The 115,343-nt window shown below is 67.7% G+C and carries 83 protein-coding genes, 3 pseudogenes, 1 CRISPR repeat array and 1 other annotated feature (2 of these 88 running past the window's edge); of the genes and pseudogenes, 55 read left to right on the plus strand and 31 right to left on the minus strand.

The window, feature by feature from the left end; genetic code table 11:
* The 32 genes and pseudogenes from cas8g1 to AZOLI_RS08890 form a co-directional block, all read left to right on the plus strand.
* Positions 1-1,353, plus strand: partial view of a type I-G CRISPR-associated protein Cas8g1/Csx17 gene (gene cas8g1, locus AZOLI_RS08740; RefSeq protein ID WP_044549897.1) — the 3' portion only. It extends 981 nt beyond the left edge of the window; 1,353 of the gene's 2,334 nt are visible here — the last part of the coding sequence; its start codon lies beyond the left edge, outside the window; the stop codon is at positions 1,351-1,353.
* Complete coding sequence (gene cas7g / locus AZOLI_RS08745; protein ID WP_014248255.1) at positions 1,343-2,302, plus strand: type I-G CRISPR-associated RAMP protein Csb1/Cas7g; 960 nt, start codon at positions 1,343-1,345, stop codon at positions 2,300-2,302. Before cas8g1 ends, cas7g begins: the two co-directional genes overlap by 11 nt.
* Positions 2,303-2,309: 7 nt before the next feature.
* Positions 2,310-4,040: a type I-G CRISPR-associated protein Csb2 gene (csb2, locus tag AZOLI_RS08750; RefSeq protein WP_014248256.1), complete on the plus strand. Its 1,731-nt coding sequence runs from the start codon at positions 2,310-2,312 to the stop codon at positions 4,038-4,040.
* Between the two features lie 27 nt (positions 4,041-4,067).
* On the plus strand, positions 4,068-5,771 hold the full coding sequence (locus tag AZOLI_RS08755) for a CRISPR-associated endonuclease Cas4/Cas1 (protein WP_014248257.1): 1,704 nt from the start codon (positions 4,068-4,070) through the stop codon (positions 5,769-5,771).
* 31 nt (positions 5,772-5,802) lie between these two features.
* Positions 5,803-6,099 carry a CRISPR-associated endonuclease Cas2 gene (cas2, locus tag AZOLI_RS08760; protein ID WP_014248258.1) on the plus strand — a complete coding sequence of 99 codons (297 nt, stop codon included), beginning with the start codon at positions 5,803-5,805 and terminating at the stop codon, positions 6,097-6,099.
* Between the two features lie 229 nt (positions 6,100-6,328).
* Positions 6,329-11,715: direct repeats of the CRISPR family, unit length 37 nt; unit sequence GCCTTCCCGGGCGGAAACGCCCGGGCCTCATTGAAGC.
* A gap of 195 nt (positions 11,716-11,910) precedes the next feature.
* Positions 11,911-13,110, plus strand: a pseudogene (locus tag AZOLI_RS08765) (IS256-like element ISAli6 family transposase).
* A 381-nt stretch (positions 13,111-13,491) separates the two neighbouring features.
* Entirely contained in the window at positions 13,492-13,743 is a 252-nt protein-coding gene (locus AZOLI_RS08770) for a helix-turn-helix transcriptional regulator (RefSeq protein ID WP_014248259.1), read from the plus strand.
* A gap of 9 nt (positions 13,744-13,752) precedes the next feature.
* Positions 13,753-14,604 (plus strand): replication initiator protein A, encoded by an 852-nt coding sequence (locus AZOLI_RS08775; RefSeq protein ID WP_014248260.1) that lies wholly within the window; start codon positions 13,753-13,755, stop codon positions 14,602-14,604.
* Between the two features lie 211 nt (positions 14,605-14,815).
* Positions 14,816-15,469: a division plane positioning ATPase MipZ gene (locus AZOLI_RS08780; RefSeq protein ID WP_014248261.1), complete on the plus strand. Its 654-nt coding sequence runs from the start codon at positions 14,816-14,818 to the stop codon at positions 15,467-15,469.
* 315 nt (positions 15,470-15,784) lie between these two features.
* Positions 15,785-16,528 (plus strand): hypothetical protein, encoded by a 744-nt coding sequence (locus AZOLI_RS08785; RefSeq protein WP_014248262.1) that lies wholly within the window; start codon positions 15,785-15,787, stop codon positions 16,526-16,528.
* Complete coding sequence (locus tag AZOLI_RS08790) at positions 16,528-16,884, plus strand: hypothetical protein (protein ID WP_044549901.1); 357 nt, start codon at positions 16,528-16,530, stop codon at positions 16,882-16,884. Before AZOLI_RS08785 ends, AZOLI_RS08790 begins: the two co-directional genes overlap by 1 nt.
* Positions 16,881-18,368, plus strand: coding sequence for a type IV secretory system conjugative DNA transfer family protein (locus tag AZOLI_RS08795; protein WP_044549904.1), 1,488 nt, complete (start codon positions 16,881-16,883; stop codon positions 18,366-18,368). The genes AZOLI_RS08790 and AZOLI_RS08795 overlap by 4 nt, the downstream gene beginning before the upstream one ends.
* Positions 18,365-18,736 carry a hypothetical protein gene (locus AZOLI_RS08800; protein WP_014248263.1) on the plus strand — a complete coding sequence of 124 codons (372 nt, stop codon included), beginning with the start codon at positions 18,365-18,367 and terminating at the stop codon, positions 18,734-18,736. Before AZOLI_RS08795 ends, AZOLI_RS08800 begins: the two co-directional genes overlap by 4 nt.
* Complete coding sequence (locus AZOLI_RS08805; RefSeq protein WP_014248264.1) at positions 18,733-19,770, plus strand: ATPase, T2SS/T4P/T4SS family; 1,038 nt, start codon at positions 18,733-18,735, stop codon at positions 19,768-19,770. The genes AZOLI_RS08800 and AZOLI_RS08805 overlap by 4 nt, the downstream gene beginning before the upstream one ends.
* Complete coding sequence (locus AZOLI_RS08810; protein WP_044549907.1) at positions 19,754-20,044, plus strand: hypothetical protein; 291 nt, start codon at positions 19,754-19,756, stop codon at positions 20,042-20,044. Before AZOLI_RS08805 ends, AZOLI_RS08810 begins: the two co-directional genes overlap by 17 nt.
* A gap of 3 nt (positions 20,045-20,047) precedes the next feature.
* Positions 20,048-20,380, plus strand: a complete 333-nt coding sequence (locus tag AZOLI_RS08815) for a VirB3 family type IV secretion system protein (protein WP_014248266.1) — start codon at positions 20,048-20,050, stop codon at positions 20,378-20,380.
* Positions 20,381-20,383: 3 nt separating this feature from the next.
* Complete coding sequence (locus tag AZOLI_RS08820) at positions 20,384-22,855, plus strand: conjugal transfer protein TrbE-like (protein ID WP_014248267.1); 2,472 nt, start codon at positions 20,384-20,386, stop codon at positions 22,853-22,855.
* Entirely contained in the window at positions 22,852-23,757 is a 906-nt protein-coding gene (locus AZOLI_RS08825) for a hypothetical protein (protein ID WP_014248268.1), read from the plus strand. The genes AZOLI_RS08820 and AZOLI_RS08825 overlap by 4 nt, the downstream gene beginning before the upstream one ends.
* 3 nt (positions 23,758-23,760) lie before the next feature.
* Positions 23,761-23,961: a hypothetical protein gene (locus tag AZOLI_RS08830; protein WP_014248269.1), complete on the plus strand. Its 201-nt coding sequence runs from the start codon at positions 23,761-23,763 to the stop codon at positions 23,959-23,961.
* A 6-nt stretch (positions 23,962-23,967) separates the two neighbouring features.
* A complete protein-coding gene (locus AZOLI_RS08835; protein ID WP_014248270.1) occupies positions 23,968-25,293 on the plus strand; it encodes a type IV secretion system protein in 1,326 nt (441 codons plus the stop codon).
* Positions 25,290-26,060 (plus strand): hypothetical protein, encoded by a 771-nt coding sequence (locus tag AZOLI_RS08840; protein ID WP_014248271.1) that lies wholly within the window; start codon positions 25,290-25,292, stop codon positions 26,058-26,060. The genes AZOLI_RS08835 and AZOLI_RS08840 overlap by 4 nt, the downstream gene beginning before the upstream one ends.
* Positions 26,057-27,013 carry a TrbG/VirB9 family P-type conjugative transfer protein gene (locus AZOLI_RS08845; protein WP_014248272.1) on the plus strand — a complete coding sequence of 319 codons (957 nt, stop codon included), beginning with the start codon at positions 26,057-26,059 and terminating at the stop codon, positions 27,011-27,013. Before AZOLI_RS08840 ends, AZOLI_RS08845 begins: the two co-directional genes overlap by 4 nt.
* A complete protein-coding gene (locus AZOLI_RS08850) occupies positions 27,010-28,017 on the plus strand; it encodes a TrbI/VirB10 family protein (protein WP_014248273.1) in 1,008 nt (335 codons plus the stop codon). The genes AZOLI_RS08845 and AZOLI_RS08850 overlap by 4 nt, the downstream gene beginning before the upstream one ends.
* Positions 28,018-28,482: 465 nt before the next feature.
* Complete coding sequence (locus AZOLI_RS08855) at positions 28,483-30,126, plus strand: sensor histidine kinase (RefSeq protein ID WP_085938458.1); 1,644 nt, start codon at positions 28,483-28,485, stop codon at positions 30,124-30,126.
* A complete protein-coding gene (locus tag AZOLI_RS32410) occupies positions 30,126-30,593 on the plus strand; it encodes a hypothetical protein (protein ID WP_162488037.1) in 468 nt (155 codons plus the stop codon). Before AZOLI_RS08855 ends, AZOLI_RS32410 begins: the two co-directional genes overlap by 1 nt.
* Positions 30,590-31,060, plus strand: a complete 471-nt coding sequence (locus AZOLI_RS32415) for a hypothetical protein (RefSeq protein ID WP_162488038.1) — start codon at positions 30,590-30,592, stop codon at positions 31,058-31,060. Before AZOLI_RS32410 ends, AZOLI_RS32415 begins: the two co-directional genes overlap by 4 nt.
* Entirely contained in the window at positions 31,053-32,081 is a 1,029-nt protein-coding gene (locus AZOLI_RS08865) for a hypothetical protein (RefSeq protein ID WP_162488039.1), read from the plus strand. Before AZOLI_RS32415 ends, AZOLI_RS08865 begins: the two co-directional genes overlap by 8 nt.
* Positions 32,082-32,097: 16 nt before the next feature.
* Positions 32,098-33,177, plus strand: a complete 1,080-nt coding sequence (locus AZOLI_RS08870) for a hypothetical protein (RefSeq protein ID WP_014248277.1) — start codon at positions 32,098-32,100, stop codon at positions 33,175-33,177.
* On the plus strand, positions 33,174-34,787 hold the full coding sequence (locus tag AZOLI_RS08875) for a hypothetical protein (RefSeq protein WP_014248278.1): 1,614 nt from the start codon (positions 33,174-33,176) through the stop codon (positions 34,785-34,787). Before AZOLI_RS08870 ends, AZOLI_RS08875 begins: the two co-directional genes overlap by 4 nt.
* A gap of 23 nt (positions 34,788-34,810) precedes the next feature.
* Positions 34,811-36,109: a hypothetical protein gene (locus tag AZOLI_RS08880; protein ID WP_044549916.1), complete on the plus strand. Its 1,299-nt coding sequence runs from the start codon at positions 34,811-34,813 to the stop codon at positions 36,107-36,109.
* Positions 36,093-37,274, plus strand: a complete 1,182-nt coding sequence (locus AZOLI_RS08885; protein WP_014248280.1) for a hypothetical protein — start codon at positions 36,093-36,095, stop codon at positions 37,272-37,274. The genes AZOLI_RS08880 and AZOLI_RS08885 overlap by 17 nt, the downstream gene beginning before the upstream one ends.
* On the plus strand, positions 37,244-38,833 hold the full coding sequence (locus AZOLI_RS08890) for a carbamoyltransferase C-terminal domain-containing protein (protein WP_014248281.1): 1,590 nt from the start codon (positions 37,244-37,246) through the stop codon (positions 38,831-38,833). The genes AZOLI_RS08885 and AZOLI_RS08890 overlap by 31 nt, the downstream gene beginning before the upstream one ends.
* Before the next feature lie 25 nt (positions 38,834-38,858).
* On the opposite strand, the gene cas6 is transcribed toward AZOLI_RS08890, so the two are convergent.
* From cas6 to AZOLI_RS08915, 4 genes are all read right to left on the minus strand, one after another.
* Complete coding sequence (cas6, locus tag AZOLI_RS08895; protein ID WP_014248282.1) at positions 38,859-39,449, minus strand: CRISPR system precrRNA processing endoribonuclease RAMP protein Cas6; 591 nt, start codon at positions 39,447-39,449, stop codon at positions 38,859-38,861.
* A 115-nt stretch (positions 39,450-39,564) separates the two neighbouring features.
* Positions 39,565-40,703, minus strand: a protein-coding gene (locus AZOLI_RS08900) for an IS3-like element ISAli5 family transposase (protein WP_085938459.1) whose coding sequence is annotated in 2 segments (ribosomal slippage) — positions 39,565-40,448 and positions 40,448-40,703 — 1,140 coding nt in all. Because the reading frame shifts where the segments join, the coding sequence is not laid out codon by codon here.
* Positions 40,704-40,872: 169 nt separating this feature from the next.
* The gene (locus AZOLI_RS08910) at positions 40,873-42,954 is read right to left on the minus strand and encodes a hypothetical protein (RefSeq protein WP_014248285.1); all 2,082 of its coding nucleotides are present in this window, start codon (positions 42,952-42,954) and stop codon (positions 40,873-40,875) included.
* Positions 42,955-42,967: 13 nt separating this feature from the next.
* Entirely contained in the window at positions 42,968-46,720 is a 3,753-nt protein-coding gene (locus AZOLI_RS08915) for a tetratricopeptide repeat protein (RefSeq protein WP_014248286.1), read from the minus strand.
* Between the two features lie 223 nt (positions 46,721-46,943).
* Between AZOLI_RS08915 and AZOLI_RS33045 the strand changes: the two genes are divergently transcribed.
* The 4 genes from AZOLI_RS33045 to AZOLI_RS08935 all read left to right on the plus strand — a co-directional run bounded on the left by AZOLI_RS33045 (position 46,944) and on the right by AZOLI_RS08935 (position 56,832).
* Complete coding sequence (locus AZOLI_RS33045) at positions 46,944-50,879, plus strand: AAA family ATPase (RefSeq protein WP_014248287.1); 3,936 nt, start codon at positions 46,944-46,946, stop codon at positions 50,877-50,879.
* 118 nt (positions 50,880-50,997) lie between these two features.
* The gene (locus tag AZOLI_RS08925; protein ID WP_014248288.1) at positions 50,998-53,733 is read left to right on the plus strand and encodes a type I restriction endonuclease subunit R; all 2,736 of its coding nucleotides are present in this window, start codon (positions 50,998-51,000) and stop codon (positions 53,731-53,733) included.
* A 4-nt stretch (positions 53,734-53,737) separates the two neighbouring features.
* Positions 53,738-55,372 carry a restriction endonuclease subunit S gene (locus tag AZOLI_RS32425; RefSeq protein WP_014248289.1) on the plus strand — a complete coding sequence of 545 codons (1,635 nt, stop codon included), beginning with the start codon at positions 53,738-53,740 and terminating at the stop codon, positions 55,370-55,372.
* Positions 55,369-56,832 carry an HsdM family class I SAM-dependent methyltransferase gene (locus AZOLI_RS08935; protein ID WP_014248290.1) on the plus strand — a complete coding sequence of 488 codons (1,464 nt, stop codon included), beginning with the start codon at positions 55,369-55,371 and terminating at the stop codon, positions 56,830-56,832. Before AZOLI_RS32425 ends, AZOLI_RS08935 begins: the two co-directional genes overlap by 4 nt.
* A gap of 469 nt (positions 56,833-57,301) precedes the next feature.
* On the opposite strand, the pseudogene AZOLI_RS31050 reads toward AZOLI_RS08935, so the two are convergent.
* The 6 genes and pseudogenes from AZOLI_RS31050 to AZOLI_RS08965 form a co-directional block, all read right to left on the minus strand.
* Positions 57,302-57,514 (minus strand): annotated as a pseudogene (locus AZOLI_RS31050) (transposase); the annotation flags it as partial.
* Positions 57,515-57,873: 359 nt separating this feature from the next.
* On the minus strand, positions 57,874-59,346 hold the full coding sequence (qhpG, locus tag AZOLI_RS08945) for a flavin-dependent monooxygenase QhpG (protein ID WP_244442464.1): 1,473 nt from the start codon (positions 59,344-59,346) through the stop codon (positions 57,874-57,876).
* The gene (locus AZOLI_RS08950) at positions 59,307-60,725 is read right to left on the minus strand and encodes a radical SAM/SPASM domain-containing protein (RefSeq protein ID WP_014248292.1); all 1,419 of its coding nucleotides are present in this window, start codon (positions 60,723-60,725) and stop codon (positions 59,307-59,309) included. The genes qhpG and AZOLI_RS08950 overlap by 40 nt, the downstream gene beginning before the upstream one ends.
* Positions 60,722-61,585, minus strand: coding sequence for a hypothetical protein (locus tag AZOLI_RS08955; RefSeq protein WP_014248293.1), 864 nt, complete (start codon positions 61,583-61,585; stop codon positions 60,722-60,724). The genes AZOLI_RS08950 and AZOLI_RS08955 overlap by 4 nt, the downstream gene beginning before the upstream one ends.
* Positions 61,585-62,997, minus strand: coding sequence for a hypothetical protein (locus tag AZOLI_RS08960; RefSeq protein ID WP_014248294.1), 1,413 nt, complete (start codon positions 62,995-62,997; stop codon positions 61,585-61,587). The genes AZOLI_RS08955 and AZOLI_RS08960 overlap by 1 nt, the downstream gene beginning before the upstream one ends.
* Positions 62,994-64,550 (minus strand): ferritin-like domain-containing protein, encoded by a 1,557-nt coding sequence (locus AZOLI_RS08965; RefSeq protein WP_014248295.1) that lies wholly within the window; start codon positions 64,548-64,550, stop codon positions 62,994-62,996. The genes AZOLI_RS08960 and AZOLI_RS08965 overlap by 4 nt, the downstream gene beginning before the upstream one ends.
* 227 nt (positions 64,551-64,777) lie before the next feature.
* Here AZOLI_RS08965 and AZOLI_RS08970 point away from each other — a divergent pair, with 227 nt between their 5' ends.
* Complete coding sequence (locus AZOLI_RS08970; RefSeq protein WP_162488041.1) at positions 64,778-65,170, plus strand: hypothetical protein; 393 nt, start codon at positions 64,778-64,780, stop codon at positions 65,168-65,170.
* A gap of 518 nt (positions 65,171-65,688) precedes the next feature.
* Here the strand turns inward: AZOLI_RS08970 and AZOLI_RS32430 are convergent.
* The 10 genes from AZOLI_RS32430 to AZOLI_RS09035 form a co-directional block, all read right to left on the minus strand.
* Entirely contained in the window at positions 65,689-66,201 is a 513-nt protein-coding gene (locus tag AZOLI_RS32430; RefSeq protein ID WP_162488042.1) for a hypothetical protein, read from the minus strand.
* Complete coding sequence (locus AZOLI_RS08985; RefSeq protein WP_014248300.1) at positions 66,198-67,448, minus strand: tyrosine-type recombinase/integrase; 1,251 nt, start codon at positions 67,446-67,448, stop codon at positions 66,198-66,200. The genes AZOLI_RS32430 and AZOLI_RS08985 overlap by 4 nt, the downstream gene beginning before the upstream one ends.
* 166 nt (positions 67,449-67,614) lie before the next feature.
* Positions 67,615-69,264 carry a recombinase family protein gene (locus AZOLI_RS31055; RefSeq protein ID WP_014248301.1) on the minus strand — a complete coding sequence of 550 codons (1,650 nt, stop codon included), beginning with the start codon at positions 69,262-69,264 and terminating at the stop codon, positions 67,615-67,617.
* A gap of 93 nt (positions 69,265-69,357) precedes the next feature.
* Complete coding sequence (locus AZOLI_RS09000) at positions 69,358-69,537, minus strand: hypothetical protein (protein WP_014248302.1); 180 nt, start codon at positions 69,535-69,537, stop codon at positions 69,358-69,360.
* A gap of 307 nt (positions 69,538-69,844) precedes the next feature.
* Positions 69,845-71,932 (minus strand): hypothetical protein, encoded by a 2,088-nt coding sequence (locus tag AZOLI_RS09005; RefSeq protein WP_044549930.1) that lies wholly within the window; start codon positions 71,930-71,932, stop codon positions 69,845-69,847.
* Positions 71,929-72,992 (minus strand): IS630-like element ISAli2 family transposase gene (locus AZOLI_RS31060; RefSeq protein ID WP_076611714.1). Its coding sequence is split into 2 segments (ribosomal slippage): positions 71,929-72,509 and positions 72,509-72,992, totalling 1,065 coding nucleotides; the frame shifts between segments, so codons are not numbered across the junction. Before AZOLI_RS31060 ends, AZOLI_RS09005 begins: the two co-directional genes overlap by 4 nt.
* Before the next feature lie 34 nt (positions 72,993-73,026).
* Positions 73,027-73,260 carry a hypothetical protein gene (locus tag AZOLI_RS09020; RefSeq protein WP_014248305.1) on the minus strand — a complete coding sequence of 78 codons (234 nt, stop codon included), beginning with the start codon at positions 73,258-73,260 and terminating at the stop codon, positions 73,027-73,029.
* Entirely contained in the window at positions 73,257-73,685 is a 429-nt protein-coding gene (locus tag AZOLI_RS09025) for a plasmid mobilization protein (RefSeq protein ID WP_162488043.1), read from the minus strand. The genes AZOLI_RS09020 and AZOLI_RS09025 overlap by 4 nt, the downstream gene beginning before the upstream one ends.
* Before the next feature lie 283 nt (positions 73,686-73,968).
* Positions 73,969-75,048 carry a DNA-binding protein gene (locus AZOLI_RS09030; RefSeq protein ID WP_014248307.1) on the minus strand — a complete coding sequence of 360 codons (1,080 nt, stop codon included), beginning with the start codon at positions 75,046-75,048 and terminating at the stop codon, positions 73,969-73,971.
* A gap of 187 nt (positions 75,049-75,235) precedes the next feature.
* Positions 75,236-76,009, minus strand: a complete 774-nt coding sequence (locus AZOLI_RS09035) for a hypothetical protein (RefSeq protein WP_014248308.1) — start codon at positions 76,007-76,009, stop codon at positions 75,236-75,238.
* A gap of 275 nt (positions 76,010-76,284) precedes the next feature.
* On the opposite strand from AZOLI_RS09035, the gene AZOLI_RS09040 reads away from it, so the two are divergent.
* A complete protein-coding gene (locus AZOLI_RS09040; RefSeq protein WP_014248309.1) occupies positions 76,285-76,845 on the plus strand; it encodes a hypothetical protein in 561 nt (186 codons plus the stop codon).
* Positions 76,846-76,869: 24 nt separating this feature from the next.
* Entirely contained in the window at positions 76,870-77,199 is a 330-nt protein-coding gene (locus tag AZOLI_RS09045) for a hypothetical protein (RefSeq protein ID WP_014248310.1), read from the plus strand.
* A 325-nt stretch (positions 77,200-77,524) separates the two neighbouring features.
* Here the strand turns inward: AZOLI_RS09045 and AZOLI_RS09050 are convergent, their stop codons facing one another.
* Together AZOLI_RS09050 and AZOLI_RS09055 are read right to left on the minus strand one after the other, a co-directional pair.
* Entirely contained in the window at positions 77,525-78,907 is a 1,383-nt protein-coding gene (locus tag AZOLI_RS09050) for a hypothetical protein (protein ID WP_014248311.1), read from the minus strand.
* A gap of 247 nt (positions 78,908-79,154) precedes the next feature.
* Positions 79,155-79,670 (minus strand): hypothetical protein, encoded by a 516-nt coding sequence (locus AZOLI_RS09055; protein WP_014248312.1) that lies wholly within the window; start codon positions 79,668-79,670, stop codon positions 79,155-79,157.
* Between the two features lie 392 nt (positions 79,671-80,062).
* On the opposite strand from AZOLI_RS09055, the gene AZOLI_RS09060 reads away from it, so the two are divergent.
* Genes AZOLI_RS09060 through AZOLI_RS09080 form a run of 6 tightly spaced genes read left to right on the plus strand, consistent with a single transcriptional unit; the run spans position 80,063 to position 91,721 of the window.
* Entirely contained in the window at positions 80,063-83,092 is a 3,030-nt protein-coding gene (locus tag AZOLI_RS09060; RefSeq protein ID WP_014248313.1) for a BPTD_3080 family restriction endonuclease, read from the plus strand.
* A complete protein-coding gene (locus tag AZOLI_RS09065; protein WP_014248314.1) occupies positions 83,092-84,984 on the plus strand; it encodes a GmrSD restriction endonuclease domain-containing protein in 1,893 nt (630 codons plus the stop codon). Before AZOLI_RS09060 ends, AZOLI_RS09065 begins: the two co-directional genes overlap by 1 nt.
* Entirely contained in the window at positions 84,984-88,007 is a 3,024-nt protein-coding gene (locus AZOLI_RS33180) for a site-specific DNA-methyltransferase (protein WP_044549942.1), read from the plus strand. Before AZOLI_RS09065 ends, AZOLI_RS33180 begins: the two co-directional genes overlap by 1 nt.
* Positions 88,008-88,057: 50 nt before the next feature.
* The gene (locus tag AZOLI_RS09075; RefSeq protein WP_044549944.1) at positions 88,058-88,762 is read left to right on the plus strand and encodes an EcsC family protein; all 705 of its coding nucleotides are present in this window, start codon (positions 88,058-88,060) and stop codon (positions 88,760-88,762) included.
* Between the two features lie 15 nt (positions 88,763-88,777).
* A complete protein-coding gene (locus AZOLI_RS31065) occupies positions 88,778-89,593 on the plus strand; it encodes a hypothetical protein (RefSeq protein WP_167331730.1) in 816 nt (271 codons plus the stop codon).
* Positions 89,594-89,603: 10 nt separating this feature from the next.
* Positions 89,604-91,721, plus strand: a complete 2,118-nt coding sequence (locus AZOLI_RS09080; protein WP_014248318.1) for a 3'-5' exonuclease — start codon at positions 89,604-89,606, stop codon at positions 91,719-91,721.
* Positions 91,722-91,858: 137 nt separating this feature from the next.
* Here the strand turns inward: AZOLI_RS09080 and AZOLI_RS09085 are convergent, their stop codons facing one another.
* The 5 genes and pseudogenes from AZOLI_RS09085 to AZOLI_RS09100 all read right to left on the minus strand — a co-directional run bounded on the left by AZOLI_RS09085 (position 91,859) and on the right by AZOLI_RS09100 (position 97,130).
* Positions 91,859-92,146 carry a hypothetical protein gene (locus AZOLI_RS09085; protein WP_014248319.1) on the minus strand — a complete coding sequence of 96 codons (288 nt, stop codon included), beginning with the start codon at positions 92,144-92,146 and terminating at the stop codon, positions 91,859-91,861.
* A gap of 9 nt (positions 92,147-92,155) precedes the next feature.
* Positions 92,156-92,608 (minus strand): AAA family ATPase, encoded by a 453-nt coding sequence (locus tag AZOLI_RS32435; RefSeq protein WP_429725900.1) that lies wholly within the window; start codon positions 92,606-92,608, stop codon positions 92,156-92,158.
* A 6-nt stretch (positions 92,609-92,614) separates the two neighbouring features.
* Positions 92,615-92,851, minus strand: a pseudogene (locus AZOLI_RS33810) (transposase); the annotation flags it as partial.
* Positions 92,852-92,892: 41 nt separating this feature from the next.
* The gene (locus AZOLI_RS09095; protein ID WP_014248321.1) at positions 92,893-95,985 is read right to left on the minus strand and encodes an efflux RND transporter permease subunit; all 3,093 of its coding nucleotides are present in this window, start codon (positions 95,983-95,985) and stop codon (positions 92,893-92,895) included.
* Positions 95,985-97,130: an efflux RND transporter periplasmic adaptor subunit gene (locus AZOLI_RS09100; protein WP_044549946.1), complete on the minus strand. Its 1,146-nt coding sequence runs from the start codon at positions 97,128-97,130 to the stop codon at positions 95,985-95,987. Before AZOLI_RS09100 ends, AZOLI_RS09095 begins: the two co-directional genes overlap by 1 nt.
* Before the next feature lie 155 nt (positions 97,131-97,285).
* Between AZOLI_RS09100 and AZOLI_RS09105 the strand changes: the two genes are divergently transcribed.
* The 5 genes from AZOLI_RS09105 to AZOLI_RS09130 all read left to right on the plus strand — a co-directional run bounded on the left by AZOLI_RS09105 (position 97,286) and on the right by AZOLI_RS09130 (position 102,219).
* Positions 97,286-98,101 carry an oxidoreductase gene (locus AZOLI_RS09105; protein WP_014248323.1) on the plus strand — a complete coding sequence of 272 codons (816 nt, stop codon included), beginning with the start codon at positions 97,286-97,288 and terminating at the stop codon, positions 98,099-98,101.
* 50 nt (positions 98,102-98,151) lie between these two features.
* Positions 98,152-99,576 (plus strand): MATE family efflux transporter, encoded by a 1,425-nt coding sequence (locus tag AZOLI_RS09110; RefSeq protein WP_014248324.1) that lies wholly within the window; start codon positions 98,152-98,154, stop codon positions 99,574-99,576.
* A gap of 73 nt (positions 99,577-99,649) precedes the next feature.
* Positions 99,650-100,228, plus strand: coding sequence for a TetR/AcrR family transcriptional regulator (locus AZOLI_RS09115; protein ID WP_014248325.1), 579 nt, complete (start codon positions 99,650-99,652; stop codon positions 100,226-100,228).
* Between the two features lie 47 nt (positions 100,229-100,275).
* Positions 100,276-100,899 carry a TetR/AcrR family transcriptional regulator gene (locus tag AZOLI_RS09120; RefSeq protein WP_014248326.1) on the plus strand — a complete coding sequence of 208 codons (624 nt, stop codon included), beginning with the start codon at positions 100,276-100,278 and terminating at the stop codon, positions 100,897-100,899.
* An 88-nt stretch (positions 100,900-100,987) separates the two neighbouring features.
* A protein-coding gene (locus AZOLI_RS09130; protein ID WP_085938460.1) for an IS3-like element ISAli4 family transposase occupies positions 100,988-102,219 on the plus strand; the annotation gives its coding sequence in 2 pieces (ribosomal slippage) (positions 100,988-101,282 and positions 101,282-102,219; 1,233 coding nt in all).
* Positions 101,272-101,388, plus strand: a sequence feature (AL1L pseudoknot). It overlaps the preceding gene by 117 nt.
* A 91-nt stretch (positions 102,220-102,310) precedes the next feature.
* Here AZOLI_RS09130 and AZOLI_RS32445 read toward each other — a convergent pair.
* Together AZOLI_RS32445 and AZOLI_RS09140 are read right to left on the minus strand one after the other, a co-directional pair.
* A complete protein-coding gene (locus AZOLI_RS32445; protein ID WP_162488045.1) occupies positions 102,311-102,571 on the minus strand; it encodes a peptidoglycan-binding domain-containing protein in 261 nt (86 codons plus the stop codon).
* A 311-nt stretch (positions 102,572-102,882) separates the two neighbouring features.
* Complete coding sequence (locus tag AZOLI_RS09140; protein ID WP_014248328.1) at positions 102,883-103,797, minus strand: GGDEF domain-containing protein; 915 nt, start codon at positions 103,795-103,797, stop codon at positions 102,883-102,885.
* 256 nt (positions 103,798-104,053) lie between these two features.
* Here AZOLI_RS09140 and AZOLI_RS09145 point away from each other — a divergent pair, with 256 nt between their 5' ends.
* Positions 104,054-105,985: a sigma-54-dependent Fis family transcriptional regulator gene (locus AZOLI_RS09145; protein WP_014248329.1), complete on the plus strand. Its 1,932-nt coding sequence runs from the start codon at positions 104,054-104,056 to the stop codon at positions 105,983-105,985.
* A gap of 169 nt (positions 105,986-106,154) precedes the next feature.
* Here the strand turns inward: AZOLI_RS09145 and AZOLI_RS09150 are convergent, their stop codons facing one another.
* A complete protein-coding gene (locus AZOLI_RS09150) occupies positions 106,155-109,835 on the minus strand; it encodes a hydantoinase B/oxoprolinase family protein (protein WP_014248330.1) in 3,681 nt (1,226 codons plus the stop codon).
* 197 nt (positions 109,836-110,032) lie between these two features.
* The gene (locus AZOLI_RS09155; protein WP_014248331.1) at positions 110,033-110,614 is read right to left on the minus strand and encodes a GNAT family N-acetyltransferase; all 582 of its coding nucleotides are present in this window, start codon (positions 110,612-110,614) and stop codon (positions 110,033-110,035) included.
* A 307-nt stretch (positions 110,615-110,921) separates the two neighbouring features.
* Between AZOLI_RS09155 and AZOLI_RS09160 the strand changes: the two genes are divergently transcribed.
* The 4 genes from AZOLI_RS09160 to AZOLI_RS09175 form a co-directional block, all read left to right on the plus strand.
* Positions 110,922-111,701, plus strand: a complete 780-nt coding sequence (locus AZOLI_RS09160) for a J domain-containing protein (RefSeq protein ID WP_014248333.1) — start codon at positions 110,922-110,924, stop codon at positions 111,699-111,701.
* Between the two features lie 129 nt (positions 111,702-111,830).
* On the plus strand, positions 111,831-112,967 hold the full coding sequence (locus tag AZOLI_RS09165) for a hypothetical protein (RefSeq protein WP_014248334.1): 1,137 nt from the start codon (positions 111,831-111,833) through the stop codon (positions 112,965-112,967).
* A 117-nt stretch (positions 112,968-113,084) separates the two neighbouring features.
* Complete coding sequence (locus AZOLI_RS09170) at positions 113,085-114,914, plus strand: ATP-binding cassette domain-containing protein (RefSeq protein WP_014248335.1); 1,830 nt, start codon at positions 113,085-113,087, stop codon at positions 114,912-114,914.
* On the plus strand, positions 114,911-115,343 hold the start of the coding sequence (locus AZOLI_RS09175; protein ID WP_014248336.1) for a DMT family transporter. Its footprint extends 446 nt past the window's final position; the window shows 433 of its 879 coding nt (coding positions 1-433); its start codon is at positions 114,911-114,913; its stop codon lies beyond the right edge, outside the window. The genes AZOLI_RS09170 and AZOLI_RS09175 overlap by 4 nt, the downstream gene beginning before the upstream one ends.

Consider the following 115,343-nt stretch of genomic DNA (forward strand, 5'->3'; position numbering starts at 1 on the left):
ATGGCGGAGGGCCGCGCCGTGCTGAACGGCCGCACCGCCCGCGACGGGCTGGAATTCGCCCGCGCCGTGGCGATGCTGGGCACCTCGCGCGGGATCGACGCCTTCCAGCGCTTCGGCTTCATGATGCGGGCCGGCAAGGCCTATCTCGCCACCCCGCTCGGCCGCCGCAAGGTGACGGGCAACGTGCCGCCGACCGCGACGCTGATTGCCGACCTGGAAGACGGGCATTGGCTCGACCGGCTGCGCTACCGGCTGCGCAGGGGCGAGGATGGCGCGCGCGCCCGCGCGCTGGCCCGGCGCCTGGACGACGCGCTGTTCGCCCTGACCGAACCGGACGTCGAGAAGCAGAGGAAGCCGGCGGTTCAGGCGGTGCAGGCGGTGCAGGCGGTGCAGGCGGCGCTGATCGCGCTGGGGGCAGTGGCCCGCCATCTCGCCATCGCGACGAAGCTATGGGAATTCGTGCCGCCACCGCCGGTGCTGACCTCGCGCTGGCTGTGGATGGCAGACGATTCCTCGCCGGAATTCCAGGTGGCCGAGGCGCTGGCAAGCCTGGGGTACGCACCGGACGACGTCGACAAGGCGGAGGATGCGGCCGGAAAGGAGCCTGCCCCGCCGATGGCCGCCCATTTCGCCCCGCTCGACCTTACCCGGCCGTCCAGGCATGGCCGGGCATGGAGCGGGAGCGGGCGCAGCACGGAGGTGGTGTGGGGCGACGGCGATCTAACCCGCAATTTGCTGGCCGTTCTGAACCGCCGCCTGATCGACCGCACAGGCCGGGAAAGGGGAACCGACGACCCGCTCTGCGCCGCCACCGGCGCGCCGCTGCCGGCGGTGCTGGCCTTCCTCGGCGACGCGACCTTCGACCACGCCCGCTGCGCCGCCCTGCTGACCGGTCTGGTCTGGGTCCGGCCGGGCCGGCGGCGTTCACCGTCAAAGTCGACAAAGGTTCCCATGCCGTTGCCCTACGCGGCCCTGAAGCCGCTGTTCACGCCCGCCGACCAGTTGCACCGGGAACGCCAGATCGGAAAGCGCCTCCGCAGCCTGCTGCCGCAAGATCAGGCGTTGCCCGTTCCGCCGGGGCTGGTGGCCCGCCTGAGCCGCGGCGACGGGCTGGCACAGGCGGTACGCGACACGCTTCTGCGCGCCCATGCTTCGGGGATCGCCTCGCCCTTCCTGGACAGCCGGTCACGGATCGAGACATTCGCGAAGGGCGGCGTCGATCCCCGCCGCCTCGCCGCCTCGCTGCTGATTCCCATCGACGATTACGGGTTGGACCGCGTGATCGAGCGCGCCTACCCGCAACCCGAACACGACACCGATGCCGATACGGAGACCGCCGACCATGCCGCTTGATCTCTCCCTCCTCGCCACCGCGCCGCGCCTGCTGATCAAGGCGGAGCTGCGGCCGCTCCAGGGATCGCGCTTCCAGCCGACCGGCTTCCCCAACCTGGGCCACGCGGTCTACGCCGCACCGGAAGGCATCGGCCGCATGATCCTGGTGGAAAGCGCCCAGAGCATGGCGAACCGCCTGGAAACCGTATGCTGGGACGAGGCCGCCGACGACTGGCAGGCACCGCTGGCGGGACTGCCGCTGGTCAAGGTCGTCGACGACAAGGGCGAATTCGTCACCAACTCCGTCCTGGAAGCGCACCGGCTGAACTCCCCCTACATCCTGGAAGGCAAGGACAAGTCGGTCTTCACCCTCCTGAAGGAGGAGCTTGCGGCGATGGAGGAGGGCCGCGTCGACCTGCGCAAACTGGCGCGCGTGGTCCTGAAGCTCGACACCAACGCGCTGCTGCACGGGCTGTTCCTGGCGAAGAAGGATCTGGCCGGCGGGCGTCTGCGCCTGCCCCGCGCGCTTTCCGCCTTCATCGAGGCGGAGGATGCGCGCGAAGCGGTCAGCGGCGGCGTCAAGAACGACATCGTCAATCCCAGCGGCGACGCCGCCAAGGGGTTCGGCAACGTCCCCTTCGCCCGCGAGGAATGGGTCGCGAAGCACATATTCGCCTACTTCAACCTCGACCTGCACCAGATCCGCGCCTTCGGCCTGGGCACCGCGGTGGAGGCGCTGCTGATCGCGCTGGCGCTCTACAAGATCCGGCGGTTCCTGGACGGAAGCCTGCGGCTGCGCACCGCCTGCGACCTGGGGCTGGTCGATAAGCCGGAGGTGACGGCGCCCAAGGCTTTCGTCCTGCCGGCGCTGGCGGATCTGGAGGAGGCGCTGCCCGGCCTGATCGGCGCGGTGGCGGCGGAGGGGCTGTTCAACGATCCGCCGGCCCTGACCGTCACCTGGCGCAAGTGAGCCGCCGATGCTGGCTCTCGTCTTCACCTTCCCCGCCGGGCGCTACCACGCCACGCCCTGGGGCCGCCATGTCAACGAGGCCGATGTGGCTTGGCCGCCGGAACCCTGGCGGATCCTGCGCGCGCTGGTCGCCACATGGTACCGCAAGGCCGATCACGCCGCCTTCCCCGAGGAGGCGCTGGCGACGCTGATCGACCGGCTGGCGGAAGAACCGCCGGATTACGCACTGCCGGCCCAGGTGGTCCATGCCCACAGCCGGCATTACATGCCGCAAGCCAATCCCAAGGACACCAAGCTGGTGTTCGACGCCTTCGCCCGTTTTCCCGCCTCGGACCCCATCGTCGCGGAATGGCCGCGGCTGACGCTGGAAGGCGACGCGCTGGCCCTGCTGCGCCATCTGGCGGAACGGATCGGCTATCTCGGCCGGGCGGAAAGCTGGGCGGAATGCACGGTGTGGACCGAGACGGGGGCGTGGACCATCAATTGCCGGGAGACGTCGGCGGACCAGTCCTATGGGCTGACCGACGAGACGGAGGCCGTCCGCGTCATCGCCCCGCTGCCGCCCGCCGCCTATGCGCAGGAACGCGCCCGCCTGCTGGGGATGGCGCAGGACCGCGTTCTCGCCTCCTGGACCAAGCCCAAGCCGCCGACCGACAAGGCGATGGCGAAGCTGATCGCGCCGACCGCCGCGATCCTTCCCGACAGGCTCGTCGGCGCCCTGGCGCTCGACACCGGTGACTTCCAGAACCAGGGCTGGAACCGCCCGCCGGCCAGCCGGGACCTGCTGTACCGCTGCGTGCCCCTGTCGCCCTTGCCTCTATCGCCCCTGCCCCGCCGCAACACCGGACGGCCCGCCCGAACCGACGGGGATCCCCCCAAAGTCGCCCGCTTCCTGCTGGCGGGACGGCCGCGCCCGCGCATCGAGGATGCGGTGAAGATCGGCGAGTTGATGCGGCTTGCCACGATGGCGCGCTTCGGCTGGGACAGCGATCCGGCGACCGGCAGGCGGCTCCCCCGCGCCCCGGCGGTGTTCGTGGGCAAGAACGCCGACGGCCGCCCGCTGGCCGACGATCCCGCCCATGCCCACGCCTTCTGGCTGCCGCAGGACGCGGACGGCGACGGGTTCATCGACCATGTCGTGGTCTATGCGGCCGACGGCTTCGATGCGCGGGAGAGAAGCGCCCTCGATCAGGTGACGCGGCTGTGGGTGCGCGAACAGGACCGGCCCCGCCGCTCCGCCAGGGGGACGGATGAAGAAACGGACGAGAGTCCGGACATCCGGCAGGAATGGCGGCTGGCGCTGGAAGGCTTCGGCATGCCGGAGGATTTCGAGGACGACGTTCCCTTCCTTGGCGAAAGCCGCCACTGGATCAGCGCCACTCCCTTCCTGGCATCCGGCCATCTGAAAGCCGGCGGACACGTTGCGGAAGCCCGGCGCCTGCTGGTCCGCCGCGGCATCGTCACGGCCGATCAGGTCGACCGGTTGAAAATCAAGGAAAGGAAGTCGATTCAAATCAAGAACCGCGTCCTTCTCCCCCTTCACTTCCACCGCTTCCGCAGCGGCCGGGGCGAGGCGCAGCATGACGCGGCCGGCGCGTTCCTGCGTATCACCCTGCCGGAGCCGCATCGCGGTCCGCTGGCGCTGGGCTACGCCTGCCATTTCGGACTGGGGCTGTTCGTTCCCACAGAAGAAGAAAGCGACCAGGAAAAGACCGTCCTGCCAATACCCGAAGACTGACCGTCCTTCAACCACGGAGCCGCGGCGATGACCGACCAGCTGACCCTGCCCCTCCCAGCCCCGCCGGAGACGGACCCGGACCTGCTGGTGCCGGCGCGCATGGTGAACGAGTGGGTCTATTGCCCGCGGCTGGCCTATCTGGAGTGGGTGGAGGGCGCCTGGGCGGCCAACGCCGACACCGAGGAAGGCAAGCGCGCCCACGCCCGCGTCGACGCCGGCCGCGGCAAGCTGCCCCCGCCCGAGGAGGCCGACACCGCCCCGCCCTTCGAGGTGCGCTCCATCGAGCTGGCCTCCGACCGGCTCGGCCTGATCGCAAAGATGGACGTCATCGAGGGCGAGGACGGCGTGCTGACCCCCATCGACTTCAAAAAGGGCAAGCGCCCCCACGTCGAGGGCGGCGCCTACGAGCCGGAGCGCGTGCAGCTCTGCGTTCAGGCCCTGGTGCTGGAGGATAACGGCTACCGCGTCGGCGAGGGCTTCCTGTGGTTCGCCGGCAGCCGCGAGCGCGTCCCCGTCAGCTTCGACGAGGAACTGCGCGCCCGCACCCGCGAGGCCGCCGCCGGCCTGCGCCTCGCCGCCGCGGCCCGGCGCGTGCCGCCTCCGCTGGATAACAGCCGCAAATGCGCGCGCTGTTCGCTGCTGCCCATCTGCCTGCCCGACGAGGTCAACCTGTTCCGCAGCGGCGGCGCACCGCGGACGCCTCCGCCGGCCGCCGACGCCGCCCTGCCCCTCTACGTCCAGCAGCCCGGCGCCCGCGTCGCCAAGAAGGGCGACCTGTTGATCATCGCCGTCGAGAACGAGCCCGACCGCGAGGTCCCCCTGGGCGAGGTGTCGGAACTGGTGCTGGCCGGCCCGGTGTCGCTGTCCACCCCGGCCCTGCATGCCCTGGTCAAGGAGGAGATCCCGATCGCCTGGATGAGCAGTGGTTTCTGGTTCATTGCCACCACCGGCGCGCGCGGTCCGCGCAGCGCCCATGTCCGCGAGGGCCAATACGCCGCCCGCACCGACGCCTTCCGCCGCCTGCTGTTCGCCCGCGACCTGGTGCGCGCCAAGTTGCGCAACCAGCGCACCATCCTGCGCCGCAACTGGCGCGGCACCGAGGCCGAGCGCGACCACGCCGCGGAGACGCTGAAGCGCCTGGCCGACCGCACCGCCAAGGCCTCCGGCCTGCCCGAGCTGCTGGGCGTGGAGGGCGAAGGCGCGGCGGTGTATTTCCGTGCCCTGCCCGCGCTGTTCACCGACAAGGTGAAGGACCTGCCCGCCTTTTCCTTCGAGCGCCGCTCGCGCCGCCCGCCCGCCGACCCGGTCAATGCCTGCCTGTCGCTGTGCTATGCCCTGCTGACACGGACCTGCGCCACGGCGCTGGAAATCGCCGGGCTGGACCCGTGGGCCGGGCTCTACCACGCCGACCGGCCGGGCCGGCCGTCGCTGGCGCTGGACTTCATGGAACCGCTGCGCCCGATTCTGGCGGACTCCACGGTGCTGACGGCGCTGAACAACGGCGAGCTGGCGCCGGGCGACTTCATTACCGCCGGGCCGGGCTGCAACCTGACCGCTGGCGGTCGCCGCACGCTGATCCGGGCCTTCGAGCGCCGGCTGGACCAGGAAGCCTCGCACCCGACCTTCGGCTATCAGATCTCCATGCGCCGGATGCTGCACGTCCAGGCCCGCCTGTTCGCCCGGCACCTGCTGGGCGAGATCGACAGCTACCCGCATTACTGCCCGCGCTGAGGCCCGCGCCGAGGACAGAAAGGAGGTTCGCATGGCCGGCAACGAACGCCTCTACATCGTGACCTACGACATCGGCGATCAGAAGCGCTGGCGCCGTGTGTTCAAGGTGATGGAGGCCTATGGGCGCTGGCTGCAATTCTCGGTCTTCCAGTGCCGCCTGACCCCACGCCGCCGCGCCGCGCTGGGCGCCCGGCTGGACGGCATCATCAAGCCCAGCGAGGACCATGTGCTGATCATCGACATCGGCCCGGCCGACGCGGTAGACCCCCGCGTGGAAAGCCTGGGCCGTCCGTTCGAGAGCATCAAGCGCGAGGCGGTGGTGGTGTGACCCGCGCGGCGCGTGTAGACTACCGCACTGCCGGGTGCCGCGCGAGCGGTCCGGCGCATGCGGAATCCCGGGACCCGCTCGCATGTAGTTGGGCCATTGATTCTGCGGGAATTTTGGACAACGTGAAGAACGAAACGTAACCGCGATCGGCGGCTCGCGACGAACTTTTCGCGGACCGCTCGAATCCGAGCCGATTTTCAGCTATAGAACAGGAGAGTACAGCCCACCTGCCTTCCCGGGCGGAAACGCCCGGGCCTCATTGAAGCTCGCTGTCCAAGCAGATGCAGACCGAGGTCGGAGAGCCTTCCCGGGCGGAAACGCCCGGGCCTCATTGAAGCGAGACGGTGGACCTGAACAGCCTCAATATCGTGGGTGAGCCTTCCCGGGCGGAAACGCCCGGGCCTCATTGAAGCTTACCCGGCGCGGGGCCGGTGCCCCGGCCCCGCGCCGCCGCCTTCCCGGGCGGAAACGCCCGGGCCTCATTGAAGCGCAGTTGGCGTCACGATCGTCCGGATCCGTGGGCAACGCACGCCTTCCCGGGCGGAAACGCCCGGGCCTCATTGAAGCGAGCGCAGCGCGATGACGCTCAATCAGGTGAGCCAACGCCTTCCCGGGCGGAAACGCCCGGGCCTCATTGAAGCACCTGGGCCGGGTCCAGCATGCCGTATTTCGCCGTCAGGCCTTCCCGGGCGGAAACGCCCGGGCCTCATTGAAGCTTGTTGAGGGCGCTGAATGCCTCGATGTCGCGGGTGGCGCGCCTTCCCGGGCGGAAACGCCCGGGCCTCATTGAAGCGTCACGCGAATGACGCCCGTCCAGTCGGTGGAGCAGGCCTTCCCGGGCGGAAACGCCCGGGCCTCATTGAAGCGTCGACGCGCAATGCCTGTTTCTCGCCCGCCAACCGTTGCCTTCCCGGGCGGAAACGCCCGGGCCTCATTGAAGCTGTTAGTCGCATTAGCGACCCCGGATACCCTCAATGCGCCTTCCCGGGCGGAAACGCCCGGGCCTCATTGAAGCCCTCAACGACAGACAGTCCATCCCCGGCGGCGGCATTGCCTTCCCGGGCGGAAACGCCCGGGCCTCATTGAAGCAGGAAACTCGTCAACGAGGGCCGCGTCACGTCAGAGCCTTCCCGGGCGGAAACGCCCGGGCCTCATTGAAGCGTGACAAGCCAACTTTGGAATATTGGCCGGCCATTGCCTTCCCGGGCGGAAACGCCCGGGCCTCATTGAAGCTACTTGGTGAGGAGGCGCTCAGTCGCTGCACTCACGGCCTTCCCGGGCGGAAACGCCCGGGCCTCATTGAAGCAGTGATCGGTCTGGCGCAAGATGATGAAGTCATCGGTGCCTTCCCGGGCGGAAACGCCCGGGCCTCATTGAAGCGCCTCCGGCGGCGGGCCGACCATCTCGCCAACGCGGCGGCCTTCCCGGGCGGAAACGCCCGGGCCTCATTGAAGCACGAATCCGGATCCGCGCTCTGTACGCCATGTGAAGGGCCTTCCCGGGCGGAAACGCCCGGGCCTCATTGAAGCCATGGAAATCGCCGGGTAGACCTCAGTCCACGATCCCGCCTTCCCGGGCGGAAACGCCCGGGCCTCATTGAAGCAATGCACTCCCGCAGATCGGCGATAGCCCCCCGCAGACGCCTTCCCGGGCGGAAACGCCCGGGCCTCATTGAAGCTTCCACCGTCCATGGACGGTTGGCGTCCGCCTCGCCCCGGCCTTCCCGGGCGGAAACGCCCGGGCCTCATTGAAGCCAAGCGGAGAGGAGTTTAGCCCTGTCGACGTCGGTTGCCAGCCTTCCCGGGCGGAAACGCCCGGGCCTCATTGAAGCAAGGATCGGTATCGCGCAGTTGCTGAGCGCCCAGTCGAGGCCTTCCCGGGCGGAAACGCCCGGGCCTCATTGAAGCATGGTGGCACCGGGGCGCAGAACATTGTCGGCGTAGAGCACGCCTTCCCGGGCGGAAACGCCCGGGCCTCATTGAAGCGTCACCGGCTCGATCAGGGCCGGCTCGTCCCCGTCCGCCTTCCCGGGCGGAAACGCCCGGGCCTCATTGAAGCATGTCTGACAGCCAGCACCGTTCGGCCGACGTCGCCAGCCTTCCCGGGCGGAAACGCCCGGGCCTCATTGAAGCCGGCACCGGCGCCGGTCAGCGCCGCACCATCGCCGCGCCTTCCCGGGCGGAAACGCCCGGGCCTCATTGAAGCGGATGCTGCCATGGCCTGCCGCTCCAGTGTGTGGGCGTGCCTTCCCGGGCGGAAACGCCCGGGCCTCATTGAAGCAAGGTCTCCACCATGCACAGCGGCATAGACCTCGCTGCGCCTTCCCGGGCGGAAACGCCCGGGCCTCATTGAAGCTCGCAACAACTGTCCGTGAGTGTCTGTATGGTGGTGCTGCGGCCTTCCCGGGCGGAAACGCCCGGGCCTCATTGAAGCCACACAAGGAAACCAAAGACGCACTGTGGCGGCGGGGCCTTCCCGGGCGGAAACGCCCGGGCCTCATTGAAGCTCGCTTTCCGGAGTCTGTGCCATCTGCGGACGGGCAGGGCCTTCCCGGGCGGAAACGCCCGGGCCTCATTGAAGCAACTTGGCCGATCAATGCGCGCCTGGATGTCTGCGATGCCTTCCCGGGCGGAAACGCCCGGGCCTCATTGAAGCCTCCGTGGAGCCATTCACCGCCCGTCGCCGCGGCGTGCGCCTTCCCGGGCGGAAACGCCCGGGCCTCATTGAAGCCCTTGCTGGTGACGTGAGCACCTCCAGCATAGGGCAAGGCCTTCCCGGGCGGAAACGCCCGGGCCTCATTGAAGCGCACCTGGGCGAGACGGGCAACAACCTGCAACGCCTGGCCTTCCCGGGCGGAAACGCCCGGGCCTCATTGAAGCCAGCCGGGACATCGACCACGACACCGATAATATCTCCGCGCCTTCCCGGGCGGAAACGCCCGGGCCTCATTGAAGCAAGCGTTTGCGGCGCCCGTCTTCGTGCGTGACGATCGCCTTCCCGGGCGGAAACGCCCGGGCCTCATTGAAGCAGCCAGATCGGCGGGGGCGAAGCCCTGAGCCGCGCGGGCCTTCCCGGGCGGAAACGCCCGGGCCTCATTGAAGCGCGTCGACGATCAACTCGAACTGGCCGGGGTACGGGTGCCTTCCCGGGCGGAAACGCCCGGGCCTCATTGAAGCAATACCCTGGTAGCCAGCCCCGGTTAGGCGGCGTTCGCCTTCCCGGGCGGAAACGCCCGGGCCTCATTGAAGCCTCGGCTCCCGGTGGAGGTGGAGATGCGGCGACCATGGCCTTCCCGGGCGGAAACGCCCGGGCCTCATTGAAGCAAGGAAGCGGAGACCAGACGGGCCGACCAGATCGACCGCCTTCCCGGGCGGAAACGCCCGGGCCTCATTGAAGCTACACCTCGACCGGTGCGCCGAAGATCACGGGGACCAACGCGCCTTCCCGAGCGGAAACGCCCGGGCCTCATTGAAGCAAAGATAGCCGCGCAGATGATCTGTTGACGCAGGCGGCCTTCCCGGGCGGAAACGCCCGGGCCTCATTGAAGCGCCCACATGAACGCCCTGCCCGTTGCGGCCAAGGCCAGCCTTCCCGGGCGGAAACGCCCGGGCCTCATTGAAGCTCGCTCATGACGATGGACTGCGTGGCGTGGCAAACGGCCTTCCCGGGCGGAAACGCCCGGGCCTCATTGAAGCCACCTATGGGTGGAATGGTGGCGGTGAAATAACGCGGCCTTCCCGGGCGGAAACGCCCGGGCCTCATTGAAGCGTGGATCAGGGTGGCGGCTTCGTCGTTGCAGTAGGCGCCTTCCCGGGCGGAAACGCCCGGGCCTCATTGAAGCCTGATACCGGCGGTGTAGACCTTGTCGTTCAGGCCCTTGCCTTCCCGGGCGGAAACGCCCGGGCCTCATTGAAGCGATCCCATCGGCACGACCGACGATGCGGGGAACTGGTGGCCTTCCCGGGCGGAAACGCCCGGGCCTCATTGAAGCCAGAACCCGGCCCAGCCACTTCACTTTTTCCAATAGGGCCTTCCCGGGCGGAAACGCCCGGGCCTCATTGAAGCAAGTTCGAGCACAACGTTGACGGTCTGGTGCGTGGCGGCCTTCCCGGGCGGAAACGCCCGGGCCTCATTGAAGCACGCGCTGGCCCGGCGCCTGCGCGGCGATGAAGCCCTGGCCTTCCCGGGCGGAAACGCCCGGGCCTCATTGAAGCGGCCTGTCGATCGACGCCGAGGGCAAGGCCAAGACGGCCTTCCCGGGCGGAAACGCCCGGGCCTCATTGAAGCTGCCCAACGGTGGCACCCCGCTGTGTCGCCATCGCTGGCCTTCCCGGGCGGAAACGCCCGGGCCTCATTGAAGCCGCCCTTCCGGTAGACCTCCCGACCCTCATTCCCGTCGCCTTCCCGGGCGGAAACGCCCGGGCCTCATTGAAGCTGCTCCCAGACGATCGAGGTCAGCGCGTGGCAGACGCCTTCCCGGGCGGAAACGCCCGGGCCTCATTGAAGCTCGATCTCCGCGGCCGACGTGGTGCCCTGCCAGAAGCGCCTTCCCGGGCGGAAACGCCCGGGCCTCATTGAAGCGATTTGGCCAAGGTCACCAGCGATCCCGAGGCCGCGGCCTTCCCGGGCGGAAACGCCCGGGCCTCATTGAAGCAAGCACCATCCGCGCCGGGGCCGGGTCGACCGCTTTGCCTTCCCGGGCGGAAACGCCCGGGCCTCATTGAAGCGTGCCGTGCTCTGGCAACTCGACGCGGACCCGTCCGCCTTCCCGGGCGGAAACGCCCGGGCCTCATTGAAGCGTCAGCACGACGTCTGACATGACGATCACCTTGGAGGGCCTTCCCGGGCGGAAACGCCCGGGCCTCATTGAAGCACAAATCGCAGCGGCAATCTCTGACGTGTAGGACGAGCCTTCCCGGGCGGAAACGCCCGGGCCTCATTGAAGCCAGGTCGCCGGTCAGCTGCTCGTAGGTCACGCCCATGGCCTTCCCGGGCGGAAACGCCCGGGCCTCATTGAAGCAAGGCGAAGCTGGGCATCCCGTGGGTTGGGCTGTCGATGCCTTCCCGGGCGGAAACGCCCGGGCCTCATTGAAGCATCTTCCTGGGGCAGGGCGCCACCGGCTCCTTTGCCCGCCTTCCCGGGCGGAAACGCCCGGGCCTCATTGAAGCAACACGCTGCTGGGAGTTTCCACCGGCGGCCCGAGGTGCCTTCCCGGGCGGAAACGCCCGGGCCTCATTGAAGCACGACCGCCAGCTGCATGGCCGCCTGGATCACCTCCGGCATTCCCGGGCGGAAACGCCCGGGCCTCATTGAAGCGCAGCTACCTCAGCGAGGCCCTGCGGATGGCCTGGAATGGCCTTCCCGGGCGGAAACGCCCGGGCCTCATTGAAGCGCTATGTCGCCAAAGCAAGCGGTGGCAGGCTGTACGTCGCCTTCCCGGGCGGAAACGCCCGGGCCTCATTGAAGCTCGTGCGGGAAAGACGGGTCGGTGGCAGCAACGAAAGCCTTCCCGGGCGGAAACGCCCGGGCCTCATTGAAGCAGCTCCGCCAGGAAAATGGCGATGGCGGTCCAGTCCGGGCCTTCCCGGGCGGAAACGCCCGGGCCTCATTGAAGCAAGTGGCAGCAGCCGAAGGCTGGCCACAAGATCGTGCCCCTGAGCGTGGTTTAGGAGCTGCTGTGGGGAACCGGCCCGCCGTAGCGCCCTCCTATGGCTGGCGTAGGCGGGCCGGTTATCCACAGCGGGGCGGTCATCGCGGTTCTTCGATAGAGTCTGGTCACCACACCTCAACCCACACGAAGGGTGACCACGATGACCGACGAGATGATGGCGCTTCGCGCGATGCTTGAGAAGGGCGCGGATGCCGATGTTCTGCGTGAGATGATCGGCTTTGCCGCCGAGCGTCTGATGGAACTGGAAGTGCAGGGCCTGACCGGCGCCGTCCACGGCGAACGCTCGGCCGAGCGGCTCGTTCAGCGCAATGGCTACCGGGATCGCGACTGGTAGACCCGAGCCGGGACCGTCGAGCTGCGCATTCCCAAACTGCGCAAGGGCTCTTACTTCCCCGGCTTTCTGGAGCCACGGCGGATGGCCGAGAAGGCGCTGACGGCGGTGATCCAGGAGGCCTACATCCAGGGCATCTCGACGCGCTCGGTGGACGATCTGGTCCAGGCCATGGGAATGTCTGGCATCTCCAAGAGCCAGGTCAGCCGGTTGTGCGCCGAGATCGACGAGCGGGTGAAGACCTTTCTCGGCCGTCCCATCGAGGGCGACTGGCCTTACCTGTGGCTCGACGCCACTTACGTGAAGGTGCGCCAGAACGGGCGCATCGTTTCGGTCGCCGTCACCATCGCGGTGGCGGTCAACACCGACGGCCGGCGCGAGGTCCTGGGGATGGACATCGGCCCGTCCGAGGCCGAGACCTTCTGGATCGAGTTCCTGCGTAAGCTCAAGCGCCGTGGTTTGAACGGCGTCAAGCTGGTGATCTCCGACGCCCATGGCGGCATCAAGGCCGCCGTCACCCGCGTCTTCCAGGCGACGTGGCAAAGGTGCCGCGTGCATTTTTCCAGGACCGCCCTCGCCCATGCCGGCAAGAGCGGGCGCCGCGTCGTTGCGGCCTTCATCGCCACCGCCTTCGCACAGGACGATGCGACATCCGCCCGAACGCAGTGGCGGCAAGTTGCTGATCAGGTCCGTTCAAAGCTGCCGAAGCTAGCCGCCCTGATGGACGAGGCGGAGGAAGACGTCCTGGCCTACATGACCTTCCCTAAGGAGCATCGGGCCAAGCTTCACTCAACAAACCCGATTGAACGTCTCAACGGCGAGATCAAGCGACGCACCGAGGTGGTGGGTATATTTCCGAACGAAGAAACGATTACACGCCTCATCGGCGCTATCCTCTTGGAGCAGAATGACGAATGGGCCGTTCAGCGGGCTCGTTATATGACGTTGGAAACAATCGCCCCGCTCGGCGATGATCCCCTCGTCAGCCTGCCCGCCGTGGCCGCCTGACAATCCCGGCCAGACCAGCCGGAGAACATGATGAGCGACCCAGCTCCTACACCACGCTAAGGGGCACGATCTGTCCTTTCTCCCGGGGGAAGGTCAAAGCCGACACCCTCACTATCCGGAGAAAAGCCGATCCGGAAATCCGGATTGCCGCTGATCCGGCGTCATCACGCTGTTCTTCGGGCAAGATTGCTATCCACTCTGCCTTCCCTCGGTGATTGAACAGCGCTGAAACCAAGCCTTCTCAAGGCATTGATCGCTCCCCTCCGGGGGACTCACCCCTGCGAGGTCTTTCCCCTCCCTGATCGGTCCTCCCCTCCGCCACCGTGCTCCACGACGCGCCCCTCTGTCCCAGGGGCGCCCGCAGACCACGGAGACGGACGAATGGACGACAAGACCGCCGGCCTTCCCCCACGCTTCCTGCGCACGCCGGAGGCGGCCCGCTTCCTCGGTCTGTCCGGCCGGACGATGGAAAAACACCGGCTCTACGGCACCGGCCCGCGCTACCGCAAGATCGGCGGCCGGGTGGTCTATGCCGTCGAGGACCTGAGGAGCTGGGCCGACCAGGGCCTGCGCACCTCCACCTCCGATCCGGGCACCGGTACCGTGCGCCCCGCCCGGCCGGCTCGCCGCTGAGGCCGCGCCATGGGCGGGGACTTCCCCACCGGCGACCGCCAGATGCAGCTCGACCTGTTCGTGGCGCTGCCCGGCGACATGGCGGTGCGCGACCAGCAGGACCTGATGGCGCATCCGTTCTTCTCGCTCGCCAAGACCAAGCGAACCGAGCCGATCGACTACGCCGCCGGCGACACCCGCATCCGCGTCGAGGGCACCGTCGAGCACGGCATCGCCACCATCTGGGACGCCGACGTGCTGATCTGGGCGGCCAGCCAGCTCGTTGAGGCGCGCGACGCCGGCCTGCGCACCGCCCGCCTGCTCAGCGCCACGCCGCATCAGATCCTCACCTTCACCGGCCGCGGCACCTCGCTGCGCGACTACCAACGCCTGCGCGCCGCGCTCGACCGGCTGCAGGCGACCACGGTGGTCACCAACCTGCGCCAGCCCGACCTGCGGCGCCGGCATCGCTTCTCCTGGATCAACGAGTGGAAGGAGCGCACCGACGCCGCCGGCCGGCCGCTGGGGCTGGAGCTGATCCTGCCGGACTGGTTCTACCAGGGCGTCCTCGCCGACGCCTTCGTGCTGACCATCGAGCGGGACTATTTCGGCCTGACCGGCGGCATCGAACGCTGGCTGTACCGGCTCGCCCGCAAGCACGCCGGCCGCCAGGCCGAGGGCTGGGCCTTCGACTTCCGCCACCTGCACGCCAAGTCGGGCAGCCTTGCCCGCTTCGCCAACTTCGCCATCGACCTGCGCACCGTCGCCCGGCGCCAGCGGCTGCCCGGCTACCGGCTGGCCGTCGAGCGCCGGCCGGACGGCGGCGAACGGCTGCGCTTTGCGCCGCAGACTTATCCACAGACACGGGGGATAAACCGGTGACACCGCTCGTGCTATCGGGTGTGCAAACGCTCGTGCCATCAGGTGCACGGCACCCGTGCTATCGGGTGCACGAACACCCTGCAAGCCCTTGGTATACCGGGCCGATTCGCGCCCTTAACTTATCTAACAAAGAATCTAACGAGTCTTTGTTGATGGGCCGCGGGGAGGACGGGGAAAACCGGTCCGGTGCCGCGGTGCGGGGAGCGGCGCCATGATCGTGGCGCTTGTGAACCAAACCCGGGGGGCCGGGCGGACGACGCTGGCGGTGCACCTCGCTGGCGAGTTGGCCCTGCAAGGCAGGCGGGTGGCGGTGCTCGACACCGACCTGCGCTCCGGTGCCCTGGAGTGGGCCGACTGCCGGCGGCGCAACGGTCTGCCGGCGCTGTTCGAGACCATCGGCATCGCCAGCCCGGACCTGCGTTGCGGCGTCTGGGGCCTGCACGCCGGCTTCGACCACGTGATCATCGACACCCCGGCGGCGTCCACCACGGCCCTGCGCGCGGCGCTGCTGGCGGCGGACACCGTGCTGGTGCCGACCCATCCCGAACGGGACGCCGTGGGGCGCTGCGCCGCCACCTTGCAGCTGGTGGTCGAGGCGCTGGCGGCCGAGCCGGCCCTGACGGCGTCGATGGTCCTGACGCAGGCCCCCGCGGGCCTGGAGATCGAGCCGGGCACCGAAATGACCGTCTGCGGCCTGCGTCTGCCCGTGGCCGCCGCGGTGGTGGGTGAGCGGATGAGCTTCGCCATGAGCCGGAGCACCGGGCTGCTGGTGCAGGAGATCGACTTTGTCGGGCCGGCCGAGGTCGATGTCCGGCGGCTGGCCGGTGAGGTATTCGGTCACGGCCGGGCGGGGGAAACGGGCTGAGCGGGTTGGGGTCCGGGACCGGGCGTGGCATGGCGCAGGAACGGCGGCAAAGACAGGCGATCGGCGGCCATGGGGAAGAATAGGTATCGGTGGTTTGGGAATTAAGAAGGACCATTCAGCAAGATAAAAGAGCGTTTACACCGTCGTTTCGTCCCGTTCCAGATCAACCGCTTATCTGTATTCCGGAGTTGCTTGGGAATGCAGACGTATTCACCGCATCGACTGCCATAATCCGTCCGAGATGTTGAGACAGAGCGGCGCAAGGCTCAACGATGATCGTGCCGGATTTGTATCCGGTGATCTATGGGGTGGAGCATGGGAAGGCGGTTCGGCCTGTTCGGCGGCATCCTCGACAACGACGGCTTCAAGGCGCGCATGAAGGCGCTAGCCGACCGTGGCCGCCGCCTTGCCCGCGCCTACACCCGCCGGCCGATGCAGAAGGTCCGCGTCAAGGGGGCACCGCCGCAGGCCGGCCCCCACGCCCGCCCGGTGATGGTCAAGGTGCTCTACCACGACCGCGCCCGCGGCGCCTACCCGAACACCGTTTCGGCACTGGCCAACTACCTCGCCAAGGAGGGGCCGCTGTTCGACCGCGATCGGCTCGGCATCGACAAGCAGGACATCGTGGACGCGTGGTCGGCCGACCGCCGGGTGTTCCACCTCATCGTCAGCCCGAACGACGGGCACCGCATCGACGACATGGTCTCCTACGGCCGCGACGTCGTTGCCGCCTGGGAGCGCCGGGTCGGCCCGCTGGAGTGGGTGGCCTCGGTCGAGCGCAAGCCCGACATGGCGCATCCCGACGGCAACCAGCACCTGCACATCATGGTGCGCGGCGTCCAGCACGACCGCGACCTCCACCTCGACCCGGACGTCGTCTCGCGCTGGCTGCGCCATTATGCCGTCGAGGTGACCACCGACCGCCTCGGCTACATGACCGAGCGTGAGCGCCGCGACTTCGAGCGCCAGCTCGTCGAGATGCAGCGGCTGCGCGAGCAGCAGCGGGACCGCGAGGACGGGCGCGACGACCTCCGCGATCTGGGAGGGCGCGAGCTGTGATGCCGTACCTCCTTCGTTTCGGAGCCCTGCTGCTGGTCTGGTTCGCGGCGGTGTTCGCCATCACCGAGCTGACCGGCTGGCTGTTCGCCTGGCCGGCCGTCTTCGGCGGGTGGCGCGCCGGTCCCATCGCCCTGTACTGGCCCGGCCAGTTCCTCGGCTGGCGCGGGCTGCTGGCCCCCGGCCACCGCTGGATCGTCGATGGCGCCGCCGTGGTGTCGGGGCTCTGCGCGCTGGCGCTGGCCGCCCGCGTCGTCCTCGACCTGCGGGGGACCCGCCGGCCGGGCTTCGGCGCCGGCCGCTGGGCCGACCGCGCCGCCGTGCGCCGCAGCGGCCTGCTGGACGGGGGACGGCGATGACCGACCGTTCCTCCGTCATCCTCGGCGCCTGGGGCCGCGACCTGCTGCACGAGCGCACCATGCAGCCGGTGCTGGTGATCGGTCCGACCGGCTCGGGCAAGACCACCACCACCGTGCACCCGACGCTGCTGGCGGCCTGGGACGAGAGCGCGGTGGTCTGGGACTTCAAGGGCTCGGTCACCGAGGACACCAGCCGCGCCCGCACCCGCTTCGGTGACGTCATCGTCCTCGACCTCGCCCGCGCGGGCGGCCCCCGCTACAACCCGCTGGTGGCGGTGCGGCCGGAGCCATACCTCGTCCCCGACTGCCAGCACGCTGCCCGCGTCCTCACCGAGGGCGAGCAGGAGGGCCACTGGCGCAACGCCGCCTTCTCCTACCTCACCGGCGTCTTCGTCTACCTGCTCACATCGGCGGCCGACGGCGAGAAGTCGCTGGCGGGTGCGCGCCGGCACATCCTGCTCGGTGACGACGGGCTCAAGCTGATGCTGGCCGAGGGGGTCCACCCGACCGCCCAGCGCGCCGCCCAGGAGCTGTGGGACAAGAGCCTGGCGCTCGCCGAGGAGCGCGGCTCCGGCGAGGGCGAGGGGAAGGGGCGGCCGGGCGGCGGCTCCACCCCGCCCGACAAAAGCCTGCACTACCGCAAGTCGGTTTACGTCACCGCGTCGGTGCTGCTCGCCGAGTTCGAGGATTCCGTCCTGGAGGAGCAGACCGCCGCCAGCGACTTCTCAATCGCCGACCTCGTGGCGGGCGAGCGGCCGGTCACCCTCTACATCGTCGCCCGCCCGCTCGACGCCCGCCGCCTGCGCCGGGTGTTCAAGCTGATCCTGACGCAGATGGTGGACTTCCTCACCATCGACCGCGCCCTGGCCGACGACGGCCGGGCGCGGCGCTGGCGGCTGCTGGTGGTGCTCGACGAGTTCCTGCAATTTCACCTCCGCGAGGCGGCGGAGTGGATCAAGTACGTCCGCGAGTACGGCATCCGCCTGCTGCTGCTGGCCCAGAGCCTGTGGGAGGTGGAGGAGGAGTACGGCCGCGGCCTCACCGCCAACTGCCGGCTGGTGGTCTTCCGTCCCAACTCGTCGGACGAGGCCGAGCGGATCAGCCGGATGGTCGGCGAGGCCATCGAGGAGGTGCCGACCCGCTCGACCTCCAAGGGGCTGTTCGACCTCTTCCCCACCGTCAGCCGCGGCGTGCGGGTGGACCGCCGGCCGGTGATGCCGATGCACGAGGCGCTGGAGATGGGCGGGGACGAGCTGATCGTCTTCGGCTACGGCAAGCCGATCCGCGCCACCCGCCTGCACCCCTACGCCGATCCGCGCTGGCGCCCGCTTTACGGCCGCGCCGCGGCGGCCTGGACTTCCAACCCCGACGCCAACCGCTGGTTCGGCGCCGCCGGCCCGGCCCCCGAGGGCCGCGTGCCCATGGTGCCCGACACGCCCGCGGCTCCCCGGCGTTCCGGCAAACCCCCGAGGGTCTGGACATGACGGACACCCCCGATACCGCCGGCACCCGCCCGGTTTCCGCCCGCGTGCCGGCGCTGCTGGCCGACCAGATCGCCCTGGTCCAGGCCCGCCAGGGGTTGCGCACGCTGAGCGACGCGGTGATCCACGTGCTCGACAAGGGGCTCGACGCCATCGCCAACGAGCGGGCGAAGACCGAGCGGCTGGAGGCGACCGTCGCCCGCATCGACGATCTGCTGATCACCGTGGTCGCGGTGCTCAACCTCGTGCACGACCTCGACCCGGCGGCGGTGGCCGAGACCAAGGCGGCCGTTCAGCAGCAGCTCGGCCATCCCCGGCGCACCGTGCCCAGCGTGCGCGACGGCTTCCACCCGAAGGAGGCCGGGTCATGACCGAGCTGGTGGCGATCGACGGGCCGGCACGGCGCGAGATGCTGCTGGTCGCCCTGCGCCGGCTGATGGACGGGCTGTTCGGCGACCTGCTGTCCCGCGAGGACGTCGCCAACGTCCTGGTGCTGCCGCCCCTGCGCGGGCAGGGCACCTGCCGGGTGCTGGTCAAGAACGGGCCGTCGCCGGAGTTCGTGCGCGAGGTCGACCCCGATCAGGTCCGCCGCTTCCTGGCCTACGTCGCCGGCTTTGCGCGCAAGGAGTTGCGCCGCGACCGGCCGACCCTCGACGTCACCCTGCCGGAGAGCGGCGAGCGCATCCACGCCGACGTCGAGCCGGTCACCACCGGCCCGGCCTGCTCGATCCGCAAGCCCTACCGCGGCCGCATCACGCTCGACGACTGGGTGCGCTCCGGCGCCGCGACAACAGTCCAGGCGCGAACGCTCCGCCGGCTGATCGACGGGCGCCGCACCGTGGTGATCGCCGGCGACGTCGACACCGGCAAGACCACGCTGCTGCGCGCCTGCCTGGAGGAAGCCGCCTTCCGCACCGGGCTGCCGGCGGTGTTGCAGGACCCCTATGAGTTCGAGCCGCCGTGCCCACACGCCTACGCCATGGTCGCCGACCCCTGGGCCGACCCGCCGGTGACCCTGGAGACGCTGGTCGCCAACGCCCTGCGCGTGCCGATGACGCATCTGGTCCTGGGCGAGGTGCGCCGGGCCGAGGCGCGGCAGATGGTGGTGGGCTGGACCACCGGGCACCCGGGGCTGTGCACCGTGCACGCCGGCTCGGCCTGGGACGCCCTCGACCGCATCGCCCAGATGGTCGGCCTCGGCGGCGTCGTCATGGACGCCCTGCAGATGCGCTGGATCGCCAAGGCCGTGCACGCGGTGGTGCATCTCGCCCGCCGCCCCGACGGGCGCCGCTTCGTGAACGAGATCGTCCGGGTTGAGCGCTTCGATCCGGAGCGGGGATTCGTCCTCCACCCGCTGGGGGCGGGGGACCCTGACGATGGGGGTGAGCATGCGGAGCAACGGTAACGCGCGCCGGGCGACCGCCCTGGCGCTGATGCTGGCCTGGACGGCGATGCCGGCGCACGCGCAGGTGATCGCCAACCTCGGCGCCGAGCTGCTGTCCTGGCAGGCGGTGTTCGACACCAACTTCGTGCCGATCGCGGTGACCGCCGGGCTGCTGCTGGCGCTGGTGGCCGCGATGTTCTCCCGCATCGCCGGGGTGGTGGTGTTCGTCTTCACCGTGGCGGGGGCCGCCGCCTACGGGGCGCGCGACGCCATCATCGCGCTGGCGGGGGGCTGAGCGTTGGAATCCCCGCTGCCGTCTCCGCCCATCCCCGACGGCTGGGAGAAGCCGGTGCGCCGCACCTCGGTGCGGCCGACCAAGATGCCGCTCGGCGTACCGATGGAATTGCTGGCCATCGCCGTCTGGCTGGCCGCCGAGCTGTGGCTGGCGCTGGGCGCCATCCCACAGGCGGTGGCGGGGTTCCTGCTGGTCTTCCTGACGGCGCGGTATCTCACCCGCCGCGATCCCTGGTGGCTGGAGATCGTCCGCCAGACCGCCGCGGCCTGGCTGCTGCGGGCGCTGCGCACCCGCGGCCGCTCGCTGTCCTTCTCGTCCTACCGCGCCCCGAGGTGAGGCATGCTCGACCTGACCGCTTTCGACGACGGCTTCGATTCCCTGTCCCGGCATCTGCCCTGGGACTGCTTCGTCTGGCCCGGCGTGGTGCTGCTGGAGGAGGACGGCGCGCTGATGGCGGTGGTGGAGTACGGCGGGCGCGACCAGGACGGCCAGGACCCGGCCGAGCGGATGCAGACGGCGCTCGCCGCCGGCAACGTGCTGTACCCCTTCACCGGCGGCTGGACCTTCCATTTCGAGATGCAGCGGCGGGAAGCCGGCGGTTATCCGCGTTCCACCGGGACGCACCCGGTGTCAGAGCTGATCGACCGGGAGCGGCGTGACCGTGTCGACGAGGCCGGCCGGCAACTGCGCACCCGCACCTTCGTGGCGATCACCTACATGCCGTCGCGGCCCACCACCCGCACGGTGGCGTCCTGGTTCACCCGCAACCCGCCCGAGCGTGCCCGGCCGGACGTGATGCGCGACCATGTCGAGCCGTTCCGCCAACTGGTGCTCCAGTTTGCCAGCCTGCTCGGCCGCGCCGTCGGCTGGGCCAGGATGCTGGACGACGACGGCGTGCAGACCCTGCTGCACAACTGCGCCTCGCCTCTGTACCAGCGGCACGTCACCGCCCCTGACATCCCCGGCTTTCCGATCAAGGCCAACCTCCTGGACGTCGGCTTCAAGCCCGGTTCGTTCCCGGCCTGGAGCAACGGCGGGGCCGAGTGGCCGGTCCGCCTGATCGGCATCGGCGGCTATCCCAAGGTCAGCCACCCCGGCCTGCTCAACCTGCTGGACAAGCTGCCCTTTCCGTTCCGCTGGTCGGTGCGTTTCGAGGCGATGGACCACGTCCAGGCACGCGGCGTCTTCGCCGCGCTGTGGCGCAAGCACGACGACACCGCCTACGACTGGCGCTCGGTTCTGCTGCGCGCGGTCGGCGGCTACGCCGCCCTGCGTCACGACCCGGTCGGCGTCATGGAAGCGCTGGAGGCCGAGGCCGCCCGGCTGGAGGCCGAGCAGGCCGGCTCCAGCTCGGGCTGGATGACGCCCACCGCGGTGCTGTGGGGCCGCTCGGTCGAAGAGGTCGAAGAGCGCCGCGACGAGTTGGTCAAGGCGCTGCGCACCCTGGGCTTCACCGCGATCGAGGAGAGCTGGGGGGCGGAGCGGGCGTGGTACGGCACACTGCCCGGCCATGTCCGCCCCAATCCCCGCAAGGTGCCGCTGACCCAGCTCCAGCTTGCGGATTTCCTCATCCTGTCGTCGGCCTGGGGCGGGCCGGAGCGCAACCCGCACCTCAAATGCGATCCGCTGATGCAGGTCGAGGCCGAGGGCGGAACTCCGTTGATGATCGATATTCACCAGGGCCAGGACGGGGCGGCGCTGGTGATCGGCCCGCCGCGCACCGGCAAGTCCACCGTGCTCGCCTTCATGGGACACCAGTTCCTCGCCCGTGTTCCACAGGGACGTGTCGTCTGGATCGACGTGGACGCCACCGAGAGCACGTCGCTGGTGGCGACTTGGGCGGCCGGCGGCGAGTTCCTCTCCATGGGCTCCGGCGACGCAGCATTGGGCGACCTCGCCTTGCAGCCGCTGGCCGATGTCGACACCCCCAACGGCTTTGCCTGGGGCCACGGCTTCGTCATGGACCTGCTGCGCCTTCAGGGCGTGCTGGCGCCGGGCAACCTGTCGGCGGCGCAAGCCGGCGACGCGGTGGATGCGGCGCTGCACCTGCTGGCCGTCTCGCCGCCGGCCGAACGCACGTTGTCGCATCTCGCCCATCTGGTGCAGGACAACATCGTCCGCATCGCGCTGGAGCCTTATTGCCGCGGCGGCCCGTATGGCGACCTCGTCGATGCCGCCGAGGACCGTTTCCTCGGCTCCGCCTGGACCACGGTGGACATCGGCGCGCTGATCGACCGCGGCCCCGGCGCCGCCCCGGTGATCAAGGCGCTGTTCCGCCGCTTCTACCGGCTGTTCGAGGACGGGCGGCCGACCCTGTTCCTGGTCGACGAGGCCTTCAAGGCGCTCAAGCACCAACCGGCCGAGCTGGACGAGCTGCGCCGGCGCGGGCCGAAGAAGAACGTCGCCCTGGTGCTCGCCACCCACCAGCTCGACGACATCGAGGGCTCGGCCATCGCGGCGATGCTCAAGACCATCCAGGTCCTGGTGCTGCTCGCCGACCCCAACGCCGCCAAGCGGAGCATCCTGCGCGACTGGGGGCTGAACGCCACCCAGGCCGCTCAGGTCGCCCGCGCCATGCCGCGCCGTGACCTCTTCTTCAAGACCCCCGAGGGCAGCCGGCTCGGCCAGCTCTCCCTCGACCCCACCGCCCTGGCGGTCTGCGGCTGCGGCGGGGCCGCCCACAAGCGCCGGGCCTTCGAACTGAGGGCCGACGTCGGGCCGCAGCGTTTCGCCGCGGCATGGCTGCGCCGCCAGGGCCTGACCGAGGCCGCCGACACCCTGGAGACACCCCATGAAGGAGGACCATCATGAAGACGCGCTGGATGCGCACCTCCACGGCCATGGCCGTGGTTCTTGCCGTCACCGTCAGTTCACCGCCTCCGGCCCACGCCTTCCTGGGCGGGCTGCTCAACAGCTTCTTCGGCGGTGGTGGCGGAGGAGGCTGCTTTTCCGAACAGGGCGACGGGCTGTTCGGCACCGCGCTATCCGCCGCTGCCGGTTATGTCACCGGCGGCCCGGTCGGTGCTGCCGTGGGGGCCGGCTCCAGTCTGACCGGGAATGGCGGCGCCCAGGCGCGCGGCTGCCCGATCGTCGAGAGCAAGCCGCTGATGGTCGAGGGTATGGTCCAGCGCCAGGAGGTCGAGATCATCGCCCAGACCGCGCACATGCTGACCCAGATCGACAACATGATCCGCATGCGTGCCCTGTCCGACCTGGACAGCGGTGCCACGGTGGCTGTCCGCCTCGGCGAGGTTCACCGCGCCGCCGGTCTGGTGGACCGGGTGCTGTGGAGCCTGGACGGCGTCGGGCGGCAGTTCGCCGACCTCTACCCCGATGCCCTTCCCGAGGGGATGAGCGCCGCGGCCCTGGCGGAGCACCAGGCCGAACAGGCGCGGCTGGCCCGCGATGCCAGCCGGGCCAGCAAGCTGGTCTCGGCTGAGGTGATGACCGGCATCGAGGACTACCCGGCCCGCGCCCGCGCGCTGATGGCAGCGCTGAAGGCGTGCGACGGCCAGACCTGCGCCATCGACGCCGGCACCCAGGCGACGCTGCTCACCGCCGAGGTCGCCGGCCAGCTCCTGATGATGCAGGCCGCCCACCACCGGGCGGCGGAAGCCCGGCTCGACTACGAACAGGCCGCCGTCGAGCGTGCCCGCCAGCACACGCGCCTCAGCTGGCAGGGCCTTGACACCTACGGCGCACCGGGGAGCTGAGCCATGCCCCTCCGCCGCATCCTGATCGCTCTCGGCGTCATGCTGCTGGTCGGCATCGCCGCCGCCGTCGCTCTCGTGCTCTACGCCCGCAGCCAGGAGGAGGAGGGGCTGACCCCGCTGGAGCGGCTGGAACGCAGCAACCCGGCCTGGGAAGGCATCGGCCGCTACCAGACGCCGGTGCCGGCCCGCCCTGAGCGGGAGTGATCTGCCATGGACGTCAGCGGTCTGTCGATTGCCCTGCACCAGCTCACCGCCGCCGTGGTCACCGGCCTCGGCCTGCTCGGGCCGGACGCCCACGCCGCGCTGCGGATGCTGATGACGCTGTCCTACACCCTGGCCTTGCTGCTCTGGCTGTTCGAGGGCAAGCCGGCGGTGCACGGCCCCTTCCTGCGCATGCTGCTGAAATTCGCCGCCATCGGCGCCCTCGTCGACTGGTTCCCCGCCGGTTCCGCCGCTCTGATGCGGGCGGCGGCCGACCAGGGACTGAGCCTCGGCTCCGGCGGCGGCATGTCGCTGGACGACCCCGGCGCCATCGCCCATCTCGGCATCCAGGCGGTGATCCCGCTGATGCTGCGCGTCAAGGAGATGCTGGGGCCGGTCGATTTCTTCCTGAACTTCGTCGAGATCGTCATCTTCCTGCTGGCAGCATTGGTGGTGATCGTCAGCTTCGGCATCCTGGCGATCCAGGTGTTCCTCGCCTTCCTGGAATACCGCCTGCTCTCGCTCGCCGCCTATCTGGCGATTCCCTTCGCGGTGCTGGGGCCGACCAGCTTCATCGCCGAGCGCGCCATCGGCTACATCGCCGCCTCCGCGCTGAAGCTGCTGGTGCTCGGCTGCATCATCGCCATCTGCGGCGCCACCCTGACCAGCCTGAATTTCCAGGGCACACCGACCCTGGCCCAGGCCTTCGGCGTGGCGGTGCTGGCCGCCGCCATCTTCGTGCTGGCGATCAAGGCGCCGCGTGCCGCCGCCGGTCTGGTCAACGGCGGGCCGGTGATGGACGGCATCACCGCGCTGGCCGCGCTGTGGACCGCCGGCTGGGTCGGCATGCGCAGCATGGCCGGTGCGGCGGCCGCCACCACCGGGGCGCCCGGCAGCCTCGCCGTCGGCGCGTCGGCGCTGTGGAGCGGCCTGCGTCATGTGACGACGGGTGCAACAGCGTCCGTCGGCAGCACCGGCAGGACCGGTGGCGGCGTTGGTGGCGGGACCAGCGGTGATTCCGCCGGCACCTCGGCCGGGCGCCGCTACCCGGCCGGCCGCTTCGGTGGATCCCGGTCCCCGGCCCCGCGCGGCAGCGGCTGGGACAAGCCGATGACCGACGCCCAGCGTGGCGAACTCGACCGCCTCGCCGCCGGCCGGCCCGTCGATCCCACCCTCACTCGCGGGCAGGCCAGCCGGCTCATCGAACGCTGGGGCGGTGAGGAGTCGTGGCTGCGCCGCTCCGCCTCCAACGCCACCGAACGGCCGCAGGACCCGCCGGGCCAGACGCCCGGATCGGATCGCCGCGCCGCCGACAAGGAGACCGACCCGTCATGAAGGAGCGCGTCGTCAACGTCTACGACCCGCCGCCGGCAGCCGTGCCCGACAGTGCGAAGTACCTCGCCGCCATGACCTACCGCGCCAGCCGCGAGGCCAAGGCGCTGCGGTTGAAACGCTGGACCTTCGCCCTGGCCGTGCTCGGCCTGTCCTGGGGTTCGCTGATGACCTGGGACAACCTGCGCATCGCCGACAAGCTGGTGGAGATCGCCAAGTTCAAGCCGGTCTACCGCGTCGAGCAGGCGATGGACGGCCACCAGCGCCTCGTGCTGCTCGACAACACCATCACCGTGACCAAGGGTGCCCGGCTCAACGCCGTCCAGTGGTTCGTGCGCTGGCAGCGCCAGATCGGTACCGACCCGGTGATGTTGGCCAGGGACCGCGCCGCCGCCCGCGCCCGGCTGACCGGTGGCGCCGAGCGCAAATGGGACGCCCTGCTGGCCGCCGACCTCGCCCCGGCCGAGGGCTGGACCCGCGACGTCGCCGACATCCGCGTCCAGGAGCGCGAGGCCGACCCGAAGACCGGCACCTCGGCCTTCTACGTGGTGTGGACCGAGACGGTCTACCGGGACTTGAAGCCGCGCGGGAAGACCTTGATGAGTGCCGCCGTGGTGACCGTGGACGGCCCCTCGCGCGACGGCGCGCTCGACGGCGTCTCGATCTCCGGCTTTTCCGAGCCGAGCGGCACGCCGCTGAAGGCCGAGGCCAGGGAACCGGCCAAGGCCCACCCAATGCCCCCGTCCGAGACGACCGAGCCCCAGCCATGAGACTTCCCGTTCCCCTGCTGGCGGTGTCCCTGCTCGCCGCCTGCGCCACCGACGCGCCGCCCGCCCCGTCGGCAGGAGCAGCACCGCAGCGCCCCTACACCCTGGCCGACCTGCATATCCCGCCGACGGCGATGGAGCGGGAGCCGAGGGAGACGGCGGGACCGCGGCCGTCGCGGGCACAGACCCGCAGCTGGGTTGGGCAGGCCAACGAGGCGGCGCTCGACCTGCCGACGCTGACCTGCTTCAAGGGCAAGAGCTGCGAATACTGGTACCAGCCGGACCTGCAGTACCTCGTCTACATGGCCGAGGGCAACCAGACGCTGGTCTGCCTGAAGCCGGGCGAGGTGGTGCGCGACATCGTCGCCCCCGGCGCCCAGGTGTGGATTCCCCACCAGCCCTACAGCTTCGGCAAGGGCGCGCAGCGCACCGAGTGCATCGCCTTCATGCCGCGCCGCGCCGGCCTCAACCAGCAGATCTCCCTCTTCACCAGCGAGCGGAAATACGACCTCAACGTTGAGACGCACCGGCAGGTCCACCATGTCGAGGTCCGCTGGCGCTATCCCGAGGACTATCTCGCCACGCTGAACGGTCAGGTCACCGTCCGTCCTGCCGCGGTGGAAAGCGACCGGCGCGACCGCACCACCGAGCTGGCCTACCGCGACCGACGCTGCACCTACGCGCTGGACGGCGACACGCCGGAGTGGCGGCCGGTGCCGACCCCCGACGGCCAGCCGCCGGTGTGCGACGACGGCGAGGTGACGGTGATCAACTTCACCCCCGGCGCGCTCGGCGCCTACGGGGCGCCGATCCTCTGGCGCATCGGCGCCGACGGCACCCGCATCCCCGTCCAGTACGGCCGGATGAACGCCACCTACCGCGTCGCCGGCATTCACGACCACCTGCTGCTCGCCATCGGCGCGCAGGAGGTGCACATCCGGAGGACCCGCCCGTGACATCGGTTAACGACACCCCGCCGCCGCTGCCGCCTGATCCGCTGGCCCGTCACCGGGTGATCACCTCCGGTCCGCACGTCGTCCGCATCCTGCTGGTGTTGGCCGCCGTGATCGGGCTGGGGCTTGCCGCCTACATGCTGGGCCGCAGCCAGGGAGCGGGAAGCTTGCCGAAGCTGTCGGTCGCTCTCGGCCCGACCCAGCCGGAGCTGCGGCTGCCCAGCTACGAGGACATGGCGCCCAAGCCGGAGCCAGCCCCGCCACCGGCACCCCGCATCGAGAAGAAGGAACCGCCTCCGCCAGCACGGACGCAGGCCAAGGCGCCACCGAAGGAGGACGAGCTGCGCAAGAAGGCGATGGAGGCCGGCGTCGGCGGCTGGAGCCGCAAGGAAGAGGGCACCAGCGTTGCCTCCGCCGCTCAGGCCGGGGCGTCGGACTTCGCCGCTACCGGGTCCGATTGCCTCGTGCCGCCGGGCACGCCGATTCCCTTGCTGACGGTGAACCGGGTGGTGACCGAGCGCGGCGGGATCGTCACCGCGCGGGTGACGCAGGACGTCTGGGACGCCGGCTTCTCCTGTCTGGCGGTGCCGGCCGGTTCGGTGGTGACGCTGGACGTGGGGAGCGGCGTCACCAAGGGGCAAAAGCGCATCGAGGTGGCCAACCCGGTGATCACCCGGCCCTGGCCGCGTAACGACACGGTGCGCGTGGCGGCGATCGGAGGGGACGCCACCGGTGCGGCGGGGTTGGCCGGGGCGGTGCAGGTGCAGTGGCTCCAGACCGGGCTGCTGATCGCCGCCAGCACCGCGGTGGATGTCGCGGCGGCGGCGTTGACCGGCGGCGGCAGCCTGATCGGCGGCATCCTCGGGCACGGCATCGACCGCCCGCTCGACAAGGCGGCCAAGGACCTGCTCGACCGGGCGCCCGTCATTACGCTGGACGCCGGCGAGCCGGTGCTGCTGTTGCTGCGAAGTGGCCTGAATGCCGACGATTTCTGGCGGACTCACTGAGTAAGCATTCCTACATATGTTTTATGTGTAGAGTCTCTCTGGTTTTTCAGTCGGCATCCTGGTCAAGACGTCTCAACGCTCTGTCGTGTGGCACAACCACTGCCCTGCTGCACCCAAGTTGGGTCTACGCTATCAGTCCCCAGCCGATTGCACGGCCAACCATTCCGAGAATGAAGTTGATACGCTCGTGCTGTCGGTGAAAGTTTCCAGCTCTTTGGAAAATGCAGCCCTGCGACGCGGTGACGCAGGCTAAACAAAGAAGATAGAAAGAAAAAATAATTACTGGATCGTGGACTTGTAACGCTCCTGAAAATTATGGAAACAATCACTAAACCTATAACGGTTCAAACATTTCACATCGAATACAAACGTATGGGAGAAGTCATAGATAAAAACGGTTTGACTCCCTTTCTGGATAGTCCTTAATTTTTTTCAAATCTGGATCTCCGTAGCGGAACCGTCGGAATGCATACTGTTCGCGGTGGGGTAGACGTGCGGGTCGCGGTAGGCGTCGATGGCGCCAACCTGGAACGCCATCTGACTGCCGCGGTGCAGGCGTTGGGCGGCGTGGATGTGGGAGAAGCCAGCAGCAAGACGCTGGTGCTGCTCGGGAACGATCTGTCCGGGGTCGCCGCCCTGGCGGAGGAGACAGGCCGTCGGGTGATTGCCGGCGTCGCCCTGTCGGGCGGACCAGCACGACCGGTGGGGCTGGAGGCGGTGGTCGGCGCCGCGGAGGAGCCTCAGGCACTTGCCGAAGCGGTCGCCGCGGCCATCGTCGCCGGGGGCGATTCGGGTGGCTATCTGATCGATTGGGAAGCGCCTTCGCCGGTGGAGTTCCGGGCACTGGTCGGCGCGCTGCTGGATGCGCTGGGAGCGGAACGGTGCCGGCCCGCAGCGGGCGTCGTCTCCCACCTCGCGGTGTTCGGCCGCACCGATGCCGACGGGCAGAGCTTCCGCGAGCTGTGGGCGGTCTTCGCCCCCGACAACCCGGCCGACGAGGATGAACTGGTGCGGTTGCTCGATCGCGCCGGCACCACGCCCCTGCGCGACCGTCTGTCCACAAGGTTGGGGCCGTTGGCGCACGCCAACCTTCTGCCGCCGGAGCTGCCGCTGTGTCTCGTGGTGATCAGCCGCCGTCAGAGCGAGGAGCCGCGATGGCTGGCCGAGGCCCGGCTTGCCCACCCCGTGCGGATCCGCTTTCTCGGCCGGACCGATCTGGAACGGCGGCTTCAGGAACGGCCGGTGCTGCTGCGCCGCTTCTTTTCGCCTGCCGCGGTGGCGCTGAAGCGGCAGCTTGGCGAGCGCACCCGCGCCTTCGAGGAGGCGGAGGCCCGCCGCAAGGAAGCCCAGCGCATGCTAGAGGCGCTGAAGCGCGAACAGCGCGCGCGGGCACGCGCCGAACGCGATGCAGTCTGGCGCGAACTGTCCTGGCGCATCGCCCACAAGATCGGCAACCCCACCGCCACCATTGACCTGATCGAAGGCAATCTGCGCCCCTACGTGACCGACCCGGCGGGCGTCGAGTGCCTGGACGACCTCGCCACCTGCGTGACCCGCATCACCCAGCTTCTGCACGAGCTGCGCGACTACGCCGCTGCAACCGGTATCCAGCTCGTCATGACGCCGACCCAGCGCCTGCACGCCATGATCGGCGATGCCACCCGGCTCTTCGCGCAGCGCGGCGGACACGCCACGGTGCGTGAAACGCCACCCAACGGTGCCGTCTTGCTCGATGAAGAGAAGATGAGGCAGGTTTTCGACGAGCTGTTCAAGAATGCCGAATACTGGGCGGCCAACAGTGGGCGCACGCCACACATAACCGTCCGCTACGAGGTTTCGATCACCGACACTGGAACGCAAGACCATTCAAGCGCTGCGCCGCATACGCTAACAGTGGTGGTGAAGGATAATGGCCCCGGCATTCGCCCTGACATGAAGGAGCGGATCTTCACCCCGTATGTGACGACGCGCAAGGAGGGCAGCGGGCATGGGCTCGCCATTGCGCGGACGATCGTGGAGAACCATGGCGGCGACATCGTCGAAGTCGGAATAGTTGGCGACGGCGCTACCTTCCGCCTGACCCTACCGTTGTTCGAGGAGATTGCTTGATGCGCATCCTGATCGTCGACGACGAGGGGGGTCAGGCAAGGCAAGTGGCGAATGCCCTGCGCGAAGTGCTACCAGACGCCGAGTTCGTCGTGTGCCATGACGAGGCTAGCGCGGAAGCCGCCATCGCTGCACAGTCCTTCGATGCCGCCATCCTCGATCTCCTGCTGCAAGAGGAGCCAACACTTGAGCAACAGAAGGATTTGGCCCCTCCCGATCTTGGTGCTTTCGAGGGAATCCGACTTGCTACAGCCCTTGCTAAAAAGCACCCTCGATGCAAAGCCGTTATCGTCAGTGCAAGTAAAATCATTGCAAAGGGACTGCTAGTAAATTTACCGAAAACATTGAGCAATATTGTTGACGTTATTGACAAAAATCTTAAATCAATTCATGGGGGTTATAGCTATAGAGACTATCTAAGATTCAGAATTGCCACGATTCAGCGTGATTTATCGGAGTCCGGAAGATGATCGAAAGAATGGAATTTCCAAAGAACGCCAATGTGTTAATTGTAGACGACGAAGAAAAATTCTGCAAACACTTGCAAACAGCTCTCATTCAATGTGGAAGGAAACACAAAATTGTTATATCGTCAGAGTATTGCTTGAATTTTAAAGACGGATGGGATAAAATAGAATCAGATTCAGAAAAATACAACGCTATAATTGTCGACAAAAATTTGGAAAAGACAGAAAATCCCAGAAGCGGATTATCTCCTATTCTTATTCTTAAAGCGGCATTTGCAAATAGTTCAATAAAATGCTTCTATATCTCTAGTGAGCTTGGTTTCGCAGGGAATGGCCAAATTCAGCACCCTGCCGATTATACTGCATGGTTGTTAAAGAAACTTCTTAGGATAAATGTAAATTTTTGGAAAATGCAAAAAGACCGAGAACTTGTAGAAGATATAGTTTCAGAATTGTCGAGAGATGAATAAATTGCCACATCCAAATGAAAATCTCGAGAAATGGCAGAAAATTCATCTGCTCCCATTGACCTTCCCCGACATCCGCCGAGAAGCGGGCAAGCTGACCAGCGAAAGCCTGTTCCTTCGTGAGGGTGGCCGTGAGGTAGATCGCATCATGGCAGCCATCCAGGGAAGCGCGCGGACGATGGCGATCTTCCCCCCAGGACAGGGCACCTCGACCATCCTGGGGGAGGTGATCCGCCGCGCGCGTACGTCGTCGGTTCGAGTTCAGGGGTTGTTCGTTGTGCTTGATCCGGTTGCCTGTTGCGACGCGGACGATTTCCGGGAGGAGATGGAAAGGCGCATCCGGGAGGCGATCTTCGAGCAACTTCTGATGGGGTACTGGGACGAGGCATTCTACGGAACCCGCCGGCAGAAGCTGTTCCAACTCTTCAACGCGCCTAACGAGACGCCGCTGATCGACCTTCGCTACCAATTGCAGCAGAGCGACCTTACCGCAGTACAAGCGGGACGGGTTAAACTGACGGCGATCTCGGATAGCTATGCAAATCGGTTGGCCGAACTCTACGCCACGCTCTACACCCAGATCGGGTTGTCGACGACGCTGATCATGGATTTCCCATACCGGGCAGACGAAGATGTCGTCTCCACCGCATTCCGCGAAGTGAAATGGTTTGACGAGAATGACAAAGGGGATGGTTTCCCGGTCGCTGCCTTCTCCGAAGCCTATTTCCTGACGAGAGAGCAGGCCGATATCGCCTATACCGTCTGGCAGCGCGACTATAATACGGTGGAGTTCCCGCCATACAACGAGGCCGAGGTCTTCGCAATCCTGGCCGCCCATTTCCGGCCGAAATCGGGCGGGCGGGAGGTTCCCCTCGGTGCCGTCTTCTCCCAGGACTTCGTCAAACGCGCATGGGCTGAAGGACGCCCTCTGGAAGAAATGATCGAGGCTATCCGCAAGGACATGCTGCACGCCTTGGACATCGATCCGGGGCGCATCCAGTACATGCTTGTACCACGCGATTGATTCGGGGAGCTGGACGATGGGGTTCACCTGCAAAGATGTGATCGATCAGGCGGAAATCCTGTTCGCCCACACCGCCGCCTACAACCTGCCGGCGGCCTTCGCCAACCGGTTCGACTCACGCAGCCAGCTCAAGCAGTCGCTGCAACAGTCCATCGAAAACAAGCAGATCGCGCTGATTGCCGACATGCTGGGTACCGGAAAGACCTTCCTGGTCGAGATGGTCATCTCTGAAATGACGGAGATGAAGGAAACCCAGCTTCTCCTGTGCGGGCGGAACAAGACCGAAGCGATGCTTGCATCGGCGCGCAGCGGCGGTGCGGTGTTCGTCGATGAATGGGACATCAAGGCCAACCCGAAGGCTTTCGAGAAGGGGCTGATCTGGCTGGAGGAGTACTTCAACGCCGAAAGCCACCCGGCTGTCCTGATCGGCGACTACACCCTGCGCTCGCCCTGGGTGAGAAAGCGGCTGGAGGCGCTGGGAGTGGTGAGCGACATCCCCATGGAGCCGTTGAGCCAGCCCTTCTTCGAACTGGCCATGCGCCAGCGCCTGTGGTTCGCCTTCAAGGCGCGGTACGGTGCCGACTCCTCTTACGAGACGGTATCGAAGGAGGACGCGGCCTTCATCGACCGCGACGTTCTCGACTGCGTGGTGCCGCCATGGCAGGCCACCAACGCCACGTTCCGGGAGGTGTTCCGCACCCTGACCGAACTCGGCCATCACATCCCGGTGACCGATGCCCCGGCCCGGATCGGACCGGACGAAGCCATCAGGTGGCTGGCCGGGCAGGCAGGAAAGAAGCTGACTGACACGCAGCAGGGCTGCCTGGATGCCTTGGTCGCGCATCTACGTCCCCGGTTCCGCGAGGGCGACCGCCAGATCGCGCCGTGGTCGCTCGACGATCTTGCCGCCATCGTCGGCGGTCGGCCCGACGACGCCTTCATGGCCGATGTGGTGGAACCGCTCGCCCGCATCGGCATCATCTCTTCCATCGGCACGCCCGAGGTGCGCGACGACGGCAGCTACATCCGCCGTCCTCCGCCCTACCTGCCCGGCATCTTCACCCGCATGCAGGCGATGTTCGGAGACCGGTCATGACCACGTTGCGCCCGGTGGACGTTTTGGTCGCCGCCGCCGCCCTGTTCGGTGGCCGCACCCTGGACGACATCGACTTCAAGATCCGCGCCTTCGACGTTCTGTCGCGGCTGGCACCGCGCGAGGGAGAGGACGGGTTCGACCGTTTCGACCTGTTGGCAGCGGTCGAGGATTTCGCCGGTGCCCGGCCGGACGCGGAGATTCTGCGTTTAGTTCGCGACCTCCAGATGTTCGAGAGGCGGGACGACGGCACCTTCCGCCGCCGGGACCGCATCTTTCTCGCGGATCTGGTGGAGGCGGGAGCAGGCGATTCCAACCGGCATACGACTCCGTCCCTGCTGATCGACGTTCAAGAGCAATTGGGCGGCCGGGTTTCGCCAGGTGTCGTGGCGGCAATGGCGACTTTGCGGCAGGCTTGGTCGAACGTTCTGGATGTCGAGCGGGCAACCGAAAGGAGCGGCCTGCCTTGTCCGCCTCCATTCTGGCGGGTCGACGCCGATGGTGGTCTTGCCCTGTTCAGCGCTTATCCGTCGTCGACTGCTGCCGCCGACCAGTTCTCTTTGTTCGCGGAGGCACCCCTGCTGGTGCCAACTCTCAACTGCCCGGCATGGCGCGAAGGGCTGGCGACGGCCGAAGCGCTGCTCGAACGCTGCCTTCAATACATTGTGCCCGATGGTCACCGCCACGGCTACTCCGGCGCCCTGTGCGTACCCGACGATGATGATTATCCGGGCGGTACTCTGCCCACGGTTCCGACTAACGCACTCTTCGTCATCGCGCTGCGTCTTTCTGCTACGGCCCGCATTGTCGGTGGCCTGGAACCGAACGTGATGCTTTCCGCCGCGGTGCCCGGCTGCGTCCGCTTCCTGCTGACGATGCAGCTGGAGAGCGGGGCATGGAGCATTCACCGCTACATCCCAGGGGCATTCTCTGGCCTTGACTACCGTTTCTTGCCCGATCCCTATTTCACTGCGATCACCGTCACGGCGCTGAAGATTGCCCAACCGGTGCTGGACAACGACCTGAAGGCCGCCAGTCACGACGCGCTCCACCGCTGCGCCGGTTTCATCCTCGCCGAAGCCAGGGACGAGGGCGAGGACGGGCTCGCCTGGCATGACCGGTTCGAGGAAACCGGGCAGCTCAGCGTCTACGCGACGCTCCAGGCGGCGATGAGCCTGCTGAAGATCGGGAATGTGGTGGGCGACGACGGAGCGTTGCGCGACGCCGCTTTTCGCGGGTTGGCCTGGGCCGAACGGCACTGGCGGGTCGGGCGCGAGGGCAAGCAGAACATCGATCAGGTCAAGCTGCGCGCCCCCACCGCCACCGGGCCGGCCCAGATCAACATGACCTGGGAACAGCCGGGCCACGCCAAGGCGGTGTCCGCCTTCATCGAGGCATTCCTCGATTTCGGCTATACGCCCGCCCCGGCGACCTGGAGCCGGATCGAGGAGGCGGTCGCCGTCCTGCTGGGTGAGGCGCGCGACGGCTTCTGGACCGATTTCTACATGCCCGACAAGCGTCAGTCGTCCAACACCGCAACCTGCGCCATGACGCTGGCGCGCTACATCGCCGCGGTCGGGCGCCTGGCCGGCTTTTCGGCCGCCGCCGGCTGATGGTGGAAACGGACCAAAATGCCATGGGCGGCGAGCGGGTCATCGCCATCGCCAATTTCGGCGAGCTGTTCGAGGATCCCGATGCGCCCGCATCCGTACTGGGCGAGGCGGACGGCGTTCCGCTCGGCCATGCCGCCGGGCACAAGGCCGGGTGGTGGCCGGAGGAGGACGGCTTTCTCCTGATCGCACCCACCTCGCTCGACCTGCCGCCGGTACCGGCGGGTATCCGGAAGGAACCCGCTGAGCGGCTGGTGGTCCCGGATGCCGACGGTCGGACGGCGGCGCGGCTGTTGGAAGATGCGCGATTGTGGAGCCGCGTACGCCGTTTCGTACAGGAGGCCAGACGGGTCCGACTGCTCGCGACCGTCAACAGCGCCGGCCTGCGCCGGATGGCCGACCGGCTCGCCACCGCGGCGGGCTTGGAGGTCGTGGGCGTGCCGGATTGCCCGCCGGGGCTGGTCCGCTATTGGAACACCAAGATCGGCGGGCGTGACCTGCTGCGCGGAGTGCCGGCGGCGGCTGCGTTGGTCCCCGATGCGGTGGTGTGCCATACCCCGCTCCATGCGGAGGCGATGCTGGCGGGTCACCCGGCGTCCGAGCGGTACGTGCTCAAAGCCAACATGGGGGCCGGCGGATCGGGGATCCTCTGGGTCACCGGCGGGGAAACCGGGCTGGCCGCCCGGCTGACTCGACCGGACCATACCACCGGCGCCGGCAAGAACGGCCTCTGGCCGTTGCCGCTGGACGAGCCGCTTCTGCTGGAGGTCGGCATCGGCGACCCGCGGCGCAACCGTTCGCTGACTGCGGACTTTACCGTGATGCCCGGCGGCACGGTGGCGTTCGAGGGAGCCGCCTTGCAGGTGCTTGACGACTTCACCCGCTACCGTGGGATCGCATGGTCTCCGGGTGCGGTGGCGCCTGCGGTGCTGGCGTCCGTCGCGTCGGTCGGAACCGCCGTCGGCCGCGCCATGGCCCGCCGCGGCTTCTCCGGCCCGTTCAATCTGGACTTCATCCTGCCGCCGGAAGGCAGGCTGGCCCTGGCGGAGATCAACGTTCGCCGCTCCGCTCCGCTGGACCAGCACCTGGCCATGAGGCGGCTGTTCGGACCCGACTGGCCGGACCGGGTGGCGATGCGGTCCTGGGAATGCCTTGCAGGAGCCGACCCGACTACGGTTGCCGCAGCCGGACTCGCCTTCGACGGCCGCGCCGGCGTGTTGCTGCTGGGGCCGCGGTATGGAAATGGCAGCGCCACAATGGCGGTCGCGCCCGACGCGGCAGGCCTGGACCGGCTGGTGGCAAGCTGCCATGACCTCAAGCCCTGACTCTCAGCCCGACGTCGCGGCGCTGGCGCGGCGGATGGTCCGACTGATGCGGCGCTTCCGCCAGGATCATCCGTTGTCCGCCAAGCATTGGCCGGCCGGCATCTACATGCTGCCGATCCGTCTCGACGGACGCCCGGCGGCCAAGACCCTGGTCTGGTACGAAACCGAGGGGTGCCAATGGTCGATCAAGAGCGGCTGCACCATGTGCAACTTCGGCCAGGCGGCGACCCGCCCCAGCGATGACGATGTGGTGCGCTCCTTCAAGGAGCAGATCGATCGCCTGGATCCCGGAACGCGCTACCTGCATCTGGGACCCGGCGGGTCGTTCCTCGACTGGCATGAACTGAATCCCGACGCCCGGCGGACCATCTACGGCGAACTTCACCGCCTGCGCTTTCTGGAGGGGGTGGGGATCGAATGCCGGGCGGAGCTGGTGACGCCGGAGTATATCGCCGAGGCGCTGGCGTGGCTGCCCTCCACCGTGCGGGAGTTCACAACCGGCATCGGGCTTGAGAGTGCCGACGACCTCGTCCGGCTGGTCGCGGTGAACAAGAAGGTGCCACGCAAGCGGCTGGAGCGGGCGTTCGAGATCATCCGCGGCAGCAGCGACCCCACGCGGCGGATCGTCTTCGATCTGTATGTCCTGCTGAAACCGCCGTTCCTCAGCGAACGGGAGGCGATCGACGACGCGGTGCGGTCCATCGACTGGGCGTTCGACCGGGGTGCCGACACCGTCTCGGTGTTCCTGTCCTCGATCAAGGAGAACACCCTCTGCGACTTCCTCCACCGGCAGGACGGGTTCGTCCGTCCGCTGCGGTATGCGACGGCCTATTACCACAGTGCGTTCGAGGTGCTGCGGATGCTGGCGCCGTCGCGCGCGGCGCGGACCCTGTTCATGGGGATCACCTCCGGCATCCCGGCGCATGGCCGGCCGCGATCCTGCCCGCTGTGTGACCACATCCTGTCCGGCGCGCTGGTCGCCCACAACTTCTCCCGCGATCCGGCCCTCTTGGATGTGGCGGCAGCCGTCCGCTGTGACTGCCGCGACAAATGGCTGGCGGAACTCGCCGAGGAACATCCACCCCTGAGCACCCGCCTGCCGCGGGATCTTGACCTAGTCGAAAAGGCTTTGACATGCGCGGCCCGCCCGTCGTCGCCGGACTGACCGCCGGGCGGACCCAGGACGGTCGGCCGCACATCGACGGGGCCGCCTGTCTGGTTCATGGCGAGCGAGCGTGGGCCATCGCCGAAGAGCGGCTGCCCCGGCGCAAGAATGCTGGAGGGGCGGAGCGGGCGTTGTCCGCGGTGCTGGCCGCCGCCGGCATGGAATTGCCGGACATCGACCTGTTCGTGCTGTCCACCTGCGGCGAGCCGGTCCCGTCGCCGGGAGCCCCGGCGTTCCTGCGCACCGACGGACGCTGGAGCCTGCAGGATTTGGGAATCCCGCCGGACCGGATCGTCTGGTGCCCGTCGCACCATCTGTCGCACGCGTTGCACGCGGCCCATGCAACGAACGCCCGGCAGGCCCTGGTCTGCGTTTTCGACAAGGAGGGAAACACGGGGGAGCGCAACAGCTACTACCTCGCCGGCGGGGGCAGTCTGCGCCTCGTCCAAAGCGACACGGCGGCAGCGGCCCGCGGCGGGATCGGCGCGGCCTATGCGCTGGCGACAGAGGCGATCGGCTGGTGCGGCGATACCGAAGCGGGCAAGACGATGGCGCTGGCAGCCTATGGCCGGGCTGGCGCCGACCCCCGGTTGCTGCTTGCCGATGCACCGTCGGGCGCCATCGTCGCGGGTGGCGGGCCACTGCCCCATCCCGTGACCTTCCGCCAGCGCGCCGATCTGGCGGCCACGGTTCAAGCGCAGATGGAGGCGGCGGTGGTCGCCACGGTCGAGCGGCTGCTGGCGAGGTACCCGGTTCCGCAGCTCTGCGTGGCGGGTGGCGTGGGAACCAACTGCCGGCTGCTGGGTGCGCTGGCCGGCGCGATGCCAGAACTGGCCGTGCGCGCTCCGTACGCTCCCGGCGACACCGGGCAGGCGATCGGAAACGCGCTTTACGGCCTTGCCCTGCTCGGCGCCGAGGCGCCGGAAATGCTGCGCCAACCTTTTCTCGGCGTGGAGGAGGATCGCGGAGTCGTTGCGGAGCGGGCGGTCAGGCGGCTGGGGCAACCGCTGGCTTGCGGCTTCGACGCGCTGGAGATGGCCGCCCGGCGGCTCGCCGGCGGTGCGATTGTCGCCGTTTTCACCGGCAGATCGGAGTTCGGCCCGCGCGCCCTGGGCCACCGGTCTATCCTGTGCCATCCCGGCGACGCCGCGTCGCTTCACCGGCTTGGCGCATCGATCAAGCGCAGAGGCTGGTTCCGGCCCTTCGGCATCGTCGGACCGGCCCACCGGGTTGCCGAAGCCTGTCCGCACGCGCGCCTGTCCCGGCATATGGAGATCGCGGGACCTGTCGGCGGACCCTGGCGCGAGCGGTTGCGTCCCGTCCTTCACATCGACGGAACCTGCCGGTTCCAGGCGGTCGCCGCCGACGATCCGCTCGGCCCCCTTCTGGAGCGGTTCGAGGCGACCGCGAACGTGCCCTTCCTCGCGAACACGTCGCTCAACCGCGCCGGTGAGCCCCTGGCGGAGACCATCGAGGACGCCATCGACATCGTTCTGGCCACCGGCATCGACCTTCTTCTGACCGACTCCGGCCTGTTCGCCGGCTCCCCCCCCCGATGACGCCCCCGATAGCGCCGCCTGCCGTCTACGCCACCACGCGCAGGCGGTAGGCGCCGAGGCCGAAGGTGGTGCGGGCGCCGGCGTGGACGACGGCGCCCAGGGCGAGCAGGGGCAGCAGCGGTCCCAGCGGGCCTTCCAGGAAGACGGTTCCGGCTTCGCCCTCCATCGGCAGCCAGCGGTCCTGCTTGGCGGAGCCGCGCCGCCATGCCATCGGCCACAGGCCGGCGGCGTCCACCCGCACCGCGTCGGCGGCGGCCAGCAGGGCGCGGCGGTCGCAGTCCACGTCGGTGTCCAGCCAGCGGGCCAGGCCGAAGACCCGGTTCAGCAGAGCCCCGGCGAAGCCGGCCAGCCCGTGGCGCAGATCGGCACCGCCGCGCGGACAGACCGGGGTGACGAACTCCAGCGCCACCGCCTCCGCCGCCGGGGGCACCGGCACGCCCTCGACCGTCTCCAGGCGGCGATCCAGCAGGCGGGGAGCGGCCGGGCCGGGGGACGCGCCGCCGGGGCGATGGGCGGCCAGCGCGCGCCAGGCGGTCACCACCTCCACCGCCCGTCCCCCGGCGGAAACCGTGCCGCGGCCCGGCGCGCCGACCCCGGCGGAAAGGCCGTTGCGCACCGCCGCCGCCAGCGCCGCCGCCGCCGGTGCCCAGTCGTCGGCGAAACCGAAACATGAAGTGGTCCCCGTTTCCCGGACAGTTTGGCGGCTGGAATAAGCTTGGTTTAGGTTCGTGTCACGCCGCCATTCTGATCTGGTTGAGTGTGCCCTCGTAGACCTCTGCCGGGGTTCTGCCGCCGAGCGCCGAGTGCGGGCGGTCGGCGTTGTAGTAATCGATCCAGCGGCCGATCCCGGCTCTGGCCTCGCTGCCGGTCTCGAAGGCGTGGAGGTAGGCGCACTCGTATTTCATCGATCGCCACAGCCGTTCGATGAAGACGTTGTCCATCCACCGACCACGCCCGTCCATCGATACCCGGATGCCGGCCGCGGTCAAGAGGCCGGTGAAGCGCGGGCTGGTGAACTGGCTGCCCTGATCGGTGTTGAAGATGTCCGGCCGACCGTAGTGTGTCATCGCCTCCTCTACGGCCTCGATGCAGAACTCGACGTCCATGGTGTTCGACAACCGCCAGCTCAGAACCTTGCGTGTCGCCCAGTCCATCACCGCCACCAAGTACAGAAAGCCGCGGCGCATGGGAATGTACGTGATGTCGCTGCACCACACCTGATCGGGGCGGTCGATGGTCAGGTCGCGCAGCAGGTATGGCCAGATCTTGTGTTCGGGGTGTGGCACTGTCGTCTTCGGGCGCTGGTAAATCGCCTGCAAGCCCATCCGCACCATCAGGCGGCGAACCCGCTTGCGGATGACCTGATGGCTGTGCCGGCGCAGATGCCGGGTCATCTGCCGGCTGCCGTACCAAGGCGTTTCCAGGAACTGCTCGTCGATCAGCCGCATCAACTCCAGGTTCTCGGCCGGCTCGCCTCTGGCCGGCCCGTAGTAGCTGGACCGGCTGATCGAAACCAACTCGCACTGCCGAGTGATCGACAGGCGTGGATGATCCGCCTCGACCAGCTCCCGCCTCCGACCGATGCTCATCGACCGGAGGCCTTGCGCAAAAAATCCCGCTCTACGACCAACTGGCCGATCATGGCGTGCAGCTTCTCCACCTCGCTCTGATGGCTGGATTCAGCCGCTTCAGCCTTGCCGGAGAACACCCCGGCCATCCCCTCCATCGCCTGCTTCTTCCACGCGTTGATCAGCGTCTGGTGTACGCCGTGCTTGGCGACCAACTGCGACACTGTAAGCTCGCCCCGGATCGCCTCCAGCGCCACCTTCGCCTTGAACTCTGCCGAATACCGCTTCCGTTTCCCCGTCATCGGGTCCGTCCTTCTTCCTGGGCGAACCAAGCTCAGCCCACTGTCCGGGAAACGGGGACCACTTCAGTGTTGCAGTCCGATGCACAAGCCGCTCGGCCCAGAGCTCCAACGCCTGTCGGCGCTCCGTCAGGTAGCATGGTTGCCGAGTCCATAGGGTTGGACTCGCAGGTCACGCTTTGCTTTCTCCATTCTTCCAAAGCCAACAGGCAATGATGGCTGACGCAAGCAACCAGATACCCGTGATGGACGACAGCAGCACCCAGGCAGGCGGATCGCCCGGCGGCGGATTTTCGGCCACCATCGGGTAAAGGGTCTTGCCGAGGGTCGAGCCGAACACGTCGGCGACCACGACGGGAAAAGCGTAGAGCGCGATGAAGCGCCCCACCCCGGCGAGCCGCAACTCGGCCAGCGAGCGCAACGCGGCCTCGATCGCCTTGACCTCGGCCTCCATGGCGGTCAGTCGTCGATCGAGACTCCAGCGCCGGTCAAGCGCGTCGCGCACGAGGCGGACGTCCGGTTCACCCGGCGGCAGCGCGTGACTGCCGCGCATTTCGGTCAGACGGCTCGCCGCCAGCGCCGCACGCCGGACAGGATCGTCCAGGTTGGGCCATCGCCTCTTCGCGTCCAGGATGGCCCGAACCTCGACGACCAAGGGGCGGATCGCCTCCGTCTCGACGGTCTTCAGCCGTCGGTCGAGCAGAGCGGCCTCCTCGAACGCGGCGCGGATGCCATCCACCGCCAACGGCCTCTCCCGCCAATCGTCGAGGAGGAACAGGCCACCGTCGGTGACGATCGCGAATCCACCGGCCAGATCCAGTCGCTCCCAAGCCCCGCCACCGGGGAGATCATCCAGCCCGGGCGATCCCTGCCGGTCGAGCAGGGCGGCCAGCACCCGCATGGTGATGGGGGCACCGGACAGCGCGCGGGTTCCCCCGACCGCCGCGGCGTCGGATGGCCCCGGCCAGTGGGCCACGAGGAGCGTCTTGTCGTGGTCCGCCGCGGTTGTCCTGGGCAGTTCCCACACGCAGACGGGGCTGCTGCCGCGGGCGGAGCAGACCTGGACGTTCCACAAGGGGTGGCAGGCGGTCCAGACGGCGTCGCGGACGTCGCCCCAGCCGAGCTTCGACCCCGCCCGCCCGTCGAGCAGCCTTTTCGGCGCACCGATCAGGGTGCCGTCCGGTGTGATGTACCAGGGCTCGTCATGGCGGCTGTCCACGCCGGTCAGGGGGCGAGGCGCCCCGGCCGGCCGCTCCTCCCCGGAATCCCTCCAGGCGGCCGATTCCCGCATCTCCAGCTCGGCCCACAGTTCGCGCAGGTCCAGCCCGAGACGGGGATCGACGGTGATGGTGATGTCGTTTCCGGTGCCGGCGCAGGAGGGCCGGTGATGGACGGCCATCGCGAAACCCTGGCCCAGGGGCGAACGCTCGCGGTCGTTCCGGTAGAAGACCTTGGCCGTGCCCGTCGGCTGGTCCTCGACGAAGAGCAGCGCGTCGACCAGCAGACGCCGCCCCCGCGTACCGGTCAGGGGCAGCGAGAGCTGGACCATGGCGGCATGGGACAGCCAGTCGAGGTAGGTGGCGTGTTCCTGCCGCAGGGCGGCGGTCGCCCGCCTCCAGGGCGCGGCGTCGGAAAGCGTCGGGACCGCGTGGGGCAGCACGGACCGCTGGAGGCACAGGGCGGCGAAACCAAGCGCATCGGCCCAGGCGTCCGCCAGCGCCTCCGGCCCCGGCTCCTCCTCGGGCGGGAAGTGGCTGTGGACGTGCGCCGAGGCCAGGGCGCACCAGGAGGTCCAGGGGTCGTCGGCGTTGCCGGTGCGTTCCCAATCGTCGACGGCAGCGCCCCACGCGGCCCCCAGCTCCCCGAGCGTGACCCCGGCGAGCCGCGCCAGCAGCAGCAGGACTCCGAAGACGGAATCCGGACTGGCGTCCTCCACCACCAGCGTCAGCCCGGCAAGCGCCGCGTCGGGCGTCCGCGCCGTCTCCGCCCAGGACGCCCAGGCCCGCGCAAGCTCGTCGGGCGGATCGGTCACCAGGGCGGTGACGCTGGAGTAATCGCGGCCGAAGCGGGCCCGCGTCCCCTTGTTGTTGAGCAGCCAGCGGCCCGGCAGCAGCGGCGTCCCGGCCGCCGGCCAGCGACCGCAGCCGACGTGCAGGCAGGGGCCGCCGTCATCGACATGGCCCTTCTCGAGAACGACGCGGGCGGGTCTGGCGCGGGCAACGCCGTCCAGGAAATCCTTGAGTGGGAGGCTCACCGGTGATCGATCCTCATGGGTTCGGCTCGAAAGGCGGTCGCTGGGCGCTTGCGGTGGCGGGGGGAGGCGCACAGGCGCCGCAGAAATAGGTCACGAAGGCGTCCTCATCCCCCGGCCCGCGGCCGACGATGATGGCCCAGCTGTCCGCCGCATCGTCGGCGTCGCCGCGTGGGTCGTCGGGCTCCCCCTGGTAATGCGCGGCCTCGTTGCGCAGCCCGATGAACCGCCCGAGGGCGTCGATCCGGCGCTTCCGCCGCGCGGCGTCGGCCGGGAACAGAAGGTCGGCGCGGGGCAGCGCACGCAGATGGGCGACCAGCGGCGCGAAGGTCGCATCGGCGCCACCATCCGCAAGCGACACCGCCCTTTGGAAGATGCCCACGAGTTGCCCCAGCGTCAGCGTCGTCCGCCCGGCCAGGAAGGCCGCGGCGTTCGCCTCCCGGCTGTTCGGCGCGGCATCCGTCCCGATGCGGGCGGCGCCCGCGCGGACGAGGTCGCGCGCGGGTTCCATCAGCCGCGCGTGCAGCATCCGCTCGACGGCCTTCCCCAGGCTGAACGGCACGAGCCGCGCCAGCGCCGGTTCCTGGAGAAGCTGGCCGGCTTCGGCAAGCAGGCGCCGCTCGTCGTCGGTGAGCGCCCCGTCCCACAGCGCGCCCAGCCGGCCGCGGGCCACCGCCTCTCCATCCACCAGTTCGGCCCTGTCGACGCGTGCCATGTCGGATTGCAGGCGCGATGACAGGCCCTCCGCCATCTCCGCCAACAAACGCTCCCGCTCGTCCGGGCGAAACACGGCCCGGTCGAGGATCCGGCGGTTCTCCGTCAGCGCCGCCCGCAGGATCGCTCGCACGTCGCCAAGGCCGAGGGGAAGCGTTCTTGTCGCGTCGATCGCCCCGGTCAGCGCGTCCAGCAGTTGCCTCAAGGCGTCGTCACGGCACAGGGCGACCCAGGACGCGCGGCTCCGGCCCGCGACACCGCCGTCGTGCAGACGGGCCTCGGCGGCCAAGGCCCCGGCGTGCTCCTCCAGCCGGGGCTCCTGCTCCCAGGCGACCTCCATCAGGGATTTGACGCGCCGGTCGATCTCCGCGCCGTCGAGCGGCGCGTGTTCCCGCAAGGCGCCGTCCAGGCGCGCGATGGCGTCGCGCAGCCAGCGCCCGGCCTCCGCCCCGCGGCCACGCACGTCCCGGGCGGACATGGCGGGCAAGGCCGTCGCGAACTCCAGCCGCCAGACGGCGGCCGCCAGACCGATGACGGTGTCCATCACCGGACGGGCCGCGGGGAGCGTGGCCCCCAGCAGAAGCCCCGCACCGGTCCACAGGCTTGCGATGCCGTCCCCGATCCGCCGTCGGGCGATCAGAATGCCGGCGCGATGCAGATGGCCGGCGGCGTCCGTCGGCCGTTCGGACAGGAACGCCCCCAGGATCCGGTCCGCCTCCGCGGGGTCGCCCCGGCGCTCCGCGGCCATGGCCCGAAGAGCGGCGCCGTCCGCGGTGCCGCCGAAATACAGCGTCCAGACGACGTCCAGCCGCTGCCGGGCACCGAGGATGCGGGACATCGGCTGCGCCATCGCACCGCCGCCATCCCTGCCGGACGCCATGACCGCCGCCAGCGCCGCCGCCAGCCCCTCTACCGCCGCCTGCTGCATCCGCGGGGAGTCCGGCGCCGCGCCGGGGTTGGTCGGATCGAGATGGTCGATCACCAGCTCCGGCACGAACTGCGGCCGGCCTGAGTCGATGTAGGCCCGGATGGTCATGTCGAACAATCGTTCCCGCTTGCTCCGCCAGACCTGCGCACCCTGCCATTCCAGCCGCCGCAGCACTTCCAGCGCGTCATCCCCCACATCGGTCGCGTCGCGGTCGGCGCCATCCGGCACGGCGATCAAAAGGAACCCGATCGAGGCGTTGCAGAAGAACTCGGCGCCTTTGATTTCGAGTTGTTCGCCCGCAACCGACGGCCGCAGGGTATCGAGGCTCGCACAGTAGGCACGGTGGGCATCGGATTGGCGGCCAAGCCCCGACAGCGCGTGGCCAAGGTTGCATTGGGCGCCCCCAAGCGTCGTTCGCTGGCCTGCGGTGATAAGTTCGGTGGCGTTGAGGAGATGGATCGCACGGTTGTACGACTCCACCGCTGCCGCCAGCGCCGACGGCGTGCCCTGCGCCCGAAGGGCATTGCCGCGTTTGGTCCACGCCGACGCCAGGGCATCGCGGTAGGCTGGCCGGGCGAGGTCGAGCGGCTCGCGAAGCGCGATGGCGCTGTCGTACGACTCCACCGCCGCCGCCAGCGCCGACGGCGTGCCCTGCGCCGCAAGGGCAATGCCGCGGTTGGTCCACGCCGTCGCCAGGGCATCGCGATAGGCCGGCCGGGCGAGGTCGAGCGGCTCGCGAAGCGCGATGGCGCTGTCGTACGACTCCACCGCCGCCGCCAGCGCCGACGGCGTGCCTTGCGCCCAAAGGGCATTGCCGCGGTTGGTCCACGCCGCCGCCAGGGCATCGCGGTAGGCCGGCCGGGCGAGGTCGAGCGGCTCGCGAAGCGCGATGTCGCGGTCGTACGACTCCACCGCCGCCGCCAGCGCCGACGGCGTGCCCTGCGCCCAAAGGGCATTGCCGCGGCCGTTCCACGCCGCCGCCAGGGAATCGCGGTGGTCCGGCCGGGCGAGGTCGAGCGGCTCGCGAAGCGCGATGGCGCGGTCGTACGACGCCACCGCCGCTGCCAGCGCCGACGGCGTGCCCTGCGCCGCAAGGGCAATGCCGCGGTTGGTCCACGCTGCTGCCAGGGCATGGCGGTGGTCCGGCCGGGCGAGGTCGAGCCGCTCGCCAAGCGCGATGGCGCGGTCGTACGACGCCACCGCCGCCGCCAGCGCCGATGGCGTGCCCTGCGCCGCAAGGGCATTGCCGCGGTTGGTCCACGCTGCCGCCAGGGCATGGCGGTGGTTCGACCGGGCGAGGTCGAGCGGTTCGCGAAGCGCGATGGCGCGGTCGTACGACTCCACCGCCGCCGCCAGCGCCGACGGCGTGCCCTGCGCCTCAAGGGCAAGGCCGCGGTTGGTCCACGCACCTGCCAGGGCATGGCGGTGGTCCGGCCGGGCGAGGTCGAGCGGCTCGCGGATCGCGATGGCGCGGTCGTACGACTCCACCGCCGCCGCCAGCGCCGACGGCGTGCCCTGCGCCTGAAGGGCATCGCCGCGGTTGGTCCACGCCGTCGCCAGGGCATCGCGATAGGCCGGCCGGGCGAGGTCGAGCGGCTCGCGAAGCGCGATGGCGCGGTCGAACGACTCCACTGCCGCCGCCAACGCCGACGGCGTGTCCTGCGTTCTGTGTGTGTGACCACGGTAGCTCCACGACCGCGCCCAGGCGAAGCGGCAGCGGGGGAGCGAGTCGTCCTGATTGGAAAGAAGGGCCTCGGCCCGTTCGAGGCCATCGAGCGCCGGATCGTGCCACCGGTCGTCTCGTGATCGCTCGCAACAGAACAGGGCCAGATGGAGGAGGGCCGCGTCGATCGGGGCGACCTGGTGGTCTCCGAAACGTGTCAGCGCGCGTGTGACGTGATCGAGGGCGGCGGCCCAGTCACCGGACGCCCTGGCGTCATCGATCAGCCGTTCGCTGTCGAGCCAGGCCAGCCGGAGCCCCGCCGCGATCACCGCCGGGTCGGTCGGGTCGGCGTCGGCCAGCATGGCCGTGGCGGCCTGCCGGTGGGCGTCGACGTCCGCGTCGCGGTCGTCGAGCCAGGCGGACTCGGCGGCGTCGACATGCGCCTTCAGATCACCCGAGTCCATCCCGCCTCCCACCAAAATCGCACGGGGGAATGGTCAGGTACGGAACGCCATCCCCCACAGGGCAGCACGATGAAACCAGAGCGCGCGGGATACGACAAGGATCTCGAACTTTCCGACCAGGGCGACATACTTTCATATTCATTTCCGCGAAACGAAGAGTTAACGGACGCCTTCTATCCTCCCTTACCCGCCACTCTTCGGTTGCAGCCGCGGATACCGTTCGATGACCGACACCGCTTCCGGCGATCTCCTGGTCGCCCCTCCGTCCGCCGAGGACGGGCCCATCGACCTGTCGCGCCTGACGCCGGACCAGGCGATCGGCGCGCTGCTGGCCGGGCGCGCGCTGTTGCCCGGAACCGGAACGCCGTTCGCGCTGGGCGACGGGGCGCGCAAGGCGCTGGCCTTCTACGCGCAGGAGGCGCGCCGGACGCTCTGGGACACGACGAAGCGGGAACAGGTGCGGGAACGCGAGATCGACGATTTGCTCGATGCGCTGGACGGCCCCCTTCCGGCCGGTTGGGCCGTCGATCTTCCGGCCGACGGAACGCGTCCGCGCTGGCATCTGGTGAGTGCCTCCATCGGCCAGTTCGGCGGCCTGCACGCCCATTGCGACGGCAACGGGCAGGCCCCACCGGAACTGCCGCTGTCCACCGATGGCGACATCCTTCTGCTGATCGGCCCCAACGGTGCCGGCAAGAGCCAGATTGCCAAGGCTCTGTGCTGGGGGCTGACCGGCCAGGTGCCGCGCACCCACAATGAGCCCGCCTCCTTCACGACCCTGGTCAACCGCTACACCCCGCCGGACGCCGCGGCGGGCACCGCCGGCTTCGAGCTGCCCACCATCGTTCCCATCCCCGGCCGATCGCACCTGGAGGGTTGCGGCGGCACGCCTCTGCTCGCCACATCGGTCACGCTGAACCTGGAGGACGACGGGGGCAGGCGCCTGACGCTCCGGCGGGAGATCCGGCGGGCCGGGGACGGCTTCGAGTCCGCCGTGCGCATCGTCAGCGACGACGGTGAGCGGACGGTGGGCGTGGCCGCCGCCCTCGGCGTGTCCGAGCTGGCGCTGGAGTCCAGCGCGCTCACCATGGCGCGGCTGCCCTTCATCCGGCTGGACGGGCCGAACGCCCTGACCCGCGGCGTCGCCGAACTGACCGGCGTCGCCCCGCTGAAACGGCTGGGCGAACGGGCGGCCGATGGTCTTGCACGCTGGTTGAAGGAGGAGTACCCGAAGAAACAGCGCAACGCTCTCAAGAAGTTCGAGCCGGACTTCAAAAGGGCCGCCACGACCCTGCGCTCCGCGCTGGAGGGCGTACAGCCGCCGCTGACCGTGGCCATTCCGGACGCCCCGGACGTGAAGGACGAGGGGGCCGCCTACGCCAAGGCCCTCGCGGCGCTCGATGCGGCGCTCGCCGAACGGGAGGCGCAGGCGAAGCGGATCATCAAGGACTCGACGGGGCTCGATCTGGAGCCGGATGTCATCGGCACCCTCCTCGACCAGGTGCGGCGAGCGTTGACGGTTTGCGAGGCGGAGGCCGTGCGCCAGCGCATCGACAGCGCCCTGGCACCCTGGCGCGCCATCGCCCCGGAGGACGCCGAAACCGCCACCCAACTCGCCACCGCCATCGCGGGCGATGCCCACGCCTTCGCCCGCATCGACGCCGACCGGCAGTCCGCGGCGCGCTTGCGCCTCTACGCCACGCTGCGCCGCTGGGCCGACGCCAACGCGCCGGGGGCTTGGCCGCCGGGTGAATGCCCGGTGTGCGAAACTCCCCTGAAGGGATTGACCGACCGGACACTGGCGGTCGAGATCACGGAAGCGATGGCGGAGGTCGACCGCCAACAGGCCGCCTCCCACGTCGATGCGACGCAGTGGGAGCGTGCCGCCTGCGCCCGCCTGGACCAGGAGTTGTCGGCAAGCGTACGGCAGGCATCCGAACGGACAGGCACCGGGCCTGCGGTCGCCCTGGCCCAGGCGTTCGCCGATGGCCTCGTCAAGGCGGCCAACCTGACCGGGCATCTGGGCGGCCTCGCCACACGGCTGCGGGAGGAGGTCGCGGCCGTCGCCGCCGGCTTCCCACCGGTGACGAACCCGGTGCTGCCGGGCCTGCCCGACGCGCTGGCGGAAGGAAGCTGCGCCGGTCGTCTGGCCGCCGTCGCCGCGGCCATCGGTGGTGCCGACTGGGTGCGCGCGTCGGACGCCGCGGTGGCGGCGCTGGCCGGGCTGGTGGAGCCGCAGGGGGACGCCGGCTTCAACCTGTTCCGTGCGCTCGACGAGATCCGGAAGATTCTCGAAGCCCAGCAGCCGCTCAAGATCGCGCGGGACGCGGCGAACGACCTGCAAGGCAAGAAGAACCAATGGGACCTGCCCTGCCGGAACATCCGCCGGGCCAAGGCCGCGGCCGGTTCCGTGGCCGAGCTGGAAGGTCTCGCCGGTCTGGTCGATGCGCAGGTCGACACGCTGATGAAGGCGCTGCACGACCGGACGGAAAAGCTGTGCGGCCGGTTCTACGAGCGCACCAACACCGCCGGCCCGGACCTCGACCGCGTGGAGGTCGTCGATGGCAGCCTGAAGCGTTGGGCGCGGTTCGATGACGTGACGGGCGACGGCGGGGAGGTGCTGAACGCCTCGCGCGACCGCGCGTGGCTGTTCGCCTTCGCGATCGCGCTGCTCGAACGTATCCGGGAGCGCGATGGCGGGCTTTCCCTCCTCCTTCTCGACGACCCGCAGTCGCTGTTCGACGAGGCCAACCAGCGCCGGCTGGGCGCGGGGCTCGGGTCGCTGCCGAAGGACGGCACGCGCCCGCTGATCGTCACCTTCAACCACCATTTCGCCGCGGCCCTGCGCCGCAACGCGCCCGCGGGGTCGGTCCGCAGCTTCGAAATTCAGCCGCGCTCCAGCCGGGAGCTTCGCGCCAATGTCCGTCCGCTGGCCACCGAGTTGGAGCGCGCAAGGCGGGCCTGGAAGCAGCAGGATCAGGATTTGCGCTGCGTCACCGCCTTCTGTGCCGAAGCCCGCCGTTATCTGGAAACGGCGTTGTGCGACCTCCTATGGTCGAGCCGGATCGCCATCGACGGCAGCGAGTCGTTGGAACCGCTGTTCAACAAGCTGGAAAACCTGACGAAGCGCGGCGCGCCCTACGACAAGGCCTGTTTCCGCGCGCTCGTCAAGCATGAGGCCTGGAAGGACAAGACGGTTCGCGATGCCATCAACTGGGCGCATCACGGGGTGCCGCTGGCCGACCTGAAGCCAGGGCATGCCGAGCAATTGGAGCCGCACATCAACGCCATCGTCGGCCTGATCGAGGAGTGCCAGAAGGCGTTGGACAAGGTGGTCGCCGCCGGCCGCGCCCCGGCGAGCGACACCCCGGCCGTGCTGCCGGCCCGGCCTTTCGCCTCCCTGTCCATTCCGGTGCAGGGCGCCCTGGCGGCGCGGGATGGCACCAGCGCCGACGACGCGAGCGCCCCGGAACCGGTCGACGATCTCGCCATCGATCCCAACCGCTTCACGCTGTTCGCCTGCGGGTCCGGCCTGAAGTGGCTGACGCCGTTCTGCCGGCCGGGCGACGTGCTGGTCGTGGAGCGCGAACCGCGGACGGGGGAAGGGCTGTCCGTGGTCTGGGACGGCCTGACGGGCTTCGCCGGCTGGCTGCGCCGCTCGTCGACATCGGGCGCCATGTTCCTGGACGGCAACCCCGACCATTCCTTCCTGATGGAGATCGACCCGGAACGGCAGGTCGTGCATCCCGTCGCCGGCATCCTGTTCCAGGCGGTGGCGGCGGCCGGCGGGGTGGTCGCCGCCTGCGACGAGCCGACCCTGATGGCGAAGCTCAAGGCCGCCGTGCCGGTGGTGACGGGCCACAGCGCCGATCCGATGCTGGGCGTCGGCGACGCCGCGCTGATCGGCGCACCGCTTGATGGCTGGCCCGTCGAGGGGACGCCGATGGCGGTGCGCCTGCCCGACGACCATGTCCTGAAGCGGCTCGGCCGCCGCTTGGACAGGGATGGCCGGGTGCGCCTGCTCGACAGCCTCGGGCTGTCCGGAGACAGCCTGCCCGCCCGCCTTCCCGGCCCCGTGCCCGAAGGCTTCGACACCGTTGCGACGGCGTTGGAGATCGCGCCCGTGCTGGGCGTCTGGTACCGGGTCGCCGCGCCGTAGGAGCCGGAACGCAAAGGCGGCGCAACCCCGGAGCCGCGTACGGCGCGTTATGGAATGACTTGGTCTCAACCATTCATTATTCTGTCGGTTCCCGCCACATCCCGTCGGCGCAATCCCCATGACCCCTGAATCCAAAGCGCGCCAAACCATCGACAGCCTGCTCGCCGCCGCGGGCTGGATGGTGCAGGAGCGTGAGGAGATGAACCTCGGCGCCGGGTTGGGGGTGGCGGTGCGGGAATATCCGTTGCCCGCCGGTCCCTGCGACTACCTGCTGTTCGTGGACCGCAAGGCCTGCGGCGTGATCGAGGCGAAGCCGGAGGGCGTGACCCTGACCGGCGTGGCGGAGCAGTCGGCCGGCTACATGGGTGCTTTACCCGCGCACCTGCAATCCTGGGCGCCCAACCTGCTGTTCGATTACGAGAGCACGGGGGCGGAGACGCTGTTCCGCGATCTGCGCGATCCGGAACCGCGGTCCCGCCGGGTCTTCGCCTTCCACCGGCCGGAGGCGCTGCTGGCGACTCTGGAGAAGGGCTCCAGCCTGCGCGCCCGGCTCCAGTCCCTGCCGCCGCTCGACCCCCGCGGCCTGCGCGCGTGCCAGGTCGAGGCAATCGAGGGGCTGGAGGCGTCTCTGAAGCGCGCGGACCCGCGGGCGCTGGTGCAGATGGCGACGGGGGCCGGCAAGACCTTCACCGCCTGCAACCTCGTCATGCGCCTGCTCGCCCACGCCGACATCGGGCGCGTCCTGTTCCTGGTCGATCGCAAGAACCTGGGCGACCAGACCAGGAAGGAGTTCCAGCGATTCCAACCGCCGGGCACCGGCAAGCTGTTCACGGAGCTGTACAACATCCAGCATCTCTCCGGCAGGCGGGTCGATCCGTCCAGCAGCGTCGTCATCTCCACCGTCCAGCGCCTCTACGCCACGCTGCGCGGCGAGGACATCGACGAGGAGCTGGACGAGACCTCCGGCTTCGAGCTGGGCGATCCGGCGGAGGAGCGGCCGGTCACCTACAACCCCGACATCCCCATCGAGACCTTCGACCTGATCATCGTCGATGAATGCCACCGCTCCATCTACGGGGTGTGGCGGCAGGTGCTGGATTACTTCGACGCCTTCGTCGTCGGGCTGACCGCCACGCCGTCGGGCCACACGCTGGGCTTCTTCAACCGCAACCTGGTGTCGGAATATCCCTACGAGCGGTCGGTGATCGACGAGGTGAACGTCGGCCACGAGATCTTCCGCATCCGGACGGAGCGCGGCGAGCAGGGCGGCCGGATCAAGGCCGGCTACAGCGTGCCCAAGCGCGACCGCCACACGAGGCGCGAGCGGTACGAGACGCTGGAGGCCGATCTCGCCTACACCAAGAAGGACCTCGACCGCTCCGTCCTCGTCCCCAACCAGATCCGCACGGTGCTGGAGGCCTATCGCGACGCGCTGCCGACCCAGCTCTTCCCCGGCCGCAAGGAGGTGCCGAAGACCCTGATCTTCGCCAAGGACGACCACCACGCGGAGGAGATCGTCAAGGCCGCCTGGGAGGTGTTCGGCAAGGGCAACGCCTTCGCCAAGAAGATCACCTACCGCGTCACCGGCACCGACCCCGCCCAGCTGATCAACGAGTTCCGCAACGAATACAACCCGCGCATCGCGGTGACGGTGGACATGATCGCGACCGGCACGGACATCAAGCCGCTGGAGGTGGTGATGTTCCTGCGCGACGTGCGGTCGGAGATCTATTACGAGCAGATGAAGGGCCGCGGCGCCCGCACCATCGGCTCCACCGAGCTGCGGCAGGTCACGCCCGACGCCGCCGTGAAGGACCGCTTCATCGTCATCGACGCCGTCGGCGTGTCGGAAAGCGCCAAGACCCCCTCCCAGCCGCTGGAACGCAAGCGCACCGTGCCGTTCGACACGCTGCTCGACCGCATCGCCGCCGGCGCGCGGACGGACGACGCGCTGTCCTCCCTCGCCGGCCGGCTGGCGAAGCTCAACGCCAAACTGCCGCCGGAGGAGCGCGCGCGGGTGGAGGCCGTCGCCGGCCGCGACCTGCACGCCATCGCCCGCACCCTGTTCGAGGCCACCGACGCGGACGCGGTGGAGGCGGAGGCGCGCCGGCGCGGCACCCTGTCCGATGCCGGCAAGGCCAGGGTGGCGGCGGACATGAAGGAGGCTGCGGCCCGCCTCTTCGACGACCCGCGACTGCGCAGGCTGCTGAAGGAGTTGCAGCACCAGTCGGAGCTGACCATCGACTGCATCTCCACCGACCGCGTCATCTCCGGCGGTTTCGAGGCCCGGCAGGCGGAGGAGAAGGTGGCCGCCTTCCGCCGCTTCCTGGAAGAGAAGGGGGACGAGTTGGCCGCCCTCCAAATCCTCTATGGCCGCCCCTACGCCGCCCGCCGCCTCACCTACGCCATGGTGGACGAGATGCGCGCCGCCATGACCCGACCGCCGTGGGAACTGGAGCCGCTGGCGATCTGGGCCGCCTATCAGCGGCTGGAGCGCGGCAAGGTGCGCGACCCGACGCCGGGCCGCGTGCTGGCCGACCTGATCGCGCTGACCCGCTTCGCGCTGGGCCTTACCGGAGAATTGCATCCGTTCTCGGTGGACGTGGAGCGGCAATTCAATCTATGGATCGGCCGCGAGAAGAAGGCCGGGCGCCCCTACACGGATGAGCAGATGAACTGGTTGCGGTTGTTCAGGGACCATATCGCGGTGAACGTCGAGATGACGCCCGCCGACCTGCAGGAGATCGGCCGCTTCGCCGAACGCGGCGGGCGCATCGCCGCCAACCGCCTGTTCGGCCGCGACCGCCTGCCGGCGCTGCTGGACGATCTGACCGAAACCCTGCAAGTGGCCTGACCCCATGACCGACGACACCGACACGCGGCCAGCCCTGCCGCCGGGCTGGGCGTGGGCGACGGTTGACGACTTCGCGGACCATTGCCTCGGCAAAATGCTGGACAAGGGCAAAAAGCGGCCGGGAAAGCCGTTGCCCTATCTGCGCAACATCAACGTCCGCTGGGGGCGCTTCGATCTCGGCGAACTGCTGGAGATGCCGTTCGAAGCCGGCGAGCTCGACCGCTACGGCATAGAGGACGGCGACATTCTGGTTTGCGAGGGCGGAGAACCCGGACGGTGCGCCGTGTGGCGGGCTGGTCCTACGGAAATCAAGCTCCAGAAAGCGTTGCATCGGCTGCGGTGCTTCGACAGCATTCTCCCGGAATACATCGCCTACCAAATCCAGTATTTGGCCGCCGGCCCTGCGCTGGAACAGTTCTTCACGGGAACGACCATCAAGCATCTTCCAGGCGTGGCCTTGAAGAAGGTACCGTACCGAATTGCTCCGATCGAAGAACAACGCCGCATCGTTGCCCGCATCGAGGAGCTGTTCGGCGAGATCGAAGCCGGCGAGCAGGAACTGGAGAAAGCGAACGAAGGGCTTTCCGCACTGCGCAGCGCGATGCTGAACGCGGCCGTCACCGGACAGTTGACGCGCGCATGGCGAGAGGCGAATCCGCCCGACGAGACCGGCGAGGACCTTCTCCGGAAATGCCTTTCCGAGCGCCGCAAGGCATGGGAACGGAATGAATTGGCCAAACTGAAGGCCAAAGGTGAGGTGCCCAAGGAAAATGCTTGGAAAGCACGGTATGTTGAGCCAATTGCACCCGATACAACCAAGCTCCCTGCATTGCCAACCGGCTGGGTTTGGGCCACTCTCGATCAATGCACAGTCTTTAAAGGAAATGGGATTTCCATCCCACCACGCAATGATCCTCCTGGCATACCGATTCTTCGCATTTCCGCGGTGCGCCCGCTATTCGTAGATTCTGATGATTACCGGTATTTGGCAAATACCGAGGCAACTGGCGCCGAAAAATTTCATGCTCACCCTGGGGATCTTCTTTTTACTCGCTACAATGGCTCGCCGAGTTTCGTAGGCGTTTGCGGCATATTGCGCAGCAAAAGAGCAATAATCTATCCAGATAAAATTATGCGAGCGCAGCCTATCGTGAGAAAATCCCGAGTATCTGATTGCATCGAGCTTTTCATTAACTGCGGGCATTCCAGGTCGTTTGTGAAGAGCCGCATTAGCACTTCGGCCGGTCAGCACGGAATCTCAGGATCATCGTTGCGCATGACGCCAATTCCGCTCCCGCCGTATTCTGAAATCGAAGTCATCATTAACTCGCTTTCCACTCTTTTCGAGCAATTGTCTGAAGGCGAAAGCTACATAGAAACTCAATCAAAGGCAGCCACCCGCCTCCGCCAATCCATCCTCGCCGCCGCCTTCTCCGGCAAGCTGGTGCCGCAGGATCCGAACGACGAGCCGGCCGAGGCGCTGCTGGCCCGCCTGCGCGCGGCCAAGGCCGGCGCTCCGGCTCCCAAGCGGCGCGGCCGGCCACCCGCCAAGGCCGCGACGGCCGACGCCGTGACCCGCCCCGCCGGCCGCCCCCGCGGGCGCCCGCGCAAGACCCCCGCCAAGGAGACCCCGGCGTGAGCAACGATTACTATTCGGCCCTGGTCGGCAAGGTCTGGAACTACGCCCATGTGCTGCGCGACGCGGGCGTGTCCTACGGCGACTATGTCGAGCAGATCACCTGCCTGCTGTTCCTGAAGATGGACGAGGAGCGGACGGACAATCTGGGCGAGCCGTCGATCCTGCCGGAGGGGTGCCGCTGGGCCGTGCTGAGGCCGCTGCGCGGGGAGAAGCTGGGGGACGCCTACGCCCGGATCCTCGCCACCCTCGCCCGCCGGGACGGGCTGCTCGGCACCATCTACCAGAAGGCGCGCAACGCCATCGAGGACCCGGCCAAGCTGGAGCGCCTGATCCGCCTAATCGACGGGGAGACGTGGCTGGGCCTGAACGTCGATGTGAAGGGCGCCATCTACGAAGGGTTGCTGGAGCGCAACGCGGCGGAGGTGAAGTCGGGCGCCGGCCAGTATTTCACCCCGCGCCCCCTGATCGACGCCATCGTGGAGGTGGTGGACCCGCAGCCCGGCCGCACCGTCTGCGACCCCGCCAGCGGCACCGGCGGCTTCCTGCTGTCCGCCCACGCCCATATGAAGACCCATCCCGCCGCCCGCGACCGCAGGATGGCGGAGAAGCTGCGCAAGGCGACCTTCACCGGCTACGACATCGTGCCGGGCGTGGTGCGTCTGGCCGCCATGAACCTCTATCTGCACGGCATCGGCGACGGCGCCTCCCCCATCCACCGCGCCGACGCGCTTCTGGCCGACCCCGGCACCCGGTGGAACTATGTGCTGACCAACCCGCCCTTCGGCCGCAAGCAGAGCTTCAAGGTCTTCACCGACGACGGCGAGATCGACACGGAGCGCGACGACTACCAGCGCCCGGACTTCACCGTCACCACCTCGAACAAGCAGCTGAACTTCCTCCAGCACGTCATGACCATCCTGAAGGAGGATGGCACGGCCGCCGTCGTGCTGCCCGACAACGTGCTGTTCGAGGCCGGGGCCGGCGAGCGGATCCGCCGCCGCCTGCTCGATTCCTTCGACTTCCACACCCTGCTGCGGCTGCCCACCGGCATCTTCTACAAGCCGGGCGTCAAGGCCAACGTCCTGTTCTTCGACAAGAAACCGGGGCGGGAGCAGCCCTGGACGCGGGCCTTGTGGGTCTACGACTTCCGCACCAACCAGCGTTTCACCTTGAAGGAACGGCCGCTGAAGCGCAGCCACCTCGACGACTTCGTCGCCGTCGCCAAGCTGTCGGAACGGGCGGCGCGCCAGCCCTCGGAACGCTTCCGCAGCTTCCCCTACGAGGAGCTGATCGGGCGCGACAAGCTGAACCTGGACCAGCTCTTCTGGCTGAAGGACTCCGCCCAGGACGACCCCGACAGCCTTCCACCCCCCGACGAGATCGCCGCCGAAATCGCCGAAAGCTTGGAATCCGCCCTCCAACGCTTCCGCAGCGTGGCGGCCCGCCTGGCGGGGGGGTGAGTGGGGGAATGGTGGGCGGCTACGCCGCCAGGAGGCAGAGCTCGTCCCGCACGGGAACGACCTTCAAGCACAGGACGCGACCGGGTTCGTGGGGAGATCGCCGCAACGCCGGGGGATTGCGATCGCTGACGTTGACCGTCGCGACGCCGTCCTTGAGGCTGAACTCGATCATGGCGTTCGCCTCGTATTTCCCGCGCCCCGCGGATGCGGCTTTGTCGAGCAGATCCTGGCACCGCTCGATGAACTCGATCTTGAACCGGCTCAGCGCTCGCTCGCCACCGGGAAGGGACAGCTTGGGAATTATGTCATCGACGAAGGTTTCGATGACGGTCTGGTCGAGCTTTCCAACGAAATGCTTGAGCACCTCCGGGGTGTTCCCACCCTGCCCTGACCGGTCCGGCCCGACGATCCATAGGATCTGCTCGACCTGAACCGCTCCGGGTTTCCCGGAGGCCCCGTTTCTTGAGAGGATTGAACCGCTCCGGGTTTCCCAGTCGCGATCCCGGTAGCCGTTGCGCTGGACCAGCCGCTCGGCTGACCGTTCGCCATGACCGGCGCCGGTCAGCCCCTGCACCTCCAACTCCATCAGCCGCTCGGCGGCAAAGCCGATCATCTCACGCAGAACATCGGCATCCGCGCCCTTCTCAAGCATCGCGCGAAGCGCCATCATCTCGTCGGTCATCGTGGTCACCCTTCGGTGGAGGTTGTGTTGTGGTGACCAGACTCTACCGAATAACCACGATGGGTCGCGCTGATCGCCGCGATGCGCAAGCTGATGGTCGCCGTCTGGACCGTCGCCAAACAGCGGCGCACCTGGTCGCCCTCACCACCTCAGGAGACGACCGCCTGAGCTCCAGCGGTCGGTCGCCCCGACCGACCCATGCCAAGCCATCGCCGGGCCGGACGGCGCGGGTCAAGGCCGCAGTCGCCGTAGGCGGGGGCGCGTCAGCGCCCGCCTTGACCCGGGGCGGCCGGTCTGGCCTCCAACCCGCTTTGCCGCTTCACAAACGCCGCGGTATCTATGGCGTCACCCCATGCCGCTTACCGTTCGGCACACGCCGCTTGGAGGATGTCGTGTCCGGTCAGCCAGCCGACCAGACTGGCCGCCCGTTGCGGACCGAGGGTGATCGACCAGTCGGCGATCAGGGCGCGTCGGTTGGTGACAGCCGGCAGGGCCGACATTAGCGGAGCCAGTTCCACCCCCGCCAGCCAGGCGACGGGGCGGCCGAGCGCGGGGTGGTGCAGGGCCACGCGCTCCTCCACGAAATCCCCGACCAGACAACTGGTCGTCGCCAACCGCGCTGTCGGGGCCAGGGTGAGCGGCTGGTCTGGGTACAGCACCGCCGAGTGCGGGGTGGGCGGGGCCGCCGGCAAGGCCGCCATCCTCCCGGACCGGCGATGCCAGAAGGTTCCGCGGCCGGAAGGAGCGTCGTCCGAGGGGCTGGCGACCGATTGCCGGGCGGCGGCGAAAAAGCCATCGGTCCAGCGCTGGTGCTGCTCGGCCCCATCCCGTACGTCGTCGGCATAGAAACGGTCGGCCAATGCCGCCGCCTCGGGCCGGCGCAGGCGGGTGTTGAGGACGATGGCCGCCGCCAGGGCGGTGCGAATCGCCTTCTGGACGCCGCTGGACGACAGGGGGTCCAGCGCCATCGCCGCGTCGCCGACGGCGATCCAGCCGGGGCCGCTCACCGCATCGGCGCGATAGGCGGTGGCGTCCACCGCCCGCACCGGCCCGACCGGCGTCGCCGCCGCGAAATCCCCCAGCAGGGGCGAGGCCGCAAGCAGGCGGCGTAGAAAGGCCTCCAAGCCCGCCCGCCGGGGCGTCGCGTCGGGATCGATGAAGACCAGGGTGGAAAACAACCCATCCTCGCGCGGCAGGCCCCAGGCCCAATGCTCCGGCCCGGTGTCGATGCAGGGAAGGTCGGGGAAAGCCGGCCCCTGCCAATCGGCGTACAGCGCCAGCGTCGCCGGTCCGCAGGCTGTCCGCGCGCGTGCCAGCAGACCGGCCCGCCCGGTCGCGTCCACCAGCGTCGCGACGGAGACCCGCCGTTCGCCCGCGGCGTCGCCGATTGCCAGAATCCAGCCCTCGGGGGTCGGGTGGCGGTCGATCAGAACGGCGGGGCACAGCAGCCGAACACCGACCCCCGCGGCGGCCCCACGCAGAAGCCCGTCGAAGCGGCCACGATCGATCAGCAGCGGCGGATCCTGCGGGATGAGGCGGTCCTCCGCCTCCACCCCCTGCCACCGTACCCGCGAGCGGGGAGCCGGGCGGGCGCCGCACAGCCGCAACATCCCGTCCAGCCCAAGCTGGGCCAGTTGCAGCCGCACCCCCGGCGTCAGCGATTGGCCGGACTGCCGCCGGGGCTGACTGCTGCGCTCCAGCAGCAGCACGCGCCAGCCCAGCTGGGTCAGCCGGATGGCGAGCGCGCAGCCTGCCGGGCCGGCTCCAACCACTGCGATGTCGGCGTCCAGGGTCACGGCGCCGCCGTCGCGGCGGGCGGTCCGGCGAACCAATCCGGGCGGGCGTCCGACAGGCGCAGATAGGTTTCCAGGCAATAATGCAGCCAGCCGCGCACGTAATCGCAGGAGGTGCGGCCGCCGCCCAGCACCTCGTGATGGCAGCCGCCGCCGCACAGATAGCGCGCCCAGCAGGACCGGCAGGGTTCCTGGCGATGGACATGGCGGTCGCGCAGCCACTCCGCCTGCCGGGCGGCGTCGACTCCGGTGGTCAGGTCGCCCATCGCCCCGGCCTCGTCCTCCACGAAGCGATGGCAGGCCGAGAGATCACCGTCCGCCGACACGCCGAGATAGCCGGCCCCGGCTCCGCAGGGGTAGGGGCGGTGGGTGCCGCGATGGATTTCCCGCAGGGCGTTCACCAGATTGGCGAAGGGATAGCGCCGCCCGGCCATCACCGCCGCCTCGAACGCCGCCCCGCAGGCGATCATCTGATCCAGCATGACCAGCAGAGCGTCCCCGTCCATCTCGTTGCGTCCGGCCACATTCCGTCCGGCTGAGGCGCGCAGCAGGGGCGAGAATCCCACCGAATGGAAGCCGTCGGCGATGAAGCGGTCCAGCGTATCGGGCAGATCGAGATTGTCCGGCGTCACCGTCACCCGCGCCGACACCTGCATCCGCCGCTGACGCTTCAGCAGCGGGGCGACGTTGGCCATGATGCGGTCGAAGCTGCCGCGCCCATCCTTGAAGGGCCGCAAGCGGTCGTGCCGGTCCGCCGGGCCGTCCAGGCTGACGGTGACGGCGAAACCGAACTCTTCGAAGAAATCGCCGTCTTCCGGGATCACCAGCGTGCCGTTGGTGGTGATGGAGCCGTTGACCCGCACGTCGCGTTGCGCCGCCAGGGCGAAGGCATGGCGGGTCGCCGCCTGGATCACCGGGCGGTTGACCAGCGGTTCCCCGCCCATGAAGGCCAGGGTCACCCGCCCTCCCTCCGGCGCGCCGTTCACCAGCCGCTCGACCGCCGCCAGGGCGGTGTCCAGCGGCATCCGGCGCGGCGCCTTGCCGAAGCTGCCCTGACCGGCATAGCAATAGCCGCAGCCCAGATTGCACGCCTGCGAGACCGCCAGCGACAGCGCGTGCAGCGGCGGATCGGCGACCGGCTGGTCGTCGATCAGGGGCGGTCCGTCCAACCCCAGCTCGGCCAGAAGCCCGGCGAGCCGCCCGTTGGCCGTCGCCTGTTCCAAGCGGATCCTCAGGTCGGAATCGATGCGGAACAGGCGGCTGCCATCGACCAGGAACAAATGATCGTCCCCGTCCCTCCCCACCAGATGAAGGGCGTCCGACCGCGGAGCCGACGCCGCCACCAGCGCGGCGGCGTCGGAGTGACAGTGGTCCGCCGCGCTTGCGATGGCAGGGGCAAAACGGGGCCTTGCGGTCATGCCTTGTCCTTCGGGAAAGGCAGGGGGATCTCGTCCGGGGCATCGTGCCCCGCAAGCTGGAACTTCAGCGCCTCTTCCCAATTCTGGAACAGGTCGTCATAGGTGATCATCCGGCTGTCTTCGTAATTGTCGATGACGTACGTGCCGGTGCGTTCCTTCTGCATCCAGTTGTCGCCGCGCACCTCGCCGGTGGGCGTGACCTCGGCGTTCACGAAATCGGGACGGCTGGAGGCCCAGTAATAGCAGACGCACTCCCGGTAATCGTTCTGCCAGGGCGAGCACAGGCCCTGGGTCATCACCCCGGCGGGAACCGTGGCCGGTTCGATCGCCGCCGTGTTGGCGGTGAAGAAGGGACGGACCTGGAACTGGATGGCCTGGACGTTGCGGTCCTTCACCGCCTGTTCGTAGGAAATCCGCTCCTCCTGCGGGCGGGCGGTGAACTCGCAGGACACGGATTGGCCGGCCTTGCGCAGCACCTCGGCGAAGCCGTTCGACCATTCCATGGTGATGACGCCGGCAGGGTAGTCCTCCGACGTCAGCAGCTCCGTGGTGGTCAGGTCGGTGGAGGGGCCGATCACCTTGGTGATGACCGGCTTGCCGTCGACCCGCAGCAGACGCCGCCCCTTCATCGCGGCGAAGGCGGGTTCGGTCGCAATGACCAGATTGTCATGTTCCAGCAGGGTGACGCCAACCAGCAGCGTCCGCCACGCCGCCCGGAAGTCGAACTCCAGACCGGGGCAGGTGTTGCCGATGGTGGTGTCGAGCGTCGCCGGCGGCGGGTTCCCCGCCGGCCGGTAATGCAGTTGGGCCGACAGGTTCCGGGGGTCGAGGACCGTGGGCCGTTTGTTCTGGTCGCTCATCACTTCACATCCTTCGAGCCGTCAGGACGGAACAGCGCGCTTTCCGCCGCCTTGCGGAAGAAGCTGATCTGGCGGCGGGTCAGGGTCATGTAACGCCCCTCCGCCCCGCTCATCAGGGCCGGCATCTTGCGTCGTCCCAGCGGCGTCAGATCGCCGATCTCTTCCGGCTGGCGCAGCAGGCGCAGGAACCAACTGGGAACCGACGCCCGCATGGTGGTCAGCACCTGCTGGTGCAGGCGCGTCACCGCCAGCGTGTCGGTGTTTTCGGTGGCGACCGCCGGCTGGGAGGGACGACGGGCGTCGATGGCGTCGTTCACCGGCATGTTGTCCGCCAGGTTGGGACGACCCTTCACCAGATTGTTGTTCAGCACCGGCACGTTCATGAAGCGGACGGTTTCGAAGGCCCGCCGCATGATCTCCTCCGTCCGCTGCAACGTCACCTCGTGCGGCTCGTTGGGATCGACGGTCGGCCCCAGCAACGCCTGCTCCAGATCGTCGGCCAGGGTGCGCGGGAAGCCGGCGTCGAGCACGAAGTTGTGCGGGGCCGAGGCGATGCGGGCGGTGGCCGTCAGGGTCGGCTTGCCGGCGATGCCAACCGTCACGATGCCGTCGCAGGTATCGTCCAGATAGCCCCGGCTGACGATGTCCCCCTGATTGATCCAGACGGGGGCCGGCGGCTCGATGGCGTAAAGCGTCGGTCCCAGCGTTTCCGGTGTCTTCTGCTTGCCGTTGGCGTCGCGGTTGCGCCAGCCGTACCAGCCCACCCCCTTGGCCGGGGCGTAGATCCGGTTCGCCGGAGGAACGGAGGGATCGTTCTGCCCCGCCGGGCCATAGACGCCGCCCTTGCCCGGCGTGAAGCGCAGGCGAATTTGCGGGAAGTCCGCGGTCGGCTTGATATAGCGGACCCATCCCAGGCTGATGGCGCTGTTCGGGGTGAAATTCGCCGCCGTGCCGCGCAGCTCATAATTGGCATGGTCGCTGAAGGGCTTCGGTGCCGCCACCACATCGTCCTTGGGGTCGGCGGTGCGGCGGAACACCTTGCTGTTCTTCACCTGGATGGTCCAGACCACGCTTTGGGCCGTCAGGCCGTTGGCGGTCAGCAGGCTGGTCGTCAACGGCTCCATCCGGTCGGCCGCCGTGATCGCCCAAACCTCCAGGAAGGGTGAGACCGGGCGGATCTTCCCGCCGTCGCGCAGCCGCAGCGTGTCGGGAACGTAGGACCGGACGATGTTCCCCGACGTCGGATCGACCAGAAAGGTCTCCTCGCCCGCGAGATGGCGGTAGCCCAACGGATCGTTCGGGTCGGGCTGCACCGAATAATTGTCCATCGGCGTGTCCGAGGACCCCAGACGGCCGAAGGCGATGGGCGGCAGAATGCGCAGGCCCAGGATGGTTATGGGTTGCGAGGTCATTCCGCCCCCTTGGTCAGAGTGAAGCGCGCGATCAGGCCGTTGACCATCGTCAGGGTGTTGCGGTCCATGGCGCTCAGATGGGTGAGGTAGGCGCGCTCCGCCTGATTCGAGTCGCCGTCGAGCAGCCAGGAGGTGATCGACTGCGACGCCTCCAGAATGTCGGCGTAGAGCAGCCAGCGATCCAGTTCCGCCGCCGGAAGCTGGGTTCCGTAGGGCATCTGGAAGGGCGGCCCGGCGCGCTTGGGATCCCGGCGGGAGTCGCGGGGCGACCGCACCAGAATGTTGGCGATGGCCTTCAGATTGTACATTTCGCCGAAGCACATGTGGTTCAGCGTGCCGCGCAGCCCCGGCGTTCCGCTGCAATCGGCGTGGCGACGGGTTTGCAGGGTATGGCCGAGCGAGGTCAGCAACAGCCGGTAGCGCAGATTGAACAGCTTGGCCCAGCGGTTCGAGCGGGCGTCGGCGATGTAGGTGGAGGTTCCGGGATCCCGCCGCTCGTCCACCCGGATCTCGGTGGGGTTGACCGGGATGCGGGCCGCCGGGTTGGCGTCGATCCCCAGGGTCAGCCATTCCTTGTAGATGGCGAAGAAGCGTTCGAAATGCGATTTCGCCTCCTGCGACGGGGTCTTGGAGGCGGGGGGCGTGGTATCGGGGCTTTCCCCCTGATGCGCCACCAGTTTCAGGGCCGCCGCCGCTTCGTCACGGGTCGCCAGCGGTTCGATGATCATCTGGGCGTCGCCGGTGCGGTTGCCGCGCCGCAATTCCGGATTGTCGCGGTAAACGGCATCCCGTTCCTGGAGCGGCGACGGGAAATACTTGGCCCATTCGGCCTCTTGCGCCTGCAAAGCGTAACGGTTGTCGTTGAAGTGCCAGTCGGGCAGCCGGTCGGGATCCTCCAGGATGGCGAGAACCGCGTTGAACAGCGCCCCGACCCGGTTCACGCCGACGGGCTTTTCCGCCGTCGGGGTATAGCCCAGATAGGCGTTCAGATCGGCCAGCAGCCGCCGCTTGACATAGGCGTCGTCAGTCGGCGAGCCGGTGTCGCCCGCCGCCGCCGGGATGACGCCGTCCAACCAACCCTTGGGCATCTCCGCCACGACATAGGCGGCGAGCGACCCGCGGCTCAACGGTTCCAGCTTGATCGGGAACGGGTAGAACTGGCTGTCCCACGGAAAATCCTCCCGCGACAGGCACAGCGGCGCGCCCAGCAGCGACAGAACGTTCTGCACCATCACCAGATGGCCCATCTCTTCCTTGGCGATGGCGAGGATTTCCTCCTGCCAGCCCGTCAGTGCCTTGCGCCGGCGGTCGCGCGTGGCCGCGTCCAGGTTGGCCGGCAAATCCACGTCCGCCAGTGAATAGGCGGCGTAGAGATAGGCCACCATCAGCCCATGTTCGATGGCCGCGTCGATATGCAGAAGCTTGATGAGCTGGTCGCGCCACGTCGTCGTGGTCGGATCGCCGATCTCCACCATCTCCCCCAGCGGGGTGGAGGTGAAGCGGATGCCACCGAGCGGGTTGCTCCAGGATGATGGGGTGGCAGGAGTGGACACGGTCAAACCTCCCTGAGCACCGGGGCGCGGCTACAGGCGCTTCAACTGGTTGCCAATAGAATACAAAAGCAACCAGAGGGTCATGTTTCCGCGCTTAAGGCTCGACATATGATGATATTTGTGGAGCGCTTTCTCTTTATGGTTATATTGATCATCGAATATGCGCAACAGCAATCATTTGATTGGCGCATAGTGCAATTTTAAATTGTTTTTCGGGAGGGAGATCCATGAAGTGTATCCTCCGTGTCTTGGGCGTCGGTGCAGTCGCGTCGCTGTTGGCGGGGACGGCGTTGGCGCAGAGTGCGCCTGGCCCCTGCGGCCAATTCAAGATCACCAACGAAATCAGCGGCCCCGGAAAGAAAACGATTTCCGTGGACATTCTGTTCGGCAATCAGTGGCTGAAGACCCGCCCCATCGCCATGAAGTTCGGCGAACAGGCGCAGACCGCGGTGCAGTTCCCCGACACGGCCGGTTGCACCATGGCGTACAACGTGCTGGTCGATCAGCAGGTATATGGAACCGGGATCACGAATTTCTGCTCCCTGATCCGTTTTCGCGTGCTGCCCACCGGGGCCGAACCGATGCTGGACACCACCGGCGCGAGTTGCCCCGGCGGTTGAAAGGGCGACTCGACCGATCGTTATGGGGGGCCTGCGATTCTCCAATCGCCGGTCAACAATCCTCCGGTCGCCTCTTGTCGGACGGAATTGAAGTGGCCGCGTTCCGCCTCGGTTGCAGAGGGCCGCCAACCAGCCTACAGCGGTGAGAATGCGGTCATGAAGGGGAACCGGGAGGGTCTGGAAGACGGAACCTGTCCGCCGAGCCCGGTTCGAGTCCGGTGATCCTGGCACCACTTGTCCGGAGATCCTGGGCAGTAATCCGACCGTTTCCGCGATTTCCGGCTCCTGTCCAGCAATCCTGGAAAACCGACACCGGCCGTGGGTTACTCAGGCGCTACGACGTGGGCAATCACCGCGCCAACGACGATTATCGCTTGTCCGAGATGGTAAAGGGGTGCCTGTCCGGGACCGATGCCGTCGATCCGGCCCGCAGCCTGTGCCGGGCCATCGCCGGAGCACTACTGACGTCCTGGCAGACCGTACATGATTTCCAGGATACTGCTCTGGCCCTAGCTTCCCTACAGCCGGGCACCTTCCTCGACGTGTTCGTCGGGAACGAAAGGGACGACGCGACGGCTGACCCTTACCGTTTCTCCCACAGGACTTTTCGCAATCCTCTGCTCGCTATTCCCAAATAGTCGCTTCTGGCGTGGGCGGACGGTGATCCGGCTGAGCGCATTCCTCGGCTTGCGGCGCACCTTGGGACGTTCGAGCGCATCGCTTTCGATGAAGTCAGGGAAGACGATGGTTCGATTTCCCTCGCGGCGACCCTGCTCGACCACGCCCCCGACAAGGCCGCCGTTCTCACCGCATTCGAACCAACATTGATGCCCAGCGGTTGGTCGGGCAATCTGTCCGATGAACTGGAAATCCGGCGTAATCGGTTGAGCCCGCTGCTGGCTCACGCCGATGCTGCCGCCAAGGCCTGGGCGGAAGAGGCCGACCGGACCCTCGCGAATGCGGCGGATGCCGCACGCCGGGACGAGCAGCAACGCGCCCGGCGGGAACAGTCCTTTGAATAGTGGGGTCACGCCCGATCCGCCTGCTTCGCACCCTGCACCTTGATGGTGATGAGCCGTTCGGCCCAGAGCTCCAGCGCCTGTCGGCGCTCCGTCAGGTAGGTGTGCCGATTGTAAACCGCCGCGACGCCTCGAATGGTTCCCTGGACGTGGTTGAGAACCCGGTCGGCGACATGCGGCGCGATCCCCATCTGGGCCATTCCGGTGGTCGCGGTCCGGCGAATATCGTGAAAGCGCCATTCCGGCAGCGTGACAACTGCGTCGGGGTTCTCACCCCGCTCCTCAGCCTCCTTGCGCAGAACGCTCAGCATGGCAGCGTCGAGCCGCCTCTTGGCGCGGCTGAAGCCGGAGATCGGGGTGGCGCCTGTGGTGGTGAACACGAAGTCGGAATGAGCCAGCCGCGGCAATGAACGGATCAGGTCCACCGCTGCAGGCGACAGGGGGACGTGGTGAGCCTGGCCGTTCTTTGCCCGCTCAGCCGGAAGCGTCCACAAGGCCGCATCCAGATCGAGTTCCGACCATCGCATTCCCGCCACCTCGTTGAGGCGCTGGGCCGTCAGCAGGAGCAGGATCACGAAGGGACCGAACGGCCAGTCCAGGGTTTCGGCGGCGAGTCGGAGCACCCGCACTTCATCGTCCGACAGTACCCGGTCACGATCCCGTTCCGGCATCGGTGGCCGGACGCCAGTGCACGGCGATGCGGCGATGAGATCGCGGGAGACGCACCAGTTGAAGAACTTGCGGACATAGGCGAACACCCGGTTGGCCCGCATCGGCACTCCCCGGTCGACGATCCGGTCGAGCATGGCAATGATGTCGCGCCGTTCGACGCGGTCGATCACCCGGCTGCCCCAGTATGGCAGCACCTCGTTCTTGAAGGCGCCGCGATACTCCGTTTCGACGCGCGTCAGGCTGACATGCCGCTGCATGAACGTTTCGAAGACGGCAGCAACGGTGAGCGTGGCGTCAGGTGTTCGTGCCGCCTTTTTCTCGGTCTGCGGATCCTCCCCTTCGGCGACACGGCGCAGCAGCCGTTCGGCTTCGTTTCGGGCAAGCTCAGGCGTCCACGGGGAGCCGTGCTTGCCAATGGTGTAGCGACGGCTCTGACCTTCGCGATTTCGGTATTGCAGAACGTAGACTTTACCGCCGCTGGCGGTCACCTTGAGGCCGAACCCCTTGATGTCTTTATCCCATATGAACGTGTCGCCGGTCCCCGGCTGGGCCGCATCGACGGTTCGCTTGGTGAGCCTGGTCGCCATGATGCTTCCACCTTCGCCGCTGCCCGCCAGTAAGCACCCAGTAAGCAGCAGCAAGAGAGTCGCGGGCAACTGCGGAAAAGTATGGAGTAGACAATGCGTTGAATTATCTAGATAAATAGCACCACGGCGTGCTTTGGAGAGCTTTCGGATAGCAGGAGCAGGGGAATCATAATCCCTTGGTCGGGGGTTCAAATCCCTCCGCTGCTACCATCGTTGCAGTCCTCCCGACTGCACTGGAAGCCCCGCCCAGATAATCCTGGGCGGGGCTTATCAGTTTTTCGATCAGCCCGAACGCCTTGACTTGGGTCTGGCCCCGCCGCTCCCCGGGATGCACATCGATGCGGGCGATCAGAGCCCGGACAGCGTTCATCGCTTCCTGCCGCGCGTCGTCGTTCACGAAGGCGTCCTCGCCCAGCGACTCGACCTGCTGCCGGTAGGAGTCGATCGTCGCCGTGGGGAACTCGACCACGCCGCCGGCCTTCGCCTCCATCCTGACGATGGTGGCGAGCTCGGCCTCCGCCGCGCCCTTCTCCTCCTCGAGCGAGGCCAGCTTCTGGCGCATGGTCGCGCTCGCGACGCCGTCCGCGATCGCGTTGACGATGTTGTCGATCTGCCGCGTGAGCTTCCCGAGGCGCGCGGCGATGTCCTCGCGCCCGCGCTGCCCCTCCTTCTCCAGGCGCCGACGCTCCTCGCCGTAGACCTTCACGAAGAGAGCGACGGACGCGGACGACAGGAGGCGGCTCTTGATGCCGACGATGACCCGCTCCTGAAGGTCGCCGACGCGGATCGTCCGGTTGTTCGTGCAGGTTCCCGACTCCCGGTACGTGGAGCAGGCGAGCTGGTCCTTGGACTTGACGGTGTAGGACCCGCCGCAGCAGCCACAGCGGACCAGCCCGGAGAGGAGGTGCTTCGGCCGGCGGGCGTGCTCCGCTCCCCGCCGATTGGCGAAGCCGGCCTTGACCGCCTGCACCCGGTCCCACTGCTCGTCCGTCACGATCCGAAGTCCGGGAACTTCGGTGATCGTCCAGGACTCGGGCTTGTTCAGCCGGGGCACGTGCTTGCCCGTGTCGGGATCCTTGTCCATCCGCAGGCGGTTGTAGATCAGGAACCCGATGTACGCTTCGTTGTAGAGAATACCGTTCCGTCGGGCGGCGTTCCCGTTGATCGTCGACGCGTTCCACGTCTTGCCCTCCGGCGAGGGAATGCCGCGGCTGTTCAGATCCTTCGCGATCGCCCGGGGGCTGAACCCCAAGGCGACCTTGTCGAATATTTCCCGGATGACAGCGGCCTGCTGCTCGTTCACGCGCCGCTTGCCGCGAACGGGCTCTCCCTTTTCGTCGAATTCCCGCACCACGTCGTAGCCATAGCTCAGGCCGGCGGGGACGCTGCCCGCCTTCGCCCGTCCCTCTTGTCCGCGACGCACCTTGGTGGCGAGATCACGCAGGAACAGGGCGTTCATCGTGCCCTTGACGCCGATGTGCAGCTCGGAAATGACCCCTTCCTGCACCGTGTCGATGACGATTCCGTGATGCTTGAGGCGCTTGAAGATCGCCGCGATGTCCTCCTGATCGCGCGACAGGCGATCCAGACCCTCGGTGATGACGGTGTCGAAAAGGCCAGCCTTCGCATCCTCGAGCAGCTTCTGCGCCTGAGGACGGGTCTTCAGGTGAGAGCCGGAGATCGCGTAGTCGGGGTAGACGTCCACAATCGTTCCGCCGTGCCGCTCCGCATGCTGCCGACAGATACGGACTTGGTCCTCGATCGACCGTTCATGCTGATTGTCGGAGGAGTAGCGTGCGTAGATCGCGGCTTTCATGCTGGTCTTGTCCTCTGAAGGCGTGTTCGTGTGTGCTGGATGGATAGTGCTGGTCGCAGCGCACCAGCGTTGGAAGTTTTCGCGTCGAGCCCGTCAGTCGACGTGCCCGCTCTTCGCGGCCAACTCCTTTTCGTGATCCTTGTGCGCGGCACCACGCGCCAGCGCCCGGATGAGATCTTCCAGAAGCTGCTCGGCCCTGGCAGCGGAGTTGTTGTCGTTGGACTCCTGCGGGATCTCCGGAGTCAGTTGCTGGCGGGAACGGGCGGTCGCCACGGAGCATTCCCCGTCTCGAGGGCGGGATGGAGGGACGCAGCACAACCACTCCCGGACGGAGCGGAAGCGCATCGGCCCGACATCTTCGGCCATGAGCACAACCCGCGGAGCGGGCGCGGGACGCTGTCGGTCCGCTCCGCGTCCCCGACCATCGTGACCTTCCCCTGTACGCTCATCCTGCCCCCTGTTCGGCCGGGGCGCCGGACGGAATGTCTGGCTGCTGCCTCGGCTGGGGCCATTTCGGTCCGCCGTTTTTCGGCGTCCCCCGGATCGCAGAAAAAAGTGCGCGAAGCTGGTAATGAGGTTTCTACGGTCCAGTGGTTTCCCGCTCCGATCCCGTCTGGAGCCTGGAGTTGAAGCGTTCTCCGGCGAGGGCGGTGCCGTCGGACGTATGGTCCATGACGCGGACGGCCGCCACGCTCGGCTGATACATCCGGTCGAGCCAACGCTCATGCGCATCGCACGCGTGCTGGTAGTTGCGCGCGATCTCGCGGGTCAGAAGGGTCTGGACTTGGTCCGCGCCCTCGCCAGCACCCTTTCCGGACAACCATGCCCGGGCGGCGACGAGAAGCCCCCGCCACGCCTTGTCCAGGCGACGACGAGGGGGAGCGTCGGCGGCGCCTCCGCCATGCCGCTGCCGGGCCGCCCACCAGTCCATGAGGGCGCCGACGTAGGACGCAAGGAGCCTCATGATGGGATCATCGGAGGGAAGAGGCGGCATCCCTGCCGGGGCCTGCACCGGCGTCGAGGCCGTCCGGCGCGGCGCCGTCGTCGTCAGATCCCTGATCCGACGGGTGGCCAGCTTGAGACTGTGGGCGTCACGTCGGCGCGTTTCTTCCGACGACAGCGGGCTGGAGTTCGGCTCCTGGAACCGACGACCACGATCATTGGCACGGACCGATCCGCGAAGCGCGGGCGCGAGAGGTGGGATGGGGTCGTGCCGCCGCTTGTCCAAGGGGCGCGGGGCGTTCATATGGCGGTCGGCAGCCAGCGTGCTGGACGGCGTCACCGGCCCGATCCCGTCTTGCGGGTGGGCCCAGGCGGCCGATCCGGGATCGCTCCGCCCAGAAGCCGCGACTCTCCGCTCCATCTCAACCATGGATTGCTGTTGAGTTGGATGCGGAGGCGATACGCCCGTCCAGGCGCCTTCCCCCGCCTCCGTCTTCGACGTCGCTCGCCGAGAGGCCAAAGCGCCTGACCGGAGTTCTCCGTTGTCCGCCGTTTGCCTTGTCCGCCGTGGGGCCGGCGTCACGACACGAACGGATGTTGGCGGCGGACTTGCGCTCGGCTCGGCCACGCGCCGGCCGTCCGACGATGGCTTCATGGGGACCATACCGGTGGTCGGCGACGAAGGAGCGGTGGACCAGGTTGGCGCGGGCGGCGATGCGTGCCCTTCCACGTCCCTCATCTCCGGAGAGGCGATGTCATCTGCTGCGTCCGGCGTCATGATGGTCGCGTCGGCGCCCAGCCGGCAGACGATCGGCGCCGGGGATGCTCCCGTCAGGGCCACGTCGTCGGGCTCGGTCGGCCAGTAGGAGTCCGCATCGTCGATCGGCGCCGGCGCGACGTGATCCTCCAGCGCCGCCTGCGATGTGACAAGGTGGGCGGCGGGCCCGCCTGTCTCCTCGGAGGTTGACCGCACCTTCTCCGGGCCCACGCCCTCGCGCAGGCGGCCGCGAAGCTCCTCGACGGTCGGCAAGGCGTCAACGACGCCCTCGAGATCCTTGCGTACCCGAACCGCCGTCCAGGCGCCGCGTTCGCCGGCCGCCAGCAGGCGATGGAGCGCCCAGGCCTCGCCGGCGGCGTCGACCGCGAGCACCGCGTTGCGCCGATCGCCCCGGGCGAGGGCGAATCCGGCCTCGGCCAGGGCGGCGCGGCGCGCGAGCGGGCTGTCGGCGAGCAGCCACGCCGCGGCGGCGCACTCGGCGGCGGTCGCCTTGCGGGAGCCCGAGCGGCTCTCCTGCTGCGCCTCGGCTTCCGAGCGGCCGGCGCGCGGACGCCGCCGTTCGGTCAGGCCGCGGAGTTGTCCGGCTTCCTCGCTGAACCCGTTCCGCTCGAGGTAGGCCACGACGGCCCGGTTGTGGGCGCCCTTCGTCAGGGGGTGCCCGAAGTGCAGTTCGCAGAGACGGGCGACGACCTCGTTCGCCTGGAAGGAATGTCCAAGATGGACGGCTCTGCCGTCGGGGCGGATGCGCAGGTAGGCGCGGTGCCGGTGACTGGGCCGGCCGGAGTCCCCCGGCTTGGCGTGCTCGACCTCGATGTAGGGCTGCCCGAAGAGGCCATGCTGCTCCTCGTAGAGCCCCCAGGCATCGGCCCACTGATCGTTCGCCAGGGGCTGGGCGGGCGAGATGGAGGCATGGACGAGGAAGTCGCGCGCCCGTGATACCAAGTTCATGAAGTTTTGACCTGTGTGGCCCACGGATAACCACAGGTTGATTGAATGCGGCCTGGCTTGTTGATGAGGGAGTTCCAGGCGCGGCCACAGGCGTCGATAATGTGCTTTGTGTCGGTGAACAGGCGGTGCGAGAGGACGGTTTCCCGCATCACCTGCCAGAGGCGCTCGATGGCATTGAGTTCGGGGCTGTAGGGCGGCAGCGGCAGCAAGGTCAGGTTGGCCGGCACCTCCAACTCATTGGCGATGTGCCAGCCGGCTCCGTCCAGCAGAACGACGGCGTGCCCCTCGTGCGGCACGGCTTGGCTGATCTCGGCGAGCATCAGCGTCATCGCCTCGGTGCTGACGCGCGTCATCACCAAGGCGACGCCGGTGTCGCGCTGCGGGCACACGGCGCCGAAGATGTAGGCCGACTTGAAGCGATGATCGCGCACGGCACGCACCCGGATGGCGCGCGGCGCCCACAGCCGGGTCAGGGTCCCCTTCTGACCGACCCGGGCTTCATCCTGGAACCAGACCTCCAGCCGCTTGCCGGGGTGGCGCTTGGCGATGGCGGCGAGTTGATCGGGGAAGTTTTTTTAAATGCCTCCTGGGCCGCGGGATCGGTCTTGGGGTGGATCGGGCGCGGGGTCTGCCAGGACAGCCCCATCTGCTGGAGCACGTTGTGCATGCCGCCGCGGCTGTAGTCGGCACCGAAGTGGCGCTTGGCCAAGTCTTGGATGTGGGTCAGCCGATACTCGACCACGCCGTCGCGCTCCAGGTCGGGACCTGCGGCGATCAGCGTCGCCAGCTCCGGGCGCAGTTCATCGGCCAGCAGGCGGGGCCGGCCGCTACGCGAACGGTCGCGCAGGCCGGACACGCCCTCGGCGTTGAAACGATGCACCCAATCGCGCAAGGTCTGCCGGTCCATCCCGCCCAAGCGCGCGGCGTGGGCCCGGCTGTGACCGTCCAGCACGGCGGCGATCGCCAGAAGACGCGCCGCCACCCGCCCGTCCTCCTCCAATCGGGCCTGCCGGCGCAACTCGCAGACCGAGATGTCCTGTCGGATCGCTATCGCTGGCATTCCCGCTCCCCCGCTGAATAGAGCGGACAGCGAATCACACCAAAGCCGCAGCCTCAATCCCCTGCGACACAACCCGAGTCAGAAATTTCTGGATGCGGTATGAGTTGGCGATCCGCCACTGCGCCTCGAACTGGCGCAGGGCGACATGGACGTCCAGCGCGACCACGCCGCGCCCGTCGATGATCGTCACGGCCTCGTTGGCGTCGGTCCGGGTGAGGTGGGCGGAGAGCCAAGCCGCGTCACCGCGCTGGGTTGTCTTGATGATCATGAGGGCCGCTTCCCCGACACCGCCGCGATGATCCGTTCGGCCAGCTCCAGAACGGCCTTCTCGGCCTTCGCGTAGCCGTCCATGGCCGGCCTGACGGCGCCGGCGTTGGCCCGCGCCGCCAGCTGGTTGAGGAGCGTACGGACATGCCGAAGGTCGCTTTGAAGAGCGCTGAGAAGAGGGAGCGCCGCTTGAAGTTCCGGTGGTGCCGCGATCGCTCTGACGCGGCGGACCTTTGGGATGGCCTGTCCTTGGGAGGACAGGGCAACGGCGCGGGCGAACTGGGCCACCGACAGGTCGCGCTCCTCGCCGGCGCGCTGGAGCCGGTCGAACTCGTCCGCCGACACGCGGTAGCTGATCTGACAGGCTCTGGCGCGCTGCTCGCTTCCGCTCTCGGTGCGGGAGGGGCGTCGGGGTGTCTTCGGCATCGCGGCCTCCTCGCGGTGGGGTCCGGGGAGGCAGGCCTCTCCGGCGGGCGGGTCCATGGGAGGGTGTCCCTCCCTGGCGGGGTCCACGGGGCGGAGCCCCTGGCCGGCCTGCGCGAGTTGGAGTCTCCTTGGGGCGAAAACCGCGCATGGCTGGCCGTCCGCCCCAAGGGGCGGGACGAGGGGGGAGATGGCGGCTGACGATGAAGGCGCAACGGGGAGAAGGACGATCGGGACCGCAGGGAGGACGGCGCCGGCGGTCGACGCGTCGACGCCGTCCTCCGCGTCAGGTGGCGGTGACCGGCGAAGCTGGCGCGTCGGACGATCCGCCGTCGGCCGGGGACGGTGCGGTCAGCACCAGGTTGGCCAGGGGCTGGTCGGCCGAGGTCGTCTCCGGCTCCGGCAGGGCAGCGGCGCCGTTCTTCTCTGCGCGCGCCGCTGGGGTGGCGGCGGCGCGCTTCGCCGGGCGGGAACGGGGCTGAACCGGGGGCGCCGCTGGCGGCGCGGCAGGGCGGGCCATCGCGCTGGTCAGATGGACAATCATCCCCTCCAGCGCCTCGACCTTCCCGGCGGTCTTGGCGCTGGCGACGAGCTGGGCCGACAGCCCGGCGATGCGGACCTCGGCAGCCTGCACGGTGGCTTCCAGCTCCGGGACGCGCGAGGCGATCCCGAGCAGCTCCTGGTGCCGACGCTCGGCCCGGTTGGCGGCGTCCTGCAGGTCCGCGATGCGGGCCTCGGCCGTCCGAACCTCGGAGATGCGCTGCTCGAGCTCAGCTTCCAGAGCCGGGATACGCGCCGCACTCCCAGTCAGGTCACGGATCCGGTTCACCGCGTCGTCGGCGGCGGCGCGCAGGTCGCCGAGATCATCCGAGGCGTCCAGGCCAACGGCTTCCAGTAGGATGGCGACGACTTCCAGCAGTGCCGTCACTTCGCTGGCGGCGGTATCGAAGTCCGCTTCAGCATGTCCGAAGGCACGTCGCAGCTCTTCGGTCTCCGCTCGCGCGGACGCGAGGGCGGAAGACCGAGCCGCCACCTCCGCATCGAGAAGCTGGGCAGTACGCTTCCTCTCGTCGGCGATCGTCCGCGTCAGGAGGCTGGCCACGGTCCGAGACGACAGGTCGGCGACCTCGAGCCATTCGAGCGGCAGTTCCGGCGGCCCGTCCATCGAGGGAGAGGTGGACGGGGAGGGAGGAGCCGTTGTCGACGGGATCGGCGTGGCCCGGATCGCGCGGAGATGCCCGCAGACCGTCGACTTCGACCCACCAGTCTGCTGAATGATGTCGCCGACGGTCGGGACGATCCCTCTGGCGAGATACCCGTCATAGGCGGCCTGCACCGCCTCGCGCGTTGCTTTCGTAATGGACATGGAACTACCTCCTATCGTTGTGCCCGACATAGGGGCGGCAGGAAGGCGATCCACCCGAAGACGCAACCAGTACGGTATCATCGGTATGGTGCGGTACACCTGATACGGTATGGTGCCTTCCCTTGAGCCATGTCGGATCGTCCGCGCGCAGCGTCCTCTCGCAGGCAGAGGACGGTTCGCAGGGGGCTCACGGGCCGAGGAGGTCCTCGACGCTGGCGAACGGCAGGATTCGGCCGACGCCGCGCAGTCCGCGCAGGGTCGGACGCTCGAGCTCGAGGCGCAGGCGGTCGACCTGCCCATCGGCCACCGCAATGAAGAGTCCTCCCGGGGGCTGGCCGGCGGTCATGAAGACGTCGCTCAGCCGAACCAGAGCCTTGGTCGCCTTGCCGGCGCTGGTCTCGATCTCGTAGAGGCGGAAGGGCTGGCCGGCGCGCAGCACGACGACGTCGACCTGGGCGAGGCTCCGGTCGGCCGCCGCGTCGCCGAGGCCGGGGAGAGTCCTGGTCAGGCGATCATGCAGGCCTGGATGCCTCCCACGATCGCTTGCCGGCAGGTAGACTGCGTTGCCCAGCATGAGATGGAAGCCGGCCAGCAGTCCCTGAAGGCGCTCGTGCCGTGACAGCGGCCGGAGCGCGCCAGGGGCGGCCGTTGGGGCACCGGTGCCCGCCAACGAGATCGCGCGAATGAGAGAGCCCGGTTGCACCTCGATGTCCGCGTAGCGTCCGCTTCGAGCCGGCGGTAGAAGCTTGGCGCGCAACTCGTTGGCGATCTGCTGCGTGCGTTTCCCGGCGCGGTGCGGGACATGATTGGCGGCCAGCATCTCGGCGAGGCGGTTGGCATGAAGCCAGCTTCCGAGGTGGCTCGGATGACGAAGCACAGACAGGGCATCGCCGACGAGGGAACCCGGACGATGGCGGGCGGAGGCGTGTGCGGCGGCGATCGGGGCGAAGGGAAGAAGCATGGCGGTCTCCGTGCCCATGTCGGTGCCCGGCGGAATGCCGGCGGCGGGGCAAGGGAGCGGGGCACCGAGAGCCGGATGGCTGCCGGAAGCTTCTATGCCGGATCAGCCTCGAGGATCGCCACTCCTACACGCGGCGGCCGCGCGTCGCATGAACCCCGGCGGGACCGCACAGTTTCCGGGAACTGTCCCGCGGGCGTGCCCCCATATGGGCTCCAGCCTCCAGTCTTGACGCGCCGATCCACAGATCGGTCGCCATCATCACGACAGGAGGTTCCATGCGCGCTGTCTACATCCGCTCCCGCACCTGCCCGATCTCGGCGCCGGCCGACCTGCCCGACGAGCACGCCACGATCACCGGCGCCCTCGTCCTGTACGACAGCAGCGCCGACCAGGCTGGTCTCGAATTCCTGCTCGCGACCCTCGCCGACGGCGACGATCTGCTCGTTCCAGGCGTTCGGGATCTCAGCGACACTGCCGATGCGACGCTGGCGTCGTTGCGCCGTGCGGCGGAAGCTGGAGTGCGCGTCACCCTGCTGCGGGACGGGCTCGATGGTGGCGTCGTACTGCAGGTCGCCGCTCTTCTCGAAGCTCTGTCGGACAACGGCGATACGCGGTCGCGACCGCGCACGGAGTGCCGCGCCTACGTCCGGGCAACGCCGGGGCGCGTTTCCGAGATCGTCGCTCTGTCCGCGGCCGGCGTCGTGGTTCGGGAGATTGCAGCGATCGTCGGGCTTTCCGTCAGCACGGTCATGCGCGTCCGGCGCGCCCATCGGGGCGTCCCGCGCGCGCCCTGGCCCGTCGACGGCCTCGTCGAGTGCCTGGGCAACGCCGACTGATCCTGCCGCCATGGAGCCGACGTCATGAAGCCGAATCGCTGCATCGTGATCCATCTCGACGGGCCCCGTTCGCTGAAGACGGTCGCCGTATCGCTCGAGCGGTGCGTCGTCATGAGCAACCGCTACACGCCCGACGGGCTCTATGACTCCAGCGTGATTCTCGACCGGCCGCCGACGATTGCTGAGGCGCATCAGGCCCTGTGCGCGGCACCTCAGAGCCAGAGCTTCGCCGCACTGGCGCCGAATGACCGTGCGGACGTTCTCGGGCGGCTGGCCCGCATCGCAGCCGGGCTTCCTCCGCAGGACGCGCCCCGTGCTCGCCGGCGGTGTGGTGGCGGGGGTGCCGGTTCGTGACGTCGGCAGGTCCGGCAGGGCGATTGCCGCAGCCAAGCGCGGCCTCCTCGACGGCAACGGTCAACCTCAAGCCCGCCATGTGAGAAGGAGAGCGAGACACCGGTCGGCCGATGCCGCGTCGTGGGAGGGTTCACCGGCCGCGCCAACCCCCGCACACGCCGCCACCCTCCTCGCAGCCCGCTGCTGGCTGGCGGCGGAGTGTGCGGGGGTTGGCGCGTGTGCCTGCTGGGTGGCGAGGGGGAGGGTTCCTGGCTCCCCCTGATCGGTTCCTCTGCCCTGAGGGGCTTATCCGTGTCGTTATGCGTAGATGTAGGGAGGACCTGTCTCACCTTGCCTTGGCTGCTGCCTCCTGCTTCTGCTTCCGTCGGTACCAGGTCGCCCGGGACACGCCTTCGGCCTCCCAGGGCTTGTCGTTGCTGATGCTGTTGGCCGCCAAGTAGGCGGCGCGGTCTTGGCCGGTGTGGTCCGCGCGCCACTTTTCGCGGTCGCGGCGGCGCTTCTCGTCGTCATCGATCAGGCGCGTCATGTGCCTCATCTCCTCGGAATTGATCTCGAGGAGCTCGAGGAGACGCGTCTTCTTGTACGTCCAGATCGGGCTTACGGTCTTGCCGCCGTACTGGACCCGTTCGCCTGCGGCGGCCCGGTGAGCGAGCTCGAGCAGCGTCGAGCAGTGCCGGCCGAAGTCGCCGTCGACGTACCAGTCGGGCAGGATGAGGCGCGCCCACGCGTCGATCTCCGCCGCGAGCCGGTGGGCGGGAATGACCCTGGCGAGCCGGCAGGCGCCGAGGTGACCGAAGAGGTCGAGTCCGGCCCGCCGTCCGGCGCCGGTGGCCTGGACGACGCCGGACTCGTGCCGAAGCTTCGCGAGACAGCGCAGATCTTCGAGGACGCCCCAATGCCAGTGCTCGCGGTTGAAGAGCTTGTGGCCGAGCCGCTGGTGCTCCTCGACGGCTTCGCGGGACGCGACTGTCCGTTCGCCCCGGGCGCGCCGCAACGGCACGATCTCCGCCGAGCGAGGAGCCGGCCCATCCCCACTGGAGGGAAGAAAGGCTTCCGCGAAGGTCCCGAAGTCGTAGCGCACGATGTTGCCGTCCGCGTCGTTGCTCCAGATGACCTCCACCGTCTTGCCGGACCGGCTGTTGACGGAGCCGACCACCTGCAGGATGCGGCTCAGGTCGACCGCCGCGGGGTCGGCACCGAAGTCCCGGAAGGAGCGGACCAGCGCCCGGTTGATGGCCATAGCTCGGCCGGCCTCGGCGCGGGGAACCGGCTGCCGCCAGAACCACTTCAGATACAGCCCACGGCCGGAATGGACGATGCAGGACGGGCGGGGGATGCCCCACTCGTCGCAGTCCCACAACACCAAGCGAGCGACCACCTCGATGCCCTTCCCGTCGGACATCACCGGCGTCTTGTAGACGTCGAGATCCACGTAGGCGTGCGTCATGTAGGCCAGATGAACTGCGCGCCGCGAGGGTCTTTCGAAAAAGCTCTGCGAAGCGTAGATGTCGGTTCCGTTCCCCTTCTTGGCGAGGACGAAGGCGAGTTCGTCGAGCCGATGGTGGTCCTGCCTCATGGAACCTCCACGCTCAAGCTGGTTCAGCGTCCACCAGCCGGAGGCGGGCAACACCCTGCCCTCGAGGCGGTCCTCGGGAACCATCGGTGGTGCCGGCAGGATATGTGGGGCGGTGGTCGGCAAGGCGGTCACGGTGAGGTCTCCTGCATGCCGGAGACCGCTGGAGGGACGGCGGGGATGACCCCATCTTCACAGGGCTGTCGCATGTGCGGTCTCACGTGCGCGGCCGGCGCCCAGGCCGCCACAGCCCAAGCGCCATCCGGGTTCGAGGGCCCGAGCCGGCAAGCTCGGGCCCTCCTCGTTGCTGGGCAGTTGGGGGAACCGGGGACGGGCGCAAGCGCGGGTGCCGTGGACGGCGGGACCGCGGTCCGCGACGAGGTCAGGTCGACTGGTGGCGCTTGCGGACCCTGTCGATGGCCGCCCAGGTCACGTCGAGATCGCGAGCGATGGCGTTGACCTTGTCGCCGGCGTTCAGCCGGCGCAGGACTTCATCTTCCGGGACTGTCTGGCTCGACCTCCGGCGACGCAGCGCCGTGGTCGGAGCGGCGTCGCCCGCACCAGTGGGACGGCTGTCCGGCATCGGGAAGCTGCGCAGCACCGCCAGCCCGTGGACGAGCGCCTCGGGCGTCCAGCCGTCGGCAAGGATGGCCAAATCGGCGTCCATGGCGCGGATGTCCTGGACCAGCGCATCCAGCGCCTGAACGCTGTCCGCGGCTTGCGGCACCGTCGGAACGACCAGTGTGTCGCCGGCCCGAAGAAGGCGGCGGATGACCGCGAGAGACACGCGGTCCTGGCCGAGAGTGTCATGCTGAACGCGTTCGGCGCCGGCATCCATGAGAGCCGTGGTGTTCTCGTCGAGGGTGGCGGTGGAGCAGTAGGTGTATCCGATTTTCATGAGAGCGCTCGCTGTCTTGGTTGCGGACGCCTCCCAGATAGGTCCGTGAGAAAGTGCACATCCCTCGAACACGAAATTTCTTCCGGCCCTTCGACGGGAATCGCGAATGCGACAATACTCCCTTCTTGAAGGGGCCGAACCGATCGTTCCGGTTCCAGAGCCGTTGATCAGGAGCAGGGAGCGACCATCCCGAGCTCGACCTTACATACTCGCGCATGTAGTCCGGCAGAAGTTGCATTCTCAGGTTGGAATCGCTGGAACGGCCAAGGCCTGTCGGATAGGTTACCTCCAAGTGGGTGGTCTTTCCGGAAGGCGGCTCGTCCTGCAACGGGATTGACGGCAGCACCGGTCGCGGTCGGGCAACCAACAAGAACGAAGCGTAAGGTCATTCGATGAGTGAACGGTTCTTTGAGCAGCCGATCCTGAACTCTCCTTACGAGCCGCCCCGGTTCCATCACGATCTCGACGCCGACGGTCAGCCGACGGATCTTCCTCCGGTCGCCGGCCGGCGCCGGTCGGAACTGATCACGCCGGTTCCGAAGCCGAAGAAGAAGAAGGGCAAGGCGGCGCCCGCCGAACAGACCGGCTTCGTGTTCGCGGATCAGCAAGGGCTGACGACCGCGGAGGTCGAGTACAACCCGACCCCGATCATCAACGAGATCCGGCAACACGTTGAGTCCTGGCGCAACCTGCCCAACCCCGCGCACTGGAAGGTGACCCCGGCGACGGCGAGGCTGCTTCAGCACTGGCGCCATCACGAGTTCAGCGGGGTTCGTCCCTTCTTCTGCCAGGTCGAGGCGGTCGAGACGATCATCTGGCTGACCGAGGTCGCGCCGGGCAACAGCCAGTACAAGAAGGTCCTGGAGCACGTCGAGGGCGCGAATCTTCAGGCGAACCCGGAACTGCTGCGCATGGCCATGAAGATGGCGACCGGCAGCGGCAAGACGACGGTCATGGCGATGCTGATCGCGTGGCAGACGGTGAACGCCGTCCGCCATCCCAACAGCAAGCGCTTCAGCAAGGGCTTCCTGATCGTCACCCCAGGCATCACCATCAAGGACCGCCTGCGCGTCCTCCAGCCGAACGACCCGGACAGCTACTACAAGAACCGGGAGCTGGTGCCGGCGGACATGCTGCCGGACATCGACAAGGCCAAGATCGTCATCACCAACTACCACGCCTTCAAGCTGCGGGAGCGCATGGAGGTGTCGAAGCTCGGCCGCGCCCTGTTGAAGGGACGCGACGGCGACCTGAACACCGCCGAGACGGAAGGGCAGATGCTTCAGCGCGTCATGCCCGATCTGATGGGCATGAAGAGCATCGTCGTCCTGAACGACGAGGCGCACCACTGCTACCGCGAGCGGCCCGGTGTGGACGACGGACTCACCGGCGACGAGAAGAAGGAAGCGGAGAAGAACAACGAGGCCGCCCGCCTCTGGATCACCGGCATCGAGACGGTGAAGCGCCACCTGGGCGTCCGCGGCGTCTACGACCTGTCGGCGACCCCCTTCTTCCTGCGCGGCTCGGGCTACGCGGAAGGCACGCTGTTCCCGTGGACGGTCAGCGACTTCTCGCTGATGGACGCGATCGAGTGCGGCATCGTCAAGCTGCCCCGCGTCCCGGTCGCCGACAACCTGCCGACCGGAGAGATGCCGGTCTATCGGAACCTGTGGGAGCACATCGGCAAGAAGATGCCGAAGAAGGGACGCGGCAAGGGCGGCGAGCTCGATCCGCGCAACCTTCCCTCAGAGCTTCAGACCGCGCTCGACGCCCTCTACGGCCACTACACAAAGGTTTTCGACCTGTGGGAGGAGAAGGGCATCGGCGTGCCGCCGGTGTTCATCATCGTCTGCAACAACACGTCGTCGTCCAAGCTGGTCTACGAGTTCATCTCCGGCTGGACGCGGACGGACGAGAACGGCAACACCCAGTTCAACCAGGGCCGGCTGGAGCTGTTCCGGAACTACGACGACTACGGCAACCGCCTGCCGCGCATGCGCACCCTGCTGATCGACAGCGAGCAGCTGGAGTCCGACGAGGCGTTGGACACGGAGTTCCGCGCCGCCGCCGCCGAGGAGATCGACCAGTTCAAGCGTGAGTTGATCCAACGCGACGGCGCCGGCGCGGCCGACAAGCTGACCGACAAGGACTTGCTGCGCGAGGTGATGAACACGGTCGGCCGCAAGGGCCGGCTGGGCGAGCAGGTCCGCTGCGTCGTGTCGGTGTCGATGCTGACCGAAGGCTGGGACACCAACACCGTCACCCACATCCTTGGCGTGCGCGCCTTCGGAACGCAGCTTCTCTGCGAACAGGTCGTCGGCCGGGCGCTCCGCCGCCAATCCTACGAGCTGAACGACCAGGGCCTGTTCAACGCGGAGTACGCGGACGTCCTCGGCATCCCCTTCGACTTCACCGCCAAGCCGGTCGTCGCCAAGCCGGCCACGCCGCGGGAGACGGTGCGCGTGCAAGCGGTGAAGGAGCGGGCGGACCTGGAGATCCTCTACCCGCGCGTCGAGGGCTACCGCGTCGAACTGCCCAACGACCGGCTGTCGGCGACCTTCTCCGAGAACTCGACCCTCTACCTGACGCCGGAACTGGTCGGCCCCTGCTCCGTCCTCCTCGAGGGCATCGTCGGCGAGGGCGTGACGCTGAACGTCGACCATCTGGAGAAGGTCCGCCCCAGCACGATCGCCTACAACCTCGCCAAGCACCTGCTGTTCAAGCACTTCCGCGATCCGGGGGAGGAGCCGAAGCTGCACCTCTTCGGTCCGCTGAAGCGCATCACCAAGCAGTGGCTGGACGCCGGCCACCTGAAATGCGCCGGCGGCACCTTCCCGGCCCAGCTGATGTACCAGGAGATCGCCGATCAGGCGGCGGAGCGCATCTACCTCGCCTGTCAGGCCGGGCTGGAGGGGGAGCGCCGCATCAAGGCGATCCTCGATCCCTACAACCCGACCGGCTCCACCCGCTTCGTCAACTTCACCACCAGCAAGGAACTGCGGTGGGAGACCAGTGCGAAGCACTGCCACGTCAACCTCGTCATCTGCGACAGCGAGTGGGAGGCGGAGTTCGCCCGCGTCGCCGAGGAGCATCCCAGCGTCCTCGCCTACGTGAAGAACCAGGGCCTGGGCTTCGAGGTGCCGTACCGCGACGGCTCCACGCCGCGCAAGTACATCCCCGACTTCATCCTGCGCGTTGATGACGGCCGGCCGGACCCGCTCAACCTGATTGTCGAGATCAAGGGCTATCGGCGCGGCGACGCCCAGCTCAAGGCGGAGACGATGAACACTCTCTGGGTGCCGGGCGTGAACAACCTCGGCCGCTACGGCCGCTGGGCCTTCGCCGAGTTCCACCACGTCTTCGAGATCGAGCAGCGCTTCGGCGAGCTGATCCAGTCATTCCTGCAGGAAAAGGCCGCCTGATGTTCGACGCCACCAAGGCAGACCTCAAGGACATTCTCCGTTCGGCGGAGGAAGGCCGCCTCCAGTTGCCGGAGTTCCAGCGCAACTATGTCTGGGGTGACGCCGACGTGCGCAGCCTCGTCGCTTCCGTTGCCAAGGGCTTTCCCGTGGGCGCCCTGTTGACGCTGGAGACCGGCGGCGAGATCGAGTTCAAGCCGCGCCTTCTTGAAGGCGTCCCGGCGAAGGAGGTCCGACCTGCGGAACTGCTGCTCGATGGGCAGCAGCGCATCACCTCGCTCTATCAGGCGACGTGGTCGGCAGACCCGGTTTGTACGACCACCACCAAGAGCACGGTGGTGAAGCGCTACTACTACATCGACATCAAGAAGTCCCTGACCGTTGGCGTGGATTTCGAGGAAGCCATCCTCGGCGTTCCCGCCGACAAGGTGGTTCGGCGCAATTTCGGCAAGGACGTGGCCCTGGACCTGAGCACCCAGGAGCATGAATTCGAACACGACCTGTTCCCGCTCAACCGGGTCTTCGATACGAAGAGCTGGTTTCGCGGCTGGTGGAACTATTGGAATGCCCGCCAGCGGGATGTGAGCGGCCTGGAAAAAGACTTCGACAACGACGTGCTCGAGCAAATCCAGCACTACAAGATGCCGATCATCCGCCTCGACAAGCGCAACAGCCGCGAGGCCATCTGCCTTGTGTTCGAGAAGGTGAACGTCGGCGGCAAGAAGCTGGACGCCTTCGAACTGGTCACCGCCATCTACGCCGCCAGCGGCGCCAACCTGCGGGAGGACTGGGCGGCCCGCCGCGCCCGCATCATCGGGTCGCCGAACCGGCGCGACGTCCTCAGCCAGATCGCCAGCACCGACTTCCTCCAGGCCTGTACGCTGCTGCACACCCGCGAGCTGCGCCTCGCCCGCGCCGCCGAGCTGATGCGGGACAAGGGCAAGATCGAGGTCAAGGAACTGCCGCAGGTCAGCTGCAACCGCGACGCCCTGCTGGGCCTGCCGCTGCACGCCTACCGGAAGCACGCCGACGCGGTGGAGAAGGGCTTCGTCGAGGCCGGCGGCTTCCTGAACGAGCACAAGATCATCTGGCACAAGGACGTGCCCTATCCCACGCTGATCGTCGGGTTGGCCGCGACCTTCGCCATCCTTGGCAAGGCAGCGCAGACCGCGGCGGCGAAGGAGAAGCTGGCGCGCTGGTTCTGGTCGATCACGCTGGGCGAACTCTACGGGTCGAGCACGGAATCGCGCCTCGCCCGCGACGTGCCGGAACTGGCCGAGTGGCTGTCCGGCGCCGGCCCGCACCCGCGGTCGGTGGACGAGGCGCTGTTCCAGCGCGACCGCCTGGGCTCGCTCCGCCAGCGCATCTCCGCGGCCTACAAGGGGCTGCACGCGCTGCTGATGCGCTCCGGCTGCCGCGACTTCATCAACGGCCGGCCCACCGACCTGATGACCTTTTTCAACGACAAGATCGACATCCACCACATCTTCCCGCAGGCCTGGTGCAAGAAGAAGGGCATCCCGCCCAACGTCTTCAACTCCATCGTCAACAAGACCCCGCTGTCCAAGGCGTCCAACATCGCCATCGGCGGCGACGCGCCGTCCGTCTATCTGCGGCGCATCGAGCAGCGGCAGGGGTTGAGCCCCGAGGCGCTGGACGACATCCTGCGCAGCCACCTGATCGAGCCGGCGCACCTGCGCAACGACGACTTCGACGCCTTCTTCGCCGCACGCATGGACGCGCTGGCCGGCGTCGTCGCCGGGGCACTGGGCAAGGCGGTGGTTGACGAACACGGGGCCGATGAGGCCGAAGAGGAGGTCGCCGCCGAGGAGATGGCCCAGGAGATGGCCGAGGCTGGCGACACGGACAACATGGTTGAGCTGGAGACTGCGTGATGGCGCGCAACGGTAAGGACGTCGATTCCCTCGTCCACAAGAAGGCGACGCGGAAGAACATCCCGACGGCCGAGCAGCAATCCTTCGTCGAGGCGGAGGACGCGGCGCCGAAACCCGTGACATACCCGCGCGACACGCCGCTGGAGCCCGGCGCCACCCGCCCGCGCAACCCCGACCTCGACCCGCAGCTCGTCTGGCGCGGCAAGGACCAGCAGGACTGGTCCGACCTCGTGGTGCAGGCGCCGCCGATCTACATCCAGGAGAAGATCCACCCCCAGGCCATCATCGACGACCTGCGCCGCCGCAGCGAGGCCGCGCGCGGCGAGGCGGCCGGCTCCCAGTTCGACTTCTTCAACGACTTCAACGGTCTGCCCGACGAGGAAGCGAAGCTGGAATTCTACCAGCACGACAAGCACTGGGCGAACCGCATGATCCTGGGCGACAGCCTCCAGGTCATGGCCTCGCTGGCGGAGAAGGAGGGACTGCGCGGGCAGGTGCAGTGCATCTACTTCGACCCGCCCTACGGCATCAAGTTCAACTCCAACTGGCAGGTGTCCACCCGCTCCCGCGACGTGAAGGACGGCAAGATCGACCAGATCAGCCGCGAGCCGGAGCAGGTCAAGGCCTTCCGCGACACCTGGAAGGACGGCATCCACTCCTACATGACCTATCTGCGCGACCGCCTGACCGTGGCGCGCGACCTGCTGACGGAGAGCGGGTCGATTTTCGTGCAGATCGGAGATGAGAACGTCCACCGCGTGCGGGCGTTGATGGATGAGGTGTTTGGCGACGGCAATTTTGTTAATATGATACCCTTCGTTACGACTGGCGGCCAATCCACGGTAGGGCTTGGCAATATATTTGACAACATCATTTGGTATTGTAAGAACTATGATCTAATCAAATATCGGCAGATTTATTTTGAGAGGGAACTTCGCACTGGTGGCGGTTGGTCGCATTCGCGAGCTCGCCTTTCAGATGGAACGAAGGTAAATCTCGGCCAGACGGAAATTTCTAGGCTAATTGCAGAAGGCATGACACTAGATCCGTACTATCAGGATAACCTTGCATCACAGGGCGCCACTCCGGAAGGCTCTCTCCCGTTTAATTGTTTCGGGAGATCTTATTCTCCTCCAAGAAATTCGCACTGGAAAACTCATTTGCAAGGGATGGAGCGCCTTGCAAAAGCTGATAGAATTGACTCTTCAACGAACAGCATCCGGTATGTTAGGTGCCTCTCTGACTTTTCCATCGAACCAATAACAAACATTTGGTCTGATACCACACGAGCTGGGTACATAGATCAGAAGCGCTACGTAGTTGAAACTGCACCAAAAGTAATTGAACGCTGCATTCAGATGACCACCGACCCCGGTGACATCGTCCTCGACCCCACCTGCGGGTCGGGCACAACGGCCTATGTCGCCGAGCAATGGGGGCGGCGCTGGATCACCATCGACACCTCGCGGGTGGCGCTGGCGCTCGCCCGCGCGCGGCTGATGGGCGCCAAGTACCCCTACTACCACCTCGCCGACTCGCCCGACGGGCTGGTGAAGGAGGCGCAGGCGTCCGGCACCCCGCCGGCGCAGCGGGCGACCTACGGCGACATCCGCCAGGGCTTCGTCTACCGCCGCGTGCCGCACATCACGCTGAAGTCCATCGCCAACAACGCCGAGATCGACGTCATCTGGGACCGCTGGCAGGCGGTGCTGGAACCGCTGCGCCACGACCTCAACGCCGCACTCGGCCGGAACTGGCAGGAGTGGGAGATCCCCCGCCGCCCCGCCGATCCCTGGCTGGAGGCGGCGCAGACCCTGCACGCCGCCATCCGCAAACGCCTCGCCGACGGGGCCTCGGTCGCGCAACCGCTCAAGAAGTTGAACGGCATCCTCAAGCTCGACTACACGGCGGACACCCTGCCGGAGTACCCGGACGACCCCTGGACCGACGCCAAGGCCATCGACCTGCACGGCCGCTGGTGGGAGGCGCGCATCGCCCGCCAGAAGGAGATCGACAAGTCGATCGCCGACAAGGCCGACCAGGAGTTCCTCTACGACAAGCCCTACGACGACCCCGACCGCGTCCGCGTCGCCGGCCCCTTCACCGTGGAGAGCCTGTCGCCCCACCGCGTCCTCCCCACCGAGGAAGAGGAACTGTGGGAGGAACTGGTGGCCGCCGACGCCGTGGAGGCCGGCCGACCGGAGCCGCGCCGCACCCAGGCACCGGCCCGCAAGAAGGCTCCGCACCAGTGGGAGGAGACCGACTTCGCCACGGTCATGCTCGACCACCTGAAGACCAGCGGTGTCCACCAGGGCGACAAGAAGGACCGCATCACCTTTACCAGCCTGACCCCCTGGCCCGGCGAGTACGTCGCCGCCGACGCCCGCTACATGGAGGGTGACCGCGAGCGCCGCGCCGCCATCTTCATCGGCCCGGAGTTCGGCACCGTCTCCCGCCCCGACCTGACCGCCGCCGCGCGCGAGGCACGGGACGCCGGCTTCGAGCTGCTGATCGCCTGCGCCTTCAACTTCGACGCCCACGCCTCGGAACTGGCGAAGATGGGCCCGTTGCAGATCGTCCGCGCCCGCATGAACCCGGACCTGCACATGGCCGACGACCTGAAGAACACGGGCTCCGGCAACCTGTTCGTCGTCTTCGGCGAACCGGACATCGAGATCCGGAAGGAGGAGGACGGTGAGCTGCGGGTACGCATCCTGGGCCTGGACATCTTCGACCCGCAGAAGGGCGAGGTCCGCGCCGGCGGCACCGACGACATCGCCGCCTGGTTCATCGACACCGACTACGACGAGGAGAGCTTCTTCGTCCGCCACGCCTACTTCCTCGGCGCCCAGGACCCCTACAAGTCGCTGAAGACGACCCTGAAGGCCGAAATCGACGAGGAAGCCTGGGAAAGCCTCTACCGCGACACCTCCCGCCCCTTCCCCCGCCCGACCAGTGGGAGGATCGCCGTGAAGGTGATCAACCACTTCGGGGATGAGGTGATGAAGGTGTATCGGGTGTGACCAACCGTTCGAGTATTTTAAACTCCCAAATGAATTCTGAGAGGTTTGTAATGAAGAATGATGATGATGGTGACTTAGGCAACCAGAAAAATTGGGCTGTCCAGCTACTGGATAAAGCCTGGAGCGGGGTCGTTCTGGCGGATAACAGCTGGAATCCTGAGCAATCTTGTTATGATTTGTATGAAGAATACAAGAAGAGTGGCAGGACGCCAGACGAGTGCGTCGAAAATTTTATCGATTGGCAAACAGCAAAGGCGGCAGGCACGGGATTTGTTCTCGGTATGCCGGGATTGGTCTTCGGTGCGGTGACCATCCCAGCCGACCTGACCATTACCACCTACCTTCAGATGCGAATGATTGCCGTCATTGCGCTTCTCTACGGTTGGGATGCGAAGTCAGACCGCCTGAAGACACTGGCACTTCTCAGCATGCTCGGTTCTAGCGGCGGCGAGGTGCTTCGGTCAGCCGGGGTAAAGGTCGGAACCAAACTGACTGCCCGGGTCATCGCGAAGATTCCTGGGCGGGTGCTGATCGAGATCAACAAGGCCATTGGCATCAAGCTGTTCACGAAAGCCGGCACTACCGGGATTATCAATCTAACGAAGCTCGTGCCCGTCGTCGGCGGCTTGGTCAGCGGTGGATTGAACGGCTACATGACCCGACAGATCGGTTACGCCGCCAAATCAATCCTCTGCGAGGGGCCGGCTTGTATTCAAGATGCCGAGTCCGATCCAGAGCCCGCGCCTGCTGTATGATTGGGAGATATTCCGATGCCATTACCAGAGCCGGTGAATGAAACACAACGTCGCTTCGCTGAATTATGCAGGTTAGGCGGAGGGCAGAAAGGAGGCCCAGCGCGCGGCAAGGTCCTTGAACTTCTCTACGAATCGGGCAGTACACTCAATCGGCATGCACACAAAGAAGTGACAGCGATGCTCGCGGAATTTTCTGAGGAAAATCCGTGGCATGTCTGCTTTGCTATTGGTATTTGCTGGGGCCGCCTTGCCCAGCTAACCCCAGAATTCATTGCTCCGGCGGTTAGACTGCTGAAAGACTGGAATTCAGAGGATTTGAATACTGCAAAGAAATATCATTATGAACGGGGGCCTATGCCGATTGAAGAATCCTTGTCAGGCGGGCATTCAATGTTCAAAATTATCACGCCATCCCCGAATTTGCCCGACAGCCTTAAAGAATACCAAAAAGCCCAAGAGCGTTGGCTAAAACCTATTATGGGGCCAAGCAGACCAAAATACATGGGAAGTTGGAATGCAACCGCAATGTTTATGGTTGCTTTGTTTTCAAACAACGATTTGTCTGTGCATCTGGATTCGCCAGTGATCATGCTACCACCTGGAGGCCCTGTTCATAAAGGTCTATCCATCCTTTATGAACATCACATTTTGTCTGAAAAGCCTTTTGAGAAAGCTCTGAACGACAAAGAAACTGATTATTCGTCACTATACAATAACAACGCACTCATGGAAAATATTCTAAAGGGTCGATTAAACTGGAGCTTGCTGGACGTCCACAGTGGGCTGTACATGCTCGGCACGCGATTGGCTGAGTCTGACCGTTGGTTCTGAGAATATAGCCATGGAATTCCGCATCGCCGAAACCTTCACCCAGAGCCTCGCCCGGCTGCCGGCGAAGGAGCAGAAGGCCGCCAAGACGACAGCCTTCGACCTTCAGATCGACCCGTCCTCGCCGGGGTTGAAGTTCCATCGGGTGGAGCGATCGCGGGATCCGCATTTCTGGACGGTGCGGGTGAACGACGATCTGCGGATCGTCGTTCACAAGACCGACGGCAACTTCCTGCTCTGCTACGTCGATCGTCACGACGACGCCTACGGCTGGGCGGAGAAACGGCGCATCGAGGCGCATCCAACCACTGGCGCCGCCCAGTTCGTCGAGTTCGTCCACCATGTGGTGGAGGAGACCGCGTTCGGCGGCGCGGCGCCGCGCTCCGGCTACGGCGCACAGGCGCCGCTGGCGCCGGCCGCGCCCGGCGTCTTCGACCAACTGACCGATGAGACGCTGTTGCGCTACGGCGTCCCGCCGGACTGGCTGGACTGGATCCGCCAGACCGACGAGGACGGGCTGTTCGACCTGGAAGGGCATCTCCCGCAGGAGGCCCTCGAGGCGCTGCTGGAGCTGGCGGTCGGCGGCAAGCCGGCGCCGCCCGTCGTGGCCCCGCCCTCGGCCGATCCCTTTGCTCATCCCGACGCCCAGCGCCGCTTCCGCACCGTCGCTAACGTCGACGAACTCCGGCAGGCGTTGGAGTCGCCGTGGGACAAGTGGACGGTCTTCCTCCACCCCAGCCAGCGAGAGCTGGTGGAGCGGCGCTACGGCGGGCCGGCGCGGGTCACCGGCTCGGCCGGCACGGGCAAGACGGTGGTGGCGCTGCACCGCGCGGTCCATCTGGCGCGCCGCTCCGACGACGCCCGTGTGCTTCTCGCCACCTTTTCCAAGGCGCTGGCCCAGGCGCTGAAGGTGAAGCTTTCCCACCTACTCGACTCCGGGGACCCGGCCGCGGGGCACATCACCGTCACCTACGTGGACGGAGTCGCACACCGCCTGTTCGAGGACGCTTTCGGGGTCACGCCGAACATCGCGTCGGTCTCGCAGGTCGAGGCCGCGCTCACCGCGGCGGCGAAGGAGCGGGGTGAGACGCGCTTCTCGCACCGCTTCCTGGTCAACGAGTGGCGCCATGTGGTGGATGCCTGGCAGCTCCGGACCTGGGAGGCCTACCGGGACGTCTCTCGCCTCGGCCGCCGCACCCGGATCGGCGGCAACCAGCGCGAGGCGCTGTGGGCGCTGTTCGAGCGCGCCCAGGCCATCCTGAAGGCGCGCAACGTGGTCACCTGGGCCGAGGCCGTCGCCCGCGTTGCCGAACACCATCGTGGTCGCGAGAAGAAGCCCTTCACCGCCGCCGTGATCGACGAGGCGCAGGACATCAGCATCCCGCAGCTGCGCTTCCTCGCCGCCCTGGTGCCGGACGGTCCCGACGCCCTGTTCTTCGCCGGCGATCTGGGCCAGCGCATCTTCCAGCAGCCCTTCTCCTGGCTGTCGCAGGGGGTGGATGTCCGCGGGCGCTCCTCTACGCTGAAGGTCAACTACCGCACCTCCCACCAGATCCGCCGGCGGGCAGACCTGCTGTTGCCGGCGCAGGTGCGCGACGTGGACGGCGTCGAGGACCAGCGCAAGGGCACGATCTCCGTCTTCGACGGACCGGAGCCGGACGTCGGCCTGTTCGACACGGCAGAGGACGAGACCGCCTACGTCGCCGCCTGGATTGCCGGCATCGTCGCCGATGGCGTGGCCCCGGAGGAGGTCGGCATCTTCGTTCGCACGTCCGACCAGATCGACCGCGCCAAGGCCGCCGCCAAGCAGTCAGGTCACCCCTGGGTCACCCTGCAGGACCGCGGCGACGCCGAGAACGGCCGCATCGCGATCGGCACCATGCACCTCGCCAAGGGGCTCGAGTTCAAGGCCGTCGTCGTGATGGCCTGCGATGACGAGGTCATGCCGCTTCAGGAGCGCATCGAATCGGCCTCGGAGGAGTCCGAGCTGGACGAGATCTTCGAGACCGAGCGCCACCTGCTCTACGTCGCCTGCACCCGTGCCCGCGATCGTGTCTGCATCACGGGCGTGGAGCCGGGTTCGGAGTTCCTCGCCGACTTACTGGAGGTCAGCAGTCGATCTCGATCATAGGACTATAACGATGAGAGCACTCCGCTGCTACCATCAAGAAATCCAGTCAATCCAATGGGTTGGCTGGCTTTTTGCTTTCTGGCCGACGCGGTCTTCGGGGGTGACAGTAAGCACCCGGTAAGCACGCGGCCGACGAACTACCGGCGGAGTCCGATCACGGTCGGGATCGCCAAACGCGTGGCGACCGGCGTGTAGATGTCCACCGGTGCGCCGGGGGCGCGAATCGAGACGATCAAGGCGTAACGGGCCGGCGTGTTCCAGCGATCCAGGAAGGGCTTCTCCTTCCACCAGCCACCGACCGGGAAGACGCCAACGGCGTCGCGCGACGCCAGCTCGGCCGCGGTTCCCCGCCACCAGTCCGAATGGATCGAGCCGCGGTCGCGCAGGGTGCCGAGCAGCCAGCCGTCGCCACCGGTCGCCGGCACGGTCAGCGGCTATTCCGTGGTGGCGCGCCGCTCCGCGATGGCCGCGAGCAACGCTTCGGTGGTGATCGTGATGCCGCCGTCGAGCACGGCGGCTTTGGCGGCTTCATCCGCAGCGCGGGTCGATTCGGCATGGCTCAGGCCGACGGCAGCCTCCGCGACGGCTTTCCAGTCGATCCGGCCCACCGTGAACGCTGCGAGACGCGCCTTGAGCAACCGCCCGATCAAGGCGGCGTCGGGCAGCGTGTACTCCAGGATGTCGTCGAACCGGCGGAACAAGGCCCGATCAAGCAAATCCGCATGATTCGTCGCCGCGACGATCAGGCTCTGGCTGTCGTCCTGCTCCAGGAATTGCAGGAAGGAATTGAGAACACGCCGGATTTCACCGACATCGTTATCGGCCGTGCGGCGGGCGCCAAGCGCGTCGAACTCGTCGAAGAAGTACACGCCTCGGGTCGCCGCCATCGCCTCCCAGTCGACCTCCTCCGATCCCGCCGCCGAGCGCTGCTTGTTGGCGTCCGCGCGGATCAGGCTGGCATCGACCGCGAAGCCGTCACCGCCGACAAGCCCGGCCTCCTTGCAGCGCTGTACGGTCGTTTCGAACCGCTTGCTCAGGAGGTCGCTGTCCCGGAAGCGGCCGTGGCGGTTCTTGGAAAAGGTCGAGTGATCAGGAACGGTCCCTTCCAGGCCAAGCCGGCAGAACCAGCGTGAGGTGGCCCCTCTTGTCGAGCGACCACCTCGAAAGCCCGTCAGATTACTCCCAGACGGGCATGGGAGCTTGACGTGTCGCTGACAGCCGCCGGCTTGATGCGGAACCATGCCGCATAGAGGGCGGGGAGGAACAGCAGGATCAGCACGGTGCCGACCGCCGTGCCGCCGATCAGTGTGTAGGCCATCGACCCCCAGAAGACCGAGTGCGTGAGGGGGATGAAGGCCAGCACCGCGGCAAGGGCGGTCAGGATCACCGGCCGCGTCCGCTGCACCGTGGCTTCGATGACGGCGTGATAATCGTCGAGGCCGGCCGCCTGGTTCTCCTTGATCTGTTCGGTCAGGATCAGCGTGTTGCGCATCAGGATGCCGGCCAGACCGATCAGCCCGAGGATGGCGTTGAAGCCGAAAGGCTGGTTGAAGGCGAGCAGCATGGGCACGACGCCGACGACGCCGAGCGGTGCGGTCAGCAGGACCATGGCCATCATCGAGAAGGACCGAACCTGCAGCATGATGAAGACCAACATGGCGGCGATCATGACCGGGAAGACTTTGCCGAGGGCGGTGTTGGCCTTGTTGGCCTCCTCGATCGACCCGCCCGCTTCGATGCGATAGCCGGCCGGAAGCGAGGCGATCAGCGGTTCAAGAGCCGTCATGATCTGCTTGGAGACCTCCGGAGGCTGGGTCGTCTCGTTGTAGTCCGAGCGGATCGTGATGACGGATGTCCGGTCCCGGCGCTTCATCATCGGCTCTTCCAGCCTGATGTCGGCATGGCCGATCTGGTCGAGCGGGATTTGCTGGCCGGTCCGGCTCGTCAGCGAGAAGTCGGTCAGACGCGCCGGGTCCAGACGTTCGCCGCCGGCGCTGCGCGCCACGATGGGGACATTGCGGATGTCCTCGCGCACCTGGGTGACGGCGATCCCGGTCAGAAGGAATTGGAGTTGCTGCCCGACCTCCGCCGGTGAGAGGCCGATGAGGTTCAGCCGATCCTGGTCCGGGGTGAAGCGAAGCACCGGCGTGCGGTTGCCCCAATCCCGGTTGGCCTGCCGGACATCCGGCACGCTCCGCATGATGGCGAGGGCCTTTTCGGAAATGGCGTACAGCTGCGCCGGATCGGGGCCCATCACCCGGAATTCGACCGGGAACGGCGTGTAGGGTCCGAACACGAGCTGGGTGACGCGGACATAGGCCTCAGGCACCAATCCCTGCGCCACACTCTGCCGCAGCCGGTGCTTCAGGGCCTCGCGTGCCTCGGCGTCCGGGGTGAGCACGACGATCTTGGCAAAGGCCGGATCGGGCAGCTCAGGCGACAGGGCGATGAAGAAGCGGGGAGCGCCCTGGCCGACATAGCTGGTGACGATCTTCGCCTCTGCCTGATCGGCCAGCCAGCGTTCGATCTTCTCGACCGAGGCCGTCGTCGTCTCGATGCTGGTGCCTTCCGGCAGGCGGACCTCCACCAGCACCTCGGGACGGTCGGAGGTCGGGAAGAACTGCTGCTTCACGCCGCCCATGCCGACGATGGCGACGGCAAAGGCGAGGCCGACGACGCCGCAGGTCAGGACCTTGTGCCGCACGGCGAAGCTGATGACCCGCCGCAGGCGCTGGTAGTTCGGAGTGCCGTAGATCGCCTCGTGACCGCCGGCGACCGGTTTGATCGCCGGCAGCATCTTGACGCCCAGATAGGGCGTGAAGATCACCGCCACGATCCAGGAGACGATGAGGGAGAATCCCACGACCCAGAAGATGTTGCCGGCATATTCGCCGGCGGTCGAGCGCGCGAACCCCACCGGCAGGAAGCCGGCGATCGTCACCAGCGTGCCGGACAGCATCGGCGCCGCCGTGTGGCTCCAGGCATAGGCCGCCGCCCTGATGCGGTCGACGCCCTCCTCCATCTTCACCACCATCACCTCGATGGCGATGATGGCGTCGTCCACCAGCAGGCCGAGCGACAGGATCAGCGCGCCGAGCGTGATGCGGTCGAAGAAACGGCCGGTTTCCAGCATGATCAGGAAGACGACGGCGAGCGTCAGCGGCACGGCGGCGGCCACGACAATGCCGACGCGCCAGCCGAGGCTGAGCAGGCTGACCAGCAGCACCACGCCCAGCGCCATGGCGAATTTGATCATGAACTCGTCGACCGCCGAGGTGATGTTGACGGCCTGATCGGTCACCTTGTCGAGCGTCATCCCGAGCGGCAGCGACCGCGCGATGCCGGCCGCCCGCTCCTCCAGCGCCTTGCCCAGCGCGAGGCCGTCCCAGCCCTCCTGCATGACCGTCGCCAGCATGACGGTGGGTTCGCCCTGGTGGCGGATGATGTAGGTCGGCGGATCCTCGTAGCCGCGGCGGACTTCCGCGATGTCCGACAGCTTCAGCGTCCGCCCGGCGGCGACGATTGGCGTGTCGGCGATCGCCTGCACGCCGTCATAGGCGCCGTCGATCCGGATGAAGACCTGCGGCCCCTGGGTGTCGATCGAACCGGACGGCGTGACGGTGTTCTGCCGCTGCAAGGCGGCGATGATGTCCTGGGCCGACACGCCGAGCGTCGCCAGCTTGGCATAGGAGAATTCGACGAAGATCCGTTCCGGACGCTCGCCCAGGATGTTGACCTTCTTGACGCCGGGCACATGCAGCAGGTCCTGGCGGATCGTCTCCGCCTGCCGGGCCAGTTCGCGCATCGGCAGGCCCTTGGCCTTCAGCGCATAGAGCGCGAAGCTGACGTCGGAATATTCGTCGTTGACGAAGGGGCCGAGCACGCCGGGCGGCAGGTTGCGCGTCTCGTCGCCCATCTTCTTGCGGGCCTGATAGAACTCCTCCTGCACTTTGGCCGGCGGCGTGCTGTCCTTCAGCGTGAGCGTCATATAGGCGTAGCCAGGCCGCGTGGTCGTCTCCACCCGGTCGTACCAGCTCAGTTCCTGAAGGCGTTTCTCCAACGGTTCGGCGACGAGATCCTGCATCTCGCGCGCGGTGGCACCCGGCCACACGCTGGTGACGGTCAGGGTCTTGATGGTGAAGGAGGGATCCTCCGCCCGGCCGAGCATGACGAAGGCGAAGGCGCCTCCTGCCGCCAGCAGGAGGATGAAGAACAGGGTGACGGCCTGTTCACGGACGGCGATGGCGGAAAGATTGAGGCTCATCACTGGCCCCCGCTCTCGGCGGCGGTCCTTACGCGGACTCCGTCCTGGAGAAGATGGGCGCCGAGCGACACCACCGGGTCGCCGAGGCCAAGCCCGGAGATTACGGCGGTTTCGCCGCTCACCCGGACCAGCCGGACCGTCTGGAAGCGCACCGTCGAACTGGCGCGGTCCAGGGTCCAGACACCGGTCCTCCGGCCGTCGTCCAGCACCGCTCCCAGCGGCACCTGCATGTCCGCCTGACCCGCCCGATCCACTGCCGGATCCACTGCCCGGCCCGCCGTCCATCCGGCCAGCCTGATGGTGACCGTCGCCCCGAGCGGTGCCGAGGCGGCGTCGCCGTCGAGCACGTAGCGCGCCTCGTAGGTGCGGGTCTGGGCATCGGCGGCGTCCGACAGCTGCCGCAGATGCGCGCCGTAGCGCTTCCCGTCTGCGCCGTAGAGGCTGGCCTCAGCCGGCGAGCCGATCTGCGGCCGGATGGTTTCGGGCAGCGCCACCACCGCCTCCCGCGGGCCGGCCTGGGCGATCCGGACGACGGTCTGGCCGGCGGCGACGACTTGTCCCGGTTCGCCGAGCGTTTCGACCACCGTGCCATCGCTGTCGGCCACCAGGACCGAATAAGTCGCCTCGTTCTCGGCGACCCGCGCATCGGCTTCCGCACTGGCGAGCTGCGCCCTGGCGGTGTCCAGCGCAGCCTTCGCCTGTTCATGACGCTGCCGGGTGGCCCAGCCGTCGTTGACCAGACTGGCGTAGCGCCGCTCGTCCGCCTGGGTCTGCACGGCCGTTGCCCGCGCCGCGGCGACCGCGTTGCGCTTTGCCGTGAGGGCGAGGCGCAGGTCCGTCTCGTCGATGCGCATCAGCGGCTGGCCGGCCTTGACCGGCTGCCCGACCGTCGCCAGCCGCTCGATGATCTTGCCGGGGACGCGGAAGCCGAGATTGCTCTGCACCCTCGCCCCGACGACGCCGGTGAAGCCGCGCTCGGATCCGGCGACCGGAACCGCCGCGGCAAGCCGGACGATCGGCGCCTCCTGCCGGGGGTCGCTCACCGCCGACGCCTCTTGTGTGTGCATGGACAGCGTCACGACCGCGGCGGCGCCGAGCGCCGCCGTCAGAATGCCACCCGCCACGACCATGGGTCTCTTTTTCATGCCCGCCGCCTCACGTCAATTTAGATTGCGTACGACATCTATATCGATTATAGAGGTCGAACGCAATCTAAATGACGGGGCGCTTTCGCGTGGCGGCACCGCTTTCAGGGCGCTTCCGGGGCCGATCCCGACACAAGGAAGAAAGAGAGAATTCGATGGCAAAGATCGATCGTGGCACCGCTCTGGTGACGGGTGCATCGTCCGGCATCGGTTACGCGGCGGCCAAGGCCCTGCAAGCCGCGGGATTCGACGTGTTCGGAACCAGCCGTCACGCGGGCGCTGAAGGCCCCGAGGGCGTTACCATGCTGACCTGCGACGTCACCGACGACTCATCCGTAGCGGCCCTGGTCGAGGAGGTGATGGACGACGCCGGCCGCATCGATCTGCTGGTCAACAATGCTGGCGTTGGGCTTTTCGGCGGTGCGGAGGAATCCTCGGTCGCCCAGGCACGGGCATTGTTCGACGTGAACATGTTCGGCGTCATCCGCATGACCAACGCCGTGCTGCCGATCATGCGGCGCCAGAAAAGCGGCAGGATCATCAATCTCAGCTCGGCGCACGGATTCATTCCGGCCCCCTATTTCGCGCTCTACGCGGCGACGAAACATGCGGTGGAGGGTTACTCCCAATCGCTTGACCATGAACTGCGCACGCTCGGCATTCGGGTGACGCTGGTCGAGCCCGCCTATACCCGGACCTCGTTCGATGGAAACCTCATCAAGCCGGACCGGTCGCTCGACGCCTATGCGTCGGCGCTTGCCGGCGTGACCGTGGCCGTCGAGGATGCGATCAGGAAGGGCGACACGCCCGAGACCGTGGCCGAAACCATCGTCAAGGCCGCGACGGACTCCGAACCTAAGCTGCGCTACCCGGCGGGGAAACTGGCCCGCCAAGTCAGCCTCCTGCGCCGATTCGTCCCGGCCGCCGCCTTCGACAAGAGCCTGCGCAAGATGCTGCGGCTGCCGGTCTGATCCCGTTTCGTGAGGAAATCCGTCGCATCCGCTGCAAGGAAGGAGAGTCCATGACCGCCCTGTCCCGTCGGGAGGGTCCGGCGGCCCCGGCGCCCGCCTACAAAATGCCGCCCGGCGTTCTCGACGGGCCGGTGGTGCCGACGATGCTCCGCCTCGCGGTGCCGACGACCCTGGTGCTGATCGTCCAGACGCTGGTCGGGGTGGTTGAGACCTGGTTCGTCGGCTTTCTCGGGACCGATGCGCTCGCCGGGGTCGCCCTGGTCTTTCCCGTGCTCATGCTCATGCAGATGATGGCGAATGGCGGCATCGGCGGCGGCGTCTCCTCTGCCGTCGCGCGGGCCTTGGGGGCGAAACGCCGCGAGGAGGCCGAAGCGCTGGTCTGGCACGCGGTCGTCCTGGCCGGCGCATTCGGCATCCTCTTCACGGTGGCGGCACTCCTTGCCGGACCGATCCTCTATAGCGCGATGGGGGGAACCGGACCGGCGCTGACGGCGGCGCTCACCTATTCCGGGGTCGTGTTCGCCGGCTCCATCCCGGTCTGGCTCACCGCCCTGCTGTCGTCGGCCCTTCGCGGCGCCGGGAATGTGAGGGTGCCGGCGCTGGTGATCTCGGCCGGCACCGTGCTCCTCATCCTCCTGTCGCCGGCCCTGATCTTCGGCTGGGGCCCGTTTCCCCGTCTCGGCGTTGCCGGCGGCGGGGCCGCGGTGGTCGTCTACTATCTGTTCGCGGCGCTTGCGCTGACGCTGTATCTGCGCTCTTCGAAGAGCCTCCTGATGCTGAGGATTGTTCCCCTGCGTGCCGGCCTGTTCAAGGATATCCTCGGGGTCGGTTTCCTCTCGGCGATTGGCACCGTCCAGGTCAATCTCACCGTCACCCTCGTCACCGCCGCGGTCGGCCGGTTCGGCGCCGATGCCATCGCCGGGTACGGCATAGCCTCGCGGCTCGATTACATCCAGATTCCGCTGATCTTCGGGCTCGGCACCGCCTTGGTCACCATGGTCGGCCACAACATCGGGGCCGGGCAGGTGGCGCGGGCACGCCGCGTCGCCTGGATCGGGGCCGCTTTCGCCTTCGGGCTGACCGAGGTCATCGGCCTTGCCGCCGCATTCTTCCCACAAGCCTGGATCGGCCTGTTCAGCGACGATCCCCAGGTGCTGGCGATGGGCACCCTCTATCTGCGGATCGTGGCGCCGGTTTACGGTGCGGTCGGGCTGGGGCTGGCGCTCTATTTCGCCAGCCAGGGAGCCAAGCGTGTCCTGTTTCCCGTCCTGGCCGGCACCGTCCGCATGATCATCGCCGCCTTCATCGGCTGGGCGGCGGTGATCTGGTTCGGTGCCGGACTTTCGACCCTGTTCCAGATCACGGCCCTGGCAGCGGTTTCGTATGGTCTTCTGACGGCCGCCGCGATGATAGGCGATGCCTGGGGCCGGCATCACGCGTCCCATCCGCTACCTCGGAGACGCCCTGCGGAGTAGGTCGAGGTGGAGAATTGTGTCAGTCATCCATATCTCCTATAGATGTCAGTCGAAATCTAAATAGGAGCGTACCATGCGTGTGAGTCGCATTCAGGCTGAGGAAAACCGGCAGACTGTGATCAACGTGGCCAGCCGTCTTTTTCGGGAGCACGGTTTCGACGGCATCGGTCTCAAGGATTTGATGGAGACGGCGGGCCTGACCCAGGGTGCCTTCTACAAGCAGTTTGCCTCTAAGGAGGATTTGGCGGCTCAGGCGTCGACGCGGGCGTTGGAGAGCGCTTACTGCCGATGGACCGCTGCGGCCACTGCAAATCCAGAGGATCCGCTTGGCCCGGTGATCGGCTTCTATCTCAGCGCCGGGCACCGCGAGGAAAAGTCCGACGGCTGCCCGATCGTGGCGCTCGGTTCCGATGCCGCCAGACATGGCGTCGCGGTGAAGGCGTCGTTCGAAGCCGGGATCAGGACTCATCTCGACATCCTCGAACGCCTGATTTCGGAAACGCAGGGCGAAGAGTTCAAAAGCAGGGCAATGGCGATTCTATCACTGATGGTCGGTGCGCTGACGCTCTCGCGTGTCGTCAACGATCCCGGCTTTGCTCAGGCCTTTCTGGATACGGCTGCTGCGCAAGTCCGGAATATTGCCGCCGCGTGACCGGGCATGACCACACCGTGAACTGGTCGATCGGAGGGTGTTTGACCATGCCAGCAGGTACATCCGTCCGGCGAACCGCAATCCTGACGATCGCCGGCCGAGCCTTTCTTCGACAGGGCTATGCCGATGCCTCGATGGATGGTATCGCCGCCGAGGTGGGCGGCTCCAAGAGCACGCTCTATCGTTATTTCCCTTCCAAAGCGGCGCTGTTCGCAGCCTATGTCGAGGAAATCGGGACTTTGACCTGGTCCGCTCTTGCCGCTGTACAGGTGGAGGAAAAGGGAACCGAGGCTGTACTGGAGGACACGGCGCGAGCCTATCTGGACTTGATACTGTCCCCTTCAGCGCTTGCCGTGACCCGCCTCGTGATGGCTGAAACCGGTCGTTTTCCGGAGATTGGCCGCATCTTCTACGAGCGCGGAATTCGGCGCGCGGAAAGTCAAATCGCAGCCATATTGCAGCGTTTGGCAGAGCGGAGTGACGTACCCGGCTGGAACTTTCTGGCACTGCCCGGCGCTGCTGCTCATTTCCGGGCTCTCTGTGAAGCCGGTCTGCATGAGAAATGCCTGTGGGGTGTATACGAATCGGCTTCCCCGGAAGATGTTGGTAGCGTTGCCCAGCAGGCGGTCGCCCGCTTCCTGCGAGGCTGTCTGGGACAAATTTATCTTTGATTTTCAAAACAATGAGAAGAAGCGAATGGGATTTTTGAACCGCCCCGGGTTTGTCGGAGGCCCCATCTTCTGAGAGACTGGGGTCCTCATGACGAAACAGGCATCACCCAAATACGCCCCTGAAGTGCGCGAGCGCGCGGTTCGGATGGTGTTCGAGCACGAAGGCGAGCATGCCTCGCAGTGGGCGGCGATCAGTTCGATCGCGGCGAAGATCGGCTGCACTCCGGAAACGCTGCGGGGCTGGGTCCGGCAGGCCGAGCGTGACCAGGGCAAGCGGCCGGGGCCGACAACGGACGAGCAGGAACGGATCAAGGCTTTGGAGCGTGAGGTGCGGGAGCTGCGCCAGGCGAATGAGATCCTACGCAAGGCGTCGGCGTATTTCGCCCAGGCGGAGCTCGACCGCCCGTTCAAGAAATGATCGCCTTCATCGACGCGCACCGCGCCGTTCACGGGGTCGAGCCGATCTGCCGAGTGCTGCCGATCGCCCCGTCCACCTATTACGCCCATGCCGCCCGACAGGCCGATCCGTCCAAGGCGCCGGCCCGTTCGCGAAGCGACGCAGTGCTGAGGGAGGCTATCCGGCGGGTCTGGGACGCGAACTTCCAGGTCTATGGGGTACGTAAAGTTTGGCGGCAGTTGCGGCGGGAGGGTATCGACGTGGCACGCTGCACAGTGGCTCGACTGATGAAGCAGATGGGCTTGAAAGGAGCGATGCGTGGCAAGGTGGTGCGCACCACGATCAGCGACCGGGCGGCGTCATGCCCTGCTGACCGGGTGAACCGCCAATTCCAGGCGCCACGCCCAAACGCCCTGTGGTTGGCCGATTTCACGTACGTATCGACATGGCAGGGCTTCGTCTACGTGGCCTTCGTCATCGACGCCTTCGCGCGCCGCATCGTGGGCTGGCGGGTGTCCAGCACAGCCCACGCCGGCTTCGTTCTGGATGCGCTCGAACAGGCACTTCACGACCGCCGACCGGCCAAGGGCTGCGGCCTCATCCATCACTCCGACAGGGGATCGCAATACGTTGCGATTCGCTACACCGAGCGTCTCACCGAAGCTGGGGTCGAGCCTTCCGTGGGCAGCGTTGGCGATTCCTACGATAACGCGTTGGCCGAGACCATCAACGGTCTCTACAAGACCGAGGTGATCCGGCGCCGCGGGCCATGGCGCACCTTGGAGGCTGTCGAGTTCGCCACTCTGGAATGGGTCGCCTGGTTCAACCACCGGCGCCTGCTCGAACCCATCGGCAACAGTCCTCCCGCCGAGGCCGAAGCGCGGTACTATGCCCAAACCGAGGACGTCGCCAGGGCGGCGTGACTCAACACAAATGGCCTCCGACAAACCCGGGGCGGTTCAGTCCCGCACGGCGTGGACATGGGCGAGGATGCCCTGCCCGTAGCGGTCCTCTTTAGGTCGCGAGGACGTGTTCCAGGTCGGCCTTGGAGCGAGGCCCGAACTCGCCGTCAACGGCGCCGGCGCTGACGCCCAGGTCACACAGGGCCTGCTGGACCTCGGCCGCGGGCTTTTTCAGTGCCGCCTCAACGTTCTCGAGAAGGCGCTCACTGTCCAGGATCCGGATCGCCGGCCGCTGTTGTCGGAGGTTGAGCGCAAACTGGAAGAGCGCCTCGCTTTGGCCGCGACGGAGACCCAGCACGCGGACGAGACCCACGGCAGGAGCAACGCCGATTTCGCTATGGTATGCGGGCGCGCCGGCTCAGGCGAGGTCGAGCCATACCAGGACGCAACACGCAGTGCGAGGGCCCCGCCGGAGAGCTGAGCATCAGTGGGCGAATGACGCCGAACTCTCAGCAGTCGATCTCGATAATAGGACTATAACGATGAGAGCACTCCGCTGCTACCATCATAGAGAACCCCCTGGTTTCCGGAAGGATGTCAGGGAATTTTTTTCTTTACACATCACCGGGTTGACGCGCCGTCGATTGCAATTAGACCGATGCGCAATGCCGACTGCGGCCTACCCTACCCCATCATCGACTTCGGCAGCGCGATCTGCGGTTCGACCTCCACGCGGTTGCGGCCGGCGTTCTTGGCGCGGTAGAGGGCGGCGTCGGCGCGGGCCAGCAGGGGTTCGATGCCGGTGTCGGTCGCGTTCAGCCAGCTCAGCCCCAGGCTGACGGTCACCGACATCTCGCCTCCGGTCTCCAGCCGGACCGGCATGGCGGCGATGGCCTGGCGCAGGCGCTGGGCGACGGCGTAGGCGTTGACCGGCGGGGTTTCGGGCATCACCACGGCGAATTCCTCGCCACCCAGGCGGCCGATGAGGTCGCTGGTGCGCAGCGTCTCCTTGCAGGCCCGCACCGTGCTGCGGATCGCCTCGTCGCCGGTGGCGTGGCCATAGGTGTCGTTGACCCGCTTGAAATGGTCGATGTCCAGCATCATCACCGACAGCGGGCGCTCGTATCGTCGCGAGCGGACAACCTCTTCAGCCCCCCTCTCCAGGAAGCGGCGGCGGTTCAGGGCGCCGGTCAGGGCGTCGGTGGTCGCCAGCCGCTCCAGGTCGCGCTGCATCGCCACGACGCGCGAAGCGGCCAGCAGGCGCGCCGCCGTCCATTTCCAATCCAAGGGCTTGCGCAGGAACTCGTCGGCGCCAGCCTCCACCAGCTCGTGGAACTGGTCGGTCATGCTGCCGGGGATCATCAGGATCAGGTAGAGGTGGCGCAGACCCTGGGCGGTGCGCAGGTGCCAGCACAGCTCGATCCCCGTCATGTCGGCAAGGCGGATGTCGGCCATCACCACGTCGAAGCGCTCGTTCGCCACCGCCTCGATGGCGGCGGCGCCGGTCTCGACCACGCTCGTCGCGTAGCCCAGCCTCGTCAGCTCATACACCATCATGGTCAGGTGACGCGGCGAATCGTCGACGATCAGAATCCGCAAATCGAAAGCTCCCGGCGATCCCTGCCCGTTTATGGAGCATGAGACCCGACTTGTGCAAATGTCCTTAACGTCATGTCGCAGAACGATAACGAAAAGCGGGGGGTCATACGCAAGTATGTCGTAGGGCGTGTCCGCGTCCGGCTGCCGCGGCCTGTCTGATGCTTTTGCACATGTTGCCTACCGGGTCGCCCGGTTGCTAATGTCTCATCCAAATTTGTTCGCGGGACAAGCGGACGATATTGCGGGAGGCACGACCATGGACAGCGCGCGCGCGGCCCACATCGATGAACTCGTCCGTGTCTCCGCAGGCGTGCCGTCAGTCCGCGACGCGATCATCGAAAACTCCTGGCGCCGCTGCGTCATCGACCACAAGCTGGACCCCACCATCGGGCGCGAGGCCCACATCCTGCCGCAGGAACGGCTGCGCGAGCACCGCGATGCGATGGACGAATTCCTGCGCATGGCCCGCTTCGGGCTGGAGGCGCTGTACCGGCAGGTCGCCGGCATGGGCTATGTCCTGCTGCTGACCGACAGCAACGGCGTCACGGTGGACTTCATCGGCGACCCGACCTTCGACAACCATCTGCGCCGGGCCGGGCTGTATCTGGGCTCCGATTGGAACGAGGGGCATGCCGGCACCTGCGCCGTCGGCACCTGCATCGCCACGGCCCAGGCGCTGACCGTGCACCAGACCGACCATTTCGACGCCACCCACATCCCGCTGACCTGCACCGCCGCCCCGGTGTTCGACAGCGGGGGAGAACTGGCGGCAGTTCTGGACATCTCCGCCCTGCATTCGCCGGAGCCGAAGATCAGCCAGTATCTGGCGCTGCAGATGGTGAAGGCCTATGTCCACAAGATCGAAACCGCCAACCTCTACAACAACTTCCGCCGCGACTGGGTGGTGAAGCTGTCGGCGTCGCAGGAGTTCGCGGAGGTCGATCCCGACTTCGTCCTCGCGCTGGACGGCGGCGGGCGGGTGGTCGGCTTCAACCACAAGGCCCATGACCTGCTGGCAGAGGACGGTGTGTCGCCGCTCGGCCGCTCCTTCGCCGAGCTGTTCGACTGCGAAGTGGACGAGTTGGTCCGCTTCGTCCGCGCCCTGCCGACAGAGCAGCGCACGCTGCGCCTGCGCCGCACCGGCCTGCCGCTGTTCGCCCAGGCAATGCCGCCGCCGGCGGTGTCCCTGCCCCGCAACCACCCTCATGACCTGGGGAACGACCCGTTGCCGGAGCCGCTGCGCGTGGTGTCCGGCGGCGACCCGGCGCTGAAGGCGGTGCTGACGCGGGCGGCAAAGCTGGTCAACACCCGCATGAGCCTGTTGATCCATGGCGAGACCGGCACGGGCAAGGAGCATCTGGCCAAGGCTCTGCACAAGTCCAGCGTCCGCCGCAACAAGCCCTTCGTCGCCGTCAACTGCGCCGCCTTGCCGGAAAACCTGATCGAGAGCGAGCTGTTCGGCTACGAGCCGGGCTCCTTCACCGGGGCGACGGCGCGCGGCAAGAAGGGTCTGATCCTGGAGGCCGACGGCGGCACCCTGTTCCTGGACGAGATCGGCGACATGCCGCTATCGTCGCAAACCCGCCTGCTGCGCGTGCTGGCGGAACGGGAGGTGACGCCCATCGGCCGGACCAAGGCGGTGTCGGTGGATGTCCGCGTCATCGGCGCCACCCACCGCGATCTGGTGGAACTGGTCAAGGCCGGCAAATTCCGCGACGACTTGTACTTTCGTCTCAACGGCGCGGTGTTCACCGTGCCGCCGCTGCGCCAGCGCGGGGACCTGGACTGGCTGATCGAAAGGCTGCTGGCCGAGCGGGCGGAGCGTGACGGCGTCGCCTACCGCCTGACCCCGGCGGCGCTGGCGGCACTGCGCGGCCACGGCTGGCCGGGCAATGTGCGGGAGTTGGTGAATGCGCTGGACTATGCCTGCGCGGTCAGCGACGGCGGGCTGATCGACCTCGCCGACATTCCGGAGCCGGTGCAGCACAGCGGCCTGTTCCAGGCCTGGCCGGCGGAGGCGGCGGAAACGGTGGCGGCGGAGGAGGATCCCGCCGCGCGGCTGCGCGAGACGCTGCGGCGGCACCATTGGAACGTGTCGGCGACGGCGCGGGCGCTGGGGGTCGACCGGTCGACCATCCACCGGCAGATGCACCGCTTCGGCATCGTGGCGCCGCATCGGGCGGAGTGAGGGGGGAAGTGCTACGGCAGGTGCCCCCACCCCATCCCTCCCCCGCTGCGCGGGAGAGGGGGCAGGAGCTTTGCAAGGGTTCAGCGGCAGTCCCCTCTCCCGCAATCGGACCGGCCTTCGGCCGGCCGAGAGCGGGGGAGGGTTAGGGAGGGGGCATCACACTCCCCCCTCACCCCACAGCCCCGAACCCGCCGCCGCCCGGCGTCTCCACCACCAGGGCGTCGCCCGGCCGCATCGCGGTGCTGTCCTGGGAGGCGAGTTCCTGCACGCTGCCGTCGGTGCGCTGGACCCAGCTGCGGCCGAGCGCGCCGTCCGCGCCGCCCTTCAGCCCGAAGGGAGCGATCTTGCGATGGTTGGCGAGGATGGCGGCGGTCATCGGCTCCAGGAAGCGCAGGCGGCGGATCACGCCGTCGCCGCCACGCCAGCGCCCTGCCCCACCCGAACCACGGCGGATGCGGAAGCTCTCCACCAGCACGGGGAAGCGCCATTCCAGCACCTCCGGGTCGGTCAGGCGCGAGTTGGTCATGTGGGTCTGCACCGCGTCGGTGCCGTCGAATCCGTTGCCGGCACCGGACCCGCCGCAGACCGTCTCGTAATACTGATGCCACTCGTTGCCGAAGGTGGTGTTGTTCATCGTGCCTTGCGCCGACGCCATCACCCCCAGCGCGCCGAACAGCGCGTCGACGATGCACTGGCTGGTCTCCACATTGCCGGCGACCACCGCGGCCGGCGGGTTGGGCGACAGCATGGAGCCGGGCGGAATGACGATCTCGATGGGGCGCAGGCAGCCCTCGTTCATCGGAATCTCGTCATCCACCAGACAGCGGAAGACATAGAGCACCGCCGCCCGGCAGACCGCCGAGGGGGCGTTGAAGTTGTTGGTCAGCTGGGTGCTGGTCCCGGAGAAATCGACGATGGCCGAGCGGGCGGCATGGTCGATGGAAACCCGCAGCTTGATCACCGCGCCATTGTCCAGCGTCACCGCGAAATCGCCGTCGCTCAGTACGCCGATGGCGCGGCGGACCTGCTCCTCGGCATTGTCCTGGACGTGGCGCATATAGGCGGTGACGGTGGACAGGCCATGCAGGCGGACGACGCGGTGCAGTTCGCGGGTCCCCTGTTCGTTCGCCGCGACCTGCGCCTTGAGATCGCCGATGTTCTGCGCCGGGTTGCGCGCGGGGTGCGGGCCGGATCGTAGAAGCTCCAGCATGGCCTCCTCGCGGAACCGGCCGTTCTCCACCAGGGGCACGCAGTCCAGCAGCACGCCCTCGTCGGCGATGGTCTTGCTGTCGGGCGGCATGGAGCCGGGGGTGATGCCGCCGACATCGGCATGGTGTCCGCGCGAGGCGACGAAGAACAGCAGCTCCTTGCCCGCCTCGTCGAACACCGGCGAGACGACGGTGATGTCCGGCAGATGGGTGCCGCCGTGATAGGGATCGTTCAGCGCGAAGCACTCGCCCGCGGTGAAGGCGCCGCCGCGGCGCTGGATGACGGCGCGCACGCTTTCGCCCATCGATCCCAGATGCACCGGCATGTGCGGCGCGTTGGCGATCAGCCCGCCGTCGCGGTCGAACAGGGCGCAGGAGAAGTCCAGCCGCTCCTTGATGTTCACCGAGCGGGCGGTCTTCTCCAGCGTCACGCCCATCCGCTCGGCGATGGACATGAACAGGTTGTTGAAGACCTCCAGCATCACCGGGTCGACCTTCGCAGCCCCCTTAATGCCGGCGGCCTGACGCTGGGTCGCCGGCTCCAGCCGGGTCAGCACCAGATGGTTCTTGCGGGTGACCTCCGCCATCCAGCCGGGCTCGACCACGGTCGTGGAGACCGCTTCGGCAAGGATCGCCGGGCCGACGACGCGGTTGCCGGGCTGAAGCTGGCGGCGGTCGTAGAGCGGCGCCTCGCGGCGCTGGACGTCCCCGGGGCCGCCGCTGTGGATGGCGACGGTGGCGAGCCGGCGCGGCAGCACCGCGGTGGTGGCGGGAAGCTCCGGATCCTCCAGCACATCGGTCAGGCCGACCGCCTCCAGCGTCACGGATTCGACCTCCAGCGCGGTGCCGGGGGTGAGGAAGCCGTAGCGGCGGCGGTGCGCCTCCTCGAAGGCCTTGGTCATCGCGACCTTGGAGCCGAAGGCGACGGTCAACGTGGTGTCGGAGCCGGCGGCCTTCAGGTGGACGCGGCGGTTGATCACCTGCCGGTCGGCAGCGACGCCCTGGCGGGCCAGCTCCGCCCGCCCCTCGGTCTCCAGATCGGTGAACAGCATGGTCAGCCGGTCGACCACCGCGTCGCTCAGCGGCCCTTCGACCGCGCGCTCGCGGATGGCGACGGTGTCGGCCAGACCGATGCCGTAGGCGGACAGCACGCCGGCCTGCGGGTGCAGGAAGACCCGCGTCATGCCCAACGCGTCGGCGACGGCACAGACATGCTGGCCCGCCGCGCCGCCAAAGCCGTTCAGTGTGTAGCCGGTGACGTCATAGCCGCGCTCCACCGAGATCTTCTTGATGGCGTTCGCCATATTGTCGACGGCGATACGCAGGAAGCCTTCGGCGACCTCCTGCGGGGTCATCGTCGTGCCGAGCTTGGCGTTGACGGTGGCGGCCAGTTCGGTGAAGCGGGCCTTCACCACCTCGGCGTCCAGCGGCTGGTCGCCGTTGGGTCCGAAGACCTGCGGGAAGAAGCGCGGCTGGATCTTGCCGACCATCACGTTGCAGTCGGTGACGGTCAGTGGGCCGCCGCGGCGGTAGCAGGCCGGACCCGGATTGGCGCCGGCGCTGTCCGGCCCGACGCGGAAGCGGGTGCCGTCGAAGACGCAGAGAGAGCCGCCGCCGGCCGCAACCGTGTGGATGTGCATCATCGGCGCCCGCACCCGCACGCCAGCCACCACCGCGTCGAAGGCGCGCTCATATTCGCCGGCATAATGCGACACGTCGGTGGAGGTGCCGCCCATGTCGAAGCCGATGACCCGGTCGAAGCCGGCCATCTCGGCGGTGCGCACCGCCCCGACCACGCCGCCGGCCGGACCCGACAGGATGGCGTCCTTGCCCTGAAAGCGCCGGGCGTCGGTCAGGCCGCCGTTCGACTGCATGAACATCAGCGGCACCGGCGTGCCGTCGACGCTGAGGTCGTTGGCGACCCGGTCGACATAGCGGCGCAGCACCGGAGAGAGATAGGCGTCGGCGACCGTGGTGTCGCCACGGCCGACCAGCTTCATCAGCGGGCTGACCAGATGGCTGACCGAGACCTGGGTGAAGCCGACCGCGCGGGCCAGCGAGGCGACCTGCCGCTCATGCTCGGGATAGCGGTAGCCGTGCATCAGCGCGATGGCGGCGGCGCGGAAGCCCTGGCGGTAGGCCTCCTCCAGCCCGCGGCGGACGGCATGCAGGTCGACTGGCTTCAGCACCCGGCCGTCGGCCATCACCCGTTCCGGCACCTCCACCACATGGGAATAGAGCTGGTCGGGCAGATGGATGTGGCGGGCGAAGATCTTCGGCCGGGCCTGATGGCCGATGCGCAGCTGGTCGCCCAGCCCTTCGGTGATCAGCAGGACGGTCGGCTCGCCCTTGCGTTCCAGCAGGGCGTTGGTGGCGACGGTGGTGCCCATCTTCACCACCTCCACCGTATCCGGCGGGATCGGCTGGCCGGGTTTCAGGCCCAGCAGCTCGCGGATGCCCTGGACGGCGGCGTCGGCATAGCGCTCGGGATTCTCCGACAGCAGCTTGTGGGTGACGACCGAGCCGTCCGGGCGGCGGCCGACGATGTCGGTGAAGGTGCCGCCGCGATCCACCCAGAACTGCCACCGGGCGGGCTTGACCGCCGCCGTCCCGCCCATCGCCGCGCCTTGATTCTCAGCCATCGTCGTCGCACCCGCCGAATCCCTGCGCGGCAACCGCACCGCGCGTGGGCCGGAGTTTCGCGATCCGGCTGCGAATTTCAACCGCCAGCGTGACCCACGCCCATCAGGGCAGCGATCAAGACAGGCGGCCGCGGCGGAAAGAACACAGGATCACCGATGAAGCGGCCCTTCGGTCAGGCAACGAGCCGCTACCTATTTCATGCGGCAAGCCGTTGTGGCAGCGCGCCCGACAGGCGGGACAGGATGGCGTTGCCGGTCAGGATGCTGTTGAAGGCGCCGCTGCCGTCCTCCAGCGCTTCCAGGGCGAAGGAGAACTGGTTGGGCGGCGGCAGTTCGAACAGGGCCGTGACCTCGCCGCCTTCCAGGGCCAGCCGGCCGCCGAAACGGCGGGCCAGGGCACGCGTCCGGACATTCTCCGGCAGACACATCATATGGACATGGCGGATGCCGCGGTTGCGGGCGACGGTCAGGATGCGGCGGACCAGCGTGCTGCCGACGCCCTTGCCCTGCAGTCCCGATTCGACGCTGATGCCGAATTCGGCCTGATCGGGCCAGAGGATGCGGTCGCCGCACAGTTCCGCGGCTCCGCGCAGGACGCCGTCCTCGAACGCGCCCAGCAACACCGTCCGGCCCCAGTCGATGGCAGCGCAATGGCGCTCCACCGCCTCGTCCGACAGCGTGCCGGTGAAGCGGGCATAGCGGTCGGAACGGTTCAGACGGAGGAGATGCGCCCGATACTGCGGCAGTTCGGTCGGCATGATCTTACGGATGACAGGCATGGCTCTGCTCACGGTTCTCGAAATTCGAAAACGCATTCGCGCAGAACGTTTTTCCCCAGGACCCGGCGGCGCACGCCCGTGACAAGCGCCAGGCGGTCGCCGTTGTTGTCGAAACCGGCGCTCTCTGCGGCGCCCTTTACTGCAGTGCAACATGGCCTTCTCGCCGAGATTCGCAAGCGCTTATTAGAAATTCGCAATGCGAACAATGCTGGTATGTTGCGGCTGCGCCACAGTTGGCCGATAACCGGACGGCGGCTATGCTGCCGGCCGACGGGATGACGGGCGGGCGGAACGCGGAAGGCGAAGCATGAGCATTTGGGGCAGGATCCTGAACAGCGCGGCTAGCCTGTTCAGCGGCGGGCCGCTGGGCAGCCTTCTCGGCGGGCTTGCCGGGCAGGCGGTGGACCTGTGGTCGCCCTGCGGCGCCGGCGACCAGCGCAAGGCCATGACCGATGCGGAGGCCGAGGAGGCCAAGCAGACCGTCGCCTTCACCATCGGCGTGATCGCCCTCGCCGCGAAGATGGCGCGGGCCGACGGCGTGGTGAAGCGGGTGGAGGTCGACACCTTCAAGCGGCTGTTCCGCGTCCCGGCCGACGAGTTGGCCAATGTCGGCCGCGTCTTCGACCTCGCCCGCCGCGACACCCATGGTTTCGAGGAATATGCCCGCCAGATCGCCAACCTGTTCGAGGACAGGCACGCGGTGCTGGAGGAACTGCTCGACAGCCTGCTGTTGATAGCCGAGGCCGACGACGAGTTGCACGAGACGGAGGTGGAGTATCTGCGCGCCATCGCCGTGATCTTCGGCTTCGACGAGGCGGAATTCCGCCGCATCGTCGCCGGGCACCATATGGCCGGCGGCCCGACCGATTCGGACCCCTATGCGGTGCTGGGCGTGCCGCGCACCGCCGGCGACGACGCGATCAAGGCCGCCCACCGCGCGCTGGTGCGCGAACACCACCCCGACCGGCTGATCGCCCAGGGCATGCCGCAGGAGTTCGTGGATCTGGCGACGCAGAAGCTCGCGCTCGTCAACGCTGCCTATGACCGCATCCGCCGTGAACGGGAAGGCAGTGCCGCGCTGCTCTAGCATGTCGCGATTCGTCACGATGTGACTGGATTTTAAATTGCTTTGTCGTGGGCTTTATCCCGCTTTCTGACATATCGTTCCCGATGGGGCGGGCGACCGGTTGCCCGCAGGATCTGGGAACGAGACGACATGCAACGCACGATCATCCGAACGATCTTCGCTGCAGCTTTGGGAACCACATTGGCGGCAGGAACGCTCTGCGCCGCTCAGGCGCAGACCGCATCCATCGACAGCCCGGTGGTGCTGGGTCAGCCGCTGACGCTTAATCTGGGGGCTCCGCCGTCCGGCACCGACTGCCCGACCCAGGCCGCGGCGCTCAACGCGCAAGGGCTGGTCCTGGTCGCCAACGGCCAGACCATTCCGGGCGCCCGCGCCAGCTTCGGCTGCTCGGCCAAGGGCGAACTGGTCGGCACCGCCTCCACCTCCATCGCCGGCAACGGTGACGACGCGGCACAGCGCCGGGCGGCATGGCAAACCGCCTTCAGCGGCTTCTTCAGCCTTTCCGGCACCAAGACACTGCCGGTCGCCTTCGGCCCGGCCACCGGCGGCATGACCACCGCGCCGAAGCTGGTCGCCATCCAGGGCGCGAGTGACCGCGATCTCGGGCTGGCCGGCCTGTGGTTCGCGCTTGTGGCTGCGGGGTTCCTGTTCGCCTTCTTCCGCCATTTCGGCCGCATGGATTCGATCACCCCGGTGCAGGGCGTGCCGATGCCTGCCAATTACCGGGCGCCCTACAGCCTCGCCCGCTTCCAGCTTCTGTGGTGGAGCGGGATCGTCACCGCCTCCTACGTCGCCATCCTGACCATCACCGGATCGATGGACACCGTCACCACCGGCACCATGGCGCTGATGGGGATCGTCGGCGGCACCTCCGTGCTCGCCGCCTTCCAGGACCGCCGGCCGGGCGACGACGAGACCCGGCGCCAGCAGCATGCCGCCACCTACCGCGCCGCCGCCGCGGCCAACCCGCCCGATCAGGCGACGATGGCCGCCAGCCTGGACGAGGTCTATCCGCCGACGCAGGGGCTGCTGCCGGACCTGCTGAGCGATGCCGCCGGCTACAACATCCACCGCCTGCAGCTGCTGGCCTGGACCATGGTGCTGGGCATCACCTTCCTCTACGAGGTCACCCGCACGCTGGGCATGCCGGAGCTGTCGGCCAACCTGCTGGCCCTGACCGGCATCAGCAACGGCACCTATTTCGGCTTCAAGCTGCAGGAGCAGCAGGTGGCGACGCCGACCGGACCGGCTCCGGCGGCGGGGTAAGGGGAGCCCGGCTCCGCAGGACGCAACCCGCCCAACCGTTTTTCCGGGTCGCGGTGGAGGGGGATGGCGCGCTATAACCCATCCCCTTCCCTCGATTTTCCGGCGCACGAACGGTCCATGGCTCCTCCCGCACCCATCACGGCGCTCCAGGGCGTCACCGTCACCTTCGGCGGCCGTCCGCTGTTCGACGGCATCGACCTGTCCATCGCCCGCGGCGACCGCGCCTGTCTGGTCGGCCGCAACGGGTCGGGCAAGTCGACGCTGATGAAGGTGCTGGCCGGGATGATCCACCCCGACGGCGGCACCGTCTTCGTCCAGCCGGGCGCCCGCCTCGCCTATCTGCCGCAGGAGCCGGACTTCACCGGCTGCGCCACCGTTCACGACTATGTCGTGCAGGGCCTGCCCGCCGACGAGCAGGACGAGGCCCACCGGGTCGACGCCGTGCTGGACCGGCTGCAGGTGGACGGCAGCCTCGACCCCCGCACCCTGTCAGGCGGCGAGTCGCGCCGCACGGCGCTGGCCCGCACGCTGGTCGGCAACCCCGACGTCATGTTGCTGGACGAGCCGACCAACCACCTCGACCTCCCCACCATCGAGTGGCTGGAGGAGGAACTGCTGTCCTTCCGCGGCGGGCTGCTGCTGATCAGCCACGACCGCGCCTTCCTGAACCGGCTGGCCAAGCGCACGCTGTGGCTCGACCGCGGCACGGTGCGCGCCACCGATCGCGGCTTCGCCGAGTTCGAGACCTGGCAGGCCGAGGTGTTCGAGGCGGAGGAGGCCGCGGCCCACAAGCTGGACCGCAAGATCGAAAGCGAGATGAAGTGGTTGCGCGAGGGCATTTCCGCCCGGCGCACCCGCAACATGGGGCGCGTGCGCAACCTGCTGGACCTGCGCGCCGGACGTGCCGAGCAGATCAAGGGAGGCCAGCAGGCCAAGCTCGCCATCGCCGAGGCGGAGCGCGGCGGCCGGCTGGTGATCGAGGCGACCGGCATCTCCAAGGGCTTCGACACGCCCGACGGCCGCAAGACCATCGTGAAGAACTTCTCCACCCGCATCCTGCGCGGCGACCGGGTGGGTCTGATCGGGCCGAACGGCGCCGGCAAGTCCACCCTGCTGAAGATGCTGACCGGCCAGCTCGATCCCGACGAGGGCACGGTGAAGCTCGGCACCAACCTCGACACCGCCTATTTCGACCAGCGGCGCGAGGGCCTGGATCCGGAGGACACCATCCGCAAGGTGCTGTGCCCGTTCGGCGGCGATGCGGTGATGGTCAACGGCGTGTCGCGCCATGTCGCCGGCTACATCAAGGACTTCCTCTTCGACACCCGGCAGCTGGACAGCCCGGTCAAGGCGCTGTCGGGCGGCGAGCGCAACCGGCTGCTGCTGGCCCGCCTGTTCGCCAAGCCCAGCAACATGATGATCCTCGACGAGCCGACCAACGACCTCGACATGGACACGCTGGACCTGCTGGAGGACGTGCTGGGCGACTATCAGGGCACGCTGCTGCTGGTCAGCCACGACCGCGACTTCCTCGACCGGCTGGTGACCGCCACCATCGCGCTGGAGGGTGACGGCACCGCCACCGAATATGCCGGCGGCTATTCCGACTATCTGGTGCAGCGGCCGGCCAAGGCGGCCCCCGCCGTCGCCGCCAAGCCGAAGCCGGCCACCACGGCGCCGGCCGCCGCGGCCAAGCCGCGCGGCAAGCTGAGCTACAAGGACCAGCGCGAGCTGGACGAGCTGCCGGCCCGCATGGATGGGCTGGGGGCGGAGATCGCCAAGCTGGAGAAGGCGCTGGCCGACCCCGACCTGTTCACCCGCGATCCCGCCAAATTCCAGAAGACCAGCGAACAGCTGCACGCCAAGCAGGCCGACCTCGCCGCGGCGGAGGAGCGCTGGCTGGAGCTGGAGGCGATGCGCGAGGAGCTGGAAGGCGGCCGGGCATGAGTTTCGCCCACACGCTCCAGGCGCTGGCGGTGATGGCGCTGTGGGGGCTGAACTTCGTCGTGGCGAAATGGGCGCTGGCGGAATTCCCGCCGCTGTTCGTCATGTTCATTCGCTTCGCCCTGGTGGCGGTGCTGATCATCCCCTTCTTCCGCATGCCGCGGGACAAGCTGTGGAAGATCGCGCTGCTGTCGGTGACGCTCGGCAGCATCCATTTCCCGATGATGTTCACCGGGCTGCAGGGGATCGACGCCGCCACCGCATCGCTGGCGGCACAGGCGCAGGTGCCCTTCTCCTCGCTTCTGGCGGCGGTGGTTTTCAAGGACAAGCTGGGCTGGCGCCGCGGCATCGGCATGGCCGCCGCCTTCGCCGGGGTGGCGGTGATCGCGGGCGAGCCGCGGCTGGGCGAATCGCTCTTTTCGCTGCTGCTGA

The organism is Azospirillum lipoferum 4B, assembly GCF_000283655.1.
Classification (GTDB): Bacteria; Pseudomonadota; Alphaproteobacteria; order Azospirillales; family Azospirillaceae; genus Azospirillum; species Azospirillum lipoferum_C.

What these genes read in the sequence shown, in the direction of transcription:
- AZOLI_RS09170 (WP_014248335.1), top strand. Translation starts at nt 113,085, where the DNA reads ATGGCTCCTCCCGCACCCATCACGGCGCTCCAGGGCGTCACCGTCACC.
- AZOLI_RS08840 (WP_014248271.1), top strand. Translation starts at nt 25,290, where the DNA reads ATGAAGGAGCGCGTCGTCAACGTCTACGACCCGCCGCCGGCAGCCGTG.
- AZOLI_RS09120 (WP_014248326.1), top strand. Translation starts at nt 100,276, where the DNA reads ATGCCAGCAGGTACATCCGTCCGGCGAACCGCAATCCTGACGATCGCC.
- AZOLI_RS08785 (WP_014248262.1), top strand. Translation starts at nt 15,785, where the DNA reads ATGGGAAGGCGGTTCGGCCTGTTCGGCGGCATCCTCGACAACGACGGC.
- AZOLI_RS08805 (WP_014248264.1), top strand. Translation starts at nt 18,733, where the DNA reads ATGACCGAGCTGGTGGCGATCGACGGGCCGGCACGGCGCGAGATGCTG.
- cas7g (WP_014248255.1), top strand. Translation starts at nt 1,343, where the DNA reads ATGCCGCTTGATCTCTCCCTCCTCGCCACCGCGCCGCGCCTGCTGATC.
- AZOLI_RS08755 (WP_014248257.1), top strand. Translation starts at nt 4,068, where the DNA reads ATGACCGACCAGCTGACCCTGCCCCTCCCAGCCCCGCCGGAGACGGAC.
- AZOLI_RS08775 (WP_014248260.1), top strand. Translation starts at nt 13,753, where the DNA reads ATGGGCGGGGACTTCCCCACCGGCGACCGCCAGATGCAGCTCGACCTG.
- AZOLI_RS09020 (WP_014248305.1), bottom strand. Translation starts at nt 73,260, where the DNA reads ATGATCATCAAGACAACCCAGCGCGGTGACGCGGCTTGGCTCTCCGCC.
- AZOLI_RS09060 (WP_014248313.1), top strand. Translation starts at nt 80,063, where the DNA reads ATGAGTGAACGGTTCTTTGAGCAGCCGATCCTGAACTCTCCTTACGAG.
- AZOLI_RS09035 (WP_014248308.1), bottom strand. Translation starts at nt 76,009, where the DNA reads ATGCTTCTTCCCTTCGCCCCGATCGCCGCCGCACACGCCTCCGCCCGC.
- AZOLI_RS08890 (WP_014248281.1), top strand. Translation starts at nt 37,244, where the DNA reads ATGCGCGGCCCGCCCGTCGTCGCCGGACTGACCGCCGGGCGGACCCAG.
- AZOLI_RS09065 (WP_014248314.1), top strand. Translation starts at nt 83,092, where the DNA reads ATGTTCGACGCCACCAAGGCAGACCTCAAGGACATTCTCCGTTCGGCG.
- AZOLI_RS08925 (WP_014248288.1), top strand. Translation starts at nt 50,998, where the DNA reads ATGACCCCTGAATCCAAAGCGCGCCAAACCATCGACAGCCTGCTCGCC.
- AZOLI_RS33180 (WP_044549942.1), top strand. Translation starts at nt 84,984, where the DNA reads ATGGCGCGCAACGGTAAGGACGTCGATTCCCTCGTCCACAAGAAGGCG.
- AZOLI_RS08770 (WP_014248259.1), top strand. Translation starts at nt 13,492, where the DNA reads ATGGACGACAAGACCGCCGGCCTTCCCCCACGCTTCCTGCGCACGCCG.
- AZOLI_RS08835 (WP_014248270.1), top strand. Translation starts at nt 23,968, where the DNA reads ATGGACGTCAGCGGTCTGTCGATTGCCCTGCACCAGCTCACCGCCGCC.
- AZOLI_RS08865 (WP_162488039.1), top strand. Translation starts at nt 31,053, where the DNA reads ATGAATAAATTGCCACATCCAAATGAAAATCTCGAGAAATGGCAGAAA.
- AZOLI_RS09165 (WP_014248334.1), top strand. Translation starts at nt 111,831, where the DNA reads ATGCAACGCACGATCATCCGAACGATCTTCGCTGCAGCTTTGGGAACC.
- AZOLI_RS09040 (WP_014248309.1), top strand. Translation starts at nt 76,285, where the DNA reads ATGCGCGCTGTCTACATCCGCTCCCGCACCTGCCCGATCTCGGCGCCG.
- AZOLI_RS08960 (WP_014248294.1), bottom strand. Translation starts at nt 62,997, where the DNA reads ATGACCTCGCAACCCATAACCATCCTGGGCCTGCGCATTCTGCCGCCC.
- AZOLI_RS32425 (WP_014248289.1), top strand. Translation starts at nt 53,738, where the DNA reads ATGACCGACGACACCGACACGCGGCCAGCCCTGCCGCCGGGCTGGGCG.
- AZOLI_RS08970 (WP_162488041.1), top strand. Translation starts at nt 64,778, where the DNA reads ATGAAGTGTATCCTCCGTGTCTTGGGCGTCGGTGCAGTCGCGTCGCTG.
- AZOLI_RS08880 (WP_044549916.1), top strand. Translation starts at nt 34,811, where the DNA reads ATGGGCGGCGAGCGGGTCATCGCCATCGCCAATTTCGGCGAGCTGTTC.
- AZOLI_RS08830 (WP_014248269.1), top strand. Translation starts at nt 23,761, where the DNA reads ATGCCCCTCCGCCGCATCCTGATCGCTCTCGGCGTCATGCTGCTGGTC.
- AZOLI_RS08915 (WP_014248286.1), bottom strand. Translation starts at nt 46,720, where the DNA reads ATGGACTCGGGTGATCTGAAGGCGCATGTCGACGCCGCCGAGTCCGCC.
- AZOLI_RS08855 (WP_085938458.1), top strand. Translation starts at nt 28,483, where the DNA reads ATGCATACTGTTCGCGGTGGGGTAGACGTGCGGGTCGCGGTAGGCGTC.
- AZOLI_RS09145 (WP_014248329.1), top strand. Translation starts at nt 104,054, where the DNA reads ATGGACAGCGCGCGCGCGGCCCACATCGATGAACTCGTCCGTGTCTCC.
- AZOLI_RS09155 (WP_014248331.1), bottom strand. Translation starts at nt 110,614, where the DNA reads ATGCCTGTCATCCGTAAGATCATGCCGACCGAACTGCCGCAGTATCGG.
- AZOLI_RS32415 (WP_162488038.1), top strand. Translation starts at nt 30,590, where the DNA reads ATGATCGAAAGAATGGAATTTCCAAAGAACGCCAATGTGTTAATTGTA.
- AZOLI_RS08955 (WP_014248293.1), bottom strand. Translation starts at nt 61,585, where the DNA reads ATGAGCGACCAGAACAAACGGCCCACGGTCCTCGACCCCCGGAACCTG.
- AZOLI_RS31055 (WP_014248301.1), bottom strand. Translation starts at nt 69,264, where the DNA reads ATGAAAGCCGCGATCTACGCACGCTACTCCTCCGACAATCAGCATGAA.
- AZOLI_RS09055 (WP_014248312.1), bottom strand. Translation starts at nt 79,670, where the DNA reads ATGAAAATCGGATACACCTACTGCTCCACCGCCACCCTCGACGAGAAC.
- AZOLI_RS08845 (WP_014248272.1), top strand. Translation starts at nt 26,057, where the DNA reads ATGAGACTTCCCGTTCCCCTGCTGGCGGTGTCCCTGCTCGCCGCCTGC.
- AZOLI_RS09105 (WP_014248323.1), top strand. Translation starts at nt 97,286, where the DNA reads ATGGCAAAGATCGATCGTGGCACCGCTCTGGTGACGGGTGCATCGTCC.
- AZOLI_RS08950 (WP_014248292.1), bottom strand. Translation starts at nt 60,725, where the DNA reads ATGACCGCAAGGCCCCGTTTTGCCCCTGCCATCGCAAGCGCGGCGGAC.
- AZOLI_RS08800 (WP_014248263.1), top strand. Translation starts at nt 18,365, where the DNA reads ATGACGGACACCCCCGATACCGCCGGCACCCGCCCGGTTTCCGCCCGC.
- AZOLI_RS31065 (WP_167331730.1), top strand. Translation starts at nt 88,778, where the DNA reads ATGCCATTACCAGAGCCGGTGAATGAAACACAACGTCGCTTCGCTGAA.
- AZOLI_RS09075 (WP_044549944.1), top strand. Translation starts at nt 88,058, where the DNA reads ATGAAGAATGATGATGATGGTGACTTAGGCAACCAGAAAAATTGGGCT.
- AZOLI_RS33045 (WP_014248287.1), top strand. Translation starts at nt 46,944, where the DNA reads ATGACCGACACCGCTTCCGGCGATCTCCTGGTCGCCCCTCCGTCCGCC.
- AZOLI_RS09150 (WP_014248330.1), bottom strand. Translation starts at nt 109,835, where the DNA reads ATGGCTGAGAATCAAGGCGCGGCGATGGGCGGGACGGCGGCGGTCAAG.
- AZOLI_RS08875 (WP_014248278.1), top strand. Translation starts at nt 33,174, where the DNA reads ATGACCACGTTGCGCCCGGTGGACGTTTTGGTCGCCGCCGCCGCCCTG.
- AZOLI_RS32435 (WP_429725900.1), bottom strand. Translation starts at nt 92,608, where the DNA reads ATGGCGGCGACCCGAGGCGTGTACTTCTTCGACGAGTTCGACGCGCTT.
- AZOLI_RS08885 (WP_014248280.1), top strand. Translation starts at nt 36,093, where the DNA reads ATGACCTCAAGCCCTGACTCTCAGCCCGACGTCGCGGCGCTGGCGCGG.
- AZOLI_RS08820 (WP_014248267.1), top strand. Translation starts at nt 20,384, where the DNA reads ATGCTCGACCTGACCGCTTTCGACGACGGCTTCGATTCCCTGTCCCGG.
- AZOLI_RS09030 (WP_014248307.1), bottom strand. Translation starts at nt 75,048, where the DNA reads ATGTCCATTACGAAAGCAACGCGCGAGGCGGTGCAGGCCGCCTATGAC.
- cas2 (WP_014248258.1), top strand. Translation starts at nt 5,803, where the DNA reads ATGGCCGGCAACGAACGCCTCTACATCGTGACCTACGACATCGGCGAT.
- AZOLI_RS09115 (WP_014248325.1), top strand. Translation starts at nt 99,650, where the DNA reads ATGCGTGTGAGTCGCATTCAGGCTGAGGAAAACCGGCAGACTGTGATC.
- AZOLI_RS08825 (WP_014248268.1), top strand. Translation starts at nt 22,852, where the DNA reads ATGAAGACGCGCTGGATGCGCACCTCCACGGCCATGGCCGTGGTTCTT.
- AZOLI_RS09100 (WP_044549946.1), bottom strand. Translation starts at nt 97,130, where the DNA reads ATGAAAAAGAGACCCATGGTCGTGGCGGGTGGCATTCTGACGGCGGCG.
- AZOLI_RS09110 (WP_014248324.1), top strand. Translation starts at nt 98,152, where the DNA reads ATGACCGCCCTGTCCCGTCGGGAGGGTCCGGCGGCCCCGGCGCCCGCC.
- AZOLI_RS08790 (WP_044549901.1), top strand. Translation starts at nt 16,528, where the DNA reads ATGCCGTACCTCCTTCGTTTCGGAGCCCTGCTGCTGGTCTGGTTCGCG.
- AZOLI_RS08985 (WP_014248300.1), bottom strand. Translation starts at nt 67,448, where the DNA reads ATGGCGACCAGGCTCACCAAGCGAACCGTCGATGCGGCCCAGCCGGGG.
- AZOLI_RS08780 (WP_014248261.1), top strand. Translation starts at nt 14,816, where the DNA reads ATGATCGTGGCGCTTGTGAACCAAACCCGGGGGGCCGGGCGGACGACG.
- AZOLI_RS08810 (WP_044549907.1), top strand. Translation starts at nt 19,754, where the DNA reads ATGCGGAGCAACGGTAACGCGCGCCGGGCGACCGCCCTGGCGCTGATG.
- AZOLI_RS09095 (WP_014248321.1), bottom strand. Translation starts at nt 95,985, where the DNA reads ATGAGCCTCAATCTTTCCGCCATCGCCGTCCGTGAACAGGCCGTCACC.
- AZOLI_RS09025 (WP_162488043.1), bottom strand. Translation starts at nt 73,685, where the DNA reads ATGCCGAAGACACCCCGACGCCCCTCCCGCACCGAGAGCGGAAGCGAG.
- AZOLI_RS09160 (WP_014248333.1), top strand. Translation starts at nt 110,922, where the DNA reads ATGAGCATTTGGGGCAGGATCCTGAACAGCGCGGCTAGCCTGTTCAGC.
- AZOLI_RS09080 (WP_014248318.1), top strand. Translation starts at nt 89,604, where the DNA reads ATGGAATTCCGCATCGCCGAAACCTTCACCCAGAGCCTCGCCCGGCTG.
- csb2 (WP_014248256.1), top strand. Translation starts at nt 2,310, where the DNA reads ATGCTGGCTCTCGTCTTCACCTTCCCCGCCGGGCGCTACCACGCCACG.
- AZOLI_RS08870 (WP_014248277.1), top strand. Translation starts at nt 32,098, where the DNA reads ATGGGGTTCACCTGCAAAGATGTGATCGATCAGGCGGAAATCCTGTTC.
- AZOLI_RS09005 (WP_044549930.1), bottom strand. Translation starts at nt 71,932, where the DNA reads ATGAACTTGGTATCACGGGCGCGCGACTTCCTCGTCCATGCCTCCATC.
- AZOLI_RS08795 (WP_044549904.1), top strand. Translation starts at nt 16,881, where the DNA reads ATGACCGACCGTTCCTCCGTCATCCTCGGCGCCTGGGGCCGCGACCTG.
- AZOLI_RS09045 (WP_014248310.1), top strand. Translation starts at nt 76,870, where the DNA reads ATGAAGCCGAATCGCTGCATCGTGATCCATCTCGACGGGCCCCGTTCG.
- AZOLI_RS32410 (WP_162488037.1), top strand. Translation starts at nt 30,126, where the DNA reads ATGCGCATCCTGATCGTCGACGACGAGGGGGGTCAGGCAAGGCAAGTG.